The sequence below is a fragment of the Pseudomonas sp. FW300-N1A1 genome (genome assembly GCF_058789115.1).
The window spans coordinates 1-112,261 of the sequence record NZ_JBYTBK010000010.1 but is presented as its reverse complement, the minus strand read 5'-3'; the positions used below and the strand labels follow the sequence as shown (position 1 = coordinate 112,261).

Sequence of the window (112,261 nt, the reverse complement as noted above, 5' to 3'; positions counted from 1 at the left end):
ACGACGTGTACTTCCAGGTGGGCCTGTTGACGACCATCGGCCTGGCGGCGAAAAACGCCATCCTGATTGTCGAATTCGCCAAGGAGCTGCATGAACAAGGGCGCAGCCTGAGGGATGCCGCCATTGAAGCCTGCCGGATGCGTCTGCGCCCGATCATCATGACCTCGCTCGCGTTCGTCCTGGGTGTGGTGCCACTGGCCATCTCCACCGGCGCAGGCTCGGGCAGCCAGCATGCCATCGGCACCGGGGTGATCGGCGGTATGATCACGGCCACGGTCCTGGCGATCTACTGGGTACCCCTGTTCTTTGTCACCGTGTCGGCGATGGGTCAACGCAAGATTGCGGACCAGGATGACGACGCAACCGAAACTCCTAAAGAGGCTGGCCAATGAGCAAGTCGCTACTCTCCTTAGCCATCGCCGCGTTCGTGCTCGGTGGCTGCTCGCTGATTCCCGAGTATCAGCAGCCCGAAGCCCCCGTGGCCGGGCAGTACCCGCAGGGGCCGGCCTACACGCCGGCCCAGGCGGCAGGCCAGGCCGCGGCCGAGCAGGGCTGGAAGCAGTTTTTCCATGACCCCGCCCTGCAACAGCTGATCCAGACTGCACTGGAAAACAACCGCGACCTGCGTGTCGCGGCCCTGAACATCGACGCCTATGCGGCTCAATACCGCATTTCCCGCGCCGACCTGTTCCCGGCGGTTTCGGCCAACGGCAGCGGTAGCCGTCAGCGGCTCCCGGCGGATGCCTCGCAAACCGGTGATTCGAGCATCAACAGCTCCTACTCGGCGACCCTGGGCGTCAGCGCTTATGAACTCGACCTGTTCGGTCGCATTCGCAGCCTGAACGAACAGGCGCTGCAAGCCTACTTCGCCACTGAAGAAGCGCGTCGCAGCACCCAGATCAGCCTGGTGGCCAGTGTGGCTAACGCCTACCTGACCTGGCAGGCCGACAAGGAGCTGCTCAAGCTGACCCAGGACACCCTCGCCACCTTCGAAGAAAGCTATCGCCTCACCGCGCGTAGCAACGAAGTCGGCGTAGCCTCGGCGCTGGACCTGAGCCAATCGCGTACCTCGGTGGAAAACGCCCGGGTGCAACTGGCCAAGTACACACGCTTGGTCGCCCAGGACGAAAACAACCTGACGCTGCTGCTCGGTACCGGCGTGCCGGCCAACCTGACCGCGGCCAAGCCGCTGGACGACGACCTGCTCAGCGAATTGCCGCCGGGCCTGCCGTCGGACCTGTTGCAACGCCGTCCAGACATCCTTGCCGCCGAGCACAACCTCAAGGCCGCCAACGCCAACATTGGCGCGGCACGGGCAGCGTTCTTCCCGAGCATCAGCCTGACGGCCAATGCCGGCAGCCTGAGCCCGGACCTGTCCGGCCTGTTCAAAGGCGGCTCGGGCACCTGGTTGTTCCAGCCACAAATCAACCTGCCGATCTTCAACGCCGGTGCGTTGAGTGCCAGCCTGGATTACTCGAAAATCCAGAAAGACATCACCGTCGCGCAGTATGAGAAGTCGATTCAGACTGCTTTCCAGGAAGTGTCCGATGGCCTCGCGGCGCGTCAGACCTTCAACCAGCAGTTGCAGGCCCAGCGTGACTTCGTACAGGCCAACCAGGACTACTACCGCCTGGCCGAGCGTCGCTACCGCATTGGTGTCGACAGCAACCTGACCTTCCTCGATGCCCAGCGTCAGTTGTTCAGTGCGCAACAGTCGCTGATCACCGACCGCCTGTCGCAACTGGTCAGCGAAGTGAACCTGTACAAGGCCCTCGGCGGGGGCTGGAACGCCCAGACCGCGAAGAACGAGCCGGTGAAAGAAGAAGCACCGAAGCTGAAGATGTTCTGATCGGCATGCGGTCACAAGGATGATTGACTGATCCTTGAGGCTCACGAAAATCCGGAATCCCGCCAAGGATTCCGGATTTTTTATGCCTGTCCCAAAGGCGTCGCGTACACACCCGACGTCAAATCCGAGCCAGCGCCTGGGCGCGACCGACCAGGGCCAGACCCAGGCCGGTGTTGCCAGCACAGTGGCCTCGACGATGCTACTGCCGGGATGCAGGTGACCGTCGCGTTCGGCGGCGTCGATCATCGCCAGGCCGATACGGTCCTTGATCGAACCGCCGGGGTTCTGCGATTCGAGCTTGAGAAACAGCGTGCAGGAGCCGGCCTGCCGCCGCACGAGCGATAAGCGCCAGACGGTGACGAACGAGCCGTTGAAAAAGCCTGGTCATAGCGCGTAAGAGGTTCTGTTTCACACGTAAGAAAAAACCCATGTCAGTGCTCCATGACATGGGTTTTCGATCAGAGCTTGAGCTCGATCACATCACGCATTTATCACGCCTGGCCACGCGCCTCCAAACGCTTTAATTTCGGCACTCTCAATCGAAAAGTCGGACATGAGAAAACCACATCCCGCGGTTTCTCCTCGCTGTTATCAATATAATTAAAACTAAAATGCCCCTCAATGACATCCAGTTCACCTTGCTCGGTAATGGACAAAACAGTAAGCGAACCACGCAATTCCGACTGAGGATAGCCCGTACTGCCGTGCCTCAAGAACTCTGCATGGACCTCATTGGCGCCCCATCCTATTTGATGAGAGCCAATCTTTAATTCATCCCCCCAAAAAGCCAACTCCGTATATGGGCCTTCCTTCTTGGCGAGCAAAAAGAAATAATGAGGTTCCCTTTGCCAATGAAAATATAGTTCCTCGCGCTCACTATCTCCGCGAAACTCAACATCGACGTTGTCCCCATCGTCAATTTTAAGATTCCCGTTTATCACCCCCCGCACAGCGGGGATATTCAGCACGGGAATTTTTCCGCCTTCAACAACAACCTGCCCATTACTTTCTTTAACTACTATCTTTTTCTTTAAGGCTTCCATAGGCCACCATTATTTCAAGCAATCATTAACAACTAAACAACACATTAAACCTATGCTACAGCCTTCCCTCTTACTGCTATCAGATCTACTAGATTGACATGCGACAAAACCAGAACATTATGTTTAACCCCTTGCACGCCCTTATTAGCCAAATCGAAAGCACACCTGCGCGAACGCTCATACTTTCGTTCAACAATCGCCCAGCATCCTATTTCACCAATTGAACCGTCCAGTACATTCCCCGCACCATTCGCCGAACAAGACCAATAACAACAGGTTCGACTCATGCCTCCGCGCCCTGTCCTGTACGGCTAATCCCGTTGGTTTTTTGTCCCGCTGAAGATTGGCGGCCTGCAACTCCGGGTTGCGGCATCACCGCGTTTTATCCCCAAGAAAGAGAGAGACCCGAGCACATGACACCTTCCTCCGCCATCGCGAGCAAGTTCGCTCCCATAGGATTGATGTCGTTTACTGAATGTGTGCTTAACACCCGAACCTATGAGAGCAGGCGTGCCCGCGAAAGCGTCAGATCAAACACCAAAAATCACGGAACCACTCCTGCGACTCAACCCCCCACTCATCCCACACCGACTCGGCCAGGTGGAACGTCGTATTGGCCGCCGGAATGCCGCAATAAATCGCGCTCTGCATGAACATGCATTGCACTTCCAGCTAATAGTTACTAAACCTTCAAGAAAGATCTCCTTCAACCCAAAAATCTTTCGCGACAACTTTCATCCAAATTTCACTGAACGGAGTTTCCCTACACATAAACTCAAGCGTTCCTTTGATATGAGGCTTAGATGGATCAACCAAAAATTTCTCAACTTTCAGAATTCCATTACCAGCGGACTGCTCCTGAGAGCCACCCTTATGAACAATATAAAACGCCATCACTGTTGGAGGGACATCATCGCTGATCTGGTAACGCTCCCCTGCTTCCAATTTTAGCGTACTGAGTAACTGAATCTCCTTCTGATTTTCAGGATCATCCCCAATATAGGCCTGGACCAAAGCAAATCCCTCTCTCGCCCCCATAAAGAAGCTAGTAGCCTTATGCGTTTCAACAACATTCCCCCTAGTAATTTCCACCTGCATGTATCCATTGGCCGCTTTCACACCGGGGTCAGTCTTATAAGCTTCAAGCAAAGCGCGCAACGCGCCATCTTGTTCAGAAACTTTCTCGTTCATGGCCGTCACCTGATTAATAAACCTGAGAGGTACCTACACATAAAACTCTAATACAACAAATAGACACGTACCACTAGTAGAACTGATAGGTACAACGAGGCGCGCAAACCGCGTAACCTGTAGAGTTTTTCTAGAAACTTAGAACAACATCAAACCCATCATTTAATAAGGCGTCTTAGTCCGCGTAATCGACGGCAAGGAACGGGGCGCGAAAGTGAACTGGACTACACCGTGCAGAGCGGCGCGCTGAAAGACGGCACCGGATGGCGGTGACGAATGGCATGGTGAAGAAAATTGCTCCCACGGGGTTCTTTTGTGAATACAGAATTGGCGTTTATTCAGGGTAACTGTGGGAGCGAGCTTGCCCGCGATGAGGCCCGCACAGTCAATACAAAATCAAAGCCAATCTTACGTTCTATAATCGCCCAAAACCCGCTTTCACCGATTGAACCATCTGGTCCATTCCCCGCACCATTCGCCGAACAAGACCAATAACAACAGGTTCGACTCATGCCCCCGCGCCCTGCCCTGTCCGGCTGATCCCCAGGCGTTACCCCAAACATTCGACTACCTGTCCGCACCCTCCCGGTGGCGGCATCACTCCGTTTCATCCCCAAGAATTAGAGAGACCCGAGCCCATGACGCCTTCCACCGCGCAGTACTTCGTTCCCAGCCTGATCGCCGCCGCCCTGGCCAACGCAGCCCTTCCCGCCCAGGCCGAGGAGTCAGGCTTTGTCGAAGGCACCAAGGTCAACCTGACCCTGCGTAACTTCTACATCAACCGCAACTTCACCAACCCGACCAGGGCTCAGGGCAAGGCCGAAGAGTGGACGCAAAGCTTCATCCTCGATGCAAAGTCCGGATTCACCCAAGGTACCGTCGGCTTCGGCATGGATGTGCTGGGGCTGTACTCGGTGAAGCTCGATGGCGGCAAGGGCACCGGCGGCACGCAGTTGCTGCCGCTGGACCACGATGGTCGCCCGGCCGACAACTTCGGGCGCACCAACGTTGCGTTCAAGGCCAGGCTGTCGCAGACGGAACTGAAGGTCGGCGAATGGATGCCGATGCTGCCGATTCTGCGTTCGGACGATGGCCGCTCATTGCCACAAACCTTTCGCGGCGGCCAGCTCACTTCGAAGGAGATCGACGGCCTGACGCTGTACGGCGGGCAGATGCGCGCCAACAGTCCGCGTGACGACAGCAGCATGAGCGATATGTCGATGAGTGGCCGAGCAACCGTCACCTCCGACCGTTTCAACTTCGCAGGCGCCGAGTACAGCTTCAATGAAAAGCGCACGCAAATTGCCGCGTGGAATGCTGAACTCAAGGACATCTACAGCCAGCAATTCCTCAACCTGATCCACAGTCAACCCGTGGGCGACTGGACCCTGGGGGCCAACCTGGGGTTCTTTCATGGCCAGGAAGAGGGCAGCGCCCGGGCCGGTGATCTCGACAACAAGACCTGGTCCGGGTTGTTCTCGGCCAAACACGGCGGCAACACCTTCTATGTCGGCCTGCAGAAACTCACCGGCGACAGCGCCTGGATGCGGGTCAATGGCACCAGTGGTGGAACGCTGGCCAACGACAGCTTCAACTCAAGCTACGACAACGCCAGGGAAACGTCCTGGCAATTGCGCCACGACTACAACTTCGCCGCCGTCGGCCTCCCCGGCCTGACCCTGATGAACCGCTACATCAGCGGCGACAACGTTCACACTGCAACCGTCAGCGATGGCAAGGAATGGGGGCGCGAGAGTGAGTTCGGCTATACGGTACAAAGCGGCAGCCTGAAAAACCTCAACCTCAGGTGGCGCAACTCGACGTTGCGCCGGGACTTCAGCAACAACGAGTTCGACGAAAACCGTGTGATCGTCAGCTACCCCATCAACCTGCTCTGACTCGATATAATCACCCCGACCTGCTGAACCGTTCAGTGTCGTGGCGTTCCTATGGGGACTTTCCCGAGAACGACTGCCTTGGCGCACGGTAAATGACTGTGCGCCAACAGGTTGCCCCCTTCCCGATCTGTCGCCGGTCACGTCAACACTATGAAATCGATCCTCTGCTTTGTGTCTGCCCTCGCCCTTGCGCTCGGCCTCAGTGGCTGTATCGGCCCGCCGATCGCCCTGACGCCGCAGACCGAGCAGCATTTACAGGCATCCCCACCGATCCGTTTCCTGTTGACCTTCGACGATGGCCCCAGCGCATCCGGCTGGGCCAATCCGTCACGTGCGATACTCGAGGTGTTGGCCAACAACCCGATTCAACCGGGCATCAAGGCGGTGTTCTTCGTACAGACACGGGCCCCACGGGCCGGTGGCAGCGAACGGGGTCGCAAAACCATGCTCCGTGAACACGCGGCCGGCCACATCCTGGGCTTCCACACTGCCACGCCGTGGCACACCAATCATCGTTCCCTTGACCCACGAGAACTCGAGCAGGCGCTCACCTGGGGCTGCGCCGACATCGCGTCGCTCACCGGCACACCGCCGACGCTGGTCCGTCCGCCCTTCTGGAGTTACGACAGACGCACCTTCGCCGCCTATCAACAGCATGGCTTGCAGGTGCTGCTGACTGACTTGAGCGCCAATGACGGCAAGGTCTGGGGCATCACCGCCAGCCCCCGCAGGCGCGCCAACCTGGTGCGGCAGCTGTCGGAAACCCGCGAGCGGATCGCCAGGGGGGAGTTGCCGACCGTGGATGGCGTCATCCCGGTGGTGGTGACCTTTCACGATCTCAATCGCTACACGGCCCGGCACATGGAGGAGTACCTGCAGATTCTGCTCGACAGTGCGCAGCAGACACATGTGCCCGTAGACGCCAAGCCCTTCTACGATGATTCGGCGGCGTTGCAGCGTGCGGCCATCACCCGCACGCTGCGCAATGCGGACGAGCCCGCGCGCTTACCGGGGGCGTGGAACTGGATCTGGGGCCACGACACCCATTGAGCGGGTACGCACTTACTCCCGGGACTCGACACCCAGTTCGTCCCACACCGATGCCGCCAGATGGAAGGTCGCATTGGCTGCCGGAATGCCGCAGTAGATCGCACTCTGCATCAGCACTTCCTTGATCTCGGCGCGGGTGACGCCATTGTTCGCGGCCGCACGCAGGTGCAACTTCAGCTCTTCGTTACGGTTCATGCCGATCAGCATGGCGATGGTCACCAGGCTGCGGGTGTGCCGCGGCAAGCCCGGACGGGTCCAGATGTCACCCCAGGCATGCCGGGTGATCATTTCCTGAAACTCCGCGTTGAACTCGTTCAGGGTCTCGAGGCTGCGGTCGACATGGGCATCACCCAGCACCGCGCGACGCACTTGCATGCCGTCGGCATAACGTTGTTTCTCGTCCACGGATATCTCCCCTCACTGGCCTGACAGAAAGGTCAGCACACGCTCACTGAACGCACTGCCGGCCTGAACGTTGGACAGGTGCGCGGCATAGAATTCGGCATACTCCGCGCCCTGCACGCGCTCCTGGATGAAGTGGCTGCCCGAGGGCGGCGTGACCGCATCCTCGGTACCGGCAATCACCAGCAGCGGCACCTTGATCGAAGACAGTTGCTCACGGAAATCGGCATCACGGACCGCAGCACAGTTGGCCGCGTAACCCTGTGGCGAGGTGGCCGCCAGCATGTCAGTGATCTGCTTGGCCGCCGCCGGATGGGCCTGGGAAAAGTCCGGGGTAAACCAGCGGGCAATCGAGGCATCACGCAGGGCGACCATCGCCGCGGGGCCATCGCGCAACACCGTTTCGATGCGAGGGTTCCAGACAGAGGACTCACCGATTTTCGCCGCCGTGTTGCACACCACCAGTGAGAGCAGGCGCGAACTGGCGTTGATCCCCAGCCACTGACCGATCAGGCCGCCCATGGACAGGCCGCAAAAGTGCGCGCGCTCGATGTGCAAGGCATCCAGCAAGGCCAGCACGTCGCGCCCCAATTGCTCGATGCTGTAGGGGCCCGGTGTGACCAGCGAACGGCCATGGCCGCGGGTGTCGAAACGCAACACCCGAAAGTGTTCGGCAAACGCGGGAATCTGCGCGTCCCACATGTGCAGGTCGGTGCCCAGGGAGTTGGACAACACCAGTACCGGCGCATGCTCTGGACCGTCGAGCTGGTAGTGCAGTTCGCCATCGGCGAGTGGTACAAATGCCACGGAAGTTCTCCTTCAGACAGTCAATGCCAGATGTTCGGCCAACGCGCGCTCGACCCAGGTTTTCGCCTGGCCGAGGTAATGCGCAGGGTTCATTAATTGATCGAGTTGCGCCCCGGACAGCTCGGCTGTCACCCGGGGTTCATCCCCCAGCACCGCCCGCAGATGCCGCTGCTCGGCCACGGCGCGTTTGCAGCACAGCGCCAGCAGGTGATGCGCTTGCTCGCGTCCGATGCGTTGGGCCAGCACGATACTCACCGCTTCCGCCAGGACCAGCCCTTGGGTCAAGTCCAGGTTCGTGGCCATGCGCTGGGCGTCGACCTCCAGACCTTCGGCCAGCAGCAACGCTTGCTGCAAGGCACCGGACACCAGGCAGCAGATCTCCGGCAGGGTTTCCCACTCGGCATGCCACAACCCCAGGCTGCGCTCATGCTCTTGTGGCATGGCGCTGAACAGGGTCGAGAGCAGGCCGGGCACGCGCGTCGCCGCGCTGATCAGCACCGCAGCGCCCACCGGGTTGCGTTTGTGCGGCATGGTCGAGGAACCGCCCTTGCCCGGAGCCGTAGGCTCGAACACTTCCGCCGCTTCGGTCTGCATCAACAGGCTGATGTCGCGACCCAGTTTGCCGAGGCTGCCGGCAATCAATCCCAGGGCAGCGCCGAATTCCACAAGGCGGTCACGCTGGGTATGCCAAGGTTGTTCCGGCAGGGTCAGTTGCAGCTCCTGCGCCAGCGCCTCGGCAATCGGCATCGCCTGTTCGCCCAGGGCCGCCAGGGTGCCGCTGGCGCCACCGAACTGCAGCACCAACAGCCGCGGCTTGAGGGCTTGCAGCCGTTGCTGGCTACGGGTTACCGCACCCAGCCAGCCGGCGATTTTCATCCCCAGCGTGACCGGCGTCGCATGTTGCAGCCAGGTGCGCCCGGCCAGTGGCGTGGCGATGTGACGTCGGGCCTGGGTCGCCAGCGCGGCGCCGAGGCGTGCCAGATCGGCCTCGATCAGGCACAAGGCGCTGCGCACTTGCAGCACCAGGCCACTGTCCATCACGTCCTGGCTAGTGGCTCCCAGATGCACATACCGCTCAGCGTCCGCGTCATGCACCGCGATCTGCTTGCCCAGTGCCTTGACCAAGGGAATGGCCGAATTGCCTGCGCCGGCAATCGCCTCGCCCAGGGCAGAAAAATCATACAGCCGTGCCTGACAGGCCGCTTCGATAGGGGCAACGACCGAATGCGGAATCAGCCCGACCCGCGCCTCGGCCCGGGCCAATGCTGCTTCGAAGTCGAGCATCGCCTGCACCCGCCCCTGATCGCTGAACACTTCGCGCATGGTCAGGGCGGTGAAATAGGCGTCGAACAGTTGATTGCCCGGTCGTTGCATAGGGATTCCTTACGCGGCGCGCGCCCGATGCAGGCGCACGCCGACAGCTTAAAGATCGTGGTGCAGGTACGCAGCCTGCTTCGGTAAACGCAAACTGAACAGGAACGCGACTGCCATCATTACCGTCACGTACCGCTCCCTCCCCACAACAGCGCTTTCACTCAGTAGTCGAAGAACACCGTCTCGGCATCAGTACCTTGCAGGATCACGTTCCACTGATAAACGCCTGACGTATCCTGCTTCGCCAACAACGTGCCACGGCGCTCGGCCGGTACGCATTCGAGCAACGGATCCGCGACGTTGGCCGGCTCGCCCTCGAAGTAAATCCGGGTGAGCAGGTGCTTGACCAGGCCACGGGCAAATACCAGCACCACCAGATGGGGCGCCTGGGTACTGCCTTTGAGTCCGGGCACGGTACCCGGCTTGATCGTGGTGAAGCGGAACCGTCCCTCGGCATCCACCGGTACTCGACCGAAGCCCATGAAGTTCGGATCCAGGGGTTTGTCCTGATCGTCTTCGGGATGGTCATACTTGCCAGCGGCGTTGGCCTGCCAGACCTCCAGCATCGCATCGTTGACGAACTCACCATTGCCATCGACCACTTGCCCGGTGACCACTACCCGCTCGCCAAGGGTGTGTTCGACGGTCAGGTTTTCACGGTTCAGCCAGGTCAATCCGATGTGGTAGTACGGCCCTACGGTGTGGGACGTCGTTGCAGTCAGCGTCATCTTATTTCTCCATCGGCGTGGCATCGCGGCCGCGCAAAACGATGTCCCAACGATAACCGAGGGCATGGGAAGGGATGGTTTTTTCCAGGTCGAAGCTGGCGATCAAACGCTCTTTGGCGCGGGTGTCGGGTACGCAGTTGTAGATCGGGTCATAGGCCAGCAACGGGTCGCCCGGGAAATACATCTGGGTCACCAGGCGCGTCAGAATGCTCGGCCCGAACAGCGAGAAATGGATATGGGCCGGACGCCAGGCATTGTGGTGGTTACCCCAGGGGTACGCACCGGGCTTGATCGTCTGGAACTGGTAGGCACCATTGGCGTCGGTGACGGTACGGCCGGTACCGGTGAAGTTCGGGTCCAGCGGCGCGTCATGCAGGTCACGGGCATGGTTATAGCGACCGGCCGCATTGGCCTGCCAGATTTCCACCAGGATCCCCGGTACCGGCAAGCCGTTTTCGTCCAGCACACGACCGTGAATGATGATCCGCTCACCCAGGGGGGCCCCCGCATGCTGAGCCGTCAGGTCGTTGTCCTGCTCATTCACGGACTCGGCACCGATGGTCGGGCCGGTGATTTCCGACAGCGAATGCGGCAGGAATACCAGCGGTTTTGACGGCGAACGAAGGTTCGTCGATTGATACGCCGGATGCAGATACTCCGGCTGGGTGCCCGCTTGCGGGCGAAGGTAACCAGGCTTGTCAGTCATGAAGCAGTCCTCGATTCTTATTCGATGTTCACAGCGGCGTCAGACCCGTTCGATCGCCAGCGCCAGACCCTGGCCAACGCCGACACACATGGTCGCCAGGCCTTTCTTGCCACCGGTCTTTTCCAACTGGTGCAGTGCCGTCAGCACCAACCGCGCACCACTCATGCCCAACGGATGCCCCAGCGCGATGGCGCCACCGTTCGGGTTGACCTGCGCCGCGTCATCGGCCAGCCCCAACTCACGCAACACCGCCAACCCCTGGCTGGCAAAGGCCTCATTGAGTTCGATCACATCGAAATCACTGACCGCCACACCCAGGCGCTCGACCAGCTTGCGCACCGCCGGTACCGGGCCAATGCCCATGACACGGGGGGCAACACCGGCGCTGGCCATGCCCAGGACTTTCGCCCGGGCGGTCAGGCCGTGCTTCTTCACCGCGTCGCCCGAAGCCAGGATCAGCGCCGCAGCGCCGTCGTTGACGCCCGAAGCGTTGCCGGCCGTGACGGTCTTGTCCGGGCCATTGACCGGCTTGAGCTTACCCAGGGTTTCCAGGGTCGTGTCCGCTCGCGGATGTTCGTCCTGCTCGACCACACTCTCACCCTTCTTGTGAGCAATGCGTACCGGGACGATTTCTTCAGCGAAGTAACCCGCGGCTTGCGCGGCGGCCGTGCGTTGCTGGCTGCGCAGGGCAAAGGCGTCCTGATCCGCGCGGGAGATTCCATAATCGTCCGCCACATTGTCAGCGGTCTGAGGCATCGCATCGACGCCGTACTGAGCTTTCATCAAGGGGTTGATGAAGCGCCAGCCAATGGTGGTGTCTTCCAGTTTCATGTTGCGCGAAAACGCCGCATCCGCCTTGCCCATCACGAACGGGGCGCGGGACATCGACTCGACGCCACCGGCAATCGCCAGCTCCATTTCGCCACTGGCAATGGCCCGGAACGCGGTGCCGATCGCGTCCATGCCCGAAGCACACAAACGGTTGAGGGTGACCCCGGGAATGCTGTGCGGCAAGCCGGCCAACAGCAACGCCATGCGCGCGACGTTGCGGTTGTCTTCGCCGGCCTGGTTGGCACATCCGAGGAACACCTCGTCCACTGCGCTCCAGTCAACGCCTGGATTACGCGCCATCAGGGCCTTGATCGGCACCGCGGCCAGGTCATCGGCACGGACCGCTGACAAGCCACCGCCAAAACGGCCGATGGGGGTGCGAATCGCGTCGCAGATATACACCTCGCGCATCATGCTTCTCCTGGTGCCTGGCCGTGGGCGGCGGCGGTGCGCGCTTCCAGATCGCGCAGCGCAACCAATTCAATCTCGGTCGGCGCCGCTGTCTGCTCCACCTGCTCGGCAAAACGGATGGCCCAACCGGTGGCGGCGATCACTTGCTCGCGGGTCACGCCCGGGTGCAACGCCGTGACCACGAACTCATGGGTGCCGGCTTCCGGTTCCATGATGCACAGGTCGGTGATGATCCCGACCGGGCCGGCACCGGGCAGCCCCAGGCGCTGGCGTGAATCACCGCCCTCGCCATGACCGACCGAAGTGATGAAGTCGAGCTTGTCGACGAACGAACGGGCCGATTGCTTGAGAATGATCAGCACGCTCTTTGCCGAGCCGGCGATCTCCGGCGCACCACCCGCACCCGGCAGGCGCACTTTGGGCTGATGGTAGTCACCAACCACCGTGGTGTTGATGTTGCCGAAACGGTCGACCTGGGCCGCGCCGAGGAAACCGACGTCAATGCGCCCGCCCTGCAGCCAATAGCGAAAGATCTCACCGGTCGGCACCACGGTATCAGCGGTCTCGGCCAGTTCGCCGTCGCCGATGGACAGCGGCAATACGCTCGGCTTGGCACCGATCGGCCCCGATTCGTAGATCAGCACCACATCCGGCGAGGACGTCAGGCGGGCCAGGTTGGCCGCTTTGGAAGGCAGGCCGATGCCGACGAAGCACACCGAACCGTTCTTCAGGCGGCGCGCGGCGGCCACCGTCATCATTTCATTGGTGGAGTAAGTCATTATTGGGCCTCCGAAGCACGGGCCAGCTTGGCCTGGAATTCACTGAAATCAGCACTGCCGTGGATGTATTCGTTAATCCACGCGGTGAAGGTTTCGCGGTCGCGGGCGATCGGGTCCCAGGCTTGATAAAAGCGGTTGTCGCGCTCGGTGTAACCGTGAGCGTAGGACGGGTGCGCACCACCAGGGACGTGGCAAACCGCGCTCAGGGCCCAGGTCGGCAGTACACAGGCGTTCATCGGTGCGTTGAGGTCGTCGACGATTTCTTCGACGGTGACGATGCAGCGCTTGGCCGCCAACGCTGCCTCCTTCTGTACGCCAAGAATGCCCCAGAGCAGAACGTTGCCCCGGCGGTCGGCTTTCTGCGCGTGAATCACCGTCACATCCGGACGCACCGACGGCACTGCCGCCAATACTTCACCGGTGAACGGGCAGGTGACGCTCTTGATCAGCGGGTTGACCTTGGGCAGGTCTGAACCGGCGTAGGCCCGCAGTACCGCAAACGGCAGGCCCGAGGCGCCAGCGACGTAGGCATTGGCCAGGTCGGCGTGGCTGTGTTCTTCGATTTCCAGCGGGTGTGGCCACTGCTTCTCGACCGCATCACGCAGGCGGTGCAGCGAACCCACGCCCGGGTTACCGCCCCAGGAGAAAATCAGCTTGCGAGCGCAACCGGCACCGATCAACTGGTCGTAGACCAGGTCGGGGGTCATCCGCACCAGCGTCAGGTCTTTCTTGCCCTGACGAATGATTTCATGACCCGCTGCGGTGGGAATCAAGTGAGTGAAGCCTTCGAGCGCGACCGTGTCGCCGTCATTCACGAATTGCTTCACTGCGTCGTGCAGCGAAAGGATTGCAGCCATGGGGGTGGACTCCCGAGTATCAGTAAACCGACGTGGAGGACAAGGCGCGATAGGCAGCGCCGGATTGCCTGAAGGTTAAGCCGTGAAAAAAACCCAAACAATCCGATAATCGACTAAGTGTTCGTTTATCGAACATATTGTTGCCTGCCTACCGATCCCTGTGCAGGAACGGACTTGCCGGCAAAACGGCCAGTCCATTCACAAAAGCGTGGCTCAGGTCGCATCCGCATGGCTGACCATGCCCTTGATCACCACCGCCGTTGTCGCCAGGGCCGCCGGGATCACCAGCGCCGTCAGCACCTGCTCGAAGTTCCAGCCCAGCCCCAGCAAGGTCGCGCCCATCCAGGCGCCGAGAATTGCGCCAAAGCGGCCGATTCCCAGCATCCACGACACCCCCGTGGCCCGGCCTTGAGTCGGGTAGAAGCGCGCCGCCAGTGACGGCATCGCCGATTGCGCGCCGTTGACGCACATCCCGGCCACCAATACCAACGTCGCAAGCACGGTGATGCTGCCCAGGCTTTGCCCAACCGCGTAGGCAAATACCCCGGCCAGCAGATAGAAGATGCCGATGACCTTGTGCGGATTGAACCGGTCCATCGCCCAGCCAACCCCTACCGCACTCAATACCCCGCCGAACTGGAACAGCGCACCGATGAACGCCGCCTGCTCCATGCTCGCGCCACTGTCACGCATCAGCGTCGGCAACCAACTGGTCAGCAGGTACACGATCACCAGCCCCATGAAGTAGGTCAGCCATAGCAGCAGCGTACCGACGCTGTAAGTGCCGGAGAAAATCACCGCGAACACGTTGCGGGCACTGACGGTTTTTTGTTCCGGCACGCTGAAGCTCGATGCCTGCGCCACGACGGCCGGGTCAATCGGTGCCAGTGCTTTGCGCACTTTGTCGGTACCGCGATTGCGCACCACCAGATAGCGCGCCGACTCCGGCAACCAGAACAGCAGCACCACCGCCAGGATCAACGGCAAAATACCGCCAATCAGTAGCAGGCTGTGCCAACCGAATGCCGGGATCAGCTTGGCGGAAATAAAACCGCCCCCCGCCATGCCCAGGTTGAAACCGCAGAACATGCTGGTCACCAGAAGGGATTTCTTGCGCTCGGGGGTGTATTCCGACAACAGCGTGGTGGCATTCGGCATGCCCGCGCCCAGGCCCAGGCCGGTCAGGAAACGCAACACCAGCAATTGCTCGACGTTGCTGCTATAGGCCGACGCCAGGCTGAAGGCACCGAACACCAGCACCGCACCGACCAGTACGACCTTACGTCCGAAGCGATCCGCCAAGGGTCCGGAACCCAGGGCGCCGAAGACCATGCCGATCAAGGCGGCACTCATCACCGGCCCCAGGCTGGCGCGATCGATGCCCCAGTCCTGGGACAAGGCAGGCGCGATAAAGCCCATGGCCGCCGTGTCCAGGCCATCGAGAAAGACAATCAGGAAACACAGGATCACCACTCGCCATTGATAGCGCGACAGCGGTTGGGCATTGATAAAGGACTGCACATCGAGGCAGTTACCGACAGCAGACTGAGACTGGCTCATTATTGTTATTCCACGCAAGAAACGCAGGCAGACGCAGGCCGGCAAATGCCAGCCAACTGAAAAAACGGACGGTACCGGGCTCAGTGAGCCGGATGGCGATGCCCTGGTCGGGCAGTGCGGTGACAGGCTGGGGACATGCGCATGAGGGGAGCCTCTTCATTATTATGGGGTCGTCGTCCGGTGCCAGGCTTGAGTCCCATGACACCGGATGGCGCTGGCGCGACATTAATGAAGCAGGCGAAACAGCGTCAATTGAGCAAGCGCGACTCTGTGCGTTTATCGAACAGCTTAAGCAAACAACTGGGCACTCAGCTCACGGCTGGCATTCAGTAAGCCGGGGAGAAAGCGCTGCTCCAGTTCGTTGCGACTGACACGCCCGGCATGCGTGCTCACATTGAGCGCCGCCAGTACCTGGCCGGACGCATCGTAGACCGGGACGGCAATCGAACGCAGGCCCTGTTCCAGTTCCTGGTCGACAATGCACCAGCCCTGCTGGCGGACCTCTTGCAAGCACTCGAGCAAGGCCTCGGGTGTATGCAGGGTACGGCTGGTCTTGGCTTGCAGGTCGGCGTGGTCGAGGTATTCGCGCAGCGATGCGTCATCCAGCGCCGCCAGCAGGATCCGCCCCATGGACGTGCAGTAGGCCGGCAGGCGCCCCCCGACCGACAGGTCGACGGAAATCAGCCTCTGGGTGGTCGCCGAACGGGCAATGTACAAAATGTCATTACCTTCGAGCGTGGCCATGTTGCAGGCCTCATGCAATTGCTCGCTCATGCGGTCCAGATAAGGCTGGGCCGAGACGGCCAATGGGGTCGAGGACAGGTAGGCATGGCCCAGGGTCAGGACCTTGGGCAGCAATGAATAAGTCCGGCCATCGGTGGTGGCATAGCCGAGCTTGATCAGCGTGTGCAGGCAACGACGCACCGCGGCGCGGGGGATTTCCGTGCGGTGGCTGATCTGCGCGATAGTCAGGTGCCGCTTGCGCTCCTGGAAGGCCTGCACCACCGCAAGGCCACGGGCCAGCGACGTCATGAAGTCCGGATCACCCGTGAACGCCTGGATCCGCTTGGCAGGCGAAGCGACGATCGGCGGCGCGACAGACGCGAAGGAGTTACGCAGTTGATCGTTCATTCAGGTCGTTCCCCAGAGTTCGTCAGCTATTACAGGCTGCCGCAGACCTTGGCACAAGCCACAGGCAGTCAACTTTGGGCGATTATCGAACCATCAGCCGATAATCGCAATCGACCCGGTGACCACTGAACACCTTGGGCAACGTATGCCAGCACCACGCTGTCGAGCCGTCCCTGGTCATTTCCAGACAAGACCGTTTCACCGTTGCACAGTGCTGACAAACGTAACACTAGAGTACAAACATGGCTGACTTGTTAATGACGCCTGAAAACAAACCTGATAAAGACATTGCCAACTGCTGACTCATTCAACATCGGCGCGAATAAAAAACACTTGCACAATCCGAGGCACTTTTAACTTATTGGTGATAGTCATTCGCTGCCTGGCCGCTATAATAGCCACAGTGGTGAGCTCGTTTTCTTTCAATTAACGAGAAGCAACCACTCGGGTAGCACTGGCTTGACTGGCACTACCCTTGGCAAGCGCCTGGCGCTCATTTCGAATGGGCGGACAATGCGCTGGCAGGAAACAACAAGACTGATGCTACATCAGTGATTCTTCTCTGGTGCTGTGGCCGCCTGCAACAACGATGCTGTCAGCAGCGCGCCGTCATGACTCAAGGATCCTCATGGACTCCGTCATGATGACGCCCGCGATCAACAGCTCCCATGCCGTGCGTTTCACCAGGGTTCATTCCAACTTGAATCAGGTATAACCGTGACGAAAGACGAACTGCGCGCGGAACTTGAGCGCCAGGAACAACGTTACAAGGAAGTTTACGGCGGGGAAGTCACCACCTACGCCGCCCAGCCCGAACCGGAACGCAAACCCTGGCGTAAACGCGCCAGCATTCGTGATCAGGCATTCACCCAGGAATTGCAAAAGATGGAACAGGAACTCAAGGCCGAAGAGCCCTAGTCGCGGCGGCTTGAGACGTTCAGGAGTGGCATCCCTTCAGCCATGAACTGAACGGTTCTTTGCTCGATATTCGCCCGCTACAAGCAGGCGATGGCAACCTCACCCCCCCTTCGGATGAGGTGATGGGCGTTGGCGCGACCTTCCTTTCAGATATTTCATACCGCGTTTTTCGCTGCCCGCCGAAGCCGCGCGCTGTCGACCAACTCGCGTTAGGCCCAATGAAATCAATGACTTGGAAAACCTACGACGGCGCTGGGTCTTAAGGTCTTGTTACAAACAAAACCACTGAAGAATGTTACCGATGAGCAGCAAGTGCATTGATTACCCATCTTTTCTGGCATAATCGCGCCCCCTTATGACCGGGTCAGAAAACCTTCATGATCGATTTATTCAGCGGACTGGATGCTTGGGTGCTTGTGAGCCTCTTGCTCGCCCTGGCCTTTGTCCTCGCCTTCGAGTTCATCAACGGCTTTCATGACACCGCTAACGCGGTTGCCACTGTTATCTACACTAAAGCCATGCCGCCCCATCTGGCGGTGTTCTTTTCCGGTGTATTCAACTTTCTTGGCGTGTTGCTGGGTGGTGTCGGCGTGGCGTATGCCATTGTCCATTTGCTGCCGGTAGAACTGTTGATCAATGTGAACACCGGCCACGGGCTGGCGATGGTGTTCTCGTTGCTGGCTGCGGCTATCACCTGGAACCTGGGCACCTGGTACTTCGGTATCCCGGCTTCCAGCTCTCACACCCTGATCGGTTCGATCCTGGGCGTGGGCCTGGCGAATGCCCTGATCAACGACATTCCACTGGTCGACGGTGTCAACTGGCAGAAAGCTATCGATATCGGCGCCTCGCTGGTGGTCTCGCCAATGGCCGGTTTCGCCGTTGCAGCCCTGGTATTGCTTGGCCTCAAGTGGTGGCGTCCGCTGTCCAAGATGCACAAGACACCGGACCAGCGCCGCAAGATTGACGACAAGAAGCACCCGCCGTTCTGGAACCGCCTGGTCTTGGTGATCTCGGCGATGGCGGTGAGCTTTGTGCACGGCTCCAACGATGGCCAGAAAGGCATCGGCCTGATCATGCTGGTACTGATCGGCATCGTACCGGCGCAGTTCGTACTCAACCTGAACAGCACGACCTACCAGATTGAGCGGACTCGCGACGCCACCTTGCACCTGAACCAGTTCTACCAGCGCAATCACGAAACCCTGGGTGAGTTCCTGGCCCTGGGCAAAGGTGTGAAGGATGACCTGCCGGAGAAGTTCCGTTGCAACCCGCAACAGACCGAACCGACCATCAACGCGCTGCTGGGCACCCTCAAAGGTGTATCCGACTACCATTCGCTGCCGCAGGAAAGCCGCATCGAAGTCCGTCGCTACCTGCTCTGCCTTGACGACACGGCAAAGAAAGTCAGCAAGTTGCCTAGCCTGGACGCCCGTGAAAAGGCCGACCTGGACAAGCTGCGCAAAGACCTGACCGCCACGACCGAATATGCCCCGTTCTGGGTAATCCTGGCCGTCGCCCTCGCTCTTGGCCTGGGTACCATGGTTGGCTGGAAACGCGTGGTACTGACCATCGGCGAGAAGATCGGCAAACAAGGCATGACCTACGCACAGGGCATGTCGGCACAGATCACCGCGGCGTGCATGATCGGCATGGCGAACATCTTCAGCCTGCCGGTATCGACCACCCACGTGTTGTCCTCGGGTGTAGCCGGGACCATGGTCGCGAACAAAAGCGGCCTGCAAGGCGGCACCGTGAAGACCATCCTGCTGGCCTGGGTCCTGACCCTGCCGGCGACAGTGGCCCTCTCGGCCGGCCTGTTCTGGCTGGCATCGAAGGCACTGGGCAGCTGATTCCAAGCCGCACAAAAAAGGCGCGCCCTCCCCGGAGGTCGCGCCTTTTTTATGGATGACGATTTGAGTAACGCATAGCAGACATGAACCCTACCCTGTGGCGAGCGAGCTTGCTCGCGCTGGGGTGCGAAGCGCCCCCGACAAGACTATTGCAGGCATTCAGATAAAACCCGGCGACCGGTTTTGGGGCTGCTGTGCAGCCCAGCGCGAGCAAGCTCGCTCGCCACAGTCCATGTGAGCAAGACTGTTGCCGCCCCCTAAATCGCAGGCACAAAAAAAGGGCAACCGAAGTTGCCCAAAATGCCTTGCGTGCTCGTGCTTCCAGAAAGACCTAAGGCTTTTTGCGCTTATGTGCATCTTTCCAGATAAAGAAACCAAACCCGGCAAAAAACAGAACCATGAGGCCGACTGTCAGCACTCCGGCGATCACCACATTGTCGAAAAACATGACTGGCCTCCTGTGTTTGCCTCGTTGCGATGGGTCTAAGTTAACCAATCAGGCACAGGAGAAAATTGACCGGGATCAATGCCGCCCAAGACTGGGCGTAAAGGAGGGGAAATAACTGACCTGAATCAACGAATCCAGGTGGTTCAACGTTTTTTCGGTTTGTTTTTCGGCTTTTTCTTGGGCTTGCCCAAGGGCATGGCCTGCTCGAACGCCTGGCGCACTTCGTTCAGGCGTTTTTCATTGAGGTCATGCACGCGCTTGGCACGCTCGGTATTGAGGTCGATCAGCTTGTCGTCTTGGCTCATGGCATGGCTTACATCTTCAGGTTCAGTACAGGCGTAGCATGGCGACCATCGTCACCCTGCCCGCTCAAGGTTCGCCAATAATGCGGTCAAAGACCGACGAAGACCAGCCACCCGCAGAACACGACAAAAGATGTGCAGGTTTCAGACCTCGATGTCGACCCACACCCCCTGGCGTGGCGATTCGTCCATCAACGGCACCACAGGCACCGTATTGTCGGCATTCAATTCATCGCCCGGTATCGCCAGATGTGCCTGCGGGTCATCCTCGGCTTCGCGGCGGCGCTTGTCGCGCGCCTGCTGGCGACGCTGCTCTTCGCGCAACAACAGCGCCGACTCCTCGCTATCGTGCTTTTGCAAGTCGATGGTGCTTTCACTGGAACTGGCCTGCACCGGCACCACTGGCGCAATGTCCGGCTTCGAGCGGATCGGGTCCTGTTGAGAGGTGATCGGCACGGCGCTCAAGGGAAGCATCGGTGGCAGCATGTTTAGGGTCTCCTGTGGGCAAGCTGTCGGCTGCCGGGGTCATGACTTGAGCCATCGGTCGCAAACTTGTGAGCCGGTTGCCACTCTTTATGCCCAATTGCTTCGATGCGCTACCGTAAGACTAGTAGTTTTTATGAGAGTCCTTTGGCTCTGAAGGCAGCGATCCGTTAAGATAGTCGGCTTTTTCAAGGCGGGAGTCAGGCAGCATGGCGCAGCAGTATCAACCGGGGCAACGCTGGATTAGTGACAGCGAAGCCGAGCTAGGTTTAGGCACCGTTCTGGCACAGGACGGTCGCTTGCTGACCGTGCTCTACCCGGCCACTGGCGACACTCGTCAGTATGCGCTACGGAATGCGCCCCTCACCCGCGTGAGGTTTTCGCCGGGCGACACCATCACTCACTTCGAAGGCTGGAAGATGACTGTGCGCGAAGTCGACGACGTCGACGGCCTGCTGGTCTACCACGGGCTCAACGCGCAAAACGACGCGGTGACCCTGCCTGAAACCCAACTCTCGAACTTCATCCAGTTCCGTCTGGCCAGCGACCGTCTGTTCGCCGGGCAAATCGATCCGCTGGCCTGGTTCTCGCTGCGTTACCACACCCTGGAACACACCAGCCGCCAGTTGCAATCCTCGCTCTGGGGCCTGGGTGGCGTACGTGCGCAACCGATCGCCCACCAGTTGCACATTGCCCGTGAAGTCGCTGACCGTATCGCGCCACGGGTACTGCTGGCGGACGAAGTCGGCCTGGGTAAAACCATCGAAGCCGGCCTGGTAATCCATCGCCAACTGCTCTCCGGTCGCGCCAACCGCGTGCTGATCCTGGTGCCGGAAAACCTCCAGCACCAGTGGCTGGTGGAGATGCGTCGCCGTTTCAACCTGCAGGTTGCGTTGTTCGACGAAGAGCGCTTCATCGAAAGCGATGCCGGCAACCCATTCGAAGACACCCAGCTCGCGCTGGTTGCCCTGGAATGGCTGGTGGATGACGAGAAGGCCCAGGACGCGCTGTTCGCGGCCGGCTGGGACCTGATGGTGGTCGACGAAGCCCACCACCTGGTGTGGCACGAAGACCAGGTCAGCCCGGAGTACTCGCTGGTCGAGCAACTGGCCGAGACCATCCCCGGCGTGTTGCTGCTGACCGCCACCCCGGAACAACTGGGGCAGGACAGCCACTTCGCGCGTTTGCGCCTGCTCGATCCCAACCGCTTCCATGACCTGAACGCCTTCCGTGCCGAGAGCGAGAACTATCGCCCGGTGGCCGAAGCCGTCCAGGAGCTGATGGACCAGGGTCGCCTGTCCCCGGCCGCACATAAAACCATCCACGGTTTCCTGGGTGACGAAGGCGAAGCGCTGCTGACCGCTGTCAACGATGGCGACGCCGAGGCCAGTGCGCGCCTGGTTCGCGAACTGCTCGATCGCCATGGCACCGGCCGTGTGCTGTTCCGCAACACCCGCGCCGCCGTACAGGGCTTCCCGGAGCGCAAGCTGCATCCGTACCCGCTGCCGTGCCCCGACGAATACCTCGAACTGCCGCTGGGCGAACATGCCGAGCTGTACCCGGAAGTCAGCTTCCAGGCCCAGCCGGATGCCAGCGAAGAAGAGCGCTGGTGGAAGTTTGATCCGCGCGTCGAGTGGCTGATCGACCAGCTGAAGATGCTCAAACGCACCAAAGTGCTGGTGATCTGCGCCCACGCCGAAACCGCGATGGACCTGGAAGACGCCCTGCGCGTGCGTTCGGGCATCCCGGCCACGGTGTTTCACGAAGGCATGAACATCCTGGAACGTGACCGCGCGGCCGCTTATTTTGCGGACGAAGAGTTCGGCGCCCAGGTACTGATCTGCTCGGAAATCGGCAGCGAAGGTCGCAACTTCCAGTTCTCCCACCATCTGGTGCTGTTCGACCTGCCTTCGCACCCGGACCTGCTGGAACAGCGGATCGGCCGTCTGGACCGGATCGGCCAGAAGCACGTGATCGAATTGCACGTGCCGTACCTGGAAACCAGCCCGCAAGAGCGTCTGTTCCAGTGGTATCACGAAGCGCTGAACGCCTTCCTCAATACCTGCCCGACCGGCAACGCCTTGCAGCATCAGTTCGGCCCACGCCTGCTGCCGCTGCTGGAAGAGGCCGATGACAGCGACTGGCAAGCACTGATCGACGAGGCCCGCGCGACCCGCGAAAGCCTGGAAACGGAATTGCACAGCGGCCGCGACCGCCTGCTGGAGCTCAACTCCGGTGGCGCCGGCGAAGGCGATGCCCTGGTTGAAGCGATCCTTGAGCAGGACGACCAGTTCGCCCTGCCGATCTATATGGAAACCCTGTTCGACGCCTTCGGCATCGACAGCGAGGACCACTCGGAAAATGCCCTGATCCTCAAGCCGAGCGAGAAAATGCTCGACGCCAGCTTCCCGCTGGGTGACGACGAAGGCGTGACCATCACCTACGACCGCAACCAGGCACTGTCTCGCGAAGACATGCAGTTCATCACCTGGGAGCACCCGATGGTTCAGGGTGGCATGGACCTGGTGCTGTCCGGTTCGATGGGCAACACCGCCGTCGCACTGATCAAGAACAAGGCACTCAAGCCCGGCACCGTGTTGCTGGAACTGCTCTACGTCAGTGAAGTGGTTGCCCCACGCTCGCTGCAGTTGGGTCGTTACCTGCCACCGGCGGCCTTGCGCTGCCTGCTGGATACCAACGGCAACGATCTGTCGTCCCGCGTGTCCTTCGAGACCCTGAACGATCAACTCGAAAGCGTGCCTCGTGCCAGCGCCAACAAGTTCATCCAGGCCCAGCGCGACCAACTGACGCCACGGATCAACGCAGGCGAAGAGAAGATCACGCCACGTCACGCCGAACGCGTGGCCGAAGCGCAACGCCGCCTGGCCGCCGATACCGACGAAGAACTGGCGCGCCTGACCGCGTTGCAAGCGGTCAATCCGACCGTGCGCGACAGCGAACTGGTTGCCCTGCGCCAACAGCGCGAGCAAGGCCTGGCCATGCTCGACAAAGCCGCACTGCGACTGGAAGCAATCCGGGTGCTGGTAGCGGGCTAACCCCTCCCTGCCCCGCCAAACGAAAGGCCCGCAGCGATGCGGGCCTTTTTTTGTCTGCCGCCCCGTCCTCCCGTGGCGAGCGAGCTTGCTCGCGCTGGGCTGCACAGCAGCCCCAAAATCGATCACCGCGTTTTATCTGAAAACCTGCAATCGTCTTGTTGGGGGCGCTTCGCACCCCAGCGCGAGCAAGCTCGCTCGCCACAAGGCATGTGTTCGGCATCCCCGCCAAGGCGATCAGGCAATCGCGGCTGCCCCCTCAGGCTCAACCACCGACCCCAGCCCTTCTTTCATCCGTTTGGCATCGCGTACAAAGCAACGCGCCGCCAGGACCAGAAACACCATCGTCAGCAACAACGCCACCGGGATCAGGTACATCGCATCGTGCAGGCCGACGGCCTTGAATGCTTCGCTCATCTGCCCGCCCCCGGCTGCAAGCATCGCGGCTTGGGCGAAGTGGTCAGACAGAGCGCCCACGACCACCGGCCCCAATCCACCGCCCAACAGGTACAGCCCGGCAAAGAACAAGGCCATCGCCGTCGCACGCAGACGCGGCTCGACCACATCCTGAATCGCCGTGTAGACACAGGTATAGAAGTTGTACGCAAACAACCAGCCAAGGCTGAACACGGCCACGAACACACCGATCTCAATACGCCCGGCGTGCAGCGCCCAGGCCGTACACAGCGTCGAGATGATCAGGCTGAAGGCGGCAAACAGCAACCGCCCATTGGCCACTCGCTGGTGAATCCTGTCGGCCACCCAGCCGCCCAGGGTCAAGCCGAACAATCCGGTAACGCCCACGATCATCCCCGTGGCCACTGCCGCGTCCTGCAATGGCAACTGGAAGTAGCGCTGCAACATCGGCACCAGAAACGAGTTACAGGCATAGGTGGCAAAGTTGAAACACAAGCCCGCCATCACCAGCCAGAGAAAGGTCGGAATCGCCAGCACCCGACGAATCGGCCGATCCACAGGTTCCTGGGATACGTGCACGTTTTCCGCGGCACCGCGCTTGGGCTCCTTGATGAAGAACATGAATACCGCGAGCATCAGGCCCGGCACCGCCGCGATGAAAAATGGCGCACGCCAGCTATCGAACGCCTTGACCATCCAGCCGATGGTAAAGAAAGCCAGCAACAGCCCCAATGGCAGCCCAAGCATGAAGATGCCCATGGCCCGTGCCCGCCGGTGCGCCGGGAACAGGTCGCCGATCAATGAGTTGGCAGCCGGCGCGTAACTGGCCTCACCAATGCCGACCCCCATGCGCACAATCAGGAAACTCCAGAAACTTCCCACCAGGCCGTTAACCGCCGTCAGCCCACTCCACACCGCCAGCCCCCAGCCCATCAGCTTGCTACGCGAGCCGGTATCGGCCATTCGCCCCAAGGGCAGACCGGCAATGGCATAGACGATGGTGAACGCGGTACCGATGATCCCCAGCTGAAAGTCGCTCAAGTGCCATTCCATGCGGATCGGCTCGATGATAATGGAGGGAATGGTGCGATCGAAAAAGTTGAACAGATTGGCAAGGAACAGCAGGAACAGAATGCGCCAGGCATTCGCCGCTTGGGTCGAGTTCTGCATGGGTCCGTCTCGTTTATTGTTGTAGGGGCTTCATTGCCGGCAGCATTCGAGCCCGGAACCTGCAATCTAGTCAGCTACAAGATACCTGTCTGTCATTATTCGCCTGGCTGATACCCACCCATCGCGCCCGGCCTGGCGCATAAATCAATTTATGTCCAAACGCTCTAAAACCCATTACAAAATCATTTGGGCCAATGTGCCACTATCGCTTGCGCACCGCGCATGACTTCTATACTCCATGCATTCGCCAGCGTTCATGGCGCAGGCAGGATGACTCAGAGACGGGATGTGCTATGGAGTGGCTTGGCCTGCATTTCATGACCGAACTGCCAGAGAGCAGTGCACAGGTTGTACTCAACAGTGGTCATAACACGGTTCTGGTGCTGCTGGCCTATCTGGTTGCCTGCGCTGCCTGCTTTGCCACGCTGGACATGGCCGAACGCGTTGGCCATGCCGAAACCCCGGCCTCTCGACGACGCTGGCGCTGGGTCGGTACTTCCTGCCTGGCGGGCGGAATCTGGGCGATGCATTTCATCGCCATGCTGGCGTTTCACCCCCCCATCGACTTCCACTACGAGCTGTCGATCACCCTGATGTCCCTGCTGATTGCCTTTCTTGCCGCCTTCCTGACCATGGATACCCTTAGTGATCTCCAGCTACATCCCTGGCAGTACATGAAGGCCTCCATCGGCATCGGCCTGGGTATCTGCGCCATGCATTACGTGGGCATGGCCGCCATGCGCTCCGATGCCCAGATGTACTACCAGCCAACGCTGTTCGCGTTGTCGATCGCGATCGCGATCGTGACCAGTGCCGTCGTCTTGCTGCTTTCCCACTGCCTGCGCAACGGCAACGGCGTATTCCATCAATTGCTCAAATACACCACCAGCCTGTTGCTGGGCGCAGGCATGGTCAGCATACACTTCACCGGCATGTGGTCCATGAGCCTGGTGCTGCCCGCTGGCTCACCAACGCTGCAATCGGTGAACAACGACCACATGCAACTTGGGCTGACCATTGCCGTCATTGCCCTGCTGGTGATCGGCAGCAGCATCAGCGCGGCCTTGGCCGACAAAAAGCTGCAACACAAAGAACACGACCTGCGCCGGGTCAATGCATTGCTCGGCCAGTTGGATCAGGCGCGCGTGTCGCTGCAGCAGGTGGCGCACTACGATGCCCTGACCAACCTGATCAACCGTCGCGGCTTCAATCAGATCTTCGCCGAAAAGCTCATCGAGAAAAGCGCCCATGGCGGCATGCTGGCGATCATGTTTCTGGATATCGATCACTTCAAGCGCATCAACGACAGCCTGGGCCACGATGCCGGCGACGAGTTGCTGAAAGTCATCGCCGGCCACATCAAGGCTTCGACCCGTAGCCACGAAGACGTGGTGGCGCGGTTTGGCGGCGATGAGTTCTGTATTCTCATCAACCTGCACGATCGCGAGGAAGCGCGGCACATGGCCCAGCGCATCATGCAAAAAATGAAGGACCCCATCGAGCTGGCTGGCCGACACATGGTCATGACCACCAGTATTGGCATCAGCCTGTTCCCTGAAGACGGCAAGACCTGCGAAGAGCTCCTGAAAAACGCCGACCTGGCGCTCTACCAATCCAAAGGCAACGGCCGCAATGGCCTGCACTTTTTCAGCAGCAACCTGAAAACCAGGGCCACGATGGAATTGCAGCTTGAAGAAGAACTGCGCAATGCACTGCACGATGACAGCGAGCTAGTGCTGCATTACCAGCCTATCTTCGACCTGAAAGCCGGCCGGGTGACCAAGCTCGAAGCGCTGATTCGCTGGCAACATCCGGTGCACGGCCTTCTGGCTCCGGATCGCTTCATTGCCATCGCCGAAGCCAACGGCCTGATCGCCGAGCTCGATAACTGGGTGCTGCGCAAGGCGTGCGAGGATCTCGGCGATCTGTTGCGCAATGGCCACGAAACAATGAACATCGCGGTCAATTGCTCGCCACTGAGCCTGGGGCGCGAAGAACTCGCCAACGAAATCGACAGCGCGTTACGCTCAGCCGGCGTGGCCCCCCAACGCCTGGAGCTGGAAGTCACCGAAAATGCGCTGATGGGCAATATCGCCAACACCCAGGTGCTGATGCGGCAGATTCGGGCCCTGGGGGTTTCACTGTCAATCGACGATTTTGGCACCGGCTACTCGTCCCTCGCCTATCTCAAGCGCTTGCCGTTGAACACCCTGAAAATCGACCGTTCGTTCATCCAGGACACCCCCTGCTCCACCCAGGACATGGAGATCATCCACGCCATTATCGTCATGGCCCATACCCTGCAGTTAACCGTGGTCACCGAAGGCGTCGAGACGCTGGAGCAGTACCAGTTCCTCGAACGCTTCGGTTGCGATTTCGTCCAGGGCTATCTGCTCAGCCACCCGGTGCCGCTGGCCCAATTGCAACCGGTCCTGAACGAAATCAACCGGCGGAAACAGACTCACAGCCTCAACCCTTTGAGCCTGGCTCGCGGTATAGATGAATCAATGTCGCTGGATCTTTTTCCAGATAGCCCTGACCTCCATGCAAGCGCATCAACTGGGCGGCCAGTCCACTGATCGGTGTCGCAGAGCCCTGCTCGCGGGAAAACTTTACCGCGCCATCCAGATCCTTGAGCAAGGTTCGCACATGCCACTTGATCGGCTCAAAACGGCTTTCGGCCATTTGCGGAGCCAGAATCTGCAAAGGCCTGGAATCGGCAAACCCACCACTCAAGGCTTCAGCCAGCAGGCTCGCATCCACGCCTGAACGCTCGGCCAGCGCCACCACCTCGGCAATCACCAAGGCATTGCAGGCCACGATCATCTGATTACAGGCCTTGGTCACCTGCCCCGCGCCGACGGCGCCCATGTGCGTCACCCGCTGGCCAAGGTTTTGCAACACCGGGCGAATCCGTTCAACGTCCGCCGACTCACCACCGACCATGATTGCCAGGCTTCCCGCTTCGGCCCCTGCGACGCCACCGGACACCGGCGCATCCAGCCAGCCCATAGCCGTGCGACTGGCCAGCTGTTCAGCCATTTCCCGGGTGGCTGTAGGTTCCAGGCTGGAAAAGTCCACCAACAGCTGGCCCGGTTTCGCACCGCTGGCCACACCCGCGATGCCGAACACCACGTCACGCACCACCTCGGTATTGGCCAGGCACAACATCACCAGATCCGCGTGCTGACACAACTCGGCTGGCGTAGAGACTTGCCGTGCCCCGACCTCGACCAAAGGCGCGCACTTCTCGGGATTGCGGTTCCACACGGTCAGCGGATAACCCGCCGCCAACAAGCGCCGACACATCGGCAAGCCCATCAGACCGATCCCAGCGAACGCCAGCGAAGGTAACAGTGCCATCAAATTGCCTCTGTTCGATTAAAGATCACCCAATATTGGCCGATTCAACATGACTTAGGAAAGTATTCCCCTAGCGAGGCTCAGGTAGCCCCTATCGCTGGAGAGACCGCCGCGCCGTAACGTCGCGAACGCCTCTGGGCAATAGCCAGATGACATCTCACCTCCGAACCCATCAGTCCAGGCACATGGCGCACAATGACTTCTAAAAACAATCCTGCCCCCGCGGTATCCGAACTGACGCTCACCGCCGCCATGGACAGACCCTCAGGCATGAAGCCATTGACCAGCTCGCGCCCGCTTGCGACTCAGCAGTACCTGTATTTCACTGAAACCAACACCGACCGCATCCTCGATAACCTCGACGGCCTGCGCAACATGGTGTTCCCGCAGCCGCCACACCTGGAAGGCGATGCCGAGCAGCACCAACAGGAGTTTCCTTCGGTGTGCCTGATCGGCCTGGGACGTTGCGGCTCGAACATTGCGCTGGACGTGGCAGAGTTGGTGTACAACGCCCGCAAGTTCTACCTCAACGAGTTCAACAACGAAGACAAGTCCTACGCAGACAAGGGCTACAGCCCTGCGCAGTGGATTCGCACCAACCTGCGACTGGGGGCGGGCAAGGCGTCCAAGCCGGTGTTCCTGGTCGAACCCCTGGTCATGCTGGGGGACCTGGACAAGGACATCGCCGGACGCATCCGCTTTTCACGCAAGGGTGAAAAAAGCGGGTTCCTGCGCGATTACAGCAAAATGAAAATCATGGACCTTTCCGAAGTCCATGCTGGTGGCGCCGGTAATGCGCCGATCCTCGGCCAGTACCTGGCCAAGATCATCCTGAACAAGGATACCCAGCGTTTCTCCAGCCCTGACTGGAAGATGATCCATTCGTACCTGATCGACAGTTGCGGCATCAAGGCCAACCAGTCGCGCCTGTACTTCTCGATCTTCAGCGCCGGTGGCGGTACCGGCTCGGGCATGGCCTCGGAATTCGGCCTGGCCCAACAGCACTCGTACATGAACAAGACGTTCGACACCAAGCCGGTGGACGAGCACGACAGCAAGAGCGGCCATTCCTTTGTTTTCGAGCCGATCTTCACCAGCGGTATTTGCGTACTGCCGAACATTTCCGATCACCGCAGCGAAATGTCGGAAGCCCTGCACATCAATGCCGGCCGCCTGTTGTGCAAGTACCTGTCGGAAGAGTGGGATTTCTCCTACAACTTCGCCAACGAAGACAGCAGCGAAGCCAGCGTCATGGGTCGCATCCGCCCATGGAACGCCATGATGCTGATCTCCAATGACATCATGCGTTACGCCGAGGAGAACGATGACGGCAACATCCAGAACATTGATGTCAATGCCATGGAGAAGCACGCCAACCAGTACATCTCCCAGCAGATTTTCAACATTCTGACAGCCCAGGCAGTCACGACTGACTATGACCAGAACTACTTCCGCCGGGCCGGCATCGACATTGGCGAAACCATTCGCCTGGACGCCAACGACCTGTTCATGAGTCTGGCGGGCCCCGTGGCGATTGCCTACGCGGAATCCGTGGTGCCGGAACAACCGGCGCCGAGCAACGACAAATTCAAGGTGTTCGACAAAGAACCGCAGCGCCTGAACATCGACGACCTGTTCTTCCGCTCCATCGACCTGCCGCACTTCAACAAGGTCACCCAGGCGATCGAGGGCATCAGCCTGTTGCCGATCGAATCCAAGCGCTATCGCGCCGCGCTGGAGCAGTACAAGAACTCGGGGTACGACGCCGCGGCCCTGCACGACCTGCACTTCTTCAAGAACTGCTCCTCGGTGGTGTCGATCGTCTCCTTGCCCAAGGACTACAAGCTGTCCTACATGGACCTGAACCGGTTGAAGACCCACCTCAACAGCCTGTTCCCCAACACCACGCTCAAGCGTTATGCGCTGGTGATCGGGGCCTCGGCCAACCTGTCGTTGACCACCCTGATCGCCAAGAGCCCGTGCCTGTCGGACGACTTCCTGACCCTGATCGTGGCCTTCATCAAACGTTGTTTTGCCCGCAACCCGTATCGCTTCGACGACACCCTGGACAACTCGATCCTGGACTTCATCATCCATGAGGACTTCGATGAGGCCATGATCGACGACTTGCTCAACGAATTCGAAAACCCGGCGAAGATCCTCGACACCAACTGGTATGCGATCAAACCGATGTATGAGAAGAAGTACCGCGAGCTGATCAACGACAAGGACAAGTTCGTCTCGATCAACGACATCCGCCTGTCTCGCGATTGCGTGAAAAAAGCCATCAAGTACCTGCGCGAGATCTACCGTCACCGCATCGGCAAGACCAAGGTGATTTCGCTGAACAACCACACCGGCAAAACCTGCTGAGACAGGCTCGGTACCGAGTCGCCCCCTTCGCTTGCCCGCGAAGGGGCCCGGTATTCATCCCGTGACCAACGCCTTCTCCCCCGCCAGAAACAATTAAGCAGCCGTTAGGCTGCTTACTGAACTGTTCCCGTTACGTTTACGTCACCGTGATGCTGGCCCCTCTGTGGTCTTTCTCTACGGCACCGTGCTATCACGCTACTCGGCTACACACTTTTTTCAGCGCCCACCGGGCACCAATAGCGTGCAACCTTTCAAGGTTGCGCCCTTTCCTGAATCAGGATCCACGGTGAAACCACCACCGCCCAGAGCTCAGGATCACGCTCGACCAGATCCAGCGCCCGCGTCGCAGACACTTCCGCAACCTTCCCCGCGGCCAGCCAGGCAGCCACTTTCTCTCGTTGATCCTCTGCCATGGCTTCAGCCGCCACGATCAGATCCAGATCAGCGTCGACCCACAATAGGGCACCCTTGGCAAAGAACGGTTCCAGTTCCTTCCAGCGGATAGATGCGGTTTCACCAAGCAGCTTGGCATAGAGGGTGCTAGGTTCTTGACTCATGGGCTCTGTCCGGAAAAGAAATCGACGCGAATGATAACGTCGGTTCCCCGGCAGAAAAACCCGGATGCAAATGAGTAACTGATCGAAAACAGCCGGAACGCCAAGGAATGCGCTGAATCAACAGACTGTCCAGCGAAAACCCCGCCGCAATTCTGTCTTTTTCTTTCATAAAAGCGACACCCTCAGGTTTTGCCCCCTGGCGCCAGCTTCCCAGGCCGACAATTGGCGCTCTACACTGTACCGGTACAGTTGCCGGGGGCATTTCCGGAGGATATCCAAGATATCTGACCCGGTTCTGCTGCTACGGCGCCAGGACTATAAAAATTACAACAGCAAGAGTGGAGCACTATGAATAAGGCTACTAAGCAGATTTCCAAACTGTTTGCCGCTATGGTTCTGGCCGGGGTTGCCAGCCATTCGTTCGCAGCTGACACCATCAAGATCGGCATCGCCGGCCCTAAAACCGGCCCTGTAGCCCAATACGGCGACATGCAGTTCAGTGGCGCCAAAATGGCCATCGAGCAAATCAACGCCAAAGGCGGCGTGAACGGCAAGCAACTCGTCGCCGTAGAATACGATGATGCCTGTGATCCGAAACAAGCCGTGGCCGTTGCCAACAAAGTGGTCAACGACGGCATCAAGTTCGTGATCGGTCACCTGTGCTCCAGCTCCACTCAACCGGCTTCGGACATCTACGAAGACGAAGGCGTGATCATGATCACTCCGGCTGCCACCAGCCCGGACATCACCTCCCGTGGTTACAAAATGGTGTTCCGCACCATCGGCCTGGACAGCGCCCAGGGCCCTGCCGCTGGTAACTACATCGCCGATCACGTTAAACCGAAAATCGTTGCCGTCCTGCACGACAAACAGCAATACGGTGAAGGCATCGCCTCGGCCGTGAAGCAAACCCTCGAAGGCAAGGGCGTCAAGGTTGCCGTGTTCGAAGGTATCAACGCTGGCGACAAAGACTTCTCCTCGATGATCGCCAAGCTCAAGCAAGCCAACGTCGACTTCGTCTACTACGGCGGCTACCACCCGGAGCTGGGCCTGATCCTGCGTCAATCCCAGGAAAAAGGCCTGAAAGCCAAGTTCATGGGTCCGGAAGGCGTGGGTAACGATTCGATCTCGCAGATCGCCAAGGGCGCGTCCGAAGGCCTGCTGGTAACCCTGCCGAAATCCTTCGACCAGGATCCTGCCAACGTTGCCCTGGCTGACGCCTTCAAAGCCAAGAAAGAAGACCCGAGCGGCCCGTTCGTGTTCCCTTCCTACTCGGCGGTTAAAGTCATCGCCGACGGTATCACCGCGGCCAAGAGCGAAGATGCTTCCAAAGTGGCGGAAGCCATCCACGCAGGCACTTTCAAGACCCCGACTGGCGACCTTAGCTTCGACGCCAAGGGCGACCTGAAAGACTTCAAGTTCGTGGTTTACGAGTGGCACTTCGACAAACCTAAAACCGAAGCTTCGCCTCAGTAAGGCTTGCCTGACTGACTGCCAATAAAGCCCACGGCGTGCCGTGGGCTTTGTTTTACGAAGATTTGGGCCGCCCTTGCGTGATCCGCGGGTCTGCCCACCTGAAAATCTCAAAACCGTCATCAGCGGTTCGCTGGCAAAACTCACGCTCGAAGTGGATGAAGAACCACGGGGCCTGGGCAGGAAAATGACTCCACCAGTGAAATGCGTATCAGGTTTTTAGGAGCGTTGTAATGCCTGACATCTATCACTTTTTCCAACAGCTGGTTAACGGTCTGACCGTTGGCAGCACGTATGCCCTGATCGCCATCGGCTATACGATGGTTTACGGCATCATTGGAATGATCAACTTCGCCCACGGCGAGGTCTACATGATCGGCTCCTATGTGGCATTCATTGCCATTGCCGGACTGACCATGATGGGACTCGACAGCGTTCCGCTGTTGATGACCGCAGCTTTCATCGCAACCATCGTTGTCACCAGTGCCTACGGCTACAGTATCGAACGGATCGCCTACCGCCCCTTGCGCGGAAGCAACCGTCTGATTCCGTTGATTTCCGCCATCGGCATGTCGATTTTCCTGCAGAACACCGTTCTGCTAGCGCAAGACTCCAAGGACAAATCCATCCCCAACCTGATCCCCGGCAATTTCTCCATCGGGCCAGGTGGCGCACACGAAGTGCTGATCTCCTATATGCAAATCGTGGTGTTCGTGGTGACCCTGATCGCCATGCTCGGCCTGACGATGTTCATCTCCCGTTCTCGCCTGGGCCGCGCCTGCCGTGCCTGCGCCGAGGACATCAAGATGGCCAACCTGCTGGGTATCAATACCAACAACATCATCGCCCTGACCTTCGTCATCGGTGCGGCATTGGCGGCCATTGCCGCAGTGCTGCTGAGCATGCAATACGGCGTGATCAACCCGAACGCGGGCTTCCTGGTCGGACTCAAGGCCTTCACCGCCGCGGTACTGGGCGGCATCGGCAGTATTCCGGGCGCCATGCTTGGCGGTCTGGTACTGGGGGTGGCGGAAGCCTTTGGTGCCGATATCTTCGGCGATCAATACAAGGACGTCGTGGCGTTCGGACTATTGGTCCTGGTGTTGTTGTTCCGGCCAACCGGCCTGCTGGGCCGTCCGGAGGTTGAGAAAGTATGACTAGGAATCTTAAGCAGGCGCTCTTCAGCGCTCTGTTGGTCTGGGCTGTGGCGTATCCGGTACTCGGTCTGAAACTGACCATTGTCGGCATCAACCTCGAAGTCCATGGCACCAGCAACACCACCTTGATCACTATCGCCGTCTGCTCGGTGCTGATGTTCCTGCGGGTGCTGTTCGACCAGAAAATCAGCGCCGCGTGGAAAGCCTCGCCGAGCATGCCAGTCATGCCAGCCAAGGCCAGTAACTTCCTGACCCTGCCAACCACCCAGCGCTGGATCATCATTGCGTTGATCGTTGGCGCACTGGTGTGGCCGTTCTTCGGCTCCCGTGGCGCAGTGGATATCGCGACCCTGGTGTTGATCTATGTGATGCTCGGCCTGGGCCTGAACATCGTGGTCGGCCTGGCCGGTCTGCTGGACCTTGGTTACGTTGGCTTCTATGCCGTCGGTGCCTACAGTTATGCGCTGCTGTCGCACTACTACGGTCTGAGCTTCTGGATCTGCCTGCCGATCGCCGGGATGATGGCGGCCACCTTCGGCTTCCTGCTCGGTTTCCCGGTGTTGCGTTTGCGCGGTGACTACCTGGCGATCGTGACCCTGGGCTTCGGCGAGATCATCCGTCTGTTCCTGCGTAACCTGACGGACATCACCGGTGGCCCGAACGGCATCAGCAACATCGACAAGCCAACGTTCTTCGGCCTGACCTTCGAACGCAAAGCCGCTGAAGGCCTGCAAACCTTCCACGAGTACTTCGGCCTGCAATACAACTCGATCAACAAGGTGATCTTCCTTTACCTGATTGCGTTGTTGCTGTCGCTGTTTGCCCTGTTTGTCATCAACCGCTTGCTGCGCATGCCCCTTGGCCGTGCCTGGGAAGCACTGCGTGAAGACGAAATCGCCTGCCGTGCGCTGGGTCTGAACCCGACCATCATCAAGCTGTCGGCCTTCACCCTGGGTGCCTGCTTCGCCGGTTTTGCCGGCAGCTTCTTCGCCGCGCGCCAAGGGCTGGTGACACCGGAGTCCTTCACCTTCATCGAGTCGGCGACCATCCTCGCTATCGTGGTGCTGGGCGGCATGGGCTCGCAACTGGGCGTCGTGCTTGCCGCCACCGTGATGATCCTGTTGCCGGAAATGATGCGTGAGTTCAGTGAATACCGCATGCTGATGTTCGGTGCATTGATGGTGCTGATGATGATCTGGCGTCCTCAGGGTCTGCTGCCCATGCAACGTCCTCACATGGAGCTGCGCAAATGAGCCGCGAGATCCTGAAAGTCGAAAATCTGAGCATGCGCTTCGGCGGCCTGCTGGCGGTCAACGGCGTGGCCCTGACCGTGAAGGAAAAACAGGTGGTGGCACTGATCGGCCCCAACGGCGCCGGCAAGACCACGGTGTTCAACTGCCTGACCGGTTTCTACAAGCCGAGCGGCGGCAGCATCCTGCTGGACGGCGAGTCGATCGAAGGCCTGCCCGGCCACAAGATCGCCCTCAAGGGCGTGGTGCGTACCTTCCAGAACGTGCGGCTGTTCAAGGACATGACCGCGGTCGAGAACCTCTTGATCGCCCAGCACCGTCACCTGAACACCAACTTCCTGTCCGGCCTGTTCAAGACCCCGTCGTTCCGCAAGAGCGAGCGCGAGGCCATGGAGTTCGCCGAGTACTGGCTGGAGAAGGTCAACCTGAAAGAGTTTGCCAACCGTACCGCCGGGACATTGGCCTACGGTCAGCAACGTCGCCTGGAAATCGCTCGCTGCATGATGACCCGTCCGCGGATCCTCATGCTCGACGAACCGGCCGCCGGCCTGAACCCCAAGGAAACCGAAGACCTCAAGGCGCTGATCAGCATGCTGCGTGAAGAGCACAACGTCACCGTGCTGCTGATTGAACATGACATGAAACTGGTCATGAGCATTTCCGACCATATCGTCGTGATCAACCAGGGCACACCGTTGGCCAACGGTACGCCGGATGAGATCCGCGACAATCCTGAAGTGATCAAAGCCTACCTGGGGGAAGCGTAAATGCTGCAGTTCGAAAACGTTTCCACCTTCTATGGCAAGATCCAGGCCCTGCACAGCGTCAACGTGGAAATCCGCCAGGGCGAAATCGTCACGCTGATCGGTGCCAACGGTGCCGGCAAGTCGACCCTGCTGATGACCCTCTGCGGCTCGCCGCAAGCCCACAGCGGCAGCATCCGCTACATGGGCGAGGAACTCGTCGGCCAGAGCTCGGCGCAGATCATGCGCAAGAGCATCGCCGTGGTTCCTGAAGGTCGCCGGGTGTTTTCCCGCCTGACCGTCGAGGAGAACCTGGCCATGGGCGGGTTCTTCACCGACAAGGGCGATTATCAGGAGCAGATGGACAAGGTCCTGGGACTGTTTCCGCGCCTGAAGGAACGCTTCAGCCAGCGGGGCGGCACCATGTCCGGCGGTGAGCAGCAAATGCTCGCCATCGGCCGGGCGCTGATGAGCAAACCCAAGTTGCTGCTGCTCGACGAGCCGTCGCTGGGCCTGGCACCGATCATCATCCAGCAGATCTTCGACATCATCGAACAGCTGCGCAAGGATGGTGTGACGGTGTTCCTGGTCGAACAGAACGCCAACCAGGCCCTGAAGATCGCCGACCGCGCCTACGTTCTGGAGAACGGCCGCGTGGTGATGCAAGGTACCGGCGAAGCACTGCTGACCGATCCGAAGGTCCGCGAAGCGTATCTGGGCGGTTAAACACTGCTGTCATGACAAAAAAACGGCCTTCGGGCCGTTTTTTTTGGCCTGCGCTGTAACGAATCACAGTGAGCTTTCTCTACTGGGATAAGCAAGCACAGACGCTTCCTTGACCCACTCACTGCTGGAGAAACACCATGACTGCTACCACTCGTACCCTGTCCGCTGCCACCCTGGCCCTGGCCCTGGGTTCCGCGCTGAGCCTGGCCACCTTGCCGACAATCGCCCACGCGGCCGACGACATGGAGAAATGCTTTGGCGTTGCCATGAAAGGCAAGAACGATTGCGCCGCAGGTGCAGGCACCACCTGCGCCGGTACCTCGAAGGTCGATCACCAGGCCAACGCCTGGAAGCTGGTGCCAAAAGGCACCTGCGACAAGACCGCCAGCTCCACGTCGTCGACCGGCTTTGGTCAATTGGCCGCCTTCAAAGCCAAGTCGTAATCGCCGTCCCTGCCTGAGCACTGATGATGCCGACCTCACCTGCACCCTCCACCCGGCCCGTTGCCCAGGCAGGCGCAAACCAGCTCCCGCCCCGCGCCGGACTGGGACTCAAGAGCGAGCACTTCACCCAAGTGCTCGACTCAACACCGGACATCGGCTTCTTCGAGGTCCACGCTGAAAACTACATGGTCGCCGGCGGCCCCTTTCATCACTACCTGGGCCTGATCCGCGACCAATACCCTCTGTCGCTGCACGGCGTCGGCCTGTCGATCGGTGCCGAAGGCCCACTCGACACCCGGCATCTCGAGCGCCTTGCCGGGTTGATCGAGCGCTATCAACCCCATTCATTTTCCGAACACCTGGCCTGGTCCAGCCATGGCCCGGTGTTTCTCAATGACCTGCTGCCACTGGCCTACGACGAATCAACCCTCAACCGCGTCTGCGAGCATATCGATCAGGTGCAAACCCGGCTGAAACGTCCGATGCTGCTGGAGAATCCCGCCACCTACCTGCAATGGCGCCAATCGAACCTGAGCGAAACCGATTTCATCAACGCCGTTGTGCGCCGCACCGGTTGCGGCCTGTTGCTGGACGTAAACAACGTCTACGTGTCCTGCATCAATCACCAGCACGACCCGCTGGCCTATATCGACGCCCTGCCACTGCATGCGGTGGGAGAGATTCACTTGGCCGGGTTTGCCGAAGATACCGACAGCCTGGGTGACCGCCTGCTGATCGACGATCACGGCGCGCCCATCGATAACGCCGTGTGGACCCTGTATCAGCTGGTTCTGGAACGCATCGGTCCGGTGGGCACCCTGATCGAACGCGACCATCAGGTCCCGGCGTTGTCAGTCCTGTGCGGCGAAGCCCGTCAGGCGGATGGGTTGCTGCGTTGCGCCGGAGCCCGGCCATGAGCGATCAAGCCACCTTCGCCGCCGCGCTGCTGGATCCATCGCTGGCCTGCCCATCTGGATTGTTCAGTAGCAACGGCGCCGCCCCCGACAGTCGCTTCGCGGTTTATCGGAACAACGTCCAAAGTTCGCTGATCAACGCTCTGGCGGACAGCTATCCGGTGGTCTTGCAACTGGTCGGTGACGCGTTTTTCCGGGCCATGGCGCGCGCCTATGTTCAAGATGCCCCCCCGCGCCATGCCGTGATCAATGATTACGGCCATGACTTTGCCGACTTCATCCAGGGTTTTGCACCTGCGGCCAGCGTGCCGTACCTGGCCGATGTTGCCCGCCTGGAGCGGCTGCGGGTCAACGCCTATCACACAGCCGATGCCGGCTGCATCGACCCGATGCAGCTCGCCGCGGCCCTGAATGAGCCCGAAACCTTGGCGCAGCTGCGGATTCAGTTGCACCCGTCACTGTTCACCCTCTGCTCGCCTTATGCGCTGGTCAGCGTGTGGAGCGCCCATCAGGACGACCACCCGCCGCCCTCCCTGACCCCTTACCGAGAGCAGTGCGCCCTGATCCTGCGCAACGGCCTGCACGTCGAGGTGTTCGCCATCGATCAAGGGGCTGCCCGCTTTATCGAGCGCCTGCAAGCCGGTGACTGCCTGGAGCAGGCCGCAATCCACGCGCTGGATGTCGCACCGGCATTCGACCTGAGCCAATGCCTGGCGCTACTGATCAGCCGTAACGCCATTACCCATCTGCAACAACACGACAAGGTATCGCCATGAACACCCACCGCGAACACATCAACCCTGTTGCCCGCCTGGTCGAACGCGCCATCGGGTGGCTCAGTAGAATTCCACAGGGACTGATCGCCTTCATCGCGCGCTTCGCCATTGCCGCGGTGTTCTGGAAGTCGGGGCAAACCAAGGTCGAGGGGCTGGCGATCGACCTGATCGACGGCACCTTTGAACTCGGCGCGCCGCACCTCGCCGACTCGACTATTCCATTGTTCCAGAGCGAGTACCACGTCCCCCTGCTATCGCCGGAAATCGCCGCGCACCTGGCGGCCTTTGCCGAGCACCTGTTTCCAGTCCTGATCCTGGTGGGCTTCGCCACGCGTTTTTCCGCACTGGCGTTGCTGGGGATGACCCTGACCATTCAACTGTTCGTTTACCCCGATGCCTACCCGACCCACGGCACCTGGGCGGCGATTCTGCTGTACCTGATGGCCACTGGCCCGGGCAAGCTGTCGATCGACCACCTGATCGCCAGGCATTATCGCTGAAGGCTATCCAACGCTTCGCCGCTGCGCTTGAACCAGCCAATCAGGTAGTCGGCCAACACCTGCGTGCGCCTGGGCAGGCCCCCCTGATACGGGTGCACCAGGTACATCGGCATACTGCGGGTCTGGTAGTCGCGCAGCAGCCAGCACAAGCGACCATCCGCCAGCTCCGCCTGCAGCAGGTAGGAAGGCAGCCGCGCGATACCGGCATGGGCCAGCGCGGCTTTCTTCAGCAGGTTGTAGTGATTGCTGGCAAAGGGTCCGCCCACTCGTACTCGCAACAACTCATGTTGTTGGTGGTACAGCCACTCTTCCCGGCCGCTGTAATGACTGTTGAGCAGGCACCGATGCTCGGCCAGGTCTGCGGGCGTCCGAGGCTCGCCGAACTGCTCCAGATAGACTGGGCTGGCACAGGTCACCTCGTGCCAGGCCAACAGCGGCCTGGCCACCAGGCGTTCGTCGTTGGCCACCTCTGAGCGGATCGCCAAGTCGAAACCATCGCGGGACAGGTCGCGGTAGCTGTTGTTGAGTTCAAGCTCGATCTGGACCTGGGGATACTCCCGGGAGAGCTCCAGCAACAGGCCATCGAAAAACGTCTCGCCCAAGGATACCGGCACGGTGATGCGTACCGGACCGGCCATGTCGTCCTTCAGCCGCGCCAAGGCCTGGCGCGCCCGCTCGACCTGGACCACCAGGGCCTGCGCCTGGGGCAACAATGCCGCTCCCGCTGCCGTCAGGCTCAGGCGGCGCGTAGTGCGTTGCAACAACACCACGTTGAATCGCGCTTCCAGCAGACTGATGCGCTTGGACAACTGCCCCTTGCTGCACCCTAGTTGCTGCGCCGCCAAGGTGAAGCTGCCAGCGTCGATCAACACCGCGAAGGCTGCCAGATCATCCATTTCACTCATGGATTGTTTCCTTTTGAAAACCAAAGGTTGCCTATTAGTGCGCTTATCAACAGAAAAAACCACTCTAGACTAAAACCTCGTTTACTTACCCGAGGAAACAGCACGATGAAAATTCTCTTGATTGGCGCCAGCGGCACCGTGGGTTCGGCAGTCGACAAAGAACTGTCACAGCGCCACGAAATCATCCGCATCGGTCGCAACGGCGGCGACTTCCAGGTCGATATCAGTGACAGCGCGTCGATCCGCACCCTGTTTGAAAAAACCGGGAAGTTCGACGCGCTGGTCTGCGCGGCCGGCAGCGTTACCTTTGCCCCGCTGGACGAAATGAACGAGCAAAGCTTTGCCCTGGGCCTGCAAAACAAACTCATGGGCCAGGTCAACCTGCTGTTGATCGGCCGCGAATACGCCAACGATGGCGCGTCGTTCACCTTCACCAGCGGCATCCTCAGCCATGACCCGATCCGCAGCGGCGCATCGGCTGCCTTGGTCAACGGGGCACTGGACAGTTTCGTACGCGCCGCCGCCATCGAGTTGCCCCGTGGCCTGCGCGTCAACTCGGTCAGCCCTACCGTGCTGGTTGAAGCCATGGGTAGCTACGCCCCGTATTTCCGGGGTTACAAGCCGGTATCGGGGGCCGATGTCGGGCTGGCCTACGCCAAGAGCGTGGAGGGTCTGCAAACCGGCCAAGTGTTTCACGTCGGTTAATCGGCCCTTGTGATGAACGGTCAGCCTGCGTAACGTGACGGCACTTGCCTGGAGAGCCATCGATGCGTGCTGCCCGTTCCCTGATGTTTGTCGCCCTGCTGCCCTTGTTCGGCGGTTGCCAGTTGCTCCAGAGTTCGCCGCAGGCGCCCTCCACGGCCGGCCTGACCCGCATGCAGGGCGAACTCAGCATGGCCAACGGCAAGCTGGTGTTTGCGCCGTGCCAGGAAAACCGCCAGTACCTCGTCAATGACGCGGGCGCCACCAGCGTCCTGCAGGAAGCGGCAACGCTGGCCGGCACCCAGCACAAAGTGTTCGCCGACCTGCGCGGCCGGGTGCCCTCGGCCACCGTCTCCGGCAACCAGGCACAACTCGATGTCCAGCAACTGTATCGCCTGCAGCGCCTGGGTGCGTCCTGTGACAACCCCGACTTCCAGCGCCTGATCCTGCGGGCCAGCGGCAATACCCCCGACTGGAGCGTCAACGTGACGGGCAAGGGCATGGTCATCCAACGCGCGGGGCAGCCGGCACTGGCCTTGCCCTACTTGGAAGAACAAGTCGGTGACGGCCGCTTCAACCTCAGCAGCGAAGCCAACAATCAGCACGTCGAACTCTGGATCGCCCCACAGCGCTGCGTTGACCCGACCCTGCCCAGCGTCCAGTCCATGAGCGCCGAACTGCGGGTCAATGGCCAGGTTCAACGCGGTTGTGCGTATTTCGGTGGTGCCCGCAGCGACTGATTCGACGAGCTGCTGTTTTAGCCTCACTGGAACCGGCCATTGGGGCTTATAATCGACGGTTTGTGAAACGCCTTGGCGCATTGGTGCGCCCGCGAACCGGATCCTGTCATGTTACGAATCACCGAACTCAAGTTGCCGATCGACCATCCCGAAGAAGACCTGCGCCCTGCCATCGTGCAGCGCCTGGGCATCGCCAGTGATGACCTGCTCGATTTCACCTTGTTCAAGCGCAGCTACGATGCGCGGAAAAAGTCCTCCGAACTGTGCTTCATCTACACCATCGACCTCAACGTGCGCGACGAGGCGAAGGTGCTGCTCAAGTTCGCCGACGACCGTAACGTCAACACCGCGCCGGATGTCAGCTACAAGGTGGTCGGTCAGGCCCCTGAGGACCTGAACGAGCGGCCGGTGGTGGTCGGTTTCGGCCCGTGCGGGATTTTTGCCGGGCTGGTGCTGGCACAGATGGGCTTCAAGCCGATCATTCTCGAGCGTGGTACTGAAGTGCGCCAGCGCACCAAGGATACCTGGGGCCTGTGGCGCAAAAGCGTGCTCAACCCTGAATCCAACGTGCAGTTCGGTGAAGGCGGCGCGGGGACGTTCTCCGACGGCAAGCTGTACAGCCAGATCAAGGACCCCAAGCACCACGGCCGTAAAGTCCTGCACGAATTCGTCAAGGCCGGCGCGCCGGAAGAAATCCTCTACGTCAGCAAGCCGCACATTGGTACGTTCCGCCTGACCGGTGTGGTCGAAAACATGCGCGAGCAGATTCGTGCACTGGGTGGCGAAGTACGCTTCCAGCAGAAGGTCACCGACGTCCTGATCGAAGACGGCCAACTGACCGGCATCGAGCTGGCCGGTGGCGAACAGATCCGCTCCCGGCACGTGGTCCTGGCCCTCGGCCACAGCGCCCGCGACACGTTCCGCATGCTCCACGGCCGTGGCGTGTTCATGGAAGCCAAACCGTTTTCGGTGGGTTTCCGTATCGAGCACCCGCAATCGCTGATCGACAGCGCGCGCTTGGGTAAATACGCCGGTCACCCTAAGCTCGGTGCCGCCGACTACAAACTGGTGCACCACGCCAGGAACGGTCGCTCTGTCTACAGTTTCTGCATGTGCCCGGGTGGTACGGTGGTGGCGGCAACGTCGGAACCGAACCGTGTGGTCACCAACGGCATGAGCCAGTACTCGCGTAACGAACGCAATGCGAACTCCGGGATCGTGGTGGGCATCACCCCGGAAGTCGATTATCCGGGCGGCCCGCTGGCCGGGATCGAATTGCAGGAACGCCTGGAGTCCCACGCGTTTGTGCTCGGCGGCAGCAACTATGAAGCACCGGCCCAACTGGTCGGTGATTTCATTGCGGGCAAACCGTCGACGGCACTGGGCAGTGTCGAGCCGTCCTACAAGCCCGGCGTGGCGCTGGGTGACCTGGCACTGGCGTTGCCAGCCTTTGCCATCGAAGCCATTCGTGAAGCCTTGCCGGCGTTCGAGAAGCAGATTCGCGGCTACTCGCTGCACGACGCCGTGCTGACCGGGATCGAAACCCGCACCTCGTCACCGCTGCGCATCACCCGCAACGAAACGATGCAGAGCCTGAACGTCAAAGGCCTGTTTCCGGCCGGTGAAGGCGCTGGTTATGCCGGTGGGATTCTGTCCGCGGGCGTGGACGGGATTCGCATCGCCGAAGCGGTGGCGCGGGATATTCTCGGCCTCGAAGCCTGACACGCAGTCACTGAGACAAAGCAGAACCAGTGGGAGCGGGCTTGCCCGCGAAAGCGGTGGATCAATCAACACAGGTGTTGAATGTTCATCCGTCATCGCGGGCAAGCCCGCTCCCACATTTGATCTTGGGTGAGTCAGATATTGGCGCGTAACACGCTGGCCGGTAACGGCTCGCCACGTTCGACACTGGCCGCAACGGCCGCGATCAAACCGCTCAACTCGTACCCCTGCGCCTTCAACCAGTCCTGATCGTAGTAGGTGGTGGCATAGCGTTCACCGCTGTCACACAGAATCGCCACGATCGAACCACTCTCCCCGGCCTCCGTCATCTGCTGCGCCGCCATCAGGGCACCAATCAGGTTGGTCCCGCTGGAGCCGCCCACATGCCGCCCCAGGCGCTGCGCCAGGTAATGCATGGCCGCCAGCGACAAGGCATCCGGCACCTTGACCATCGCATCGATCACTTTCGGCATGAACGAAGCTTCCACCCGTGGCCGGCCAATACCCTCGATGCGCGAACCGCAATCCAGACGCAAGCTCGCATCGCCGCTCTGGTAGTAATCGAAGAATACTGAACGCTCGGCATCGGCACACAACACGCGGGTGCTGTGCTGGCGATAACGCACATAACGCCCCAGGGTTGCCGTGGTGCCGCCCGTACCGGGACTGGAAATCAGCCAGCTCGGCTCGGGATAACGCTCGAAGCGCATCTGCTGAAAGATCGATTCGGCAATGTTGTTGTTGGCTCGCCAGTCAGTGGCGCGCTCGGCATAGGTGAACTGGTCTATGAAATGCCCGTCATGCTCGCGCGCCAGACGCTCGGACTCGGCGTAGATTTGTGTCGGGTCCTGCACCAGATGGCTTTTTCCGCCATAGAACTCGATCTGCGCAATCTTTTCCGGGGAGGTCGTTGCCGGCATCACCGCAATGAACGGCAGGCCCAGCAATCGTGCGAAGTAAGCCTCGGAAATCGCCGTCGAACCGCTGGACGCTTCAATCACTGGCGCGCCCGGCTTGAGCCAGCCATTACACAGCGCATAGAGAAACAACGAACGCGCCAGCCGATGTTTGAGGCTACCCGTGGGGTGGCTGGACTCATCCTTGAAGTACAACTCGATACCCGGCAGGCCTGGCAGCGGCAAGGGGATCAAATGCGTGTCGGCGCTGCGCTGGAAGTCGGCTTCGATGATCCGGATGGCTTCGCGGGCCCACTGTCGGTTGTCGTTCATGGTCTTTTTCTCGTTGAATCGGTTGGCCGTAGGGAAACCTGGCGGTGACAACAGGCACGGTCTGGCCTCGTCAAAGGGCTCAGCCCACAAGCTTAGGAAAAAACCTGCATAACGCACAGGTACAGCTGGGGTTCAATACACCAGGCAACTGCTAGGCTCTGTCGGCGCACTGTTGTAACGGCATATAACAAAAAAGAATATAACTTTTGTTTTAACAACTAACCGTACGGGTTAGGGTGTTCCACCTTTTGAATCGATAGATGGAGAGCGACCTTGCCTCTGCGTAGCACTTTCACGCGTTTCTTTCAGTTGGAAGCTGCCAGCGGTCTGTTATTGATTGCCGCTGCAGTTCTTGCCTTGATCATCAACAACTCACCCCTGTCCTGGCTCTACAACGGCCTGCTGGAGACCCCCGTGGTCGCCCAGATCGGCGCCTTGAAAATCGCCAAGCCCCTGTTGTTATGGATCAACGACGGCCTGATGGCGCTGTTCTTCCTGCTGATTGGCCTTGAGGTCAAGCGCGAAGTCCTTGAAGGGCATTTGTCCAAGCCCTCGCAGATCGTATTGCCGGGAGCCGCCGCCATTGGTGGCATGCTCGTCCCCGCACTGATCTACTGGTTCCTCAACAAGGACAATCCTCCTGCCCTCAATGGCTGGGCGATTCCAACCGCCACCGATATCGCCTTCGCCCTGGGCGTGCTCGCCCTGCTGGGCAAACGTGTACCGGTGTCGCTGAAGCTGTTCCTGATGACCCTGGCCATCATCGATGACCTGGGTGCAATCATCATCATTGCGATCTTCTACTCAGGCGCCCTCTCGACGCTGTCGTTGATGCTGGCCGCCGCCTGTATTGCCGCACTGGTGGCGATGAACCGCCTGGGGGTGGTCAAGCTGGGGCCGTACATGATCATCGGCCTGATCCTGTGGGTCTGCGTGCTCAAGAGTGGAGTCCACGCCACACTGGCCGGCGTGACCCTGGCATTCTGCATACCGTTGCGCACCAAGAATGCCGAGCCGTCACCGCTGTTGGGCCTGGAGCACGCGCTGCACCCGTGGGTCGCCTATGGCATCCTGCCGCTGTTCGCATTCGCCAACGCCGGCCTGCCGCTGGCGGGTGTCACGGTTGAAAGCTTCACCCACCATGTGCCAATGGGTATCGCCATTGGCTTGCTGCTGGGGAAAACCGTCGGCGTACTCGGTCTGTCCTGGCTGGCCGTGAAAACCGGCATCGCCGCCCTGCCAGCCGGCGCCAATTGGGGCCAGGTACTGGGCGTCGCGATTCTCTGCGGTATCGGCTTCACCATGAGCCTGTTCGTCGGCTCGCTGGCTTTCGTGCCGGGTAGCAGCGAATACGCTGGCATGGACCGCATGGGCATCCTGACCGGCTCGATCCTCGCCGCACTGATCGGTTACACGGTAACGGCCATGGCCAGTCGCAAGAGCCCAGCGATTTCCTCGTAAGCCGCTAGCGTTGCAAACAACTGAAAACACAAAACCCCGACCAGTCACCTGATCGGGGTTTTGTTTTGAGCGCCAGGAACTCAGTGCGATACGCGGCTGGTGCCATCGACACTGGCAATACGTACGCGTTCGCCGACACGGAACACTTCGTTCTCCTGAACCTGCTGCACATAGGCACGCATGCTGCCGTCGTCTTCACGCACGGTGATTTCCACGCCCTGGGTACGAGTCAGGCCTTCTTCGGTAGCCGAGCCGATCAAGCCGCCAGCGACCGCGCCGATGATTCCGGCCACAATGCTGCCATTGCCCTGACCAATGGAACTGGCGCCGACGCCACCGACGGCCGCACCGGCAATGCTGCCGATTGGGGTCTTGGTGCCTTCGATTTTCACCGGACGCAGGGCTTCGATGGTCCCCATGCGGATTGTCTGCACCCGACGCGCCTCGTCACGGGAATAGGAATCACCCGTCAAGCTGGACTGGCAGCCCGTGAGCAACATCGCCATCGTGGAAAAGGAAGCAACCAACAGAACAGACTTACGCATAGCATCAACTCCAAAGGATCAGTATTCATTAAACTCCGCAGCTTGACGCCTGTCACGACGCCGCCCGGATAAAAGTGGTTTCATTCAGGCCCCGTACAGCCGCACCCGAGAACGCCTCATACAGTAGCGGTCATTTTCAGAACCTGCGCCGCAATACCCAAGGACTTTCATGGACTACTTCATCATTGTCGTCACCACCGTTGCCGGCCTGTACTTCCACGGGTGGCTGTATGTGCGGATCAAACGCTGGATGGACCGCGACCTGGCACTGGCGCTGGCGGGCAACGACGAACAGAAAAAAGTCTTCATGCTGCAGCAATTGGACAACGCCCGGCAGCAGAAGATCAAACGCAGGGACCTGCCGAAGTGGCTGGAGGCGGCCGCAGCCACCTACCCAGCCCGGTAGAGGATTCAGGGGGCCAGACGCTCACGGCCCCAGCCACCGTCTTGCAGTCGATAGTCCAGACGGTCGTGCAGGCGGCTCGCACGGCCTTGCCAGAACTCGATGCGCTCAGGCAGCAAACGATAGCCGCCCCAGTGTTCCGGACAATGCGGTTGAGTATCAGTGAAGCGCTGCTCGGTAACCTTGAGCAGTTCTTCCAGCTCGGCGCGATCAGCGATCACCTGGCTCTGGGGGGATGCCCAGGCACCCAGGCGGCTGCCCATTGGCCGCACCTGGTAATAGGCATCGGACTCCTGGGGCGTCACCTTCACCACGCACCCTTCAATCCGTACCTGGCGCTCCAGGGTCGGCCAGAAGAAGGTCATGGCGGCAAACGGGTTGACCGCCAGTTGTTGACCCTTGGCACTGTCGTAGTTGGTGAAAAAGGTAAAACCCTGATCATCAAGCCCCTTGAGCAGCAGGATCCGGCAATGCGGGCGACCTTGCGCATCAACAGTGGCCAGGGTCATGGCGTTGGCCTCGACCGGAGGTTGCTCGGTCTTCACCGCCTCGGCAAACCACTGATGAAACAACGCGAACGGTTCAGTCGGGGCCTGAGCCTCGGTCAAACCATCGCGGGTGTAGTCGCGGCGCATATCCGCCAGAGCCCGGGTCATCGCATTGTCCTTGTGCTTGATCAATCAGTTCCTGGCCTGATTACTGGCCGCTGGCTTTCTTTGCCGTTGCATCAGTCGTCGACGTCACCGGCTTTTTCGCCGCAGTGGTGGTCTTGGCCGGTTGCTTCTTGGCAGGTGCGGCTTTTTTGGCTGGAGCCTTTTTAGTCGTAGCGGTTTTCTTCACGGGCGCGGCTTTCTTGTCGGCTACCGCTGCTGTCGCAGCCTTCGCGCTCTGTGTCGTAACCATTTCAGCGGCTGGCGGAGTTGGCTGGCTGTACTTGCTCAGCAACGCCAACATGGTGGTGCGTTGGGTCAGCACGATTTCCACGCGACGGTTCAAGGCACGACCCTGAGCACTGTCATTGGCGGCACGCGGCATCAGGTCGCCCATGCCACGCAGCATCAGGCGGTCACGCTTCAAGCCGCCGAGGCTGAAAATCGAGGCCACGGAGGTCGCACGATCCTTGCTCAACGCTTGTGCCGACGAGGCTGCGCTTGAGGCGTCGCCATGGCCGAGGACCAGGACGGAGGTCTTGGTATCGCCTTCCACCAGCTTGGCGATCCGGGAGAACGGACCCAGCGTCGATGGCAGCAGCATGGTCGGCCGTTTCGGGTTGAAGGTTTCGTCTATCGGCACGATCACCACCAGCACGTTTTCGCGACGCTCTACCTGCAAACGCTTGTCCTGAATGGCACTGCGCAGGCGTGGCTCGTAGTCGTCCAGCCAGGCCTGGGTGATTTTCGGATCAGGCATCGGTACGTCCTTGATGTCTGCCTTGGTCACGGCTTTTGGCTGGTCACTGAACGGCCACCACCATTTGCTCTCGGAATCGGCCTTGGCCGCCGCTGCGGCTGACGTGGAGGGAGCGACTGGCGCCAGTACCCTGATTTCCGAGGCGGGTGCCTTGTCGGCGGACGCCGAGGAGGCGAACGGCCACCAACTGCTGCCAGTGTCCTGGGTCTTGGCGACCGGCGTCGGGGTTGGCGCAGGAGCCGCCGCGGGGGCTGCAGCGCTTACACCAGGCTTGGCCTTGCTGGCAGTACTGGCTGCAGTGCTGGCAGGAGCCGGCGCACTGGCTGCCTTGGGATCCGCTTTGACGTCCTGCTTGGCAGTGCCTTTGTCCGCGACCTTGTCGGGACCGGAACCCAATGACCACCAGTGGCCACCGTCTGCGTCATTTTGTGGGGTCTGTGCGCAACCAGTGATGCTGAGACACAGTGCCAAGGCTAGAGATTTGTTCGGTGACATGGGATATCCACAAAATGAGATAAATAGCTGTGGGTCGCTATGACCCGTATACAACAGACGCTTTGTAACACGGAAAGTTACCAAGCATTTTTTATCGAAAAAGCGCCTTCAGCAACTCTATTTACAGGCATTCAGACAAAACCCGCACCAGCTTCTGCGCACGCGGGTCCATCAAGACGTAAGGCCCCAGGGTATTGGTGACAAAACCGAAGGCCACATCGTGTTCCGGGTCGGCAAATCCGACGGAACCACCCGCCCCGGGATGGCCAAACGCCCGAGGTCCGAGGCCGAAGGTGGCGTTAGGAACGTCCGGTTGATCGAGCATGCAACCCAGGCCAAAACGGGTCCGGGTCAGTAACGTCTTGTCTTCACCCAGGCTGTGCTCGCGGGTCAGTTCCTGGAGCATGTCGCTTTCGAGCAGACTGCCATCGAGCAGACCACTGTAGAACCCGGCCAGGCTACGCGCATTGCCGTGGCCATTGGCCGCCGGCTGCTGCATCCGGCGCCATTCCGGCTTGTTGGTGCTGGTCATGATCGACGGTGGATTGGTGAAGGCTCGCGTGGTCATGGCCGTTGGCTCACGCATGGTCACCTGCAGCAGACGCTGTGCGGCAGCATCACCCACATTGCCTTTTCCGCGAGCGATGTGCGCCACACGATAAAACTCTTCGTCGGCCAGGCCGACATGGAAATCCAGCGCCAATGGACGGGCAATACGCGCCACGATCGATTCGCCCGGACCCCGGCCGTCGGCACGGCGCAGCAACTCCCCCACCAGCCAGCCATAGGTGATCGCGGCATAACCATGCCCCTCACCCGGTGTCCACCAAGGCGCCTCGGCAGCCAGCGCATCGACCATGGTTTGCCAGTCGTATAGCGCTTCGGGGGGCAGCAACTCACGCAGTGCCGGCAAGCCGGCCCGATGGCAGAGCAACTGGCGCAAGGTAACGGCCTCCTTGCCCGCCGCGGCGAACTCGGGCCAGTACCGGGCAACCGGCGCATCGAGCTGCAACTTGCCTTCGGCAACCAGTTGCAGGGCCGTCACGGCGGTAAAGGTCTTGGTGCAGGAGAACAGGTTGGCGATGGTATCGCTGTGCCAGGCTTCACTACCGTCCTTGTCCGCCGTACCGGCCCACAGGTCGACGACTGTTTCGCCGCCGATCTGAATGCACAATGCTGCGCCGCGTTCCTGAGGATCGTCGAAGAGGGCCGCAAACGCTTCACGTACCGCTTCGAACTTTAGCTCGTAATGACCCTGAATCTGCACCCGCCACTCCCCGGAAAAACGTCTCGATACGAAGGCCCGCATTGTTCCAGCCCTTGAGGGTTTTGGGAACCCGCGCAGGTCGGGCGGTCAGTGCTTTGAAGCATGGAGTTTCAGGGTTCAGTGGCCATTTCCCGAATGCCCGCCGACGTGACTGTCCGGGGCCGAGGCTTTCGCCTCGTGGGCGGCTTTCCCGCCCTCTTCGCCAGCGCTGGCGCTTTGCGCTTTTTCGGCCCCTACCCTGGCTTTTTCGGCGGTTTTACGCAACTGATCAACAGCCTGCAGGTTGGCCTTGCGCACACTGTCGACGAAGCCCTGGAACGGCAGATCAGTGATCCCGACCAGTCCGAAATGACCGTTCTCACCATCCAGCAGACGACCGGTCACCGGCTGGTCCAGGTACTGGAACCAGTGCACGCCGACAATCGATGGCTCGCTCACCGCCTGCTTGACGAAGTTGGCGTAGGCCGGACCACGATCCTCTTCCCTGGCCACCTCAGTGACACCCGCCCAGAACGGTCCGCGATCGCGTGAGCCGAAGTTGAATTCGGTGACCAGCACCGGCTTGTCCAGCGCCTGGAGTTGGGCGAAGTCATAACCCTCCTGTGGCTTGAGCGTGTACAGGTTGAAACTCAGCACATCGCAATATTGCGCACAGGCGCCCACGGCCTCTGGTGTGCTGATGGCAAACCGCCCCCCCAGCAACAGATGGTTGGGGGCATGCCATTTCAGCGAGTCGGAAATGGTCTTGAAGTAGGTATCGGCGAAAACCTTCTGGAAGTATTTGAAATCGGCTTCGATTTCCGGGTATTCAGCACTTGGCAGCGGCGGCACGAACCCCGGGTCTTCCATCAGCTCCCAGGCTGGCAGGTCAATGCCCCAGGCCTTGGAAAGCCCCGCCTGATTACGGTATTTGTCGCGCAATTGCTTGAGAAACGCCCGTTTGGCCGGTACGTCGGTGGTCATTTTCAACGTACCGTAGGCCAGGGCATAACGGGCCTTCGGGTCATCGCCGGGACCTGCCCAGGCCAGTTCGTTGTCGGCAAAGTAGCCGATCAGCCACGGATCGTCGCGATGATCACGGGCGGCAATGGCAACGGCACGCTCGGTGGCCATGGCAAAGCGCGGGTCGAACGGATCAGGCATGCCGCCCCACCAGTCGTTGCCAGTGCTGATGCTGGTGTAATCGCCAACGATCGACAACGGCAAGGTGTAGGGCACACGGTCGTTCAGGCCAAGCGCGGGAGCGCTCCAGTTCCCCAAGGTGTTGAAACCCCAGGCCTGCAGGCGGTCGAGGGTGTGGCCGGCCCAGCGCTTTTCATCGAAGGCAGAAGGCACGCAAGGTGCGGCACTGGCGTCGGCCGTGGCCTCATCGACTGTGGCAGCCGTCGCAACGACACACGGCTGGCCATAGGTACGCTGCAGGTTGGCGCCATAGAAGTCGTACCAACGGCCGGCATTGAACCCACGGCCCTGGTCGGCACCGTTACCGCCACGGTTATCACCTTCTCCATAGTAACGGGCCAACGGCTCGTCGTTTGTCGGCAGCGACTGGAACATCCCTTCACGCCCGGCGACGTAAGTCCGGGCGGCATCCGCGGTGACGGTGTTGACCCCCAGGGAATAGAACGGATGACCTTCCGGTGTCACCAGATACCAGCGACCATCACGCTTTTCAGTGCGGAAAAAGCCACTGGCCTTGAAGGCCGGGCCCTTGCTCCAGCCGCCGAACGTGTCCAGGGACGCACGCCCGCGCTCTGCCAGCCAGGCGTTCAGTTGCTGCTGTTCTTTATTGGCCGCGGTCTTGAGCTGATCGTCAGTGGCCACTTTCTCCGGCCACTTTGCCCGGCTGGACTGGCCATAGGCATCGACCAACGAGCCATAGACAGCACGGGTCACCGCTTCGCCATCCTGCACGCCAAAGCGCTCAAGCATGATGCTCTGGGCGACTTTCGGATGATCCATCGACAGCGTGACCGAGACCACCTGGCTGCGATCCAGCTGCCCTTCGCTGCTGGCCAGCAATATCCGCTGGCCATCCACCATCATTGGCATGGGCGGCCCGGCTTTCATCCCCTGGCTCAGTGGCGAGCTGGGTGTCAGCGGTACCAGCAATGTTTGCGCAGGCCCCGCCGGCAGGTCGACGCGGCTGACCAGGACTTTGCCGTCACTGCTCTGGATCTTCACGTAGAGCGTGACCGCCCAGTTCATCGCACTCTGCAGGCGCAGGCTCATGACCCCGGACTGCGACCAGTCCCAGGCACCGGTTTGCGGCGTCAGGCGTAGGCTCGGTTGCGCCACCGGGTTGAACGTCACCCGACGCAGCACTTCACCCTCGGCTGTTTGCTCCGCATTGGATTGCGGCAGGCTGGCATCCTGCGTCGCCACCTGGACGACGTCGGCGGGCCGAACAAAGTTGAACAGCGTCTGTTGCCCGGCGGGTGCCGCGAGCAGCGGCGCGGCAAACATCAGGGCAAAAACAGCGGGTAACGTGCGGCGAATCATATGAACCAGGTTCTCCCTAGGGCCAGTGTGCAATCGGTGATAGGGGATAGACAACGCGGCGGGCGATTTCGCCCACCGTGAGTCAAGATATTTCGCGACGGAACGGCGGCAACGCGTTGAGGATCGCTTTGCCGTAGCGCTGCGTGACCAGGCGCCGGTCAAGCAGGGTGATGGTGCCGCGGTCTTCTTCGGTACGCAGCAAGCGCCCGCAGGCCTGGACCAGTTTGAGCGAGGCGTCGGGCACCGAGATTTCCATGAACGGATTGCCGCCCCGGGCCTCGATCCATTCCGCCAGCGCGGCTTCAACCGGATCATCGGGTACCGAGAACGGGATCTTGGCGATCACCACGTGCTCGCAGTAGGCACCCGGCAAGTCGACACCTTCGGCGAAACTGGCCAGCCCGAACAACACGCTGGAGTCCCCGCCATCGACTCGCGCCTTGTGCTTGTTCAAGGTTTCCTGTTTCGACAGGTTGCCCTGGATGAACACTTGCTTGCGCCAATCCCGATCCAGCCCGTCGAATACGTCCTGCATCTGTTTGCGCGAAGAAAACAGCACCAGGGTGCCGCGCGAACCTTCCACCAGTTCCGGCAGGTCACGAATGATCGCCGCCGTATGGGCGGGGGCGTCGCGAGGATCGGCCCGCAAATCCGGCACCCGCAACACACCGGCGTCAGCATGCAGGAAGGGGCTTGGCACCACGGCCGTCACGGCTTTCTTCGGCAAGCCGGCACGCATGCGGAAACGGTCGAACGTGCCGAGGGCCGTCAGGGTCGCCGAAGTGACCAGTGCGCCATAGGCCACATTCCACAGGTTGCGACGCAGCATTTCTGCGGCAAGGATCGGGCTGGCGTTGACCTCGATGTCGAACAGCGAACCGCTTTCGGCCAGGGTCAGCCAACGCGCCATCGGCGGGTTGTCTTCCGGGTCTTCCGCAGTGAATGCCGTCCACAATTCCCAATTGCCCTGGGAGCGGGACAACAGGCTGCCAAACAGCGGGTACCATTCCTCCGCCTGGTTACTGGCGATGCCGATGTTGACCTCGCCATCCATGCCTTCTTTCAGCAAATCCGTGAGCCGGGTAAAGAGGTCCGTCAGGCGCGAAAAGCCTTTCTTCAGCTCGATACCCATCTCGCGCATGTGTTCGGGAACCACTCCGCCCACGAAACGGTGACGTGGACGTTCCCGGCCTTCGACATCTTCGCCGGGCTTGAAGTCAGCCACTTGTTCGCAGGCGCTGAACATGAACTGCTGCTGGGTCTTGATCTCCCGCGCCAGCTCGGGCACCTGCTCGATGAACTTGCCTAGGTCGCCGGGCAACGGGTGCTGGGCCAGCAGTTTGGTGAGGTTCTTGGCGGTTTGTTCCAGCCAGTCCGCGGTAGAACGCAGGCGCGTGTAATGGGCGAAGTGGCCGATGGCCTTGTCAGGCAAGTGGTGACCTTCGTCGAACACATAGAGTGTGTCACGGGGATCCGGCAGCACCGCACCACCGCCGAGCGCCAGGTCGGCCAGGACCATGTCGTGGTTGGTGACGATCACATCTACCTTGCCCATGCCTTCGCGGGCCTTGTAGAACGCGCACTGGCCGAAGTTGGGGCAATGCCGGTTGGTGCACTGGCTGTGATCGGTGGTCAGGCGCGCCCAGTCGGCATCTTCCAGGGCGTTGGGCCAGCTGTCGCGGTCGCCATCCCATTTATTGCCGGCGAGCTTCTCGATCATGCTGGTGAACAGCTTCTGACTGGCCTCATCGACCTCGATCTTGAAGCCTTCCTCTTCGAAAAGTTGCGCGGTGGCGGTTTGGGCGTGGCCTTCCTGCAGCAGCATATCGAGCTTGGAAAGGCACATGTAGCGTCCACGACCCTTGGCCAGCGCAAAGCTGAAGTTCAGCCCGCTGTTGCGCATCAGGTCCGGCAGGTCCTTGTAGACGATCTGCTCTTGCAGGGCGACGGTCGCGGTGGCAATCACCAGGCGTTTACCGGCGGCCTTGGCAGTCGGGATCGCCGCCAGACTGTAGGCCACGGTCTTGCCGGTACCGGTGCCGGCTTCCACCGCCACGACAGCGGGGTCGCCACTGCGCCGGCCTTCGTCGTCGGTGTCGATGTCCCCCAGGACTTTCGCCACTTCGGCGATCATCAGGCGTTGGCCGTAACGCGGTTTCAGGCTCTTGGCTTCGAGAAAACGCGAGTAGGCGCCCTGGATCGTGGTTTTGAGTTCAGTGCTGATCATGGATTGTCGGGCGCAAAAAACGCTGGATAAATTTTCAGTGGTTCGGTTCGGTCGCTATCATACCCCGCTAATGAATCCCGCGCAGAACGGAGTACCCCAATGACACCTTTCGCTATCATTTATACCTTCCATGTACTGGCTGCAACGATCTGGGTGGGCGGCATGTTTTTCGCCTGGATGGTCCTGCGCCCGGCAGCCGTAAAAACACTGGAAGGCCCGGCCCGGCTGAAACTGTGGATAGACGTGTTTCAACGCTTTTTTGTCTGGGTCTGGATCGCGGTGGTGATCCTGCCGGTCAGCGGAGTGGGGATGATTCACCTGCACTTCAGCGGCTTTGAAACCGCGCCACGGTATGTGCAGATCATGATGGGCCTGTACCTGGTGATGGCCGCCCTGTTCATCCGCATTCAAGCCTTGCAACTTCCACACTTGCGCGAAGCCGTGCTGGCCGAGGACTGGCCGACCGGCGCCGCGACCCTTGGCAGCATTCGCCGCCTGGTAGGAATCAATCTGCTGCTGGGACTACTACTGGTAGCCATCGCCGCCGCGCGGCCGATGTTCTAACAACTTCGCTGACAACCCACCACCACCACCACCACCACCACTCAACAGGCCGAGCGTTAGCTCGCCTGCCGCCCTTGATCTTGATCTTGCTTTGGCTCTGGCTCTGGCTCTGGCTTTTGATCTTGATCCACCCGCCCCATCGGCAGGCCGAGCGCAGGCGTTCATCAGGGGAATGGCGCGCAGCGCCCCTCGACGCAGTCGAGGACATCGCATGGAGGTCGAGCGAAGCCGACCGGAGGGCGATGCCCCCTGAGGAATGCCGGAGTCGAGGGAACCCCGAGCCTCGGCGAGGGGCCGGACGCTCGGGGCGAGACCTTTGGTTACTTTGGGGCGTTTGCCAAAGTGACCCGCCGTAAGGGCGGAACCATAAGTAGCCATGACCGCAGCAAAGGATATGTACACCGCACCCGCAAGAGAATGGTTGACTGCCAGGCCGCCTTCGCGAGCAAGCCCGCCCCCACAGAAAATCGGGGGCCATACCAATCAAAGCAGATTTACAGCCGCTGAACCGTCACCGAACCCGGCGCACCAGCCGGCCCAGGCTGCCCCGGTGCACCGGCCCGCCCACTCTTGCCGCCATCGGCGCGATAAACGAAGCACCCCTTGGCCTTGCCACCCGCCCCCGGCATACCACCGGCCCCCGCCACGCCACCGACGCCACCCTCGACCAGCACCTTGATCTGCTGCTCCGGATAATCACGCGGCAACTCCACGCGCACCAACGCGCCCGGGGCACCGGCACGACCATCGCCACCGTTATCGCCATCGGCACCTCGCCCCGCCTCCCCCCAAGTACAACCCGGCTCCTGACCATTGCCGCCATCAAGCCCCACGTAACCTGGCGCCCCCGCGCCACCACGGGCATCGATCGACAACTCGGGTGCATTGAGCGAGGCAATCCGCAGATTCAGGTTGCGCCCCGCACGTGCGGCCTTGAGGTAGGTGCCAGGCGCACCGCGGGACGTTATCTGGCTACCTGTGTCCAACTGCGCACGACTGACCTTCAATTGCAGGCTCTGCTCACCGGGAACAATGGCGATCCGCGCCTCGCGCCCCAGATGCAGTTCGCCCACATTCAGCTCAGTGACATTCGAAGGGATCAGCAACGTACCGTAATCCGCCACCTCCAGCCGCTCCAGCTGCAAAACGCTGGTGGTAGTGGGCAGGCGCACCAGCGAATGGGTTTCGACCGTGACCACCTGCGCCATCGCCAGCGGACTGACCAACGCGGCCAGCAAACAGAATTTACGCATGGGAGGCCTCCGTTGCGTCAGACATTGCGATGGTCTGCACATGAAAGATGCCGACCACCAGGACCTGCAAACGATCACGCCACCGGTGAGGCCGATTTTTCAGGTTGCGGTTGAACAGCACCAGTTCCAGAAGATGGGTCAGCAGCAACAGGCTACCCACCAGATTGACCATCAAATGAATCGGATTGGTGAACGGCTGGATCAGATTGATCAGCACCACCAGCCAGAACATCAGGGTCAACCACTTCCCCAGTCCCCAAAACACTTTCATACGCGCCCCTGTGGATCATTATTCTTTGCGCGCACAGTAACGACTTCCACGAGGAGTACGCCAGAGGCCAGTGAAAATTCTTCTTGAGCCCGCTACCGGGCTATCGGTCCGACGAGAATAGCCGGTCCGGCAGCGGTTGGTCAGTGTCCGATCACCAGTTCCACCCGGCGGTTTTTCGCCCGCCCTTCTTCGGTGGCGTTGTCGGCCACCGGCTGGCTTTCCCCCACGCCCAGGCTGGTCACTTTGTCTGGCGCCAGGCCCTGTTCCAGCAGAAATGCGGCCACACTGCTGGCACGCATCTCGGAAAGTCCCTGGTTATAAGCGTCCGCCCCTTGGCTATCGGTGTGACCGACCACCTTGATACTCGCCACGTCGGCCTTTTTCAGCTTACCCATCAGCGCCATCAGTTGTTCGTTGGCAGCCGGTGTCAGCTCGGTCGAGCCGGAGGCGAACAGCACATTGCCTTGATCGCTGAGGGTGATGACTTCATCTTGAGGCGCCTCGACCGGCTTGACGCTGGCCGGGTACTGGGGAATCGGGCAACCCCTGTTGTCGACCGGGGTACTGGCGGGAGTGTCGGGGCAATGATCACGGCGGTCGAACACGCCGTCTTCATCGTCGTCGCCATCCTGTGCGTAGCAAATCAAGCCACCGGTCAACAGGCCGAGTGCCGCACCGCCCCCTGCCCAGCTCGCACTTTCAATGGCACCCAGACCGCCGCCCACCAGGCCACCGATCAAGCTGCAGATCGGCCAGTTACCTTGATTGAGGGGGGCAGTGCCATCGCTGTGTGTGGCGCAACCTGTCAACAGGCTGCCGAGCAGAAGAGCCGGCATTGCGGCTCGCAGGCGAACACTCATGGTGATTGCTCCTGTGTCACCGGCCCATACCGGTCACACAGGAGTAAAGACCCGCCTCCGCGACTGCACAAGGCACGGAGGCGAGAGGGTCTAACGGTTGATTTTGATTTCGGTACGACGGTTCATCGAACGGCCGTCAGCGGTTGAGTTGTCGGCCACTGGCTGGCTTTCCCCGGCGCCGCTCACCGAAACGAAACTGGCCCGTGGTACGCCCTCTTCGATGAGGTATTCGACCACCGAACGCGCACGCTTTTCCGAAAGTGACTGGTTATAGGCATCGCTGCCGACACTGTCGGTATGTCCGGTCACGCTCAACCGGGCGGAAGGCGCTTCCTGTTTCAGGCGGGTGGCAATGGTTTCAAGCTTGGCTTTGTCGGCTTCGGTCAGTTTGGCCGAGTCGAAGCTGAAATTCACATCACGGATAACGATGGTTTCTTCCTTGATCACCACGACCTCTTCAACCACGGGAGCCGGTGGAGGGCAACCATCTGCATCGACCTGCGTACCTTTCGGTGTGCCAGGGCACTTGTCACGACTGTCCAGAACACCATCGCCATCTTCGTCACCGTCGCCATGAACCCAGCAATAGGCGGCTGCCAGACTCCCCACGATCAGCGCGCCGCTGCCGGCCCAGGCCGCGCTCTCCGTCGCGCCGAGACCGGCACCCACAACGCCACCGACCAGACCACAGGTCGGCCAGTCTGTTTTCTGCAAACCTGCGCAACCAGTCAACACACTGGTTAGCAGAACCAAGGGTAATGCTGTCCGAACTATGCTCATCGAGTTATCTCCTGAGGGATCGGCTTACGACCGATTCATGGAGTAAAGACCCGGGTTTTAATATCCGCCAGCACTAGGCCACCTCTGTTTCACCCCGTAATCACTGGCTCTGCAAACCTGATGCGCAATCAGGCGCTAGGCCCGAGCGCTCCGGCAGGCTAGTCTCTGCAGTTCTGATTGAGGATCTTCGATGACCGCAGGCATTTCTTCGCGCACACCCCAGCAAGCCCTCGCCGCCCTGCTCGATCGCTATGCGCCGCAGCGACTGCTGCTGATCGGCGCCAGTGACTTCCCGGCACTGCAGGCATTCAGGCAGGCACACCCCGAGACCCGGATCGACCAGGCAGCACCGGGAGCTCTGCCACCAGAACTGGCGGCACAACGTTTCGACCTGGCGCTGGCACTCGATTGCCTTGAGCACCTGCCCAAGCGCGATGGCCTGAATCTGCTCGGCGGGATCCGCAACCTCAACGCCAGCCGCATCGCCGTGCTCGCGGACCTGAATGCCTGTGGCTGGCAGGAAACCGACTTCTATTCCCTGGCCCTGCAAGCCAGCGAACGCTTCCAGCGCGACGAACAGGTATTGACCCTGTTCACCTACGATCTGCTTGACTACAAGCAAGTGCCCGACTGGCTCAACTCACGATTCTGGGCCAACCCGGAAAACTTCGGAAAATACTGGTGGTAACACAATGAGCACATCCATTTGCCCCTGCGGCAGCGGCACGCCGCTCGATGCCTGTTGCGGCCATTACCACACAGGCCACCCCGCGCCCTGCGCCGAGGCCTTGATGCGCTCGCGCTACAGCGCCTATGTGCTGGGCCTGGTCGACTATCTGGTCGCCACCACCCTGCCGGCTCAACAGCCAGGCCTGGATCGCCAGTCGATCAGTGACTGGAGCGCGCAGAGCACTTGGTTGGGCCTGGAGGTAGAAAGCTCGGAAGTCTTCGGCGGCCAGCCTGAACACGCGTTTGTCACCTTCACCGCGCGCTGGCACGACAGCACCGGCGAACACAGTCACCGCGAACGCTCCTCCTTTGTGCAAAACACCGGGCACTGGTACTTCATCGACCCGACCGTACCGCTCAGGATCGGGCGAAACGATGCCTGTCCCTGCGGCAGCGGGCAGAAGTTCAAAAAGTGTTGCGCGGGGTATTTCGCGTAGCGGCCTGAATCTTCCAGTGTGTAGAAAGGAGCCACACCATGCCCGGCCAATGGCGCGCACTGCAGATACTCACCTTGCTGATGGCCCTGGGCCTCGGCGGTTGCGTCTCCTGGTTCACCGACGACGACCTTGAGCCCCAGGTGCATCTGCTCAAGGTCGAAGTGGTGAGGGCCAAACTGCTCGAACAGAAATTCATGCTGCATTTTCGTGTCGACAACCCCAACGACTCCAGCCTGACGGTTCGCGGACTGGAGTACCGCATTCACTTGAGCCAGTTCCTGCTGACCGAAGGTGAGTCCAGCGAATGGTTCAGGGTCGACCCCAACAGCAGTGCCTACTTTGAAGTGCCGATTCGCACCAACCTCTGGCAACACCTGCGCGAGGTGGTGAAATTGCTGAAAAAACCCGATCAACCTATCCCTTATCGCCTTGAAGGCGAACTGAAAACCGGATTATTCATCGGCAATGACGTGCACCTGTCGCGTTATGGCGAGATAATTTCCGGCGATTTTATTCCGGAGTAACCTCGATGACCCAGCAACCTCATGTCCATGGCCCTGACTGCAACCACGATCATGACCATCACGACCACCATGATCACGACCATGGCCATGTACACGGCCCCCATTGCGGCCACGCTCACCAGGAGCCGGTGCGCAACGCGTTGAAAGACGTCGGCCGCAACGACCCTTGCCCATGCGGCAACGGCAAGAAGTTCAAGAAGTGCCACGGCGCTTGATGCATTAGTCTTCTGCTGGATCGCGGACATTGGGCCGCGATCCCAGAATCCCGACCAGGGAAATGACCGTGGCGTACTCGCCATGCAGGTTACCCAGTGACATGGCATGCACCTCCCGGGCCGAATGCGGGTTGCCGAAGAAGTCCGCTTTATCGAAGGTGTAGCAGGCATCTTCCACGACCCAGGTTGCAAACCCCAGATTACCGGCCGTCCGCGCCGTAGCCTCCACCGAGTTGTGGGTTGCCACACCGACAATGACCAATTGCTCGACCTGCGCCTCGCGCAAATCAAGGGCAAGCGTCGTCCCGCAGAAGGCATCCGGCACCTGCTTCTGGATCACCCGCTCCCCCGCCTGAGGCTCAAAACGCTCCTGAAACTCGACCCCCGACTGCCCTGGCCAGAACACGGAGTCCGGTTCGCGGGACAGGTGTTGAACATGGATTACCGGTCGGGCCAATCGCCGCCACTCGGCCAACAGGTGCGCCATACAGTCTTCCGCTTGCGGGTTATTGCGTGGCCCGAGCCTGGGGTGATGAATGCCTTTTTGTTGATCGATCAGAATCAGCGTTGCGTTTGCCTGAAACTCCATGGCGAATGTTCCCTCATAGCGGTCATCGGATTCTGCCTACTTGAGCATCACCGGTTCCGCCAGGCAAGCCTCGGACGACTGGCCATCGACTGCAAATCCACTGATTTATCGGACAAACCTTGAAATAAGATCGGCCCCCGCTTGCGCGGCTCCCGGCCGCTCACTAACGTAGCGCCTTTATTGGTACTACCCCCCTGCAGGAGCTTTGCCATGGCCTCGCCAGCCCTTACATCTTTTCTTCCCCGGTTCGGCGTTGCCGCAGCTGTAGCCAGTGTGCTCAGCCTCTCAGGGTGCCAGACCTGGAACGCCCAGGACACGTTGCCACCGAACTCCGGCGTGCAACCGCTCAAGGGGCTGGCACAGAACGTCTCCGTACGACGTAATGCCATGGGCATGCCATTGATTGAAAGCAGCACCTTCCACGACGCGCTGTTCACCCTCGGTTACGTACACGCCAGTGACCGCATCAACCAGATGGTCACCCTGCGTTTGCTGGCCCAGGGGCGCTTGTCGGAAATGTCCGGGGCACAGATGCTGGACGCTGACCGCTACATGCGCGCGGTCAATCTCAAGAAAAACGCCGACGAACTCTATAAAGCCTCCTCCCCACGCCTCAAACGCTTCTTTGAAGTCTATGCACGCGGGGTCAACGCCTACCTGTTCCGGTATCGCGACAAACTGCCAGCGGACCTGGCGGCCACGGGCTACAAGCCGGAATACTGGAAAGCCGAGGATTCGGCGCTGATTTTCTGCCTGCTCAATTTCAGCCAGTCGGCCAACCTGCCGCAGGAAATAAACGCGCTGGTCATGGCACAACACATCACGACCGACAAACTGGCGTGGCTGTCGCCGTCCTACCCGGACGAGCAGCTGCCGCAGGCCGAAACGGAAAAACTTCAGGGCGTGAAGCTCAATGGCGCGATCCCGGGCCTGGCCGACCTGGCGAAAGCCGGCGAGCAACTGGCCGGATTGAATCCACTGGGCACCACCGCCTCGAACAACTGGGCCATTGCCCCACAACGCAGCCGCAGCGGCAAGAGCCTGCTGGCCAGCGACAGCCAGTTCCCGATTGGCGCGCCCTCGCTGTGGAGCCCTGTACAGATCCGTGCGCCGAAGTACCAGGCTGCCGGGATCACCATTGCCGGCTTGCCGATGATCCTGTCCGGCTTCAATGGCAAGGTGGCCTGGAGCATGACGGCGGTCATGGGTGACAACCAGGACCTGTTCCTGGAAAAACTCAAGCGCCAGGGCTCTGGCCTGGTTTACGAAGTAGCAGGCAAATGGCAACCGGTGATGGTTCGCAATGAAACCTACCTCGTCAAAGGACAGCGGCCGATTCGCGAAGCCGTGTACGAAACCCGTCACGGCGCGCTGCTCAACAGCGCCCAAGGCAGCGCACTGGGCAATGGCCTCGGCGTGGCCCTGCAGATGCCTGAATTCAAGGATGACCGGAGCCTGGACGCGTTCTTCGACCTGTCCCGTGCACAGAGTGTGGAAAAGGCCTCGGATGCCAGCCGTGAAATCCGTGCCATTGCCCTGAACATGCTGTTCGCCGACGCCAGCAACATTGGCTGGCAAGTCACCGGCCGCTTCCCGAACCGTCGTGAAGGCGAAGGCCTGCTGCCATCGCCCGGCTGGGAGGGGCGTTACGACTGGGACGGCTATGCCGACCCGATGCTCCACCCCTACGACCAGGATCCGGCCCAAGGCTGGCTCGGCACCGCGAACCAGCGGATCATCCCCCACGGTTATGGCATGCAGCTGTCCAATTCGTGGGCGGCACCCGAGCGCGGCGAGCGTATCGCCGAACTGGCGGGTGCCGGCAAACACGACAGTCGCAGCATGATTGCCATGCAGTACGACCAGACCACCCTGTTCGCCGCCAAACTGAAAAAGATGTTTGAAGCCCCCGGCATGTCGCAACCGCTGAAACAGGCGATCTCGGCCCTGCCAGGCCTCGAAGCCGGCAAAGCGCGCGAAGCGTTCAGCCGCCTGATGGCATTCGATGGCAAGCTCAGCCCGACGTCGACCGACGCGGCGATCTATGAGCTGTTCCTGCAGGAAAGCATGAAGCAGGTGTTCCTCGACGAACTGGGACCGGACTCCAGCCCGACCTGGAAAGCGTTCGTTGCCAACGGCACCTTGTCCTACTCGGCCCAGGCCGACCATTTGCTCGGCCGTGAAGACAGCCCGTTCTGGGATGACACACGCACAGCGCAAAAAGAAGACAAGCCAGCGATACTCGCCCGTAGCCTGGCGGCGGCGATCACCGCTGGCGAGAGCCAGATAGGTGGCGATCGCAAAGCCTGGCAGTGGGGCAAGCTGCACCGCTACGAATGGAAAAACACCCGCGGCCAGACAGTACGCGGGGCCATGGCGGCCGGGGGCGACCACACGACACTGAATGCAGCAGCCTACACCTGGGGCCAGGACTTCAATGCCACGCGGGTGCCGGTCATGCGCTTGATTGTCGACTTCGGCCAGGCCGAACCGCTGATGGTTCAAAACGGCACAGGTCAATCCGGTAACCCGGCCAGCGCGAACTACCTCAACGGTATCGAGCCTTGGCTCAAGGGCCAATACCAAGGCCTGCCGCTACAACCGCAGAACTTCGACAAGGTGTATGGAAAGACTCGATTGACCCTGATCCCGGGTAAATAATCGGGTCGAGACTGAGGGTGTCTGGAAACAGGCCCCCTCATGCAGATTGCCCAGTGTGGGTGCGGTAAACCCGTCACGCCCGTTTTTGGGGCACGAAGCCTGACCAGACGCTTCTTGAATCAACTTTTAAAACGCTTGTTCGGGACTCTGGTTCGGAAATTGCTACTTTCATAATGTCTTACGCTTTCCAGTAACAATAATTACGCGCCACAAGCGCTCATATTGCTTCTTAAGGATTGAATAATGAAAAAAGCATTGCTGACCCTTTCTGCACTGGCCTTGTGCATGGCTGTAGGCTCCGCGCTGGCCAAGGAATACAAGGAACTGCGTTTTGGCGTCGATCCTTCCTATGCGCCGTTCGAGTCCAAAGCCGCCGATGGCAACCTGGTGGGCTTCGATATCGATCTGGGCAATGCAATCTGCGCCGAACTGAAGGTCAAGTGCAAATGGGTCGAAAGTGACTTCGACGGCATGATTCCGGGCCTCAAGGCCAATAAATTCGACGGTGTGATCTCCTCGATGACCGTGACGCCAGCCCGTGAGAAAGTCATCGACTTCTCCAACGAGCTGTTCTCCGGCCCTACCTCCTTCGTGTTCAAGAAAGGTTCCGGGCTGACCGAGGACACTGCGTCCCTCAAGGGTAAGACCGTGGGTTACGAACAAGGCACCATTCAGGAAGCCTACGCCAAGGCCGTGCTGGACAAGGCCGGGGTGAAAACCCAGGCCTATGCCAACCAGGACCAGGTTTATGCGGACCTGACGTCCGGTCGCCTCGACGCGTCGATCCAGGACATGCTGCAAGCCGAACTGGGCTTCCTGAAGTCGCCACAAGGCGCTGACTTCGAAGTCAGCAAGCCTGTCGAAAGCGAGTTGTTGCCCTCCAAGACCGCGATCGGTATCTCGAAAGGTAACAAAGAGCTGAAGGCGCTTTTGGATAAAGGTATCAAAGCGTTACACGACGATGGCACTTACGCCACCATTCAAAAGAAACACTTCGGTGATCTGAATCTGTACAGCGGCAAATAATGCCCGGTGCCCATCTTCGTGATGGGCGCCTTTTCTACACCATCAGGTCGCTGATTTTATGTTTGAGCAACTCCTGCAAGACCTGGGGCTCTCTGCCTTCAGCTTGAAGGGCTTCGGCCCACTGCTGATGCAAGGCACCTGGATGACCATCAAATTGTCGGTGTTGTCGCTGCTGGTGGCGGTGTTACTTGGCCTGCTGGGCGCCAGCGCCAAACTTTCCGCTTCCAGGCTGCTGCGGATACCGGCCCAGTGCTACACCACACTGATTCGCGGGGTACCGGACCTGGTACTGATGCTGCTGATTTTCTACAGCCTGCAAACCTGGCTGACATCCTTTACCGACTTCATGGAATGGGAATATATCGAAATCAACCCGTTCAGCGCCGGGGTCATCACCCTGGGCTTCATCTACGGCGCCTACTTCACCGAAACCTTTCGCGGCGCGATCATTGCCGTGCCCCGTGGCCAGGTCGAAGCAGCCACCGCCTATGGCCTCAAACGCGGCCAGCGCTTTCGCTTCGTGGTGTTCCCGCAAATGATGCGCTTTGCCCTGCCGGGTATCGGCAACAACTGGATGGTAATGCTCAAGGCCACTGCACTGGTGTCGATCATCGGCTTGGCCGATCTGGTCAAGGCCGCCCAGGACGCTGGTAAAAGCACCTATCAACTGTTTTATTTCCTGGTGCTCGCGGCCTTGATCTACCTGGTGATCACCAGCGTGTCGAACATTGTCCTGCGCAGGCTTGAACGCCGTTATGCCGCAGGTAGCAGGGAGGCCGTACGATGATCGAACTTCTGCAGGAGTACTGGCGGCCGTTCCTCTATAGCGACGGCTACCACATCACCGGCCTGGCCATGACGATGTGGCTGCTCAGCGCCTCGATCTTCATCGGCTTCGTGGTATCGATCCCGCTGTCGATTGCCCGGGTTTCTCCGCATTTCTACATCCGCTGGCCGGTGCAGTTCTACACCTACCTGTTCCGCGGGACGCCACTCTATATCCAGCTGCTGATCTGCTACACCGGGATCTACAGCCTGGCGGCGATCCGCGCGCAGCCGGTGCTGGATGCATTCTTTCGCGATGCGATGAATTGCACCATCCTGGCGTTTGCCCTGAACACCTGTGCCTACACCACGGAGATTTTTGCCGGGGCGATTCGCAGCATGGCCCACGGTGAAGTCGAAGCCGCCAAGGCCTACGGCCTGACCGGCTGGAAGCTGTATGCCTACGTAATCATGCCATCTGCCCTGCGTCGTTCGCTGCCGTACTACAGCAACGAAGTGATCCTGATGCTGCACTCGACCACCGTAGCCTTTACCGCAACCATCCCCGACGTACTGAAAGTCGCGCGCGACGCCAACTCGGCGACCTTCATGACCTTCCAGTCGTTCGGCATCGCTGCGTTGATTTACCTGACCGTTACCTTTGCGCTGGTCGGCCTGTTCCGACTGGCCGAACGCCGCTGGCTGGCGTTCCTTGGGCCGACTCACTAGGACTTTCTGCACATGCGCCACCAGATTCATGACTTGCTGGCCCCATTGCCGGGCACCACGCGACAGATCCATAGCTTCCACTTCGGCCCGACGCAGGGCCAAGGCAAGATCTACATCCAGTCCTCGCTGCACGCCGACGAACTGCCCGGCATGCTGGTGGCCTGGCACCTCAAGCTGCGCCTGGCGGAACTTGAAGCCGCCGGTCGCCTGCGCAGCGAAATCGTGCTGGTACCCGTCGCCAACCCGATTGGCCTGGAACAGGTGCTGATGGACGTGCCGCTCGGGCGTTACGAGCTGGAAAGCGGACAGAACTTCAACCGCTGGTTCGTCGACCTGAGCGAAGAGATCGGCAACGAGATCGAAGGCCGGCTGAGCGATGACCCGCAACACAACCTGGCACTGATCCGCAGCCACCTGCGCAGTGCGCTGGCGCGGCAGACCGCCAGCACCCAACTGCAATCCCAGCGCCTGGCCCTGCAGACACTGGCGTGTGACGCGGACATGGTGTTGGACCTGCATTGTGATTTCGAAGCGGTCACGCACCTGTACACCACCCCTGACGCCTGGCCCCGGGTCGAACCCCTGGCACGCTACATTGGCGCCGAGGCCAGCCTGCTGGCCACCGACTCGGGCGGCCAGTCGTTCGACGAATGCTTCACATTGCTCTGGTGGCAACTGCAGGAGCGTTTCGGCGAGCACTTCGACATTCCGATGGGCAGTTTCTCGGTCACCGTAGAGCTGCGCGGCCAAGGTGACGTCAACCATCCCCTGGCTAGCCTGGACAGCCAGGCGCTGATCGACTATCTGACACACTATGGCGCGATTGAAGGCCAGGCCCCGCCCTTGCCGGAGCTGTCCTACCCGGCCACTCCGCTCGCCGGCGTAGAGCCGGTGACCACGCCGATTGGCGGCTTGCTGGTGTACCACGTGCTACCGGGTGAATACCTGCAGGCGGGGCAATTGATCGCTGAGATCATTGATCCGATCAGTGACCGGGTCACACCGGTTCACTGCACCAACGCCGGCCTGCTGTACGCCCGCTCCACGCGACGCATGGCCACGGCCGGCATGGTGATTGCCCATGTTGCAGGCCTTGAAGCGTATCGCACCGGCTACCTACTTTCGCCTTGAGGATGTTTGCCCCATGTACAAACTGACCATTGAAGGCCTGCACAAGAGTTACGGCAGCCATGAAGTACTCAAGGGCGTTTCGCTCAAGGCCAAGACCGGTGATGTGATCAGCCTGATCGGCGCCAGCGGCTCGGGCAAGAGTACCTTCCTGCGCTGTATCAACTTTCTCGAGACTCCCAACGACGGCGCCATGAGCATGGACGGCCAGGCCATCCGCATGATCAAGGATCACCACGGCATGCGCGTGGCGGACGAAGCCGAACTGCAACGACTGCGTACCCGGCTGGCCATGGTGTTCCAGCACTTCAACCTGTGGAGCCACATGACCGTGCTGGAAAACATCACCATGGCCCCGCGCCGGGTGCTGGGCGTGAGCAAAAAGGAGGCTGAAGAGCGTGCTCGCCGCTATCTGGACAAGGTCGGCCTGGCGACACGGGTGGCGGACCAGTACCCGGCGTTCCTCTCCGGTGGCCAGCAACAGCGCGTGGCCATTGCCCGTGCGCTGGCGATGGAACCGGAAATCATGCTGTTCGATGAACCGACCTCGGCCCTGGACCCGGAACTGGTCGGCGAGGTACTCAAGGTGATCCAGGGCCTGGCGGAAGAAGGCCGGACCATGATCATGGTCACCCACGAAATGAGCTTCGCGCGCAAAGTGTCCAACCAGGTGCTGTTTCTGCACCAGGGGTTGGTGGAAGAGGAAGGGACACCCGAGGATGTACTGGGCAACCCGAAGAGCGAACGCCTGAAACAGTTCCTCAGTGGCAATCTGAAGTAGCTGGAAACGGGAGCCGGCCTGGCTGGCTCCCACAACCATCCCGGGTCAGGTGACTGCTTCGTGCTCCAGCCTGAAGCTGCCATTTTCTACCACGATGCCGTTGGCATCCGTCCCAGTGAAACGCCCGTCGAACTGCGCGTCCCCGCCTACCGTCAGCTCCAGAGTGCCCAGCGGATAAAGCTCCGCTTCAGTGCTTCCAGTCACATGGATAACCGAAGGCAGGCCGAGCTGAAGCTGAAAGATGCCCGTCTCGATTTCCGCGGGCAAATACACCAGAAATGCTTCCCCCTGGTCATTGCTCGCCTCGATGCAATGAACACCTTCGCGGACGAAATAGTGCACACCCGTTGCCACATGAAACGCTTGACGACCACCGGCCGTGATCAAATCAGCACTGAAATGGCCCGATCGATTTGAACTCATCAGAAATTCCTTTTTCATTTTCAGGGATAACGGCCCAGCCCCAGCCTTTTACACAAGCAGGCACGACGAGCCGGCCGCGATCAAAGCACGGCCCGTCTGCCAGAAGGTTTCACAGGCACACACAGTTATTTCCGAGTATGAGTGGCCAGGCCGGTCATCACACTACAGGGGCAGGAGGCGGCTCATCCGGCAGGGTTGGCTCACCGGGTTCGTTGGGCTGTTCGTTGGGGGTGTCCGGGTCGGGTTGGCCGGGGATCCCGCCAGCCTGGGTGACGGCCGGATGCGCCAGCAATGACCAGGCCAGCACACCCACTTGGTTGGGTTCGAGCCTGGCCAGTTCGGCACTTATTCGAGGATCGATCTTCATTGCGCACTCCTGAGCGATGGCCCGACCCGCCTTGCGCGGATCGGAGCAGTACACTCCATAGAGTGTACGCTCGCTCAAGAATTCATACGCGTTGTCAGACGGTTGACTCAGGTGCGCGGCAGGGTCACGCCACGCTGGCCCTGGTACTTGCCGCCACGGTCCTTGTAAGACACTTCGCACTCTTCATCGGATTCGAAGAACAGCATCTGCGCCACGCCTTCATTGGCATAAATCTTGGCCGGCAGCGTGGTGGTGTTGGAAAATTCCAGGGTCACGTGGCCTTCCCATTCCGGCTCCAGCGGCGTGACGTTGACGATGATGCCGCAACGCGCGTAAGTGCTCTTGCCCAGGCAGATGGTCAGCACGTTGCGCGGGATCCGGAAGAATTCGACGGTACGGGCCAGCGCGAACGAGTTCGGCGGGATGATGCAGACATCGCTTTTGACGTCGACGAAGCTCTTCTCATCGAAGTTCTTCGGATCGACGGTCGCCGAATTGATGTTGGTGAACACCTTGAACTCATCGGCGCAACGCACGTCGTAGCCGTAGCTCGACACCCCGAAGGAAATCAGCCGGTCGGCGCCTTCGCCACGCATCTGGCGCTCTACGAAGGGCTCGATCATCGCGTGCTCTTGCGCCATGCGGCGAATCCACTTGTCCGATTTGATGCTCATGGCGGGTGTCCTGAAATAGCGAGGTGGAAAAATTCTGTCCGGCATCTTACCGGGGCACGCCGCCGGGTTCAAAGTCCGGGGCTGGATAAATCGCCGATCCCCTTAATATCAGAAGCCGTGCGTCGCTCATGCGCACCGTCAGTCACGAAAACAGAGAAACCTTCGCTAAGACCATTGGCACGTACCAGAAAAAGGGTTAAGGTGGCGCCACTGTGCTGCTTGTGTCACTGAGAATCTCTACACGATATGTTGAATTTCGATCCAACCATCTACAAGAATTTTTCCTGCTCTTTGCACTCAGTCTCGGCCAGGGTTCTTCCTGAGTCGCAGTTATCTTTGTTCAAGGAGTTACACCATGTCTAATCGCCAAACCGGTACCGTTAAGTGGTTCAACGATGAAAAAGGCTTCGGCTTCATCACTCCACAATCCGGTGACGACCTGTTCGTTCACTTCAAAGCTATCCAATCCGACGGCTTCAAAAGCCTGAAAGAAGGCCAACAGGTTTCTTTCATCGCTACCCGCGGTCAGAAAGGCATGCAAGCTGAAGAAGTTCAAGTTATCTAACTTGTACTGATTTAGTAAAAAGCCCCGCCCTCAAAGCGGGGCTTTTTTGTGCCCGGGTGTTTTGTACGGAAAAATGTCTGCAACACGGCCAGCCACACCACTGCGCGCCTTACCAGGTCACCCCAAACCCCGCGGAATAATGGGTCTTGTCCAGGTCGCTCTCCTGCGTGCCTTTGATTTCATTGCGCTCGGCCTTCAGATTGAGCGACGCCCAGTCCGTCACCCTGTAACGCAATCCAGCCTCGGCATCGAGTGCGTAGTCCGCCACACTGGACAGGGGTTTGCCCACCTCACCAGTGGTGAACAGCTCGACCGACCGGCCAATCAGGTAGCGGTTGTAGTCCCACTTCATCGCCAGGGAGTAGAAATTGTCCCGCCCTCCCTGCGTGTACTCATAGTCGGTTCGATTCAACAGCGAGCCTAGCGAAAACGCACCCAACTCATCATCCCAGAACTGATAGCCCGGCCCCGTACCCACGGTGCGCTGCAGCTTCAAGTCTTCAACCTTGTCGCGCTTGTAGTTGAATCGCCCTTGCCAGAACCACTGCTCGGTAATGAAGCGGTCGAGGGCATATTCCGCACGCCAGTTATCCGTGGTCACCACCTCATCCTGGAACTCGCGGTTGTATTCGCCTTCCGCCGTGTGACGCCAATGACCATGACGCGCACTGGTCTTGAAATCGATGGCGTAGTCATCCGTCTTGTTTTCCGAGCGCTCATAATCCAGCGCGACGTCGACATTGCCCTTCCACACCATATCCTCGACCACCGGTCGGGGCTTGAGCATTTGCTGAATACTGGCCAGCTCCACGGTTTTCGGCGCATCACCGTTGGCCAACGTGACCTTGCCTGCATCGGCAGCCTGCAACGATTTGGCCACCTCTGCACTGTAGTCGTCCTGCTTGACCAGCAGTTGCTGATCACTTTCCAGGGTCTTGACCTGCTTCCAGTCGATCGCAACCGCCCCGGCGTACTCCGTCTGAATCAACAACTTGCCGCCGTCGAAGAGCCTGATCTTGCCACTCAAGCGATCACCATTCGTCAACCAGACAGTGTCGGCGAGTGCCGGCGTGCAGGCAGAGAGGACGGCGAGGCACAACAAGGTTCTGGACAGCATAAGCAACGACAACACTCGGGTTCGCGAAAAAAGGCGGCATTATTCCATAGAGAACGCCCGAGCAAGGACTGACCAGGGTATTTGCATCGAGTTCATTTATCATTGGATCATTGGCGCCTTGAGCCACCAACGGTACGACACCCCCCTTTCCAAGGAAACCCGGACGTGAGTGACTGCGAGAACGAGCCCCAGGACCCGGCACACATCCGCCGAACGGCACTCTACGTCACCCTGGCGCAAGTGCCGGCAGGCAAGGTCGTCAGTTACGGCCAACTCGCGGAACTGGCCGGCCTTGGGCGCGCCGCTCGCTGGGTGGGACGTACCCTCAGCCAATTGCCCGCGGACAGCACGCTGCCCTGGCACCGCGTACTCGGCGCGGGCGGCCGGATCAGCCTGCCAGCAGGCACCCCATCGGGCGACGAACAACGGGCGCGATTGCGCATGGAAGGCGTCAGTATCCTGAACAATCGTGTTGATATTCAGCGCCATGGCTGGCGCCCGGTAGAGCACAGCGGTTAGAGTGCGCGCTTTGTTTCCGTATATTTTGAGGCAGACTCCAGCCCATGCCCCGTAAAACCTGGCGCGCCGCGCTCGCCGCTTATGCCAGCCCCTCGACGCTCGTGCTGTTGCTGCTGGGCTTCGCCGCCGGCCTGCCCTACATGCTTGTGTTTTCGACGCTTTCCGTCTGGTTGCGTGAGGCCGGCGTGGCCCGCGAAACCATTGGCTACGCAAGCCTGATCGGGCTGGCCTATGCCTTCAAATGGGTCTGGTCGCCACTGCTCGACCAGTGGCGCCTGCCGCTGCTGGGCAAACTGGGCCGACGACGATCCTGGCTGGTGCTGTCGCAAATCCTGGTGATCCTGGGCCTGATCGGCATGGGCTTCTGCGACCCGCAAAAACACCTGTCCTGGTTGATCGCGATTGCCGTGGTGGTGGCCTTTGCCTCGGCTACCCAGGACATTGCCGTCGACGCCTACCGCCTGGAAATCGTCGACGACACACACCAGGCCGCACTGGCCGCCAGCTACATGTCCGGCTATCGGGTTGCTGCCTTGCTGGCCACCGCAGGCGCCCTGTTCTTTGCCGAAGGCTTCGGCTCCACCGGTTTCAATTACAAACACTCGGCCTGGACCGGTACCTACGTCCTCTTTGGCCTGCTGATGGTCCCGGCGCTGGTGACCTGCCTGCTCATGCGCGAACCGCCAGTGCCGCTGCGCACACAACTGTCTGCCGGCCGCTACAGCTTTGTGCACCAACTGGCATCCGTGTTCGTCCTGATCGTGCTGCTGGTGTCCGTACCGGCCATGTTCACCCAGCTCTACAACACCGACTTTGCCAGCGTACTGTTCGGCGACGCCAGCCTGTTCGACCTGCTGCTGGAAGACCGCGCTTTCCTGCGCGCCATCCTCTACATCACCTTCACTGCCATGTGCCTGTCGACCATGGGCCGACGGGGACTGGCCCCGGTGCTGACACCGGTCAACGACTTTGTCATGCGCTATCGCTGGCAAGCCTTGCTGCTGCTCGGCCTGATTGCCACCTACCGCATGTCCGATACCGTGATGGGCGTCATGGCCAACGTGTTCTACATCGACCTGGGCTTCACCAAGGACCAGATCGCCGGGGTGAGCAAGATCTTCGGCCTGATCATGACCCTGATCGGCGCCGGCATGGGCGGCCTGCTGATCGTGCGCTTCGGCATCCTGCCCATTCTGTTCATCGGCGGCGCAGCCTCGGCCGGCACCAACATCCTGTTCGTGATGCTCGCCGACATGGGCGCCAACCTGCAGATGCTGATTGCCACCATTTCCCTGGACAACTTCAGCTCCGGCCTGGCGACATCGGCCTTCGTGGCCTACCTGTCGAGCCTGACCAACCTGAAGTTCTCGGCCACCCAATACGCCCTGCTCAGCTCGATCATGCTGCTGCTGCCGCGCCTGATCGGCGGCTACACCGGGGTCATGGTGGAAAAGTTCGGTTACCACGACTTCTTCATCATCACCGCCCTGCTTGGCATCCCGACCCTCGTCCTGATCCTTGTGCACTGGTACCAGGAAAGCCGCCGCGAAGGCCCGACGCCGACACAGTCGCCGGAGCCCACCCAGACGACTAACGCCATCGAATAATCCCGGACGGCGCGGGGCTTTCCCCGCGCCCGGGTGTTACCCTCGGCTGCACGCCTGTACGTCAGCGGATCTCGCCCGTACAATGTTCCGTCATTTCTAGTCTTCAGCAACCGACAACGGCCTACCATGCGCACCAGTCAATTTTTGCTCGCCACACAGAAAGAAACGCCTTCCGATGCGGTCGTCATCAGCCACCAGCTGATGCTGCGTGCCGGCATGATCCGCAAACTTGCCTCGGGCCTGTACACCTGGCTGCCCATGGGCCTGCGGGTAATGCGCAAGGTTGAAGCCGTCGTTCGCGAAGAAATGAACGCCGCCGGCTCTCTCGAAGTGTTGATGCCGAGCACTCAACCGTCTGAGCTGTGGCAGGAATCCGGTCGCTGGGAAGAGTACGGCCCTGAGCTGCTGCGCTTCAAGGATCGCCATGGTCGCGACTTCTGCGCAGGTCCTACTCACGAAGAAGTGATCACCGACCTGATGCGCAACGAGTTGAGCAGCTACAAGCAGCTGCCGATCAACCTGTATCAGATCCAGACCAAATTCCGTGATGAAATCCGCCCACGCTTCGGCCTGATGCGCGGCCGCGAGTTCATCATGAAGGACGCCTACTCCTTCCACGCCGATCAGCCATCGCTGCAGGTCACCTACGACCGCATGCACCAGGCTTATTGCAACGTGTTTACCCGCCTGGGCCTGAAGTTCCGCCCGGTTGAAGCCGACAACGGCTCGATCGGCGGCGCCGGTTCCCACGAGTTCCACGTACTGGCCGAGTCCGGCGAAGACGACATCGTTTTCAGCAACGGTTCCGACTACGCGGCGAACATCGAGAAGGCCGAAGCCGTGCCACGGGAAACTTCCCGCGCCGCAGCCACCGAAGAACTGCGCCTGGTCGACACCCCGAACGCCAAGACCATCGCGCAACTGGTCGAAGGCTTCAACCTGCCGATCGAAAAGACCATCAAGACCCTGGTGGTGCACGCCGAAGAAGCCGGCAAGCTGATCGCGCTGATCATTCGCGGCGACCACGAGCTCAACGAAATCAAGGCCGCTAATCAGCCTGGCGTTGCCAGCCCGCTGGTCATGGCCTCCGAAGCCGAACTGCGTGACGCCATCGGCGCCGGCGCCGGTTCCCTCGGCCCGCTGAACCTGCCGCTGCCAATCATCATCGACCGCTCGGTCGAACTGATGAGCGACTTCGGCATCGGCGCCAACATCGACGACAAGCACTACTTCGGCGTCAACTGGGAACGCGACCTACCGGTTCCGACCGTGGCCGACCTGCGCAACGTCGTGGCCGGCGACCCGAGCCCCGACGGCAAAGGCACCCTGGAAATCAAGCGCGGCATCGAAGTCGGACACATCTTCCAGCTGGGCAACAAGTACAGCAAGGCGATGAAGTGCGAAGTGCTGGGCGAGAACGGCAAGCCGGTGACCCTGGAAATGGGTTGCTACGGTATCGGCGTGTCCCGCGTGGTGGCGGCGGCCATCGAGCAGAACAACGACGAGAAAGGGATCATCTGGAGCGACACTCTCGCACCTTTCCAGATTGCCCTGGTGCCATTGCGCTACGAAACCGACCTGGTTCGCGAAGCCACCGACAAGCTCTACGCTGAATTGACGGCGGCCGGCTTCGAAGTGCTGCTGGACGATCGCGACAAGAAAACCAGCCCGGGCATCAAGTTCGCGGACATGGAGCTGATCGGCATTCCTCACCGGATCGTGGTCAGTGACCGCGGCCTGGCCGAAGGCAACCTGGAATACAAGAGCCGTACCGAGGCCGAGCCGCAAGCGCTGCCGGTCGCCGACGTGCTGTCGTTCCTTCAGGCTCGTATCCGCCGCTGACACCAGATAGAGACCTCATGTTCAAGCGAAACACCTTAAGCCTCGGTGGTGCCGCCCTGTGCGGCACCCTGCTGATCAGCGGCTGCGCCAATCAAATGTCGCAGCGCAGCGAGCACGAGGAGCGTATCGAGCGAAAACTGCTCGATCACAGCCTGCAGATCGATGTCGGTGAGCCTAAGGTGCTTGAGCTGCCGCAACGCCGGGTACGGATAAACGAACAGAAGACCTTCGAGGTCACCGAGTTCGAAGTTACCCGTCACTACGATCGCTATACGCCATACCAACCCTGGCGGGAGGTCTACGAGATCCCGCTGGGCGCGGTCGCGGTGGTGGCCGGCGTCGGCGCCAACGTGGTCAATGTCTTCGCCCTGGGCAACCTGCCGGACAGCGCCACCAAGGACTGGATCAGCTACGGCTTTGCCGGGCTCAACCCGTTCATGAACGTACAGTCCCACGGACGCGCGCAACAGAACCTGGCGGGCATCGATGAAGTCCAGCGCGACAAGCGCACGGAGTACTCGAGCCTGCCCTGGAGCGAACGCCCGGTAGAGGTCAAGACCGGCAAGCAGACCTTCGAGCTCACCACCGACCGCAATGGCCTGTTGCGCTTGAACCTGCTCGACAGCCCGTTCTCGGAAAACGACCTGAGCCACATCAATACGCTGCACATTTCCGTCGCGGATGCCCAGGATGACGTGCACACAAACTCATCACTGGCCATCAGCGGCAACTTGCGCAGCAAGCTGCTGGAAGCCCACGAACTGATTTACGACGACCTCGAGGACGACGAAGTCAGCCAGTGGGTACACCGGGTCAAGCGACTGTCGGAGCTGGGCCTGGAAGAGGAAGCCAGCGAACTTGAACAGAGCCTGATCGAACTGACTCGCAACGATCCCGAGTTGCAGAGTGAGTTCCTCAAGTCCCTGACCAAGGATGCCGGACGGCTGGTGGCCGACCCTGGCCCGAATTGATCTGACGCTTCACGGGCAAGCCTCGCCCCTACCCTGGTAGGCGCGAGGTCTTACCGGCCAAATAGATCCAGTTGCTCGAACCCGCCCCGCAGATCCTGCAAACGCACGCCAATCCCCAGCAATCGCACCGGCTTGCCTCCCCGGTTGAATGCCTGTGTCAGCAACAGCTGAAAACTGCCCAAATCCCGCCCCGCGCCGGCCTGCTCCAGCGTTGTCTGGGTAAAATCATGAAACTTCACCTTCACGAACGGCTTGCCCGGACGGTAACTGCTGTCGATGCGGGCCATGCGCCCATTCAGCGACTCCAGCAACGCTGGCAGCTTGTCCAGGCAGCTGACCAGGTCTGGCAGATCGACGTCGTAGGTATTTTCCACGCTCACCGACTGCCGCCGACTGTCGTTCTGCACCTGCCGCTCATCAATCCCGCGCGCCAGACTCCATAACCGCTCGCCGAAACTGCCAAACTCGCGCACCAGCGCCAGCTTGTTCCACTCGCGCAACTGCAGACAATCGACAATCCCCAGCCGGGCCAGCTTGTCCGCCGTGACCTTTCCCACCCCGTGCAACTTGCTTACCGGCAGTTGCGAGACAAAATCCTCGACCTGATCCGGCGTGATCACGAACAACCCGTTGGGTTTTTTCCAGTCACTGGCGATCTTCGCCAGGAACTTGTTCGGCGCCACGCCTGCCGACACCGTGATGTGCAACTGATTGGAGACCCGGCGCCGGATATCCTGGGCAATTCGCGTGGCACTGCCCGCGAAATGGCTACTCTCGGACACATCGAGGTAAGCCTCGTCCAGCGACAGGGGCTCGATCAGCTCGGTGTAATCGCGAAAGATGGCCTGGATTTCCTTCGACGCCTCTCGATAGGCTTCCATCCGCGGCTTGACGATGACCAGGTCCGGGCACAGCTTCAGCGCATGTCGCGAAGACATCGCCGACCGTACCCCAAAGGCTCGCGCCTCATAGTTGCAGGTTGCAATGACGCCCCGCCGGTCCGCCGAACCACCCACGGCCAGCGGCTTGCTGGCCAGCGTCGGGTCGTCACGCATCTCGATGGCAGCATAAAAGCAGTCGCAGTCGACGTGGATGATTTTGCGTTGCGTCATATCAAGGCGGTGTTCAATGAAGGAAAAGGAACCAAAACAAGCCAGATCACCAGTATCTCACTGACAACTGTATATAGCACCAGTACCTTGAATCTTCTCTCCCGTGGGTAGGACAGGTGACTGATGGATTTATTTTTCTAATCAAGTTCAAGCCACCAATAGAGCTGAAAGCCTTGCACAGCAAGCCTTCAAGCCCATAACCCTCCTGATAAAAAACGCTAACCGATTGAACAGACAGCATTTTTTATGAATCAATCGTTGACAGCACCCTGATCCTCTGTAGAATGCCGACACACAGACGCGGGATGGAGCAGTCTGGTAGCTCGTCGGGCTCATAACCCGAAGGTCGTCGGTTCAAATCCGGCTCCCGCAACCAAACATCGAAAAAGGCTACTCGAAAGAGTGGCCTTTTTTGTGCGTGCGTGTTTTTACCTCTCCCCCTGCAGAGCAAACGCCGAGACACGATAAGTTCTCGTTGTGCGTCCGAGACTTAACCGCACACCTGCGACCGCTTGAGGCGATTTTACGTTTACTTGAGCGCGCGTATAATTAACAGTTGACACTCCGGCGTTCGCCTGTAGAATGCCGCCACACAGACGCGGGATGGAGCAGTCTGGTAGCTCGTCGGGCTCATAACCCGAAGGTCGTCGGTTCAAATCCGGCTCCCGCAACCAAACATCAAAAAAGGCTACTCGAAAGAGTGGCCTTTTTTGTGCCTGTCGAAAAACCCTTTCGTAACAATGGCTTGGCAATTCACTGCCCGGTCTCCCCATGCCCTCCCCACTCCAACATCTCAGGCTATGCTCAAGCACAAGCCTGCCTTGCCCATTGGCAACGCACATCCGCAGGGCAATACGCGTTAATATTTGTAACTATATTTTTCTGCAGGGATTGGTAACTTGGCTGGATACCCCCATCCTGTCGCGCACAATCCAAGAGGTGATTGATGCGCGCCAACTCGTCTGACTCACAAGACACCGTGACAGGAACTCAACCGATCAACGCCAGCCGCTTGCACTGGCTGGACCTGATCAGCAAATACCGCCAGCCCATTGGCCTGGCAGTGACGCTGCTGTTGTTCGCGATCGCCCTGATTGCCTGTCGTCATCTATTAAGCGAACTCGACCTCTACGCCCTGCACGATTCGATCCTGCAAGTCCCGCAGCCGGCCTTGCTCGGTGCATTGGGCGCAACGATTGTCGGCTTCATGGTGTTGCTCGGCTATGAATGGTCGGCGACGCGTTATGCCGGCGTGACCCTGCCAGCACGCACCCTGTTTCTGGGGGGCTTCACCGCATTCGCGATCGGCAATGCCATCGGCCTGTCGCTGTTGTCGGGCGGCTCGGTGCGCTATCGCCTGTACGCGCGCCACGGCCTGGGGGCGGCAGAAGTCGCCCGCATGACCCTGTTTGCCAGTTTGTCCCTGGGCTGTGCCCTGCCTCCGCTGGCCGCCCTGGCCACGCTGAGCAACCTGCCTGCCGCGTCTGTCGCACTGCACGTGTCGCAACCTGTGCTGGCGGCGATTGCGATTGCCGTACTGCTGCTGTGCGCGATCCTGGCGATCGGCCTCTACCGTCGTCGCCTGCCCGAGCAGCCGTATGCGGATAATTTGCTGGTGCGTATCGGTCGGCGAACCCTGCGCCTGCCAGGCCGGCGCCTGACCTTCCTGCAACTGATCATCACCGCGCTCGACGTGGCCGCTGCCGCGACCGTTCTTTACCTGCTGCTACCGCAGGCTCCCCCCTTCGGTGCGTTCCTGCTGGTTTATCTTCTGGCCCTGGCCGCAGGCGTGCTCAGCCACGTACCGGGAGGTGTCGGGGTATTCGAAGCCATCTTGCTGGCCGCGTTCGCCGACACGCTCGGTGCAGCGCCACTGGCCGCCGCGCTGCTGCTGTATCGCCTGATCTATGTGGTCCTGCCGATGCTGGCGGCCTGCATTCTGCTGTTGATCAATGAAGCCCAGCGGCTGTTCACCACCCGCGAAGCATTGCGCACGGCCTCTGGCCTCGCCGCGCCGGTACTGGCCGTGCTGGTGTTTCTCTCCGGCGTGGTCCTGCTGTTCTCCGGCGCCACGCCGGAGATCGATACCCGCCTGGAACATATCGGCTTTCTGATCCCTCATCGCCTGATTGACGCGTCGCACTTCGGCGCCAGCCTGATCGGCGTGCTGTGCCTGTTGCTGGCCCAGGGCTTGCGCCGCCGGCTGTCGGCTGCGTGGATGCTGACCACCGTGTTGCTGCTGGCCGGCGCCCTGCTTTCGCTGCTCAAGGGTTTCGACTGGGAAGAAGCCAGCCTGCTGATCCTGACGGCCAGCCTGCTGGCCATTTTCCGTCGCTCGTTCTATCGCCCCAGCCGCCTGACCGAACTGCCCTTCTCGCCCCTGTACCTGGTGGCCAGCGTCTGCGTACTGGGCGCCTCGATCTGGTTGCTGCTGTTTGCCTATCAGGACGTGCCCTACAGCCACGAACTCTGGTGGCAATTCACCCTGGACTCCGATGCGCCCCGTGGCCTGCGCTCGCTGCTCGGCGCCGCGGTGGTACTGGTGGTCGTGTCGCTGACCTGGCTGCTGCGCACCGAACGCCCGGTGATCCACCTGCCCGACAACACCGAGCTGGATAAGGCCCAGAAGATTCTGCTGGCCTCGGCGCAGCCTGACGGAGGCCTGGCCCTGACCGGTGACAAGGCGCTGCTGTTCAACCCCGACGACAACGCCTTCCTGATGTACGCGCGCCGTGGCCGCAGCCTGGTGGCGCTGTACGACCCGATTGGCCCGCCCCAGCAAAGGGCCGAGATGATCTGGCAGTTCCGCGACCTGTGCGACCTGCATCACGCCCGCCCGGTGTTCTACCAAGTCCGTGCCGAGAACCTGCCCTACTACATGGACATCGGCCTGACCGCGATCAAGCTTGGCGAGGAAGCCCGGGTCGACCTGCAGCGCTTCGATCTCGACGCCAAGGGCAAGGAGATGAAAGACCTGCGATACACCTGGAACCGTGGCACCCGCGATGGTTTGTCGCTGGAGATCTTCGAACCAGGGCAGGCACCGATGGACGAACTGAAAGTCATCTCCGACGCCTGGCTCACCGGCAAGAACGTGCGCGAGAAAGGCTTCTCGCTCGGCCGTTTCAGCGACGACTACCTGAAGTACTTTCGCATTGCGATCATTCACTTTGAAGGCCGCCCGGTGGCGTTCGCCAACCTGCTCGAGACTTACAGCCACGACCTGGCCAGCCTCGACCTGATGCGGGCGCACCCCGAAGCCCCGAAGTTGACCATGGAATTCATGATGGTCGGCCTGATTCAATATTATAAAAGCCATGGCTATGCGCGCTTCAGCCTGGGCATGGTCCCATTGTCGGGCCTGCAACCACGTCGCGGTGCGCCACTGACCCAGCGCCTCGGCTCGATGGTGTTCCGCCGTGGCGAGCAGCTCTACAACTTCCAGGGGCTGCGTCGCTTCAAGGATAAGTTCCAGCCTGACTGGGAACCCCGCTACATGGCCGTGCCCGCCGGGCTCGATCCGCTGGTGGCGCTGGCCGATACCGCTGCCCTGATTGCGGGCGGCTTGACTGGATTGGTGAAACGCTGATGATTCGACGTGCCTGGCGGTATGTACTGGCCACTCTGGTGGTACTGGCTCTAATACTCGGCGGTGGCCACTGGTACTGGAACCGCCCCGCCCCCGAACCGACCCTGGAAGTGTTGGCGCCGCCTGATGGCGCGCCCATGACCCGGGTCATTCCTGGCTCGACACCCCACGCCCGCGTGGTGGTTGCGGTAACCGATGAACAGAAGCTGAGCGACAAGCAGCTGATCGCCTTGAGCCGTGGCGGTGCCGCGCAGATCGTGCAAGTGATCCTGCCCAAGGACTGCCTGCTGCAAGGGCGGGCGCTGCAATCGGCACTCAGGGAACTCAAGGGCCCGGCGACGCTGGTCAGCGGCATAGGCCCGGGCGCGGTACTGGCCTGGCGCTGGCTGGCCGAACAGAAGGATGACAAGTCCCAGGCGGTCTCGGTCGACCTGGCCCTGGAAAAACCCGGCTGCACCCACCTGCTGCCAAAAAGCGCCGCCCATGGCCATTGGCTGGTGGCCTGGAACGACAACCCGGACGATACCAGTGCCGGTTTCGTGCGCGACCAACCCAATGCGCAAACCAGCATCAGCGACTATGACATCAACTTGCCGCAAGTCCTCAACAACGAGCTGCGCAAGATCCTGGTTGGCTCCGACAAGGGCAATGGCGGGCTAAGCATCCCCGTGGTCGAGGTGCCTGCCGGCCAAGCCAGGGACACCGTCACCCTGTTCCTGTCCGGCGACGGCGGCTGGCGCGACCTGGACCGTGACGTGGCCGGGGAGATGGCGAAGATCGGCTACCCGGTGGTCGGCATCGACACCCTGCGCTACTACTGGCAGCACAAAAGTCCTGAGCAAAGCGCCATCGACCTGGGCGAACTGATGCAGCACTACCGGCAGAAATGGGGCACCAAGCGCTTCATCCTCACCGGCTATTCGTTTGGCGCGGACGTGCTGCCTGCCATCTACAACCGCCTGCCCGAGTCGGAGCAGCAGCGTGTCGACGCAATCATTCTGCTGGCCTTCGCCCGCACTGGCAGCTTCGAAATCGAAGTCGAAGGCTGGCTCGGCAATGCAGGCAAGGAAGCTGCCACCGGCCCGGAAATGGCCAAGCTGCCGGCGACCAAGGTCGTGTGCATCTACGGTGTGGAAGAGGCCGATGAAAGCGGCTGCACCGACAAGACGGCCGTCGGCGAAGCCGTGAAGCTGCCCGGCGGACACCACTTCGACGAGAACTACCCGGCCCTGGCTCAGCGCCTGGTCGACATCATCGAAAAGCACCAGGACAAGAGCAAGGTCGCTGAAGAGTGACCTGACCCGCGCCCGAAAACGAGAAAAGCCCTGCAAGCGTAAACCTGCAGGGCTTCTCGATCAGTCTGACCATCTCATTAGCCCCCGCTGCCGCCAGGCAACGGGGGCTTTTTCGGGCGGCTTACATCTCGATCTGGGTGCCCAGCTCGATCACCCGATTCAGCGGCAAGTTGAAGAATCGCAGGTTGCTGTTGGCGTTCTTCAGCATGAAGGCGAACAACGCCTCGCGCCAACGGGGCATTCCCACCAGCTTGGAAGTGATAACCGTCTCGCGGCTGAGGAAGTACGTCGTGCGCATCGGGCTGAAATCCAGCGACTCGAGATGGCACAGCTTCAGCGCCTCGGGCACATCCGGCTCATCGGTAAAACCAAAGTGCAGGATGACCCGGAAGAAGCCTTCGCCGTGGGAGGCGACCTCAAAGCGACGTTGCGCCGGCACCCGGGGAATGTCTTCGTAGACCACCGTCAACAACACCACCTGCTCATGCAGGACCTGGTTGTGCAACAGGTTGTGCAGCAAGGCATGCGGAACCGCGTCCGGGCGTGCCGAGAGAAACACCGCAGTACCCTGAACCCGATGCGGCGGCTGCACGCGAATGCTGCCGATGAAGATCGGCAGCGGCAAACCGCCCTCGTCCAGGCGTTCGACCAGCAATTGCTTGCCGCGCTTCCAGGTGGTCATCAGCGCGAACAGGGCGGCCCCCGCCAACACAGGAAAGGCACCACCCTGAATGATTTTCGGCACGTTGGCCGCAAAAAACAGCCCGTCCACCAACAAGAAGCCCAGCAGCACCGGCACCGCCAGGATCGGTGGCCATTTCCACAGCAGCAACATCACGGCCGACACCAGAATGGTGGTCATCAGCATGGTGCCCGTCACGGCAACGCCGTAAGCCGACGCCAACGCACCCGAGGATTCGAAACCCAGCACCAGCAGAATCACGCCCACCATCAGCGCCCAGTTCACGGCACCGATGTAGATCTGCCCTTGTTCGGCACTCGATGTGTGCTGGATGTGCATGCGCGGGATGTACCCCAGCGCAATGGCCTGGCGGGTCAGGGAGAACGCCCCGGAAATCACTGCCTGCGAAGCGATCACCGTGGCCAGGGTCGACAACCCCACCAGCGGAATCAACGCCCAGCTCGGCGCCAGCAGGTAGAAGGGGTTGCGTGCCGCCTCGGGATCGCCCAGCAGCAATGCGCCCTGACCGAAGTAGTTGAGCACCAGGGCCGGCAGCACCAGAATGAACCAGGCACGCGCAATCGGCTTGCGTCCGAAGTGCCCCATATCGGCGTACAGCGCCTCGGCCCCGGTCAGTGCCAGCACCACCGCGCCCAGAATGGCCACGCCCATGCCAGGGTGCACGACGAAGAAACGCACGGCCCAGACCGGGTTCATCGCCTGCAGCACCTCAGGATGCTGGACGATGCCATAAACCCCCAACGCGCCGAGCACTACAAACCAGGTGACCATGATCGGCCCGAACAGAATGCCGATGCGGGCCGTACCGTGGCGCTGGATCAGAAACAAGGCCACCAGCACGATCAACGACAGCGGCACCACCCAGTGATCGATCCCCTCGAAGGCCAGCCCCAGCCCCTCGATCGCCGACAGTACCGAAATCGCCGGGGTGATCATGCTGTCGCCGTAGAACAGTGCCGCACCGATCAACCCGCACACCACCAGCAGGCCGCGCAACCGTGCATGCCCCGCCGCCGCCCGGCGCGCCAGGGCGGTGAGCGCCATGATGCCGCCCTCCCCCTGGTTGTCGGCCCGCAGCACGAACAGCATGTACTTGATGGACACCACCCAGATCAACGACCAGAAGATCAGCGCCAGGATTCCCAGCACCCCGTCATGGTTGACCGGCACACCGTACGCCCCGGAAAACACTTCCTTGAGGGTGTACAGCGGACTGGTGCCGATATCGCCGTACACCACTCCGACCGCTGCGACCAGCATGCTGATCGGCTTTGCAGCCGAATGTTCGGCGCTCGCAGCCTGACTACTTGCCTGACCCATCCACCACCCCTATTACCCAGACCCAGACTGCTTCGCAAGAAGCGCTATGCTTTGACGCGCAGCATGCGCTGTTTTACTTACTGTTACAGACGTTTTGTTGACTGTAAAAAATCGGTAAAGCCCAACGGCGCGAAGCATAGCGCAGCACTCGTCGTATTTCCCTGCATAAAGCTGGTCAAGCGCGCTGACCATCGCTAGAATTGCGCACTTTTTGATCAGAGGCAGGCGTCCTGTCTCGCGAATCACTGCTGACTTCTTGACGAATGACGGTTGCCGCCACGCTGCCTTGCCTGGCAACAACAGTCATTCGTCAAAAAACGGCGTATTCACGAGACAGGACGCTAAGCGCCCAACTGTCGCCTTGCCGTCTTCGGCTGGAGGCGTCACAAAACACCGAGGTTAGACATGTCCACCACTCCTGCGTCAGCCAATCCCAAGGTTGGCTTCGTATCCCTGGGTTGCCCGAAAGCGTTGGTCGACTCCGAGCGCATCCTTACCCAACTGCGCATGGAAGGCTATGACGTCGTGTCCACCTATCAGGACGCTGATGTCGTGGTGGTCAACACCTGCGGCTTCATCGACTCGGCCAAGGCCGAATCCCTGGAAGTGATCGGCGAAGCCATCAAGGAAAACGGCAAGGTCATCGTGACCGGCTGCATGGGCGTCGAAGAAGGCAAAATTCGCGACGTACACCCAAGCGTACTGGCCGTCACCGGCCCGCAGCAGTACGAACAAGTGGTCAACGCCGTGCACAAAGTCGTGCCGCCACGCCAGGACCACAACCCGCTGATCGACCTGGTGCCGCCACAAGGCATCAAGCTGACACCGCGCCACTATGCCTACCTGAAGATTTCCGAAGGCTGCAACCACAGCTGCAGCTTCTGCATCATCCCGTCGATGCGCGGCAAACTGGTCAGCCGCCCGGTGGGCGACGTGCTCGACGAAGCCCAGCGCCTGGTCAAGTCCGGCGTCAAGGAACTGCTGGTGATCTCCCAGGACACCAGCGCCTATGGCGTTGACGTCAAGTACCGCACCGGCTTCTGGAACGGCGCACCGGTAAAAACCCGCATGACCGAGCTGTGCGAAGCCCTCAGCACCCTCGGTGTCTGGGTTCGCCTGCACTACGTCTACCCGTACCCGCACGTTGACGAACTGATCCCGCTGATGGCCGCCGGCAAGATCCTGCCGTACCTGGACATCCCGTTCCAGCACGCCAGCCCGAAAGTCCTGAAAGCCATGAAACGCCCGGCCTTCGAAGACAAGACCCTGGCGCGCATCAAGAACTGGCGCGAAATCTGCCCGGACCTGATCATCCGCTCGACCTTCATCGTCGGCTTCCCGGGCGAAACCGAAGAAGACTTCCAGTACCTGTTGAACTGGCTGACCGAAGCCCAGCTCGACCGCGTCGGCTGCTTCCAGTACTCGCCGGTTGAAGGCGCTCCGGCCAACGACCTGAACCTGGACATCGTGCCGGACGACGTCAAGCAAGACCGCTGGGACCGCTTCATGGCGCACCAGCAGGCCATCAGCTCGGCGCGCCTGCAAATGCGCATTGGCCGCGAAATCGAAGTGCTGGTCGATGAAGTCGACGAGCAAGGCGCCGTTGGCCGCTGCTTCTTCGATGCCCCGGAAATCGACGGTAACGTGTTCATCGACAACGGCAGCAACCTCAAGCCAGGCGACAAGGTCTGGTGCAAGGTGACCGACGCCGACGAGTACGATCTGTGGGCTGAACAGATCTAATCGTAAAAAATACACAAAGCCCCGCTCTCCAGACGAGATGCGGGGCTTTTTTACGACTATTGTTTGGATCAGGGAATTCACTCACCACAAGGGGCAGGCGGGCATGCGCCATCATTCGGTCATCCACACGCCGAAACACAGCGACTACGAAGAGCTCACCCGGGTCTGGGAGGCGTCGGTACGCGCCACCCATGATTTTTTGCCGGCCCCTTACATCGAGCGCTTGAGAACCCTGGTGCTGACTTGCTACCTGGACGCCGTGATGCTGATTTGCACCCGTGACAAGCATCAGCGCATCACCGGGTTCGCCGGCGTGGCCGCGGGTAAGATCGAGATGCTGTTCATTGCCCCCGAACACCGTGGCGAAGGCCTGGGCAAACAACTGCTGCGCTATGCCCTGGAGCACCTCAACGCCGATGAACTGGACGTCAACGAACAGAACCCGCAAGCCCTCGGCTTCTATTTGAAACAGGGCTTTGAAGTCATCGGACGCTCGGAAGTCGACGGCATGGGGCAGCCCTATCCCTTGCTGCACATGCGTTTTAAACAGCCTCAGCAGCAGGCCCTGCGCGGCTAAAAGCCACACGAGGCAAATGGACCCGCGATTAACCGGCGCGAGGCAGGTACAATGCCTGCCCCCTTTTTGTTACGGCCTTGTCATGACTGACCCCATTCGCCTCTCCAAACGCCTCATCGAGCTCGTCGGCTGCTCCCGTCGGGAGGCTGAGCTGTTCATTGAGGGCGGCTGGGTCACCGTGGACGGCGAAGTCATCGACGAGCCCCAGTTCAAGGTCGACACCCAGAAAGTCGAGCTCGATCCAGAAGCCAAGGCCACCGCGCCGGAGCCGGTGACCATCCTGCTGAACGTTCCCGTGGGCATGGATGCAGACACCGCCATGGCGACGATCAGCGCCGAGACTCTGAGCGAAGAACACCGCTACGGCAAACGTCCGCTCAAGGGCCACTTCCTGCGGCTGACCGCCAGTACCGACCTGCAGGCCAATGCCAGCGGTTTGCTGGTGTTCACCCAGGACTGGAAGATCCTGCGCAAACTCACTGCCGATTCCAACAAGATCGAGCAAGAGTATGTGGTCGAGGTTGAAGGCGACATGGTGGCTCACGGCCTCAACCGCTTGAACCACGGCCTGACCTACAAGGGCAAGGAACTGCCAGCGGTCAAAGCCAGCTGGCAGAACGAAAACCGCCTGCGCTTTGCGATGAAGAACCCACAACCGGGCGTGATTGCCCTGTTCTGCCAGGCCGTCGGCCTGAAGGTCGTCGCCATCCGCCGTATCCGCATCGGCGGCGTGTCCATCGGCAAAGTGCCGTTGGGGCAATGGCGCTACCTGTCCGGCAAAGAGAAGTTCTAAGACTTTTCACGCCGCCATACATTTCGGCACCGCAGTTTTGTGCGGCGCCCACTGCTGAATATCAGGATTGCACACCATGATTCATAACGACGTACTGCGCAGCGTGCGCTACATGCTCGACATCAGTGACAAGAAAGTCATCGAGATCATCAAGCTCGGCGGCATGGACGTGACCATGGAAGACCTGGTGACGTACCTCGATAAGAAAGAGGAAGACGAGGAAGGCTTCGTACGCTGCCCGGACGACGTCATGGCGCACTTCCTCGATGGCCTGGTGATCTTCAAGCGCGGCAAGGACGAAAGCCGTCCGCCGCAGCCCATCGAGTTGCCGGTGACCAACAACATCATCCTGAAGAAGCTGCGCGTGGCTTTCGAACTGAAAGAAGACGACATGCACGCCATCCTCAAGGCGGCCGAGTTCCCGGTGTCCAAGCCTGAACTGAGCGCGCTGTTCCGCAAGTTCGGCCACACCAACTACCGCACGTGCGGCGACCAGTTGCTGCGTAACTTCCTCAAGGGCCTGACGTTGCGCGTCAGAGCGTAAGACAGCGACAAGCTGCAAGCTACAAGTCAAGGCTTGTCGCTTGCAGCTTGTAACTTGAGGCTTCAGTAATGACCTACAGCGTTTCCCCCATCGGCTTCGTGCACTCCTGCTTCAAGGAGAAGTTCGCCATCCCCCGTCAACCGCAACTGGCCCCGGCCGCCCGCGGCATTCTGGAGTTGGTGGCACCGTTCGATCAGGGCGATGCCGTGCAGGGCCTGGAACAGGTCAGTCATGTCTGGCTGCTGTTTCTGTTTCACCAGGCACTGGAAGACAAGCCACGACTCAAAGTCCGCCCGCCGCGCCTGGGTGGCAACAAATCCATGGGCGTATTCGCCACCCGTGCGACCCATCGCCCCAACGGCATCGGTCAATCGGTGGTCAAGCTGGACAAGGTTGAAGGCAATCGCCTGTGGATCTCCGGCATCGACCTGCTGGATGGCACACCGGTCATCGATATCAAGCCCTACGTGCCCTACGCCGACATCGTTCCTGAGGCGTCCAATGCGATCGCCAGCGCGGCGCCGCAGTTGATTGCGGTGCAGTGGACCGAGAGCGCACTGCAACAGGCTCATACGCACGCTCAGCGCCTTGCAGAACCCTTGGTGGAGCTGATCGAGCAGTGCCTGGCCCAGGATCCGCGCCCGGCCTACCAGACCCCAACGCCCGAGCGCGAGTACGGTGCACAGTTCTGGGACCTGGACGTGCGCTGGCACTACCCGACGCCGGACTCGATTCGGGTCCTTGAGGTCATCCCCGCCAGCGCCTGATCCCCTGGAACGAAAAAGCCCGCGCAGCCTTGTCAGGCAACGCGGGCTTTTTTCTGGCGCAAACTTCTGTAGGAGCCGGCTTGCCAGCGCCTACAAGTGACCGCAGATCACTTCTCGACGAACGCACGCTCGATCAGGTAGTCGCCTGGCTCGCGCATCCGTGGCGAAACCTTCAGGCCGAAGCTGTTGAGCACTTCGCTGGTTTCGTCGAGCATGCTCGGGCTGCCGCACAGCATGGCGCGGTCGTCTTCAGGGTTGATCGGCGGCAGGCCGATGTCGCTGAACAGCTTGCCGCTGCGCATCAGGTCGGTCAGGCGGCCTTCGTTCTCGAACGGCTCGCGGGTCACGGTCGGGTAGTAGATCAACTTGTCACGCAGCGACTCGCCGAAGAACTCGTTCTGCGGCAGGTGCTCGGTGATGAATTCGCGGTAAGCGACTTCGTTGACGTAACGTACGCCGTGGCACAGGATCACTTTTTCGAAACGCTCGTAGGTTTCCGGGTCCTGGATGACGCTCATGAACGGCGCAAGGCCAGTACCGGTGCTGAGCAGGTACAGGTGTTTACCCGGCTTCAGATCGTCCAGCACCAGGGTGCCGGTCGGTTTCTTGCTGATGATGATCTCATCGCCTTCCTTCAGATGCTGCAACTGGGAAGTCAACGGGCCATCAGGCACCTTGATGCTGAAGAACTCCAGATGCTCTTCCCAGTTCGGGCTGGCAATGGAGTAAGCACGCATAAGCGGGCGGCCGTTGGGCTGTTGCAGGCCGATCATCACGAACTGACCGTTCTCGAAGCGCAGGCCCGGATCGCGGGTGCACTTGAAGCTGAACAGAGTGTCGTTCCAGTGGTGAACACTGAGGACACGCTCGTGGTTCATGTTGCTCATGTACGTGGGACTCCTGGAGATTTTGCCTGCGCCGATGCAGTGCGCAATTGCATCGCATTCTAATGGCGGCGACAATATCTGTTAAATGGATTATTAAGATAAGGGTTATCGGTTATATCGATATGCGATTTACTCTACGTCAACTTCAAGTCTTCGTCGCCGTCGCTCAGCAAGAGAGTGTGTCCCGTGCTGCGGGCCTGCTCAACCTCTCGCAATCAGCGGCCAGCACCTCCATCACCGAACTTGAGCGCCAGTCGAGCTGCCAGTTGTTCGACCGCGCCGGCAAACGCCTGAGCCTCAACGCCTTGGGCAAGCAGCTGTTGCCGCAAGCGGTGGCCATGCTCGACCAGGCCAAGGAAATCGAAGACCTGCTCAACGGCAAGTCCGGTTTCGGCTCATTGGCGGTCGGCGCCACGCTGACCATCGGCAATTACCTGGCCACCCTGTTGATCGGCGGCTTCATGCAGCGTCATCCGGAAAGCCAGGTGAAGCTGCATGTACAGAACACGGCTCATATCGTGCAACAGGTGGCGCACTATGAAATTGATCTGGGTCTAATCGAAGGCGACTGCAGCCACCCGGACATCGAAGTGCAGAGCTGGGTCGAGGATGAGCTGGTGGTATTTTGTGCCCCGCAACATCCGCTGGCGAGCCGTGGCCAGGCGAGCATGGAGGAGCTCACTCACGAGGCGTGGATCCTTCGGGAGCAAGGCTCCGGCACGCGCCTGACCTTTGACCAGGCCATGCGCCACCATCGCAGCACGCTGAACATCCGCTTGGAACTGGAACACACCGAAGCCATCAAGCGCGCGGTCGAGTCGGGCCTGGGGATAGGCTGTATTTCCCGGCTTGCGCTGCGTGACGCCTTCCGCCGTGGCAGCCTGGTGGCCGTCGAAACCCCGGACCTCGACCTGGCGCGGCAGTTTTACTTCATCTGGCACAAACAGAAGTATCAGACCTCGGCCATGCGCGAGTTCCTCGACCTGTGCCGCGCCTTCACCGCCGGGGTTCAGCGCAGCGACGAGATCGTACTGCCGACCATTGCCTGAAGGCTCAGATCAGAATGACTGCCCACACCAGCGCAATCATGCTCAGGGCCACGAACTGAGCGGCGCTGCCCATGTCCTTGGCGTTCTTCGACAGTGGGTGCAGCTCAAGGGAAATCCGGTCGATGGCCGCTTCCACGGCGGAGTTGAGCAGCTCCACGATCAACGCCAGCAGGCAGACGGCAATCAGCAGCGCCTGTTCGACGCGGCTGACATCCAGGAAGAAGGTCAGCGGAATCAGGATGACGTTGAGCAACACCAGCTGACGAAAAGCCGCTTCGCCGGTAAAGGCTGCACGCAGGCCGTCCAGGGAGTAGCCGGAAGCGTTGAGGATGCGTTTGAGACCGGTTTGACCTTTGAAAGGTGACATAAGAGTAGGCAACTGAACAAATAGGAATGGAAAAGCTAGATCAACAAAAGTCAAAAAAGCGTGAATGTAGAGCCGTTACAGGTTCGAAATTGACTCAAGTTGTTGCAGGAGCAACGCCGCCTGAGTCCGGGTGCGCACACCCAGCTTGCGGAAGATCGCCGTCACGTGCGCCTTGATGGTGGCTTCCGAAACATTCAGCTCGTAGGCAATCTGCTTGTTCAGCAACCCTTCGCAGACCATGGTCAATACGCGGAATTGCTGCGGGGTCAAGCTCGCCAGGCCTTCACTGGCGGCCTTGGCCTCAGCCGACACGCTGACCTCTTCAAACGCCTGTGGCGGCCAAAAGACATCACCATCGAGTACGGCACGCACGGCCTGCTGGATCACTTCCAGTGAACTGGATTTCGGGATGAACCCGCTGGCGCCAAACTCACGGGACTTGACCATGATCGACGCTTCTTCCTGCGCCGAGACCATCACCACCGGAATCTGCGGGTACTGCCCGCGCAGCAGCACCAACCCAGAAAACCCGTACGCGCCGGGCATGTTCAGGTCCAGCAGTACCAGGTCCCAATCGGCCTTTTCAGTCAGGCGGGTTTCCAGTTCGGCAATGCTTGCCACTTCCACCAGGCGCACGTCGGGGCCGAGGCCCAGGGTTACCGCCTGATGCAGTGCGCTGCGAAAGAGAGGGTGGTCATCGGCAATCAGGATTTCGTATGTGGCCATTTTTCAAATGATCCTGTTTTTCATGGCAGGCCTGATGCATTCAAGCCTCACCAAAGCAACTCAAGGCACCGCCAATCGGCGGCACCAACAGGGCACGTTCAACGCCAAGAGCCCATGAAACCGGCGTTTCAATCTTCGGCCGCACCCCAATCGGCGCCAAGGATGCCCAGCGAAGCCGGGGTGGTCAAGCCGCATCCTTTGCGGCATCTTAGCTGGCTAACTAATAAGAGTGCCATCATGCAGACCAAAGCCCTGCGTGCCGATGTCCTGATGCTGATTACCGCCATGATCTGGGGGTCGGGATTTGTCGCACAAACCTCCGGCATGGATCACATCGGTCCTTTTCTCTATTCCGGCCTGCGCTTTGCGCTGGGTTCGCTGTGCCTGCTGCCGCCGGTCTTGCGTGGCCCGCGGCACCAGGCCAAGGTCGAGCCCTTCCTGACCCGGGGCTTGTTGATCGGTGGTGGCCTGATGGGCCTGGCCCTGGCCCTGGGAATCAACCTGCAACAAGTCGGCCTGCTATTTACCAGCGTGACCAACGCCGGTTTCATCACCGGGCTCTACGTCATTGTGGTGCCTCTGTTGGGCCTGCTGATTGGCCACAAGACCGGTCTCGGCACCTGGCTCGGGGCGAGCCTGGCCGTCCTGGGGATGTTCCTGCTCAGCGTTGGCGATCAGTTCCAGGTGGCTTCCGGCGATTGGTTGCAATTGATCGGGGCATTTGTCTGGGGTGGACATGTGGTGCTGGTCGGCGTGTTCGCCAGCCGTCACGACCCTATTCGCCTGGCGTTTGTGCAGTTCGCGACGTGCGCGGTGGTCAGCCTGATCCTGGCGTTGTGCCTGGAAACCTTTGACCTCAACGCAATCATTGCGGCTGGTCCGGCCATCTTGTATGGCGGCCTGATTGCGGTCGGTATCGGCTATACCCTGCAGGTGATCGCACAAAAGGACGCTATCGCCTCGCACGCGGCGATCATTTTTTCCATGGAGGCGGTGTTTGCCGCCATTGCCGGCGCCTGGCTGCTGGATGAACAACTGCAGCCACGCGGCTACATCGGTTGTGCACTGATGCTGGCCGGCATGCTGATGGCCCAGCTCTGGCCAAGGAAACCGGCGCTGGCCAGGGCGTGAGAGTTACAGGTACGGCTTGAGACGGCTGTGGGTTTCGTCTTGCGGGTCGATGGGAAGCTGGAACTTGGCTGACAGGTAGTGGGTGCTGAAAACGTCCAGGTAGGCGTCCAGCACTTCGCTGGCCACTTGATCATCGGCCAGTTCCAGGCACAACGCCGCGACTTCCGCGGTGCAAAAATGGTCGTCACGCTTGGAGCGGCGCAGTTTGTAGCGCGACAGCTGCTCGGGGGCGAGACTCAGGACCGGCAAGTGTTCCAGATACGGACTCTTGCGAAACATCTTGCGCGCCTCGCTCCAGGTCGCGTCCAGCAGAATAAACAGTGGGCGCTTGCCCTCCTCCAGCTTGACCTCGGACACCACCCGTTCCGGGGCAACGAACTCCCCCGGGAACACGATGTACGGCTGCCACTGCGGGTCCGCGATCAGCGCCAGCAGACCCGGCTCGACCTCGGTACGCGACCAGGGAAAAGCACTGGTCTCATTGATCACATCCGCAATCAACCAACCGGTATTGCTCGGTTTCAACGGTTCGACATCGTGCATCACCAGGCACATGGCCGACTTTGCCGCCACTTTCGGTCGCCAGGCGCACATGCAATGGCTGGGAATTACTCGGCAACCGGCGCAACGCTCAGCCCGCGAGCCGCGCGCTACAAAAGGTTTGACGGCGCGAGCCAGGCGCTGGGCGCGCAAACGGGAAACGGCATGGCTCATGGCAGGCTTCGATGCAAAGGGGATTGATTCGACACAAAAAGCGCTCGGTAGGGCAATAAAGTCGTGGCAGTTTACCAGAGCCACCTGCGCAAACCTGTACCGCCCGCCCGCAGCCCCCTATAATTCGCCGCCACTGAACGCTCAGCCCCGTGACGGGTCGAAGCACCAGTCACTGAATCAGGAGAGTTTCATGCTGCGCCTTATCGTTCCCACCGTTGCCCTGTTGCTGGCCCTGCCCCTCAGTGCCCAGGCGGCGTCCAAGCAGGACTACGACCTGAACAAAATGCTGCAAAAGGTCGCCCAGGAAAGCAACGTCGGGCTACCGCGCGAGGTCAGTGACAACATTCTCGACCAAGGCTATACGGTCGAGGGCAAGGAACTGATTGACCATCTGAGCGTACAAGCCGGTTACGCCGAGCAGATGCGCGCCAATCCGAAGGCGGTCTATCTGCAACTGGGCGCCAGCGTTTGCCGCAACCCCAACTACCGCAAACTGATGGCCAAGGGCGCAATCATGCGGTACGAGTTCACCGAGAACAAAACCAACCGTCCTGTGGCCTCGGCCAGGTTCCAGGAATCGGATTGCCCTGCCCAGCCTGCACAGAAGAAAAAGTAATCACCGCGAGCCCGCGCGCCGCTGCTCTTCAGCGGCTCGCAGCTCTGCCAGCAGCGCCTGCAAGTACGGCGAACACTGTTCATTGCCCTGCAGGCGCTGGCGACACTCCTCTTCGAGGCTGACGTGATGCTCGTCGGCCGCCGACTTCAGCAATCGATACAATGGCGTATCGATCTCTAGAATGACCTGGGTCATGACCTGCCTCCCTGCATGGGTATCCCCCCACGGCTCCTGATGCCTTGCACCGTGGCCCGGACGCATGGCGATCCAGCTTGTGCCTGTTACTGAGTAAATCAGGAGCCCAGGCCATCCGACGCAGCGCCTGACCGGCGGCGAACGCCAATGACAAAGCGCTAACCCGCTATTGCCAGCACCGACTTTTGAAGCCCATGATCAAGTCAGCGCAATTCACTGCAAAGGTCTAGATTCATATAGGTTGATACTCAACGCCCAAGGCAGAAAAGGGGCTGCCCTGCAGAGTCTGTCGTGCGAACATTTCTTTCATCCAAGGGATAGACAGAACCCGTCTGGATGACCCGATTACCCTTGCTAGCCTGTCGGGTCGGGTTTAGCGCCCAACCTTTTTTACAGGCTGACAGCGACACAAGCCGTGTCGCGGCTCAAACGAACTGCTCGTTCGGGCCGAGGTTCTGTGTAGAAGGAGAAGTTGAATGCCTTACCAACCGAATGACCTTCTGATACGTCATTTTCAAAGCAACGGCGTCGATCTCACCAGCAAGATCGAAGAACAACTCAACCAGCTTTCACCCAACAGTCCGAATATTCCGATTTATCGCGACATGATATTAACGGTCCTGCGCATGGCCCAAGAGGACCATAATCGCTGGAATGCCAAGATCACCCTGCAAGCCCTTCGCGAACTGGAACATGCCTTTCGCGTACTGGAGCAGTTCAAGGGGCGACGCAAGGTGACCGTTTTCGGCTCGGCACGAACACCGGTCGAACACCCGCTGTATGCCCAGGCCCGGGAGCTGGGGGAAAAGCTCGCGCAATCGAACCTGATGGTCATTACCGGTGCCGGTGGCGGCATCATGGCCGCCGCCCACGAAGGTGCGGGCCGGGATCACAGCCTCGGATTCAATATCACCCTGCCATTCGAGCAGCATGCGAATCCGACCGTCGGCGGCACGGCAAACCTGCTGTCCTTTCACTTTTTCTTTACCCGCAAGTTGTTCTTCGTCAAAGAAGCCGATGCACTGGTGCTGTGCCCGGGCGGTTTCGGCACCCTCGATGAAGCCCTCGAAGTCCTGACCCTGATCCAGACCGGCAAAAGCCCCCTGGTGCCGGTGGTGTTGCTGGATGCACCCGGCGGCACGTTCTGGGAAGGGGCGCTGGACTTCATTCGCAATCAACTGGAAGCCAACCGCTACATCCTGCCAAACGACCTGAAGCTGATTCGACTGGTGTACACCGCCGAGGAGGCCGTGGCGCAAATCAACCAGTTCTACAGCAACTTCCACTCCAGCCGCTGGCTGAAACACCAGTTTGTGATCCGCATGAATCACCCGCTCAACGAACGGGCACTTGAGCACATGCAGGAGGCGTTTGCCGACCTGTACCTGAACGATCACTTTCACCAGCATGCCTACAGCGGCGAAGAGCATGACGAGGCGCAATTCAGCCACCTGGCGCGCCTGTCATTCACCTTCAACGCCCGTGATCATGGACGCCTGCGTGAACTGGTCGACTACATCAACCTGCCGGAAAACTGGGCCACGCCTCAGCCGGCTACGCCAAAGCGCAAACGGGAGCCGAGCAAGGTGACATAAAAAAACCCGACTATTGGCATAGTCGGGCTTCTTTAGTCTTCCATTCCCCGGCCGCTGAACAAGCGGCCGATCATCTCCATGGAATAACCACGGTAGGCGAGAAAACGCCCCTGTTTGGCACGCTCGCGGGCGTCTACTGGCAAATGCCCCGCAAACTTGCGCCGCCAGGTCTCTTCCAGGCGCTCTTGCCAGCTGATTCCGCTCTCGCGCAGGGCGAGTTCGATATCGGCACGCTGCAAACCACGCTGGCTGAGCTCTTCGCGAATACGCAGAGGGCCATAGCCGGAGCGGGCACGGTAGGAAACGAAGCTTTCGAGGTAACGGGATTCGGACAGCAGCCCCTCTTCCGTCAGGCGATCGAGGGCTGTTTCGATCATTTCATCTGGAGCGCCGCGCTGACGCAGTTTACGCGTCAGCTCGACTCGACCGTGCTCGCGTCGCGCGAGCAGGTCCATTGCGGTTCGCCGCACCGCGACGAGGGTATCGAGTACGGCGATCATTGGATCAATCAGATATCAGCATCAGCCAGGTCAGCTTCGGTCTCTTTGACCGGAGAAGCCTTGGTGTCGCCTGCCGGTGTCAGCAGCTTGTCGCGAATCTGCTTCTCGAGGGTAGCGGCGATGTCCGGGTTGTCCTGCAGGAACTTGGCCGAGTTGGCCTTGCCCTGACCGATCTTGCTGCCGTTATAGGCATACCAGGCACCGGATTTCTCAACGAAGCCGTGCAGCACGCCCAGGTCGATCATCTCGCCGTTGAGGTAGATACCCTTGCCGTAAAGTATCTGGAACTCGGCCTGACGGAACGGCGAAGCCACCTTGTTCTTGACGACCTTGACGCGGGTTTCACTGCCCACCACTTCGTCGCCTTCCTTCACCGCGCCGGTACGGCGGATGTCCAGGCGAACCGAGGCGTAGAACTTCAGCGCGTTACCACCGGTAGTGGTTTCCGGGCTGCCGAACATCACGCCGATTTTCATCCGGATCTGGTTGATGAAGATCACCAGGCAGTTGGCGTTCTTGATGTTACCGGTGATTTTACGCAGTGCCTGGGACATCAGGCGGGCTTGCAGGCCCACGTGCATGTCACCCATTTCACCTTCGATTTCAGCCTTTGGAACCAGCGCCGCCACGGAGTCGACGATGATCACGTCAACCGCATTGGAACGCACCAACATGTCGGTGATTTCCAGGGCTTGCTCGCCGGTATCTGGCTGGGAAACCAGCAGGTCATCGACGTTGACCCCCAGCTTGCCGGCGTATTCCGGATCCAGTGCGTGCTCGGCGTCGACGAATGCGCAGGTCGCGCCGGCTTTTTGAGCCTGGGCGATCACGGACAGTGTCAGTGTGGTTTTACCGGAGGATTCAGGACCGTAGATTTCAACGATACGGCCTTTTGGCAGACCGCCAATGCCGAGCGCGATGTCCAGACCCAGAGAGCCTGTGGAAATAGCCGGGATCGCCTGACGGTCCTGATCGCCCATACGCATTACGGCACCCTTGCCGAATTGACGTTCGATCTGACCCAGGGCCGCAGCCAAGGCTTTCTTCTTGTTGTCGTCCATTAAAGTCCTCACGTAATCAATAAGGCCTGACGGCCAACACCTGTATAAGTAGACAGTATTATTCCACAGCGTTTGTGGATCGCCTACCCCTGATTTGAGATTTCTGCGTCGGCATGCTGTAGCAACCCCTCTAGCGCGGCCTTCACCGTTTGTCGGCGAACCTCATCGCGGTTACCCGGGAAGTGCCGGCACTCGCTGAAAACCGCCTCGCCAACGCCCCAGGCCAGCCAGACAGTCCCGACCGGCTTGTTCGGCGAGCCGCCGTCCGGCCCGGCAATACCGCTGACCGCCACGGCGAAACGCGCCAGGCTGTTGCGCTGGGCACCCCGGACCATGGCTTCGACCACCTCGCGGCTGACCGCCCCGACCTGGACGAACAACTCGACCGGCACTTTCAGTTGCTGGGTCTTCTGGCGATTGGAATACGTGACATAGCCGGCCTCGAACCACGCCGAACTGCCGGCGATCCGGGTGATCGCTTCGGCGATACCGCCACCGGTACAAGACTCGGCGGTGCTGACGTGGGCATTGAGAACCTGCAGGCGCCGCCCCAGTTCCGCGGCAAGCTGGGTGATTTCGTTCACGACTCTCTCCTTAAATCAGGCGGGCATGAGCGCTACCGTACACGAGCGGATTGCGCTTGCAAGACGCAGGCTGGATCAATTTGTGAGTAGGTCGGCATCGCTCTACTGCGGGTCCGAAGGGTCGTGACGAACTGCCGGTCCAGTCACCCCGATACGCTTGGCCGCCCAACGCTCGTAAAGCCCGATGGCCACATCGGCACCGGCCATGGCCGTCAGGCAGCCCAGCGCTCCCGCCGTCCAGGTCGAGAGGTTGGCGGCATACAGCAACATGACGATCGAAACGCCGCAGATCATGCTGGAGCCGGAGCGCAGGAGCAGGCGCCGCAGAAGTGGCCAGCCGCGAGCGCCCGCCTTGTCGGCCCGCCACATTTCGCCCGACACCCCCCCCAGCAGCGTGAGGGCAATGACAAGCCAGACAGGAATTTCCAGCAATGCTTGCTGTTCGTTTGTCATCTCACTACTCCCGAGTGGAAAAATCGCCATGAACCTGCCTCTCCCTGGTCGAGCAACATCTTGCTGGCGGGTTCGAACACAGACTATGCATGTACGCATATACAGTCAATGCATCAATGCATTCTGAAACATCAAATATATGCACAACCGCATCAGAGCATCGACAGGCAAGGCCTTTTGATATCCGCAGGCAAAAAAATGCCCGCCGTATGGCGGGCTCTACCGGATAGCTGAAGGTTAGCGGGCGTACATACCCCACCAGAAGACGTGCCCGAGGATGACGATCTGTTCTTCCTGGACGTCCTGGAAGCTGTAGTCCTCGTCCGGGTGCTCATCGCGATTGAAGCTGCGCAGGCGAATCCCTGTCGGCAGACGATAGAGCTGCTTCACCCGCAACTGACCGTTATGGTTAATGGCATACAAGTCACCGTCGACAATGTCGCCGATTGCGCACTTGGCCGCATTCACCCCGACCGTGGCGCCGTCCCGCAGCACCGGCAACATGCTGTTGCCACGTACCGTCACGCACTTGGCCTGGTCGAACTGCACGCCGTTGTGGCGCAGGCTGCGCTTGCCGAAACGCAAACTGGCGCGCTCGCTTTCTTCAATGACGAATCTTCCTGAACCGGCAGCCAATTCAACCTCGCGAAGAAAGGGTACCGACACCTCGTCGTCATCAACGGGCGTGTCGTCATCCCACAGGCTTATATCCTTGAGCTCCGAATGCACTGGGCTGCGTACAGGCGCCATGGGCGCGGCCAGGTCGGCGCGGCCGCGCAACTGGTCGGTGCTCATGCGAAAGTACTCGGCAATCTTCGAGATGTGTTTATCCGAAGGATCCGCGATCTTGCCGCCGAGAATCCGCGAAAGGGTGGACTGAGGCACCCCGGTGCGACGGTGAAGCTCCGTCGGGGAGATCCCGTGCTGGTCGAGCAGCGCTCTGAGGACGGTGGAAACGTTGCGTTTTTGCATAATGCACATAGTGCGAGATCTGTTCGACGATGACAATTGCTGATTTGCATAAGCACCACGTCAACGGCAGAAAACCATCCCGTACCGTTCATCCCTGGGTCGTCCGGACCGGCCCATGGTAACCTTGCGCCCATCGCGGAAAAGCCGGGCCGATGCCCACCTTTACCCCACCCCCTTGAATGAAATCGCCTGATTACCTGATGAATAAAGCACTCTCCGATCTGTCCTCCCACACCCCGATGATGCAGCAGTACTGGCGCCTGAAGAACCAGCACCCTGATCAGTTGATGTTCTACCGCATGGGTGACTTCTACGAGATCTTCTACGAAGACGCGAAGAAGGCCGCCAAGCTGCTGGACATTACCTTGACCGCCCGTGGGCAGTCGGCCGGGCAGGCGATTCCGATGTGCGGGATTCCATACCACGCCGCCGAAGGTTACCTGGCGAAGCTGGTCAGGCTCGGTGAGTCGGTGGTGATCTGTGAGCAGGTCGGCGACCCGGCGACCAGCAAAGGTCCGGTGGAGCGCCAGGTGGTGCGCATCATTACCCCCGGTACCGTCAGCGACGAGGCGCTGCTGGACGAGCGCCGCGATAACCTGATCGCCGCGGTGCTCGGCGATGAGCGCCTGTTCGGCCTGGCCGTGCTGGATATCACCAGCGGCAACTTCACGGTGCTGGAAATCAAAGGCTGGGAAAACCTGCTGGCGGAACTGGAGCGGGTCAACCCGGTCGAGCTGATGATTCCCGACGACTGGCCAAAAGACCTGCCAGCGGAGAAGCGTCGTGGCGTTCGTCGTCGTGCACCGTGGGATTTCGAGCGCGATTCGGCGCTGAAAAGCCTTTGTCAGCAATTTTCCACTCAAGACCTCAAGGGTTTTGGCTGCGAGAACCTGACCCTGGCCATCGGCGCTGCCGGCTGCCTGTTGAGCTACGCCAAGGAAACCCAGCGCACCGCCCTGCCCCATTTGCGCAGCCTGCGTCACGAACGCCTGGACGATACCGTGGTCCTGGACGGTGCCAGCCGCCGTAACCTGGAGCTGGACACCAACCTGGCCGGGGGCCGCGACAACACCCTGCAATCGGTGGTCGACCGTTGCCAGACCGCCATGGGCAGCCGCTTGCTGACCCGCTGGCTGAACCGCCCGCTGCGCGACCTGCAAGTGTTGCAGGCGCGCCAGAGCTCGATCACGTGCCTGCTCGATGGTTACCGCTTCGAACGACTGCAACCGCAATTGAAAGAAATCGGCGACATCGAGCGGATTCTCGCGCGAATCGGCCTGCGCAATGCACGCCCGCGTGACTTGGCGCGCCTGCGCGATGCGCTGGGCGCCCTGCCGGAACTGCAAGTGGCGATGGGCGAGCTGGAAGCACCGCACCTGAACCAGTTGGCCGTCACCACCAGCACCTATCCCGAGCTGGCTGCCCTGCTGGAAAAAGCCATCGTCGACAACCCGCCCGCCGTCATCCGTGACGGGGGGGTGTTGAAGACCGGTTACGACGCCGAACTCGACGAACTGCAATCACTGAGCGAAAACGCCGGCCAGTTCCTGATTGACCTCGAAGCCCGCGAAAAGGCCCGCACCGGCCTGTCGCACCTGAAAGTCGGTTACAACCGGATTCACGGCTACTTCATCGAATTGCCGAGCAAGCAGGCGGAGCAGGCCCCGGCCGATTACATCCGCCGCCAGACCCTCAAGGGTGCCGAGCGCTTCATCACGCCTGAACTCAAGGCCTTCGAAGACAAGGCCTTGTCGGCCAAGAGCCGTGCGCTGGCCCGCGAGAAGATGCTCTACGAAGCGCTGCTTGAAGACCTGATCAGCCAACTGCCACCGCTGCAGGATACCGCTGCCGCCCTGGCCGAACTGGATGTCCTGAGCAACCTGGCCGAACGCGCCTTGAACCTGGACCTGAGCTGCCCGCGATTCGTCAGCGAGCCGTGCATGCGTATCAGCCAGGGTCGTCACCCAGTGGTCGAACAGGTGCTGACCACGCCGTTCGTGGCCAACGACCTGAGCCTGGATGACAACACGCGCATGCTGGTGATCACCGGCCCGAACATGGGCGGTAAATCCACCTACATGCGTCAGACCGCATTGATCGTACTGCTGGCCCATATCGGCAGCTTCGTACCGGCCGCCAGTTGCGAATTGTCGCTGGTGGACCGCATCTTCACCCGGATCGGCTCCAGCGACGACCTGGCGGGCGGGCGCTCGACCTTCATGGTCGAAATGAGCGAAACCGCGAACATCCTGCACAACGCCACCGAACGCAGCCTGGTGCTGATGGACGAAGTCGGCCGCGGCACCAGCACCTTTGACGGCCTGTCGCTGGCCTGGGCGGCAGCCGAGCGCCTGGCACAACTGCGTGCCTATACCCTGTTCGCCACGCACTACTTCGAACTGACGGTGCTGCCGGAGAGCCAGCCGCTGGTGGCCAACGTGCACCTCAATGCCACCGAGCACAACGAGCGCATCGTGTTCCTCCACCATGTGTTGCCCGGGCCTGCCAGCCAGAGCTACGGACTGGCGGTTGCGCAGTTGGCCGGCGTACCGACCGAGGTCATCGTACGGGCACGTGAGCATTTGAGCCGCCTGGAAACCACCAGCCTGCCTCATGAAGTGCCGACACCGGCCAAGGGCAAACCGGCAGCGCCACAGCAAAGCGACCTGTTCGCCAGCCTGCCCCATCCGGTGCTCGACGAACTGGCCAAGCTCAGCCTGGATGACATGACGCCGCGTCGAGCACTCGAAATGCTCTATACACTAAAGACACTGATCTAACGCACAGGCTTGCAAGCTGATAGAATCTCGCGCGGTTTGGGATGCTGCAGGCACATAGCCTGGTCTGCAGACTATCGCTCCCAAACCTGGCGACCCCACCGTGAAGGGGCGCTGCAAGCCGCGCCTGAGGAGAGAATTAGAAATGACCTTCGTCGTCACCGACAACTGCATCAAGTGCAAGTACACCGACTGCGTAGAAGTCTGTCCGGTGGACTGCTTTTACGAAGGCCCGAACTTCCTGGTGATTCACCCGGATGAGTGCATCGACTGCGCCCTGTGCGAGCCAGAATGCCCTGCCGTGGCCATCTTCTCCGAAGACGAAGTCCCGGAAGATATGCAGGAATTCATTCAGTTGAACGTTGAGCTGGCCGAAATCTGGCCAAACATCACTGAAAAGAAAGAATCGCTGCCCGATGCCGAAGAGTGGGATGGCGTCAAAGGCAAGATCAAGGATCTCGAACGCTGATCCTGACGGTACCCTCGAAAAGGCCCCCTGCGGGCCTTTTTGCATTTCTGGGTTGCGATACTTTTTCACGGGCAAAAAAAGGGGCGGTATGACCCGCCCACATTTTTTCCCTATTCCCTGTATTCCTTTTCATCATCCTGATGAATCGCGTCCTTGAGATGTTCCTTGACCATCATCCTTGATGGCTGTGTCTGTCCGTCGACACAGGACTGATATTAGAGAATTCCTTGGCAAGAGCAATCACAGACAATGGCCAAACGCTCCGTATAAAAACTTGAAAGATTGTAAAAATGTCCTTTAAAAACAATAATTTAACAAAAAATTCAGGGGCGTATGGACGACTGCTGCCGAACATAAAAACCGAACACTTACGAAAGAGTAAGCCAAGGCTTACATCAAGCTGAGAAGGTGTACGGGCAGCCCCCGAACAATTAAACATTTTACTGAATCGAGCCCAACAAAAAGCCCCGAGGCTAACGGGGCTTGTTGTGGTCGTGCGGGCTGGCTCCAGTTACTGGAACAACGACTCGCTCGACAATCCATTCTTCTCAAGGATCTCACGCAGGCGCTTGAGACCTTCGACCTGTATCTGTCTGACCCGTTCACGGGTCAGGCCGATTTCCAGGCCAACGTCTTCCAGCGTACTGCTTTCATGACCGCGCAGGCCGAAGCGGCGAATCACCACCTCGCGCTGCTTGTCGGTCAACTCCGAGAGCCACTGATCGATGCTCTGCGACAGGTCATCGTCCTGAAGCAGCTCACAGGGATCGGTGGGACGGTCATCGGTAAGGGTGTCCAGCAAGGTCTTATCCGAATCCGGACCCAGCGAGACGTCGACCGAAGAAACCCGCTCATTCAAGCCGAGCATGCGCTTGACCTCGCCCACCGGTTTTTCCAGCAGGTTGGCGATTTCTTCGGGAGAGGGTTCGTGATCGAGCTTTTGAGTGAGCTCTCGCGCCGCCCGAAGGTAGACGTTGAGCTCCTTGACCACATGAATCGGCAACCGGATGGTGCGGGTCTGATTCATGATGGCGCGTTCGATGGTCTGACGGATCCACCAGGTCGCGTAGGTCGAAAAGCGGAAACCGCGCTCTGGATCGAATTTCTCCACCGCCCGGATCAGCCCGAGGTTGCCCTCTTCGATCAGGTCGAGCAACGACAGCCCACGATTGACATAGCGCCGGGCGATTTTCACCACCAGTCGCAGGTTGCTTTCAATCATGCGCTTGCGTCCGGCCGGATCGCCACGTTGCGACAGGCGCGCAAAATGAACTTCTTCTTCCGGGGACAACAAGGGGGAAAAGCCGATTTCATTGAGGTACAGCTGCGTCGCGTCGAGCGCCCGCGTGTAGTCAATGTACTTATGCTGTTTAAGTGAGGCGGAGTGCTTGGATTTGGCGCGAGTCGAAGGCATGGGAGAGCCTTCGTTCAACGTCTGATCCGATGCGACGTCGGTCTCCATCAGGAGAACCTCATCGTCGATGTCAAACTCCGGCACTTCTTTACTGAGAGCCATTGTTATAGTCCTTTGGTGAGTTCGACCTCAAGCTCAAGCGGCGCCTTTATCCTTGGCAACGCTGGAGCCTGTTCCCTCTACGTGATGGAACAGGCTGGTAACAAATCAACGCGCAGGCAGGAATTGCAGCGGATCTACAGGCTTACCTTGTCGGCGAATCTCAAAATGCAGTTTCACCCGGTCTGTACCCGTTGACCCCATTTCGGCAATTGTCTGTCCGACCTTGACCTGCTGCCCCTCCCGAACCAACAACCTGCGGTTATGACCGTAGGCACTGACGTAGGTATCGCTGTGTTTGATAATGACCAGTTCGCCGTAGCCCCGCAAGCCACTCCCGGCGTAAACCACCGTCCCATCAGACGCAGCTAAAACAGGCTGTCCCAAATCTCCGGCGATATCAATTCCTTTATTCAAACTACCGTTTGAAGAGAATTTTCCAATCAGAATGCCATTAGATGGCCATCCCCAGCCCTTGGGCGCGGGGCCGGCCGGCGGTAGCGGCGCAGGGGCCGGCTTGTTTGCGACGGACGGTGCAACGCTCTTTGTATTGGCCGATGAACCCGAAGCGGGGGTCCGAGTGACGGTGAGTTTTCCGGAAGAAGAAGTCGATGTTGTGGACGACGTCACAGTCTGGTTCGACGTTGAACCGGAGCGCCCGTCAAAGCGAATCGTCTGACCCGGGCGAATGGTGTAAGGCGCGGGAATGTTGTTGCGTGCAGCCAGCGCCTTGTAGTCCCAACCGTAACGAAAGGCGATGGAAAACAGGGTATCGCCCTTGCGCACGACATACTGGCCGGTAGTAACCGCGGGACGCTTGGCTGCCGCACTGCCGCCGTCGACGACCCGTACGTCACTCGATTTCGTGCTGGAACAACCGACCAACAATGAACTCAAGACAAGGCCAGTCACCAGGCACTGAAAGCTTGTGGTACCGATACGCTGTGCAATGTCCGTGAGACTCACCCGCCGCTCCCTTTCTGGTGGCTGAAAATAGAATATGCCGTGTTCAGGCATGAAATGTCGCAAGTATAACTGGCCGTTTGCACTTTTCCGTCGGCAAGGCGAAATCGAGACACGCACACGTTTGCTTGCTGTTGTTCAACAGCGTTTAACTGATCGTTGCCGCTATAAGACCCGGCCAATCGAAGAGAATTCAGCGCCCTTGAACAAATGCTCAGGCCAATGGCCCATTGAGCAACGGGACGAAGCGTACTGCGCCCAGAACACGCCTGGAAAAGCCCTGTTCCTCGCGAATGATCAACATCAATTGCTGAACCTCTCCCGACCCTACCGGAATCACCAGACGCCCTCCCGGCGCCAACTGATCAAGCAGTGCCTGAGGCACATCGGTGGCAACTGCCGTGACAATAATGCCATTGTAGGGCGCCAGTGCCGGCCAGCCTTCCCAGCCATCGCCCCAGCGGAACACCACGTTGCGCAGGTTCAACTCGACCAGACGCTCCTTGGCACGATCCTGCAGGACCTTGATGCGCTCAACCGAGAACACCCGCTCGACCAACTGCGACAGCACCGCCGTCTGATAACCGGACCCGGTGCCGATTTCCAGCACTTTATCCAGAGGACCGGCCTCCAGCAGCAGCTCGCTCATGCGCGCCACCATGTAGGGCTGGGAAATGGTCTGGTTGTGGCCGATCGGTAACGCCGTGTCTTCATAGGCGCGGTGCGCCAGCGCTTCATCGACAAACAGATGACGTGGTGTACGGCGGATCACTTCCAGTACCTGGGCGTTGCTCAGGCCTTCCTCGTACAGCCGCTGAATCAATCGCTCACGGGTGCGCTGGGAGGTCATCCCGATACCACGGCGCAGAATATCGTCTTGCTCACGAGCCATCAGCGCAGCCCCTCCAGCCAGCCGTCGAGACTTTCAAAGGCACTATTGAAGGTCCGGTCGAGTTGCAGCGGGGTGATCGAAACGTATCCCTGCATCACCGCGTGGAAATCCGTGCCTGGCCCGCCATCCTCAGCGTCACCGGCCGCCGCAATCCAATAGCCGGACTTGCCACGCGGATCGACCACCTTCATTGGCGCCGCTGCGCGGGCACGATGGCCCAGTCGAGTCAGCTGAATGCCGCGAATGTGATCCAGGGGCAAATTCGGAATGTTCACGTTCAGCACCGTACGTGGCGGCAGATCGAGTTCGGCGTGAGCCTCAACCAGTTTGCGCGCAAAGTAGGCCGCCGTCGGCAGATTTTCAACCTGGCGCGATACCAGCGAAAAGGCAAAGGATGGCTTGGCCAGGAATCGCCCTTCGAGCGCGGCCGCGACCGTACCGGAATACAGCACGTCATCGCCCAGGTTGGCCCCAAGGTTGATCCCGGAAACCACCATGTCCGGCTCGTGCGCCAGCAGCCCATTGAGGCCCAGGTGCACGCAATCGGTTGGCGTACCGTTGATGCTGATGAAGCCGTTGGCCAGGGTTTGCGGATGCAGCGGACGATCGAGCGTCAGCGAACTGCTGGCGCCGCTTTTGTCCTGGTCCGGGGCAACGACCACGCACTCGCTGTAATCCGCCAGCGCAGCATAAAGCGCGGCAAGGCCGGGTGCTGTTACCCCATCATCGTTAGAAATCAGAATACGCATGGGCTGTCCGTCTGCCCCACCGGCACCAGATCGACGAGTTCACGCACCAATACGGTGGCGAAGCATCCGGCCGGCAGGACGAATTCCAGTTGCAGAATGTCAGGCACGGGATAATGCCACGTCAACCCGCCAATGGGCAGCCGCAGGATGCGACGTTCATGGCTCATTCCGGCATTCACCAACCAGTCGCGCAAGTCGGCTTCCCCGGATGCGATTTGCTGTTCCAGTTCATGGGTCGCACCGCCAGCAGGTGACTCGCCCTCGCCCCACTGCGGCCCAGTCGGGTGCAGGTCGAGTATGGCCAGGCGCGGGTCACTGCATTCCTCGACACCGGCCGGGAAAAAGCTGCGGCTGTCGGTGAAGGCCAGCAAATCGCCTACCCGGGCACGCTGCCAGCTGCCATCGGCCACTCGCGCCGCCAGCACTTTATTGAACAGAAAGCTGCGCGCCGTGGACAGCAATCGCGAGCGCACATTGCGCTGCTCCGGCAGCGCCTTGCGTGCCGCCCACTCCCGCGCGTCAACCACGTTGCCGCCGTTATGGCCGAACCGTTGGGCACCGAAGTAGTTGGGAATACCTTGTTTGGCGATCAGTTGCAGACGCGCGTCAATGGCCTCCTTATCGCCGGCAAACTGGGTCAGGCGCAAGGTGAAACCGTTGGCCGAATGCGCACCGCGCTGCAGCTTGCGTTTGTGCCGGGCGGTCTTGAGGATTTTCAGCGTGTCGTTTTCTGCCGCGGACAAGTCAGGATCAGCCTTGCCTGGCAATTGCACACTGAACCACTGGCGAGTCAGCGCCTGGCGGTCCTTCAGACCGGCGTAGCTGACCGTGCGTAATGGCACACCAGCAGCCTTGGCAATTCGCCGTGCCGCTTCCTCGGTATTCAGGCCACGTTTTTCCACCCAGATCCACAGGTGTTCGCCTTCGCCGGTCAACGGAATGTCGAGCACTTCATCGACCTGGAAATCTTCCGCGATCGCTTTCAATACTGCCGTGCCGAGGGGTTCACCGTAGGCTCGCGGGCCGAGCAGTTGCAATTCGTTCATGCGCGCGACAACAAGGCAACGGCGTGTACGGCAATGCCTTCTTCGCGACCGGTGAAGCCGAGCTTTTCGGTGGTGGTGGCTTTCACGTTCACTTGATCCAATTCAACTTGAAGATCCGCGGCAATCAGCGCGCGCATCGATTCGATATGCGGGGCCATTTTCGGCGCCTGGGCGACAATGGTGTTGTCGACGTTGGCCACTTTCCAGCCCTTGGCATGGATCAGTGCAACGACATGACGCAACAGCACACGGCTGTCAGCGCCCTTGAACTGTGGGTCGGTATCCGGGAAATGCTTGCCGATGTCGCCAAGCGCGGCGGCACCCAGCAAGGCATCGCTCAACGCATGCAGCAGCACGTCGCCGTCGGAGTGGGCGAGCAGCCCGAAGCGGTGATCAATCCGCACGCCGCCCAGAGTGATGAAATCGCCTTCAGCGAAACGGTGCACATCATAGCCGTGGCCAATACGCATAAAAAAACGCCCCGATTTAGTCAGGGCGTGATTCTACCTGCTTTAGGCGCCAAGGGCGTGGGCGTGATGCCGCAAGTGATCATCAATGAAGCTGGCGATGAAGAAATAGCTGTGGTCGTAGCCAGGTTGCAGGCGCAAGGTCAGCGGATGACCCGCCAGTTTTGCGGCCTGCTGCAAGGCTTCGGGCTTGAGCTGGGTGGCCAGGAAATCATCCCGGTCACCCTGGTCTACCAGCAATGGCAGTTTTTCGCCGGCCTCGCTGATCAACACACACGCATCCCACTCACGCCACTTCGAACGCTCTTCGCCCAGGTAGCGCGAAAACGCTTTCTGGCCCCACGGGCAATCCATGGGATTGTTGATGGGCGCGAAGGCCGACACCGACTGATAGCGACCCGGATTGCGCAGGGCACACACCAGCGCACCATGCCCACCCATTGAGTGCCCGCTGATGGCGCGCTTATCCGATGCCGGAAAATTCGCTTCGACCAACGCCGGCAATTCCTCGACGACGTAGTCGTGCATCCGATAGTGCCTGGCCCAGGGTTCCTGTGTAGCGTTCAGGTAGAACCCGGCTCCCAGGCCGAAATCCCAGGCACCGTCCGGGTCACCCGGCACATCCGCGCCCCGCGGGCTGGTGTCCGGCGCCACGATGATCAGCCCAAGCTCGGCCGCCATGCGCATGGCGCCGGCCTTGTGCATGAAATTCTCGTCCGTGCAGGTCAGGCCCGACAGCCAGTACAGCACCGGCAGCTTGCCGCCCTGCTCCGCTTGGGGCGGCAGGTACACGGCAAACACCATGTCGCAACCGAGCACTTCGCTGCGGTGTTTGTAACGCTTATGCCAGCCACCAAAACTCTTCTGGCATGAGAGATTTTCCAGACTCATGGGACCTCCCAGCTTCAAGTTGCAAGTTTCAAGCGACAAGAGGGCCGAGCCCACTTGCCGCTTGTGGCTTGCAGCCTGTCGCTGCTCTTAGAAGTGGATGACCGAGCGAATGCTTTTGCCTTCATGCATCAGGTCAAATGCCTTGTTGATGTCTTCCAGGCCCATGGTGTGGGTGATGAAGGTATCCAGAGGAATCTCGCCGCTCTGGGCCATTTCCACATAGCTTGGCAATTCGCTACGACCGCGTACGCCACCAAACGCCGAACCGCGCCAGACGCGACCGGTCACCAGTTGGAACGGACGGGTAGCGATTTCCTGACCGGCACCGGCCACGCCGATGATCACCGACTCGCCCCAGCCTTTATGGCAGCATTCCAGCGCCGCGCGCATCAATTGAACATTGCCGATGCATTCGAAGGAAAAGTCGACGCCGCCATCGGTCATGTCAACGATGACCTCCTGGATCGGACGGTCGAACTCCTTCGGGTTCACGCAGTCAGTCGCTCCCAACTGCCTGGCGATTTCAAATTTGGCCGGGTTGATGTCGATGGCGATGATACGGGCCGCCTTGGCCTTGACCGCACCGATGACCGCCGACAGACCGATACCGCCCAGGCCGAAGATGGCCACGGTGTCACCCGGCTTGACCTTGGCCGTGTTGATCACCGCACCAATCCCGGTGGTGACACCGCAGCCCAGCAGGCAGACTTTTTCCAGCGGTGCCTCTTTTTGAATTTTCGCGACGGAAATTTCCGGTAGCACGGTGTACTCGGAAAAGGTCGAGGTGCCCATGTAGTGGAAAATCGGCTGGCCTTTGTAGGAGAAACGCGTAGTGCCGTCCGGCATCAGGCCCTTGCCCTGGGTGGCACGAATGGCCTGGCAGAGGTTGGTCTTGCCCGACTTGCAGAACTTGCACTGGCCACATTCCGGGGTATACAGCGGGATCACGTGATCACCCACCGCGACCGAGGTCACCCCCTCGCCGATGGCTTCGACAATGGCTCCGCCTTCGTGACCAAGGATCGACGGGAAGATGCCTTCCGGGTCCGCACCGGACAAGGTGTAGGCATCGGTATGGCACACACCGGAGGCGACGACACGCAACAGGACTTCACCGGCCTTGGGCATGGCGACATCGACTTCAACGATCTCGAGGGGTTTCCTGGCCTCGAAGGCAACGGCAGCGCGCGACTTGATCATCCTGACTCTCCAGTGAATAAAAACGAGGCAACGAGTGTAAAACACTGCTGGACGATTAATAATCCAGCCAAAAGCAAAACATTATTGCCGTACAGGGATAATCTAAATGTCCGACAACCGCTGGGAAGGTATCGACGAGTTCGTGGCCGTCGCCGAGTGCAGCCAATTCACCGCAGCCGCCGAACGCCTCGGGGTTTCGTCTTCCCATATCAGTCGACAAATCGTACGCCTGGAAGAACGCCTGCAAACCCGCCTGCTCTATCGCAGCACGCGGCGAGTGACCCTCACCGAAGCCGGACAGACCTTCCTGCAACACTGCCAACGTTTGCAGGACGGTCGTGAAGAGGCCTTGCGCGCTGTCGGCGACCTGACCAGCGAACCCAAGGGCATGCTGCGCATGACCTGCGCAGTGGCCTACGGCGAACGTTTTATCGTGCCACTGGTGACCAGCTTCATGGGGCTTTACCCGCAACTGCGCGTCGATATCGAGCTGAGCAACCGCCCCCTGGACCTGGTGCATGAAGGCCTGGACCTGGCGATTCGCCTGGGCCGCCTGCAAGACTCACGGCTGGTCGCCACCCGCCTGGCCCCCCGACGCATGTACCTATGCGCCTCGCCGTCCTACCTCGAACGCTACGGCCGCCCCCACAGCCTGTCCGAACTGAGTCGCCACAACTGCCTGATCGGCAGCTCGGACCTCTGGCAACTGGAACAGGACGGGCGAGAATTTTCCCAGCGAGTACAAGGCAACTGGCGCTGCAACAGCGGGCAAGCGGTGCTGGATGCGGCACTGCAGGGTGTTGGCTTGTGTCAGCTACCGGACTACTACGTGCTGGAACACCTGAACAGCGGCGCACTGGTATCGCTGCTCGACGCCCATCAACCGCCGAACACCGCCGTATGGGCCCTGTACCCGCAGCAACGCCATCTATCGCCGAAAGTGCGCAAACTGGTGGACTACCTCAAGGACGGGCTGGCCAAACGACCGGAGTACAGTGGCTGAAGCAGACTGAAGTAGGCTTTGGCTTTGGATTTGGCTCTGGCTTTTGATCTTGATCCACCCGCCCCATCGGCAGGCCGAGCGCAGGCGTTCATCAGGGGAATGGCGCGCAGCGCCCCTCGACGCAGTCGAGGACATCGCATGGAGGTCGGCGCAGCAGACCGGAGGGCGATGCCCCCTGAGGAATGCCGGAGCCGAGGGAACCCCGAGCCTTGGCGAGGGGCCGGACGCTTGGGGCGAAGCCTTTTGCTTACTTTTCGGCGTTTGGAAAAGTAAGTCGCTGTAAAAGCGAAACCGCCAGCCGCCATGACCGCAGCAACGGATATGTACACCGCCCCTGCTAGAGAATGGTTGGCTACCAAGCCGCCTTCGCGGGCAAGCCTGCTTGTATGTTTAGACTTGTAGGGGTGGTGGGACTAAAAGCCAGCATCTGACTCTAGCCAGTACAGACCGTGGGAGA

Annotated in this window: 108 protein-coding genes, 2 tRNA genes and 2 pseudogenes (1 of these 112 cut by a window edge); 55 read left to right on the top strand and 57 right to left on the bottom strand. The window is 60.2% G+C overall.

Annotated features, from left to right (window positions below; translation table 11 throughout):
• Positions 1–392 carry the end of an efflux RND transporter permease subunit EmhB gene (gene emhB / locus AC3WQN_RS09935; RefSeq protein WP_103400248.1) on the top strand. It extends 2,776 nt beyond the left edge of the window, so only the last 392 of its 3,168 coding nucleotides appear in the window; the start codon falls outside the window, past its left edge; the stop codon is at positions 390–392.
• A complete protein-coding gene (gene adeC, locus AC3WQN_RS09930; protein ID WP_095146827.1) occupies positions 389–1,849 on the top strand; it encodes an AdeC/AdeK/OprM family multidrug efflux complex outer membrane factor in 1,461 nt (486 codons plus the stop codon). Before emhB ends, adeC begins: the two co-directional genes overlap by 4 nt.
• Positions 1,850–1,985: 136 nt before the next feature.
• Here adeC and AC3WQN_RS09925 read toward each other — a convergent pair.
• The 4 genes and pseudogenes from AC3WQN_RS09925 to AC3WQN_RS09910 form a co-directional block, all read right to left on the bottom strand.
• Positions 1,986–2,173 (bottom strand): annotated as a pseudogene (locus AC3WQN_RS09925) (pyridoxal-phosphate dependent enzyme); the annotation flags it as partial.
• 167 nt (positions 2,174–2,340) lie between these two features.
• Positions 2,341–2,892, bottom strand: a complete 552-nt coding sequence (locus tag AC3WQN_RS09920; protein ID WP_103400249.1) for a hypothetical protein — start codon at positions 2,890–2,892, stop codon at positions 2,341–2,343.
• A gap of 525 nt (positions 2,893–3,417) precedes the next feature.
• Positions 3,418–3,546 (bottom strand): annotated as a pseudogene (locus tag AC3WQN_RS09915) (hypothetical protein); the annotation flags it as partial.
• 36 nt (positions 3,547–3,582) lie between these two features.
• On the bottom strand, positions 3,583–4,083 hold the full coding sequence (locus AC3WQN_RS09910; protein WP_103400250.1) for a hypothetical protein: 501 nt from the start codon (positions 4,081–4,083) through the stop codon (positions 3,583–3,585).
• Between the two features lie 638 nt (positions 4,084–4,721).
• On the opposite strand from AC3WQN_RS09910, the gene AC3WQN_RS09905 reads away from it, so the two are divergent.
• Both AC3WQN_RS09905 and AC3WQN_RS09900 read left to right on the top strand, forming a co-directional pair.
• Positions 4,722–5,981, top strand: coding sequence for an OprD family porin (locus AC3WQN_RS09905; RefSeq protein WP_103400251.1), 1,260 nt, complete (start codon positions 4,722–4,724; stop codon positions 5,979–5,981).
• Between the two features lie 150 nt (positions 5,982–6,131).
• Entirely contained in the window at positions 6,132–7,031 is a 900-nt protein-coding gene (locus tag AC3WQN_RS09900) for a polysaccharide deacetylase family protein (RefSeq protein ID WP_103400252.1), read from the top strand.
• 12 nt (positions 7,032–7,043) lie between these two features.
• Here the strand turns inward: AC3WQN_RS09900 and pcaC are convergent, their stop codons facing one another.
• From pcaC to pcaR, 10 genes are all read right to left on the bottom strand, one after another.
• Entirely contained in the window at positions 7,044–7,436 is a 393-nt protein-coding gene (pcaC, locus tag AC3WQN_RS09895; RefSeq protein WP_103400253.1) for a 4-carboxymuconolactone decarboxylase, read from the bottom strand.
• Positions 7,437–7,448: 12 nt separating this feature from the next.
• Positions 7,449–8,240 (bottom strand): 3-oxoadipate enol-lactonase, encoded by a 792-nt coding sequence (pcaD, locus tag AC3WQN_RS09890; RefSeq protein ID WP_103400254.1) that lies wholly within the window; start codon positions 8,238–8,240, stop codon positions 7,449–7,451.
• Positions 8,241–8,252: 12 nt separating this feature from the next.
• The gene (locus tag AC3WQN_RS09885) at positions 8,253–9,614 is read right to left on the bottom strand and encodes a 3-carboxy-cis,cis-muconate cycloisomerase (RefSeq protein WP_103400255.1); all 1,362 of its coding nucleotides are present in this window, start codon (positions 9,612–9,614) and stop codon (positions 8,253–8,255) included.
• Between the two features lie 161 nt (positions 9,615–9,775).
• Positions 9,776–10,342 carry a protocatechuate 3,4-dioxygenase subunit alpha gene (gene pcaG / locus AC3WQN_RS09880; protein WP_103400256.1) on the bottom strand — a complete coding sequence of 189 codons (567 nt, stop codon included), beginning with the start codon at positions 10,340–10,342 and terminating at the stop codon, positions 9,776–9,778.
• 1 nt (position 10,343) lies between these two features.
• Complete coding sequence (gene pcaH / locus AC3WQN_RS09875; protein ID WP_095146820.1) at positions 10,344–11,048, bottom strand: protocatechuate 3,4-dioxygenase subunit beta; 705 nt, start codon at positions 11,046–11,048, stop codon at positions 10,344–10,346.
• 39 nt (positions 11,049–11,087) lie between these two features.
• Positions 11,088–12,293: a 3-oxoadipyl-CoA thiolase gene (gene pcaF / locus AC3WQN_RS09870; protein ID WP_178081902.1), complete on the bottom strand. Its 1,206-nt coding sequence runs from the start codon at positions 12,291–12,293 to the stop codon at positions 11,088–11,090.
• A complete protein-coding gene (locus AC3WQN_RS09865; protein ID WP_172736612.1) occupies positions 12,290–13,072 on the bottom strand; it encodes a CoA-transferase subunit beta in 783 nt (260 codons plus the stop codon). The genes pcaF and AC3WQN_RS09865 overlap by 4 nt, the downstream gene beginning before the upstream one ends.
• A complete protein-coding gene (locus AC3WQN_RS09860; RefSeq protein ID WP_103400258.1) occupies positions 13,069–13,926 on the bottom strand; it encodes a CoA transferase subunit A in 858 nt (285 codons plus the stop codon). Before AC3WQN_RS09860 ends, AC3WQN_RS09865 begins: the two co-directional genes overlap by 4 nt.
• A gap of 213 nt (positions 13,927–14,139) precedes the next feature.
• Positions 14,140–15,486 carry a 4-hydroxybenzoate transporter PcaK gene (gene pcaK / locus AC3WQN_RS09855; protein ID WP_103400259.1) on the bottom strand — a complete coding sequence of 449 codons (1,347 nt, stop codon included), beginning with the start codon at positions 15,484–15,486 and terminating at the stop codon, positions 14,140–14,142.
• Between the two features lie 288 nt (positions 15,487–15,774).
• Positions 15,775–16,617, bottom strand: a complete 843-nt coding sequence (pcaR, locus tag AC3WQN_RS09850) for a pca regulon transcriptional regulator PcaR (RefSeq protein ID WP_095082720.1) — start codon at positions 16,615–16,617, stop codon at positions 15,775–15,777.
• Between the two features lie 717 nt (positions 16,618–17,334).
• On the opposite strand from pcaR, the gene AC3WQN_RS09845 reads away from it, so the two are divergent.
• Positions 17,335–17,535 carry a hypothetical protein gene (locus AC3WQN_RS09845; protein ID WP_095082718.1) on the top strand — a complete coding sequence of 67 codons (201 nt, stop codon included), beginning with the start codon at positions 17,335–17,337 and terminating at the stop codon, positions 17,533–17,535.
• A 377-nt stretch (positions 17,536–17,912) separates the two neighbouring features.
• A complete protein-coding gene (locus tag AC3WQN_RS09840) occupies positions 17,913–19,388 on the top strand; it encodes an inorganic phosphate transporter (protein ID WP_103400260.1) in 1,476 nt (491 codons plus the stop codon).
• Positions 19,389–19,719: 331 nt separating this feature from the next.
• On the opposite strand, the gene ccoM is transcribed toward AC3WQN_RS09840, so the two are convergent.
• The 3 genes from ccoM to AC3WQN_RS09825 all read right to left on the bottom strand — a co-directional run bounded on the left by ccoM (position 19,720) and on the right by AC3WQN_RS09825 (position 20,624).
• Positions 19,720–19,836: a cytochrome c oxidase subunit CcoM gene (ccoM, locus tag AC3WQN_RS09835; RefSeq protein ID WP_007926603.1), complete on the bottom strand. Its 117-nt coding sequence runs from the start codon at positions 19,834–19,836 to the stop codon at positions 19,720–19,722.
• A gap of 143 nt (positions 19,837–19,979) precedes the next feature.
• Complete coding sequence (locus tag AC3WQN_RS09830; RefSeq protein ID WP_007959203.1) at positions 19,980–20,141, bottom strand: hypothetical protein; 162 nt, start codon at positions 20,139–20,141, stop codon at positions 19,980–19,982.
• 141 nt (positions 20,142–20,282) lie between these two features.
• Positions 20,283–20,624 (bottom strand): aspartate-semialdehyde dehydrogenase, encoded by a 342-nt coding sequence (locus AC3WQN_RS09825; protein ID WP_103400261.1) that lies wholly within the window; start codon positions 20,622–20,624, stop codon positions 20,283–20,285.
• A 206-nt stretch (positions 20,625–20,830) separates the two neighbouring features.
• Between AC3WQN_RS09825 and rapA the strand changes: the two genes are divergently transcribed.
• On the top strand, positions 20,831–23,677 hold the full coding sequence (gene rapA / locus AC3WQN_RS09820) for an RNA polymerase-associated protein RapA (protein WP_103400262.1): 2,847 nt from the start codon (positions 20,831–20,833) through the stop codon (positions 23,675–23,677).
• A 234-nt stretch (positions 23,678–23,911) separates the two neighbouring features.
• On the opposite strand, the gene AC3WQN_RS09815 is transcribed toward rapA, so the two are convergent.
• A complete protein-coding gene (locus tag AC3WQN_RS09815; RefSeq protein ID WP_103400263.1) occupies positions 23,912–25,261 on the bottom strand; it encodes a spinster family MFS transporter in 1,350 nt (449 codons plus the stop codon).
• Between the two features lie 293 nt (positions 25,262–25,554).
• Here AC3WQN_RS09815 and AC3WQN_RS09810 point away from each other — a divergent pair, with 293 nt between their 5' ends.
• Positions 25,555–27,840, top strand: coding sequence for a putative bifunctional diguanylate cyclase/phosphodiesterase (locus AC3WQN_RS09810; protein WP_103400264.1), 2,286 nt, complete (start codon positions 25,555–25,557; stop codon positions 27,838–27,840).
• Here AC3WQN_RS09810 and AC3WQN_RS09805 read toward each other — a convergent pair.
• The gene (locus tag AC3WQN_RS09805) at positions 27,731–28,627 is read right to left on the bottom strand and encodes an NAD(P)-dependent oxidoreductase (protein WP_103400265.1); all 897 of its coding nucleotides are present in this window, start codon (positions 28,625–28,627) and stop codon (positions 27,731–27,733) included. The genes AC3WQN_RS09810 and AC3WQN_RS09805 overlap by 110 nt on opposite strands.
• 192 nt (positions 28,628–28,819) lie before the next feature.
• Here AC3WQN_RS09805 and AC3WQN_RS09800 point away from each other — a divergent pair, with 192 nt between their 5' ends.
• A complete protein-coding gene (locus tag AC3WQN_RS09800; protein ID WP_103400266.1) occupies positions 28,820–30,997 on the top strand; it encodes a hypothetical protein in 2,178 nt (725 codons plus the stop codon).
• Positions 30,998–31,248: 251 nt separating this feature from the next.
• Here the strand turns inward: AC3WQN_RS09800 and AC3WQN_RS09795 are convergent, their stop codons facing one another.
• Complete coding sequence (locus tag AC3WQN_RS09795; protein ID WP_095146808.1) at positions 31,249–31,554, bottom strand: DUF2288 domain-containing protein; 306 nt, start codon at positions 31,552–31,554, stop codon at positions 31,249–31,251.
• A 348-nt stretch (positions 31,555–31,902) separates the two neighbouring features.
• Here AC3WQN_RS09795 and AC3WQN_RS09790 point away from each other — a divergent pair, with 348 nt between their 5' ends.
• The 9 genes from AC3WQN_RS09790 (at position 31,903) to AC3WQN_RS09750 (ending at position 39,536) form a co-directional block, all read left to right on the top strand.
• On the top strand, positions 31,903–33,030 hold the full coding sequence (locus tag AC3WQN_RS09790; RefSeq protein ID WP_095146807.1) for a branched-chain amino acid ABC transporter substrate-binding protein: 1,128 nt from the start codon (positions 31,903–31,905) through the stop codon (positions 33,028–33,030).
• Positions 33,031–33,260: 230 nt separating this feature from the next.
• On the top strand, positions 33,261–34,184 hold the full coding sequence (gene livH, locus AC3WQN_RS09785) for a high-affinity branched-chain amino acid ABC transporter permease LivH (RefSeq protein ID WP_095077387.1): 924 nt from the start codon (positions 33,261–33,263) through the stop codon (positions 34,182–34,184).
• Entirely contained in the window at positions 34,181–35,437 is a 1,257-nt protein-coding gene (locus tag AC3WQN_RS09780; RefSeq protein ID WP_103400267.1) for a high-affinity branched-chain amino acid ABC transporter permease LivM, read from the top strand. The genes livH and AC3WQN_RS09780 overlap by 4 nt, the downstream gene beginning before the upstream one ends.
• Positions 35,434–36,201: a high-affinity branched-chain amino acid ABC transporter ATP-binding protein LivG gene (livG, locus tag AC3WQN_RS09775; RefSeq protein WP_095146805.1), complete on the top strand. Its 768-nt coding sequence runs from the start codon at positions 35,434–35,436 to the stop codon at positions 36,199–36,201. Before AC3WQN_RS09780 ends, livG begins: the two co-directional genes overlap by 4 nt.
• Entirely contained in the window at positions 36,202–36,903 is a 702-nt protein-coding gene (locus AC3WQN_RS09770; RefSeq protein ID WP_095146804.1) for an ABC transporter ATP-binding protein, read from the top strand.
• 137 nt (positions 36,904–37,040) lie between these two features.
• Positions 37,041–37,346: a BufA1 family periplasmic bufferin-type metallophore gene (locus AC3WQN_RS09765; RefSeq protein ID WP_095149045.1), complete on the top strand. Its 306-nt coding sequence runs from the start codon at positions 37,041–37,043 to the stop codon at positions 37,344–37,346.
• Between the two features lie 23 nt (positions 37,347–37,369).
• Positions 37,370–38,263, top strand: coding sequence for an MNIO family bufferin maturase (gene bufB / locus AC3WQN_RS09760; protein WP_103400268.1), 894 nt, complete (start codon positions 37,370–37,372; stop codon positions 38,261–38,263).
• Entirely contained in the window at positions 38,260–39,036 is a 777-nt protein-coding gene (locus AC3WQN_RS09755) for an HvfC/BufC N-terminal domain-containing protein (RefSeq protein WP_103400269.1), read from the top strand. Before bufB ends, AC3WQN_RS09755 begins: the two co-directional genes overlap by 4 nt.
• On the top strand, positions 39,033–39,536 hold the full coding sequence (locus AC3WQN_RS09750) for a DoxX family protein (protein WP_103400270.1): 504 nt from the start codon (positions 39,033–39,035) through the stop codon (positions 39,534–39,536). Before AC3WQN_RS09755 ends, AC3WQN_RS09750 begins: the two co-directional genes overlap by 4 nt.
• Here the strand turns inward: AC3WQN_RS09750 and AC3WQN_RS09745 are convergent.
• A complete protein-coding gene (locus tag AC3WQN_RS09745; protein WP_103400271.1) occupies positions 39,527–40,441 on the bottom strand; it encodes a LysR family transcriptional regulator in 915 nt (304 codons plus the stop codon). The genes AC3WQN_RS09750 and AC3WQN_RS09745 overlap by 10 nt on opposite strands.
• A 105-nt stretch (positions 40,442–40,546) precedes the next feature.
• Between AC3WQN_RS09745 and AC3WQN_RS09740 the strand changes: the two genes are divergently transcribed.
• From AC3WQN_RS09740 to AC3WQN_RS09730, 3 genes are all read left to right on the top strand, one after another.
• Complete coding sequence (locus AC3WQN_RS09740; RefSeq protein WP_103400272.1) at positions 40,547–41,146, top strand: short chain dehydrogenase; 600 nt, start codon at positions 40,547–40,549, stop codon at positions 41,144–41,146.
• Positions 41,147–41,208: 62 nt separating this feature from the next.
• On the top strand, positions 41,209–41,883 hold the full coding sequence (locus tag AC3WQN_RS09735) for a COG3650 family protein (RefSeq protein ID WP_103400273.1): 675 nt from the start codon (positions 41,209–41,211) through the stop codon (positions 41,881–41,883).
• A 108-nt stretch (positions 41,884–41,991) separates the two neighbouring features.
• Positions 41,992–43,605, top strand: a complete 1,614-nt coding sequence (locus AC3WQN_RS09730) for an NAD(P)/FAD-dependent oxidoreductase (RefSeq protein WP_103400274.1) — start codon at positions 41,992–41,994, stop codon at positions 43,603–43,605.
• Positions 43,606–43,739: 134 nt separating this feature from the next.
• Here AC3WQN_RS09730 and AC3WQN_RS09725 read toward each other — a convergent pair whose 3' ends face one another.
• Positions 43,740–44,834 carry a PLP-dependent cysteine synthase family protein gene (locus AC3WQN_RS09725; RefSeq protein ID WP_103400275.1) on the bottom strand — a complete coding sequence of 365 codons (1,095 nt, stop codon included), beginning with the start codon at positions 44,832–44,834 and terminating at the stop codon, positions 43,740–43,742.
• Between the two features lie 273 nt (positions 44,835–45,107).
• Between AC3WQN_RS09725 and nhaA the strand changes: the two genes are divergently transcribed.
• Complete coding sequence (gene nhaA, locus AC3WQN_RS09720; RefSeq protein ID WP_103400276.1) at positions 45,108–46,295, top strand: Na+/H+ antiporter NhaA; 1,188 nt, start codon at positions 45,108–45,110, stop codon at positions 46,293–46,295.
• An 80-nt stretch (positions 46,296–46,375) separates the two neighbouring features.
• Here the strand turns inward: nhaA and AC3WQN_RS09715 are convergent, their stop codons facing one another.
• Positions 46,376–46,840 (bottom strand): outer membrane lipoprotein, encoded by a 465-nt coding sequence (locus AC3WQN_RS09715; RefSeq protein WP_103400277.1) that lies wholly within the window; start codon positions 46,838–46,840, stop codon positions 46,376–46,378.
• 169 nt (positions 46,841–47,009) lie between these two features.
• Between AC3WQN_RS09715 and AC3WQN_RS09710 the strand changes: the two genes are divergently transcribed.
• Entirely contained in the window at positions 47,010–47,246 is a 237-nt protein-coding gene (locus AC3WQN_RS09710) for a hypothetical protein (RefSeq protein WP_095077402.1), read from the top strand.
• Between the two features lie 5 nt (positions 47,247–47,251).
• Here AC3WQN_RS09710 and pdxH read toward each other — a convergent pair whose 3' ends face one another.
• The 5 genes from pdxH to dinG form a co-directional block, all read right to left on the bottom strand.
• Positions 47,252–47,899 (bottom strand): pyridoxamine 5'-phosphate oxidase, encoded by a 648-nt coding sequence (gene pdxH / locus AC3WQN_RS09705; protein WP_103400284.1) that lies wholly within the window; start codon positions 47,897–47,899, stop codon positions 47,252–47,254.
• A gap of 40 nt (positions 47,900–47,939) precedes the next feature.
• Positions 47,940–49,148 carry an OmpA family protein gene (locus AC3WQN_RS09700; protein WP_103400278.1) on the bottom strand — a complete coding sequence of 403 codons (1,209 nt, stop codon included), beginning with the start codon at positions 49,146–49,148 and terminating at the stop codon, positions 47,940–47,942.
• Between the two features lie 121 nt (positions 49,149–49,269).
• A complete protein-coding gene (locus AC3WQN_RS09695; RefSeq protein WP_103400279.1) occupies positions 49,270–50,415 on the bottom strand; it encodes a serine hydrolase domain-containing protein in 1,146 nt (381 codons plus the stop codon).
• Between the two features lie 117 nt (positions 50,416–50,532).
• Complete coding sequence (locus AC3WQN_RS09690; protein WP_103400280.1) at positions 50,533–52,917, bottom strand: beta-agarase; 2,385 nt, start codon at positions 52,915–52,917, stop codon at positions 50,533–50,535.
• A gap of 82 nt (positions 52,918–52,999) precedes the next feature.
• On the bottom strand, positions 53,000–55,144 hold the full coding sequence (gene dinG, locus AC3WQN_RS09685) for an ATP-dependent DNA helicase DinG (protein ID WP_103400281.1): 2,145 nt from the start codon (positions 55,142–55,144) through the stop codon (positions 53,000–53,002).
• A 99-nt stretch (positions 55,145–55,243) separates the two neighbouring features.
• Between dinG and AC3WQN_RS09680 the strand changes: the two genes are divergently transcribed.
• Positions 55,244–55,708 (top strand): CopD family protein, encoded by a 465-nt coding sequence (locus AC3WQN_RS09680; protein WP_103400282.1) that lies wholly within the window; start codon positions 55,244–55,246, stop codon positions 55,706–55,708.
• A 494-nt stretch (positions 55,709–56,202) separates the two neighbouring features.
• On the opposite strand, the gene AC3WQN_RS09675 is transcribed toward AC3WQN_RS09680, so the two are convergent.
• From AC3WQN_RS09675 to AC3WQN_RS09660, 4 genes are all read right to left on the bottom strand, one after another.
• Positions 56,203–56,961: a collagen-like protein gene (locus tag AC3WQN_RS09675; protein WP_492589136.1), complete on the bottom strand. Its 759-nt coding sequence runs from the start codon at positions 56,959–56,961 to the stop codon at positions 56,203–56,205.
• Positions 56,954–57,232: a DUF1145 domain-containing protein gene (locus AC3WQN_RS09670; protein ID WP_103402075.1), complete on the bottom strand. Its 279-nt coding sequence runs from the start codon at positions 57,230–57,232 to the stop codon at positions 56,954–56,956. Before AC3WQN_RS09670 ends, AC3WQN_RS09675 begins: the two co-directional genes overlap by 8 nt.
• A gap of 140 nt (positions 57,233–57,372) precedes the next feature.
• Positions 57,373–58,092, bottom strand: a complete 720-nt coding sequence (locus AC3WQN_RS09665) for a PA1041 family peptidoglycan-binding anchor lipoprotein (protein WP_103402076.1) — start codon at positions 58,090–58,092, stop codon at positions 57,373–57,375.
• A gap of 90 nt (positions 58,093–58,182) precedes the next feature.
• Positions 58,183–58,872, bottom strand: a complete 690-nt coding sequence (locus AC3WQN_RS09660; RefSeq protein WP_103402077.1) for a PA1041 family peptidoglycan-binding anchor lipoprotein — start codon at positions 58,870–58,872, stop codon at positions 58,183–58,185.
• Positions 58,873–59,062: 190 nt separating this feature from the next.
• On the opposite strand from AC3WQN_RS09660, the gene AC3WQN_RS09655 reads away from it, so the two are divergent.
• The 4 genes from AC3WQN_RS09655 to AC3WQN_RS09640 are packed head-to-tail and all read left to right on the top strand — an operon-like array spanning position 59,063 to position 60,777.
• Complete coding sequence (locus AC3WQN_RS09655) at positions 59,063–59,560, top strand: DUF6231 family protein (RefSeq protein ID WP_103402078.1); 498 nt, start codon at positions 59,063–59,065, stop codon at positions 59,558–59,560.
• 4 nt (positions 59,561–59,564) lie between these two features.
• Positions 59,565–60,038 (top strand): YchJ family protein, encoded by a 474-nt coding sequence (locus AC3WQN_RS09650; protein WP_103402079.1) that lies wholly within the window; start codon positions 59,565–59,567, stop codon positions 60,036–60,038.
• Between the two features lie 38 nt (positions 60,039–60,076).
• Positions 60,077–60,562 carry an LEA/WHy family protein gene (locus AC3WQN_RS09645; protein WP_103402080.1) on the top strand — a complete coding sequence of 162 codons (486 nt, stop codon included), beginning with the start codon at positions 60,077–60,079 and terminating at the stop codon, positions 60,560–60,562.
• 5 nt (positions 60,563–60,567) lie between these two features.
• On the top strand, positions 60,568–60,777 hold the full coding sequence (locus AC3WQN_RS09640) for an SEC-C metal-binding domain-containing protein (protein WP_095077415.1): 210 nt from the start codon (positions 60,568–60,570) through the stop codon (positions 60,775–60,777).
• A gap of 4 nt (positions 60,778–60,781) precedes the next feature.
• Here the strand turns inward: AC3WQN_RS09640 and AC3WQN_RS09635 are convergent, their stop codons facing one another.
• Complete coding sequence (locus AC3WQN_RS09635) at positions 60,782–61,366, bottom strand: cysteine hydrolase family protein (protein ID WP_103402081.1); 585 nt, start codon at positions 61,364–61,366, stop codon at positions 60,782–60,784.
• A gap of 210 nt (positions 61,367–61,576) precedes the next feature.
• Here AC3WQN_RS09635 and AC3WQN_RS09630 point away from each other — a divergent pair, with 210 nt between their 5' ends.
• From AC3WQN_RS09630 to AC3WQN_RS09605, 6 genes are all read left to right on the top strand, one after another.
• Positions 61,577–64,027, top strand: coding sequence for a penicillin acylase family protein (locus tag AC3WQN_RS09630; protein WP_103402082.1), 2,451 nt, complete (start codon positions 61,577–61,579; stop codon positions 64,025–64,027).
• A 243-nt stretch (positions 64,028–64,270) separates the two neighbouring features.
• Positions 64,271–65,053, top strand: coding sequence for a transporter substrate-binding domain-containing protein (locus AC3WQN_RS09625; RefSeq protein WP_103402083.1), 783 nt, complete (start codon positions 64,271–64,273; stop codon positions 65,051–65,053).
• 58 nt (positions 65,054–65,111) lie between these two features.
• Complete coding sequence (locus AC3WQN_RS09620) at positions 65,112–65,840, top strand: ABC transporter permease (protein WP_103402084.1); 729 nt, start codon at positions 65,112–65,114, stop codon at positions 65,838–65,840.
• Positions 65,837–66,547 carry an ABC transporter permease gene (locus AC3WQN_RS09615; protein WP_095146777.1) on the top strand — a complete coding sequence of 237 codons (711 nt, stop codon included), beginning with the start codon at positions 65,837–65,839 and terminating at the stop codon, positions 66,545–66,547. Before AC3WQN_RS09620 ends, AC3WQN_RS09615 begins: the two co-directional genes overlap by 4 nt.
• A 12-nt stretch (positions 66,548–66,559) precedes the next feature.
• Entirely contained in the window at positions 66,560–67,678 is a 1,119-nt protein-coding gene (locus tag AC3WQN_RS09610; protein WP_103402085.1) for a succinylglutamate desuccinylase/aspartoacylase family protein, read from the top strand.
• 13 nt (positions 67,679–67,691) lie between these two features.
• On the top strand, positions 67,692–68,456 hold the full coding sequence (locus AC3WQN_RS09605; protein ID WP_103402086.1) for an ABC transporter ATP-binding protein: 765 nt from the start codon (positions 67,692–67,694) through the stop codon (positions 68,454–68,456).
• Positions 68,457–68,501: 45 nt separating this feature from the next.
• Here the strand turns inward: AC3WQN_RS09605 and AC3WQN_RS09600 are convergent, their stop codons facing one another.
• From AC3WQN_RS09600 to dcd, 3 genes are all read right to left on the bottom strand, one after another.
• A complete protein-coding gene (locus tag AC3WQN_RS09600) occupies positions 68,502–68,879 on the bottom strand; it encodes a hypothetical protein (RefSeq protein WP_256587347.1) in 378 nt (125 codons plus the stop codon).
• 157 nt (positions 68,880–69,036) lie between these two features.
• Positions 69,037–69,246: a hypothetical protein gene (locus tag AC3WQN_RS09595; RefSeq protein WP_095146774.1), complete on the bottom strand. Its 210-nt coding sequence runs from the start codon at positions 69,244–69,246 to the stop codon at positions 69,037–69,039.
• A 107-nt stretch (positions 69,247–69,353) separates the two neighbouring features.
• On the bottom strand, positions 69,354–69,920 hold the full coding sequence (gene dcd / locus AC3WQN_RS09590; RefSeq protein WP_095077425.1) for a dCTP deaminase: 567 nt from the start codon (positions 69,918–69,920) through the stop codon (positions 69,354–69,356).
• A 355-nt stretch (positions 69,921–70,275) separates the two neighbouring features.
• Between dcd and AC3WQN_RS09585 the strand changes: the two genes are divergently transcribed.
• A complete protein-coding gene (locus AC3WQN_RS09585; protein WP_002554837.1) occupies positions 70,276–70,485 on the top strand; it encodes a cold-shock protein in 210 nt (69 codons plus the stop codon).
• Between the two features lie 109 nt (positions 70,486–70,594).
• On the opposite strand, the gene AC3WQN_RS09580 is transcribed toward AC3WQN_RS09585, so the two are convergent.
• Complete coding sequence (locus tag AC3WQN_RS09580) at positions 70,595–71,602, bottom strand: DUF481 domain-containing protein (protein WP_103402088.1); 1,008 nt, start codon at positions 71,600–71,602, stop codon at positions 70,595–70,597.
• A 165-nt stretch (positions 71,603–71,767) separates the two neighbouring features.
• Between AC3WQN_RS09580 and AC3WQN_RS09575 the strand changes: the two genes are divergently transcribed.
• The 4 genes from AC3WQN_RS09575 to AC3WQN_RS09560 all read left to right on the top strand — a co-directional run bounded on the left by AC3WQN_RS09575 (position 71,768) and on the right by AC3WQN_RS09560 (position 76,541).
• Positions 71,768–72,121 (top strand): MGMT family protein, encoded by a 354-nt coding sequence (locus tag AC3WQN_RS09575; protein WP_103402089.1) that lies wholly within the window; start codon positions 71,768–71,770, stop codon positions 72,119–72,121.
• A gap of 44 nt (positions 72,122–72,165) precedes the next feature.
• Positions 72,166–73,728: an AmpG family muropeptide MFS transporter gene (locus tag AC3WQN_RS09570; RefSeq protein WP_103402090.1), complete on the top strand. Its 1,563-nt coding sequence runs from the start codon at positions 72,166–72,168 to the stop codon at positions 73,726–73,728.
• A gap of 126 nt (positions 73,729–73,854) precedes the next feature.
• Positions 73,855–75,570 carry a proline--tRNA ligase gene (locus tag AC3WQN_RS09565; protein WP_095146770.1) on the top strand — a complete coding sequence of 572 codons (1,716 nt, stop codon included), beginning with the start codon at positions 73,855–73,857 and terminating at the stop codon, positions 75,568–75,570.
• 17 nt (positions 75,571–75,587) lie between these two features.
• Entirely contained in the window at positions 75,588–76,541 is a 954-nt protein-coding gene (locus tag AC3WQN_RS09560; RefSeq protein ID WP_103402091.1) for a hypothetical protein, read from the top strand.
• 50 nt (positions 76,542–76,591) lie between these two features.
• On the opposite strand, the gene dinB is transcribed toward AC3WQN_RS09560, so the two are convergent.
• Positions 76,592–77,653, bottom strand: a complete 1,062-nt coding sequence (gene dinB, locus AC3WQN_RS09555) for a DNA polymerase IV (protein WP_103402092.1) — start codon at positions 77,651–77,653, stop codon at positions 76,592–76,594.
• A 299-nt stretch (positions 77,654–77,952) separates the two neighbouring features.
• Between dinB and AC3WQN_RS09550 the strand changes: the two genes are divergently transcribed.
• From AC3WQN_RS09550 to AC3WQN_RS09535, 4 genes are all read left to right on the top strand, one after another.
• Positions 77,953–78,029, top strand: a tRNA-Met gene (locus AC3WQN_RS09550).
• A 221-nt stretch (positions 78,030–78,250) separates the two neighbouring features.
• Positions 78,251–78,327: transfer RNA gene (locus AC3WQN_RS09545), tRNA-Met, on the top strand.
• Positions 78,328–78,599: 272 nt separating this feature from the next.
• Positions 78,600–81,242 (top strand): bifunctional lysylphosphatidylglycerol flippase/synthetase MprF, encoded by a 2,643-nt coding sequence (gene mprF / locus AC3WQN_RS09540; RefSeq protein ID WP_103401565.1) that lies wholly within the window; start codon positions 78,600–78,602, stop codon positions 81,240–81,242.
• On the top strand, positions 81,242–82,537 hold the full coding sequence (locus tag AC3WQN_RS09535; RefSeq protein ID WP_103401564.1) for a virulence factor family protein: 1,296 nt from the start codon (positions 81,242–81,244) through the stop codon (positions 82,535–82,537). Before mprF ends, AC3WQN_RS09535 begins: the two co-directional genes overlap by 1 nt.
• Positions 82,538–82,658: 121 nt before the next feature.
• Here the strand turns inward: AC3WQN_RS09535 and AC3WQN_RS09530 are convergent, their stop codons facing one another.
• Complete coding sequence (locus AC3WQN_RS09530; RefSeq protein WP_371918529.1) at positions 82,659–84,500, bottom strand: potassium transporter Kup; 1,842 nt, start codon at positions 84,498–84,500, stop codon at positions 82,659–82,661.
• Positions 84,501–84,965: 465 nt separating this feature from the next.
• On the opposite strand from AC3WQN_RS09530, the gene rimO reads away from it, so the two are divergent.
• From rimO to tsaA, 5 genes are all read left to right on the top strand, one after another.
• Positions 84,966–86,303 carry a 30S ribosomal protein S12 methylthiotransferase RimO gene (gene rimO, locus AC3WQN_RS09525; RefSeq protein ID WP_103401562.1) on the top strand — a complete coding sequence of 446 codons (1,338 nt, stop codon included), beginning with the start codon at positions 84,966–84,968 and terminating at the stop codon, positions 86,301–86,303.
• A gap of 103 nt (positions 86,304–86,406) precedes the next feature.
• The gene (locus AC3WQN_RS09520) at positions 86,407–86,880 is read left to right on the top strand and encodes a GNAT family N-acetyltransferase (protein ID WP_103401561.1); all 474 of its coding nucleotides are present in this window, start codon (positions 86,407–86,409) and stop codon (positions 86,878–86,880) included.
• Between the two features lie 82 nt (positions 86,881–86,962).
• Complete coding sequence (locus tag AC3WQN_RS09515) at positions 86,963–87,673, top strand: rRNA pseudouridine synthase (protein ID WP_103401560.1); 711 nt, start codon at positions 86,963–86,965, stop codon at positions 87,671–87,673.
• A gap of 76 nt (positions 87,674–87,749) precedes the next feature.
• Positions 87,750–88,217, top strand: coding sequence for a YehS family protein (locus tag AC3WQN_RS09510; protein ID WP_095077439.1), 468 nt, complete (start codon positions 87,750–87,752; stop codon positions 88,215–88,217).
• Positions 88,218–88,285: 68 nt separating this feature from the next.
• The gene (tsaA, locus tag AC3WQN_RS09505) at positions 88,286–88,984 is read left to right on the top strand and encodes a tRNA (N6-threonylcarbamoyladenosine(37)-N6)-methyltransferase TrmO (RefSeq protein WP_103401559.1); all 699 of its coding nucleotides are present in this window, start codon (positions 88,286–88,288) and stop codon (positions 88,982–88,984) included.
• A gap of 107 nt (positions 88,985–89,091) precedes the next feature.
• Here the strand turns inward: tsaA and fpr are convergent, their stop codons facing one another.
• Complete coding sequence (gene fpr, locus AC3WQN_RS09500; protein WP_095146759.1) at positions 89,092–89,871, bottom strand: ferredoxin-NADP reductase; 780 nt, start codon at positions 89,869–89,871, stop codon at positions 89,092–89,094.
• A 122-nt stretch (positions 89,872–89,993) separates the two neighbouring features.
• Between fpr and AC3WQN_RS09495 the strand changes: the two genes are divergently transcribed.
• Positions 89,994–90,920: a LysR family transcriptional regulator gene (locus AC3WQN_RS09495; RefSeq protein ID WP_095077442.1), complete on the top strand. Its 927-nt coding sequence runs from the start codon at positions 89,994–89,996 to the stop codon at positions 90,918–90,920.
• 4 nt (positions 90,921–90,924) lie between these two features.
• Here AC3WQN_RS09495 and AC3WQN_RS09490 read toward each other — a convergent pair whose 3' ends face one another.
• Positions 90,925–91,287, bottom strand: a complete 363-nt coding sequence (locus tag AC3WQN_RS09490; protein ID WP_095077443.1) for a diacylglycerol kinase — start codon at positions 91,285–91,287, stop codon at positions 90,925–90,927.
• Between the two features lie 75 nt (positions 91,288–91,362).
• Positions 91,363–92,013 (bottom strand): response regulator transcription factor ErdR, encoded by a 651-nt coding sequence (gene erdR, locus AC3WQN_RS09485; RefSeq protein ID WP_095077444.1) that lies wholly within the window; start codon positions 92,011–92,013, stop codon positions 91,363–91,365.
• Positions 92,014–92,250: 237 nt separating this feature from the next.
• On the opposite strand from erdR, the gene AC3WQN_RS09480 reads away from it, so the two are divergent.
• The gene (locus AC3WQN_RS09480) at positions 92,251–93,144 is read left to right on the top strand and encodes a DMT family transporter (protein WP_103401558.1); all 894 of its coding nucleotides are present in this window, start codon (positions 92,251–92,253) and stop codon (positions 93,142–93,144) included.
• Positions 93,145–93,147: 3 nt separating this feature from the next.
• Here the strand turns inward: AC3WQN_RS09480 and AC3WQN_RS09475 are convergent, their stop codons facing one another.
• Positions 93,148–93,858, bottom strand: coding sequence for a tRNA-uridine aminocarboxypropyltransferase (locus tag AC3WQN_RS09475; protein ID WP_103401557.1), 711 nt, complete (start codon positions 93,856–93,858; stop codon positions 93,148–93,150).
• Positions 93,859–94,048: 190 nt separating this feature from the next.
• Between AC3WQN_RS09475 and AC3WQN_RS09470 the strand changes: the two genes are divergently transcribed.
• On the top strand, positions 94,049–94,474 hold the full coding sequence (locus AC3WQN_RS09470; protein WP_103401556.1) for a PA3611 family quorum-sensing-regulated virulence factor: 426 nt from the start codon (positions 94,049–94,051) through the stop codon (positions 94,472–94,474).
• Here AC3WQN_RS09470 and AC3WQN_RS09465 read toward each other — a convergent pair whose 3' ends face one another.
• A complete protein-coding gene (locus AC3WQN_RS09465; protein ID WP_103401555.1) occupies positions 94,475–94,669 on the bottom strand; it encodes a hypothetical protein in 195 nt (64 codons plus the stop codon).
• Positions 94,670–95,145: 476 nt separating this feature from the next.
• On the opposite strand from AC3WQN_RS09465, the gene AC3WQN_RS09460 reads away from it, so the two are divergent.
• Entirely contained in the window at positions 95,146–96,264 is a 1,119-nt protein-coding gene (locus tag AC3WQN_RS09460; protein ID WP_103401554.1) for an LOG family protein, read from the top strand.
• Between the two features lie 32 nt (positions 96,265–96,296).
• Here the strand turns inward: AC3WQN_RS09460 and recX are convergent, their stop codons facing one another.
• The 5 genes from recX to AC3WQN_RS09435 form a co-directional block, all read right to left on the bottom strand.
• Positions 96,297–96,764 (bottom strand): recombination regulator RecX, encoded by a 468-nt coding sequence (recX, locus tag AC3WQN_RS09455; RefSeq protein ID WP_103401553.1) that lies wholly within the window; start codon positions 96,762–96,764, stop codon positions 96,297–96,299.
• 8 nt (positions 96,765–96,772) lie between these two features.
• Complete coding sequence (gene recA / locus AC3WQN_RS09450) at positions 96,773–97,825, bottom strand: recombinase RecA (RefSeq protein ID WP_095146752.1); 1,053 nt, start codon at positions 97,823–97,825, stop codon at positions 96,773–96,775.
• Between the two features lie 83 nt (positions 97,826–97,908).
• Positions 97,909–98,409: a CinA family protein gene (locus AC3WQN_RS09445; RefSeq protein ID WP_103401552.1), complete on the bottom strand. Its 501-nt coding sequence runs from the start codon at positions 98,407–98,409 to the stop codon at positions 97,909–97,911.
• A 102-nt stretch (positions 98,410–98,511) separates the two neighbouring features.
• On the bottom strand, positions 98,512–98,862 hold the full coding sequence (locus AC3WQN_RS09440; RefSeq protein ID WP_103401551.1) for a phage holin family protein: 351 nt from the start codon (positions 98,860–98,862) through the stop codon (positions 98,512–98,514).
• 237 nt (positions 98,863–99,099) lie between these two features.
• Positions 99,100–99,843, bottom strand: a complete 744-nt coding sequence (locus tag AC3WQN_RS09435; RefSeq protein WP_103401550.1) for a LexA family transcriptional regulator — start codon at positions 99,841–99,843, stop codon at positions 99,100–99,102.
• 191 nt (positions 99,844–100,034) lie between these two features.
• On the opposite strand from AC3WQN_RS09435, the gene mutS reads away from it, so the two are divergent.
• Both mutS and fdxA read left to right on the top strand, forming a co-directional pair.
• Positions 100,035–102,614, top strand: a complete 2,580-nt coding sequence (gene mutS, locus AC3WQN_RS09430) for a DNA mismatch repair protein MutS (RefSeq protein WP_103401549.1) — start codon at positions 100,035–100,037, stop codon at positions 102,612–102,614.
• A gap of 142 nt (positions 102,615–102,756) precedes the next feature.
• Positions 102,757–103,080, top strand: coding sequence for a ferredoxin FdxA (gene fdxA / locus AC3WQN_RS09425; protein ID WP_003222178.1), 324 nt, complete (start codon positions 102,757–102,759; stop codon positions 103,078–103,080).
• 511 nt (positions 103,081–103,591) lie between these two features.
• Here the strand turns inward: fdxA and rpoS are convergent.
• From rpoS to AC3WQN_RS09385, 8 genes are all read right to left on the bottom strand, one after another.
• Positions 103,592–104,596, bottom strand: coding sequence for an RNA polymerase sigma factor RpoS (rpoS, locus tag AC3WQN_RS09420; protein WP_095077456.1), 1,005 nt, complete (start codon positions 104,594–104,596; stop codon positions 103,592–103,594).
• Positions 104,597–104,701: 105 nt separating this feature from the next.
• On the bottom strand, positions 104,702–105,559 hold the full coding sequence (locus tag AC3WQN_RS09415; RefSeq protein ID WP_103401566.1) for a peptidoglycan DD-metalloendopeptidase family protein: 858 nt from the start codon (positions 105,557–105,559) through the stop codon (positions 104,702–104,704).
• Positions 105,560–105,770: 211 nt separating this feature from the next.
• Entirely contained in the window at positions 105,771–106,406 is a 636-nt protein-coding gene (locus tag AC3WQN_RS09410; protein ID WP_172736405.1) for a protein-L-isoaspartate(D-aspartate) O-methyltransferase, read from the bottom strand.
• 41 nt (positions 106,407–106,447) lie between these two features.
• On the bottom strand, positions 106,448–107,197 hold the full coding sequence (gene surE, locus AC3WQN_RS09405) for a 5'/3'-nucleotidase SurE (RefSeq protein WP_103401548.1): 750 nt from the start codon (positions 107,195–107,197) through the stop codon (positions 106,448–106,450).
• Positions 107,185–108,243: a tRNA pseudouridine(13) synthase TruD gene (gene truD, locus AC3WQN_RS09400; RefSeq protein ID WP_103401547.1), complete on the bottom strand. Its 1,059-nt coding sequence runs from the start codon at positions 108,241–108,243 to the stop codon at positions 107,185–107,187. The genes surE and truD overlap by 13 nt, the downstream gene beginning before the upstream one ends.
• Positions 108,240–108,713: a 2-C-methyl-D-erythritol 2,4-cyclodiphosphate synthase gene (ispF, locus tag AC3WQN_RS09395; protein WP_103401546.1), complete on the bottom strand. Its 474-nt coding sequence runs from the start codon at positions 108,711–108,713 to the stop codon at positions 108,240–108,242. The genes truD and ispF overlap by 4 nt, the downstream gene beginning before the upstream one ends.
• A 42-nt stretch (positions 108,714–108,755) precedes the next feature.
• Complete coding sequence (gene fghA / locus AC3WQN_RS09390) at positions 108,756–109,601, bottom strand: S-formylglutathione hydrolase (RefSeq protein WP_103401545.1); 846 nt, start codon at positions 109,599–109,601, stop codon at positions 108,756–108,758.
• Between the two features lie 87 nt (positions 109,602–109,688).
• On the bottom strand, positions 109,689–110,801 hold the full coding sequence (locus tag AC3WQN_RS09385; RefSeq protein ID WP_103401544.1) for an S-(hydroxymethyl)glutathione dehydrogenase/class III alcohol dehydrogenase: 1,113 nt from the start codon (positions 110,799–110,801) through the stop codon (positions 109,689–109,691).
• A 106-nt stretch (positions 110,802–110,907) separates the two neighbouring features.
• Here AC3WQN_RS09385 and AC3WQN_RS09380 point away from each other — a divergent pair, with 106 nt between their 5' ends.
• Positions 110,908–111,804: a LysR substrate-binding domain-containing protein gene (locus AC3WQN_RS09380; protein WP_095077463.1), complete on the top strand. Its 897-nt coding sequence runs from the start codon at positions 110,908–110,910 to the stop codon at positions 111,802–111,804.
• Positions 111,805–112,261: the final 457 nt, after the last annotated feature.

What these genes read in the sequence shown, in the direction of transcription:
- adeC (WP_095146827.1), top strand. Translation starts at nt 389, where the DNA reads ATGAGCAAGTCGCTACTCTCCTTAGCCATCGCCGCGTTCGTGCTCGGT.
- AC3WQN_RS09920 (WP_103400249.1), bottom strand. Translation starts at nt 2,892, where the DNA reads ATGGAAGCCTTAAAGAAAAAGATAGTAGTTAAAGAAAGTAATGGGCAG.
- AC3WQN_RS09910 (WP_103400250.1), bottom strand. Translation starts at nt 4,083, where the DNA reads ATGAACGAGAAAGTTTCTGAACAAGATGGCGCGTTGCGCGCTTTGCTT.
- AC3WQN_RS09905 (WP_103400251.1), top strand. Translation starts at nt 4,722, where the DNA reads ATGACGCCTTCCACCGCGCAGTACTTCGTTCCCAGCCTGATCGCCGCC.
- AC3WQN_RS09900 (WP_103400252.1), top strand. Translation starts at nt 6,132, where the DNA reads ATGAAATCGATCCTCTGCTTTGTGTCTGCCCTCGCCCTTGCGCTCGGC.
- AC3WQN_RS09885 (WP_103400255.1), bottom strand. Translation starts at nt 9,614, where the DNA reads ATGCAACGACCGGGCAATCAACTGTTCGACGCCTATTTCACCGCCCTG.
- pcaG (WP_103400256.1), bottom strand. Translation starts at nt 10,342, where the DNA reads ATGACGCTGACTGCAACGACGTCCCACACCGTAGGGCCGTACTACCAC.
- pcaH (WP_095146820.1), bottom strand. Translation starts at nt 11,048, where the DNA reads ATGACTGACAAGCCTGGTTACCTTCGCCCGCAAGCGGGCACCCAGCCG.
- pcaF (WP_178081902.1), bottom strand. Translation starts at nt 12,293, where the DNA reads ATGATGCGCGAGGTGTATATCTGCGACGCGATTCGCACCCCCATCGGC.
- AC3WQN_RS09860 (WP_103400258.1), bottom strand. Translation starts at nt 13,926, where the DNA reads ATGGCTGCAATCCTTTCGCTGCACGACGCAGTGAAGCAATTCGTGAAT.
- pcaK (WP_103400259.1), bottom strand. Translation starts at nt 15,486, where the DNA reads ATGAGCCAGTCTCAGTCTGCTGTCGGTAACTGCCTCGATGTGCAGTCC.
- pcaR (WP_095082720.1), bottom strand. Translation starts at nt 16,617, where the DNA reads ATGAACGATCAACTGCGTAACTCCTTCGCGTCTGTCGCGCCGCCGATC.
- AC3WQN_RS09840 (WP_103400260.1), top strand. Translation starts at nt 17,913, where the DNA reads ATGATCGATTTATTCAGCGGACTGGATGCTTGGGTGCTTGTGAGCCTC.
- ccoM (WP_007926603.1), bottom strand. Translation starts at nt 19,836, where the DNA reads ATGTTTTTCGACAATGTGGTGATCGCCGGAGTGCTGACAGTCGGCCTC.
- AC3WQN_RS09830 (WP_007959203.1), bottom strand. Translation starts at nt 20,141, where the DNA reads ATGAGCCAAGACGACAAGCTGATCGACCTCAATACCGAGCGTGCCAAG.
- AC3WQN_RS09825 (WP_103400261.1), bottom strand. Translation starts at nt 20,624, where the DNA reads ATGCTGCCACCGATGCTTCCCTTGAGCGCCGTGCCGATCACCTCTCAA.
- rapA (WP_103400262.1), top strand. Translation starts at nt 20,831, where the DNA reads ATGGCGCAGCAGTATCAACCGGGGCAACGCTGGATTAGTGACAGCGAA.
- AC3WQN_RS09815 (WP_103400263.1), bottom strand. Translation starts at nt 25,261, where the DNA reads ATGCAGAACTCGACCCAAGCGGCGAATGCCTGGCGCATTCTGTTCCTG.
- AC3WQN_RS09810 (WP_103400264.1), top strand. Translation starts at nt 25,555, where the DNA reads ATGGAGTGGCTTGGCCTGCATTTCATGACCGAACTGCCAGAGAGCAGT.
- AC3WQN_RS09800 (WP_103400266.1), top strand. Translation starts at nt 28,820, where the DNA reads ATGACTTCTAAAAACAATCCTGCCCCCGCGGTATCCGAACTGACGCTC.
- AC3WQN_RS09795 (WP_095146808.1), bottom strand. Translation starts at nt 31,554, where the DNA reads ATGAGTCAAGAACCTAGCACCCTCTATGCCAAGCTGCTTGGTGAAACC.
- AC3WQN_RS09790 (WP_095146807.1), top strand. Translation starts at nt 31,903, where the DNA reads ATGAATAAGGCTACTAAGCAGATTTCCAAACTGTTTGCCGCTATGGTT.
- livH (WP_095077387.1), top strand. Translation starts at nt 33,261, where the DNA reads ATGCCTGACATCTATCACTTTTTCCAACAGCTGGTTAACGGTCTGACC.
- AC3WQN_RS09780 (WP_103400267.1), top strand. Translation starts at nt 34,181, where the DNA reads ATGACTAGGAATCTTAAGCAGGCGCTCTTCAGCGCTCTGTTGGTCTGG.
- livG (WP_095146805.1), top strand. Translation starts at nt 35,434, where the DNA reads ATGAGCCGCGAGATCCTGAAAGTCGAAAATCTGAGCATGCGCTTCGGC.
- AC3WQN_RS09770 (WP_095146804.1), top strand. Translation starts at nt 36,202, where the DNA reads ATGCTGCAGTTCGAAAACGTTTCCACCTTCTATGGCAAGATCCAGGCC.
- AC3WQN_RS09765 (WP_095149045.1), top strand. Translation starts at nt 37,041, where the DNA reads ATGACTGCTACCACTCGTACCCTGTCCGCTGCCACCCTGGCCCTGGCC.
- bufB (WP_103400268.1), top strand. Translation starts at nt 37,370, where the DNA reads ATGATGCCGACCTCACCTGCACCCTCCACCCGGCCCGTTGCCCAGGCA.
- AC3WQN_RS09755 (WP_103400269.1), top strand. Translation starts at nt 38,260, where the DNA reads ATGAGCGATCAAGCCACCTTCGCCGCCGCGCTGCTGGATCCATCGCTG.
- AC3WQN_RS09750 (WP_103400270.1), top strand. Translation starts at nt 39,033, where the DNA reads ATGAACACCCACCGCGAACACATCAACCCTGTTGCCCGCCTGGTCGAA.
- AC3WQN_RS09745 (WP_103400271.1), bottom strand. Translation starts at nt 40,441, where the DNA reads ATGAGTGAAATGGATGATCTGGCAGCCTTCGCGGTGTTGATCGACGCT.
- AC3WQN_RS09740 (WP_103400272.1), top strand. Translation starts at nt 40,547, where the DNA reads ATGAAAATTCTCTTGATTGGCGCCAGCGGCACCGTGGGTTCGGCAGTC.
- AC3WQN_RS09735 (WP_103400273.1), top strand. Translation starts at nt 41,209, where the DNA reads ATGCGTGCTGCCCGTTCCCTGATGTTTGTCGCCCTGCTGCCCTTGTTC.
- AC3WQN_RS09730 (WP_103400274.1), top strand. Translation starts at nt 41,992, where the DNA reads ATGTTACGAATCACCGAACTCAAGTTGCCGATCGACCATCCCGAAGAA.
- AC3WQN_RS09725 (WP_103400275.1), bottom strand. Translation starts at nt 44,834, where the DNA reads ATGAACGACAACCGACAGTGGGCCCGCGAAGCCATCCGGATCATCGAA.
- AC3WQN_RS09715 (WP_103400277.1), bottom strand. Translation starts at nt 46,840, where the DNA reads ATGCGTAAGTCTGTTCTGTTGGTTGCTTCCTTTTCCACGATGGCGATG.
- AC3WQN_RS09710 (WP_095077402.1), top strand. Translation starts at nt 47,010, where the DNA reads ATGGACTACTTCATCATTGTCGTCACCACCGTTGCCGGCCTGTACTTC.
- pdxH (WP_103400284.1), bottom strand. Translation starts at nt 47,899, where the DNA reads ATGACCCGGGCTCTGGCGGATATGCGCCGCGACTACACCCGCGATGGT.
- AC3WQN_RS09700 (WP_103400278.1), bottom strand. Translation starts at nt 49,148, where the DNA reads ATGTCACCGAACAAATCTCTAGCCTTGGCACTGTGTCTCAGCATCACT.
- AC3WQN_RS09690 (WP_103400280.1), bottom strand. Translation starts at nt 52,917, where the DNA reads ATGATTCGCCGCACGTTACCCGCTGTTTTTGCCCTGATGTTTGCCGCG.
- dinG (WP_103400281.1), bottom strand. Translation starts at nt 55,144, where the DNA reads ATGATCAGCACTGAACTCAAAACCACGATCCAGGGCGCCTACTCGCGT.
- AC3WQN_RS09680 (WP_103400282.1), top strand. Translation starts at nt 55,244, where the DNA reads ATGACACCTTTCGCTATCATTTATACCTTCCATGTACTGGCTGCAACG.
- AC3WQN_RS09675 (WP_492589136.1), bottom strand. Translation starts at nt 56,961, where the DNA reads ATGCGTAAATTCTGTTTGCTGGCCGCGTTGGTCAGTCCGCTGGCGATG.
- AC3WQN_RS09670 (WP_103402075.1), bottom strand. Translation starts at nt 57,232, where the DNA reads ATGAAAGTGTTTTGGGGACTGGGGAAGTGGTTGACCCTGATGTTCTGG.
- AC3WQN_RS09665 (WP_103402076.1), bottom strand. Translation starts at nt 58,092, where the DNA reads ATGAGTGTTCGCCTGCGAGCCGCAATGCCGGCTCTTCTGCTCGGCAGC.
- AC3WQN_RS09660 (WP_103402077.1), bottom strand. Translation starts at nt 58,872, where the DNA reads ATGAGCATAGTTCGGACAGCATTACCCTTGGTTCTGCTAACCAGTGTG.
- AC3WQN_RS09655 (WP_103402078.1), top strand. Translation starts at nt 59,063, where the DNA reads ATGACCGCAGGCATTTCTTCGCGCACACCCCAGCAAGCCCTCGCCGCC.
- AC3WQN_RS09650 (WP_103402079.1), top strand. Translation starts at nt 59,565, where the DNA reads ATGAGCACATCCATTTGCCCCTGCGGCAGCGGCACGCCGCTCGATGCC.
- AC3WQN_RS09645 (WP_103402080.1), top strand. Translation starts at nt 60,077, where the DNA reads ATGCCCGGCCAATGGCGCGCACTGCAGATACTCACCTTGCTGATGGCC.
- AC3WQN_RS09640 (WP_095077415.1), top strand. Translation starts at nt 60,568, where the DNA reads ATGACCCAGCAACCTCATGTCCATGGCCCTGACTGCAACCACGATCAT.
- AC3WQN_RS09635 (WP_103402081.1), bottom strand. Translation starts at nt 61,366, where the DNA reads ATGGAGTTTCAGGCAAACGCAACGCTGATTCTGATCGATCAACAAAAA.
- AC3WQN_RS09630 (WP_103402082.1), top strand. Translation starts at nt 61,577, where the DNA reads ATGGCCTCGCCAGCCCTTACATCTTTTCTTCCCCGGTTCGGCGTTGCC.
- AC3WQN_RS09625 (WP_103402083.1), top strand. Translation starts at nt 64,271, where the DNA reads ATGAAAAAAGCATTGCTGACCCTTTCTGCACTGGCCTTGTGCATGGCT.
- AC3WQN_RS09620 (WP_103402084.1), top strand. Translation starts at nt 65,112, where the DNA reads ATGTTTGAGCAACTCCTGCAAGACCTGGGGCTCTCTGCCTTCAGCTTG.
- AC3WQN_RS09615 (WP_095146777.1), top strand. Translation starts at nt 65,837, where the DNA reads ATGATCGAACTTCTGCAGGAGTACTGGCGGCCGTTCCTCTATAGCGAC.
- AC3WQN_RS09610 (WP_103402085.1), top strand. Translation starts at nt 66,560, where the DNA reads ATGCGCCACCAGATTCATGACTTGCTGGCCCCATTGCCGGGCACCACG.
- AC3WQN_RS09605 (WP_103402086.1), top strand. Translation starts at nt 67,692, where the DNA reads ATGTACAAACTGACCATTGAAGGCCTGCACAAGAGTTACGGCAGCCAT.
- AC3WQN_RS09600 (WP_256587347.1), bottom strand. Translation starts at nt 68,879, where the DNA reads ATGAGTTCAAATCGATCGGGCCATTTCAGTGCTGATTTGATCACGGCC.
- AC3WQN_RS09595 (WP_095146774.1), bottom strand. Translation starts at nt 69,246, where the DNA reads ATGAAGATCGATCCTCGAATAAGTGCCGAACTGGCCAGGCTCGAACCC.
- dcd (WP_095077425.1), bottom strand. Translation starts at nt 69,920, where the DNA reads ATGAGCATCAAATCGGACAAGTGGATTCGCCGCATGGCGCAAGAGCAC.
- AC3WQN_RS09585 (WP_002554837.1), top strand. Translation starts at nt 70,276, where the DNA reads ATGTCTAATCGCCAAACCGGTACCGTTAAGTGGTTCAACGATGAAAAA.
- AC3WQN_RS09580 (WP_103402088.1), bottom strand. Translation starts at nt 71,602, where the DNA reads ATGCTGTCCAGAACCTTGTTGTGCCTCGCCGTCCTCTCTGCCTGCACG.
- AC3WQN_RS09570 (WP_103402090.1), top strand. Translation starts at nt 72,166, where the DNA reads ATGCCCCGTAAAACCTGGCGCGCCGCGCTCGCCGCTTATGCCAGCCCC.
- AC3WQN_RS09565 (WP_095146770.1), top strand. Translation starts at nt 73,855, where the DNA reads ATGCGCACCAGTCAATTTTTGCTCGCCACACAGAAAGAAACGCCTTCC.
- AC3WQN_RS09560 (WP_103402091.1), top strand. Translation starts at nt 75,588, where the DNA reads ATGTTCAAGCGAAACACCTTAAGCCTCGGTGGTGCCGCCCTGTGCGGC.
- dinB (WP_103402092.1), bottom strand. Translation starts at nt 77,653, where the DNA reads ATGACGCAACGCAAAATCATCCACGTCGACTGCGACTGCTTTTATGCT.
- mprF (WP_103401565.1), top strand. Translation starts at nt 78,600, where the DNA reads ATGCGCGCCAACTCGTCTGACTCACAAGACACCGTGACAGGAACTCAA.
- AC3WQN_RS09535 (WP_103401564.1), top strand. Translation starts at nt 81,242, where the DNA reads ATGATTCGACGTGCCTGGCGGTATGTACTGGCCACTCTGGTGGTACTG.
- AC3WQN_RS09530 (WP_371918529.1), bottom strand. Translation starts at nt 84,500, where the DNA reads ATGCTGGTCGCAGCGGTCGGAGTGGTGTACGGCGATATCGGCACCAGT.
- rimO (WP_103401562.1), top strand. Translation starts at nt 84,966, where the DNA reads ATGTCCACCACTCCTGCGTCAGCCAATCCCAAGGTTGGCTTCGTATCC.
- AC3WQN_RS09520 (WP_103401561.1), top strand. Translation starts at nt 86,407, where the DNA reads ATGCGCCATCATTCGGTCATCCACACGCCGAAACACAGCGACTACGAA.
- AC3WQN_RS09515 (WP_103401560.1), top strand. Translation starts at nt 86,963, where the DNA reads ATGACTGACCCCATTCGCCTCTCCAAACGCCTCATCGAGCTCGTCGGC.
- AC3WQN_RS09510 (WP_095077439.1), top strand. Translation starts at nt 87,750, where the DNA reads ATGATTCATAACGACGTACTGCGCAGCGTGCGCTACATGCTCGACATC.
- tsaA (WP_103401559.1), top strand. Translation starts at nt 88,286, where the DNA reads ATGACCTACAGCGTTTCCCCCATCGGCTTCGTGCACTCCTGCTTCAAG.
- fpr (WP_095146759.1), bottom strand. Translation starts at nt 89,871, where the DNA reads ATGAGCAACATGAACCACGAGCGTGTCCTCAGTGTTCACCACTGGAAC.
- AC3WQN_RS09495 (WP_095077442.1), top strand. Translation starts at nt 89,994, where the DNA reads ATGCGATTTACTCTACGTCAACTTCAAGTCTTCGTCGCCGTCGCTCAG.
- AC3WQN_RS09490 (WP_095077443.1), bottom strand. Translation starts at nt 91,287, where the DNA reads ATGTCACCTTTCAAAGGTCAAACCGGTCTCAAACGCATCCTCAACGCT.
- erdR (WP_095077444.1), bottom strand. Translation starts at nt 92,013, where the DNA reads ATGGCCACATACGAAATCCTGATTGCCGATGACCACCCTCTCTTTCGC.
- AC3WQN_RS09480 (WP_103401558.1), top strand. Translation starts at nt 92,251, where the DNA reads ATGCAGACCAAAGCCCTGCGTGCCGATGTCCTGATGCTGATTACCGCC.
- AC3WQN_RS09475 (WP_103401557.1), bottom strand. Translation starts at nt 93,858, where the DNA reads ATGAGCCATGCCGTTTCCCGTTTGCGCGCCCAGCGCCTGGCTCGCGCC.
- AC3WQN_RS09470 (WP_103401556.1), top strand. Translation starts at nt 94,049, where the DNA reads ATGCTGCGCCTTATCGTTCCCACCGTTGCCCTGTTGCTGGCCCTGCCC.
- AC3WQN_RS09465 (WP_103401555.1), bottom strand. Translation starts at nt 94,669, where the DNA reads ATGACCCAGGTCATTCTAGAGATCGATACGCCATTGTATCGATTGCTG.
- AC3WQN_RS09460 (WP_103401554.1), top strand. Translation starts at nt 95,146, where the DNA reads ATGCCTTACCAACCGAATGACCTTCTGATACGTCATTTTCAAAGCAAC.
- recX (WP_103401553.1), bottom strand. Translation starts at nt 96,764, where the DNA reads ATGATCGCCGTACTCGATACCCTCGTCGCGGTGCGGCGAACCGCAATG.
- recA (WP_095146752.1), bottom strand. Translation starts at nt 97,825, where the DNA reads ATGGACGACAACAAGAAGAAAGCCTTGGCTGCGGCCCTGGGTCAGATC.
- AC3WQN_RS09440 (WP_103401551.1), bottom strand. Translation starts at nt 98,862, where the DNA reads ATGACAAACGAACAGCAAGCATTGCTGGAAATTCCTGTCTGGCTTGTC.
- AC3WQN_RS09435 (WP_103401550.1), bottom strand. Translation starts at nt 99,843, where the DNA reads ATGTGCATTATGCAAAAACGCAACGTTTCCACCGTCCTCAGAGCGCTG.
- mutS (WP_103401549.1), top strand. Translation starts at nt 100,035, where the DNA reads ATGAATAAAGCACTCTCCGATCTGTCCTCCCACACCCCGATGATGCAG.
- fdxA (WP_003222178.1), top strand. Translation starts at nt 102,757, where the DNA reads ATGACCTTCGTCGTCACCGACAACTGCATCAAGTGCAAGTACACCGAC.
- rpoS (WP_095077456.1), bottom strand. Translation starts at nt 104,596, where the DNA reads ATGGCTCTCAGTAAAGAAGTGCCGGAGTTTGACATCGACGATGAGGTT.
- AC3WQN_RS09410 (WP_172736405.1), bottom strand. Translation starts at nt 106,406, where the DNA reads ATGACCTCCCAGCGCACCCGTGAGCGATTGATTCAGCGGCTGTACGAG.
- surE (WP_103401548.1), bottom strand. Translation starts at nt 107,197, where the DNA reads ATGCGTATTCTGATTTCTAACGATGATGGGGTAACAGCACCCGGCCTT.
- truD (WP_103401547.1), bottom strand. Translation starts at nt 108,243, where the DNA reads ATGAACGAATTGCAACTGCTCGGCCCGCGAGCCTACGGTGAACCCCTC.
- ispF (WP_103401546.1), bottom strand. Translation starts at nt 108,713, where the DNA reads ATGCGTATTGGCCACGGCTATGATGTGCACCGTTTCGCTGAAGGCGAT.
- fghA (WP_103401545.1), bottom strand. Translation starts at nt 109,601, where the DNA reads ATGAGTCTGGAAAATCTCTCATGCCAGAAGAGTTTTGGTGGCTGGCAT.
- AC3WQN_RS09385 (WP_103401544.1), bottom strand. Translation starts at nt 110,801, where the DNA reads ATGATCAAGTCGCGCGCTGCCGTTGCCTTCGAGGCCAGGAAACCCCTC.
- AC3WQN_RS09380 (WP_095077463.1), top strand. Translation starts at nt 110,908, where the DNA reads ATGTCCGACAACCGCTGGGAAGGTATCGACGAGTTCGTGGCCGTCGCC.